The following is a 115343-nucleotide window of genomic DNA, read 5'->3' on the forward strand; positions in this document are numbered from 1 at the left end:
TGGCCGGACCATATCGCGCTGTTCGAGCGCCATTTCGCCAAGTGGGACGGCACGTCGGACGGCCGTATCCGCGTCATTCTCGGACCGCTGGGGCCGCAATGGTGCAGCGACGCGCTGATGCAGGCAACGACCGAGATCTCGCTCGCGCGCCGCATCCCGGTCCATACCCACACGCTGGAGAGCAAGGTTCACGCGGTCCAGGGCGAGATGCTCTACGGCAAGCCGATCGTCGAGCACCTTGCCGACATCGGCGTGCTGAACCCGAATTTCACGCTCAACCATGCCATCTGGCTGACCGACCGCGAACTCGACCTCATCGCCGAGCGCGGGTGCTCGGTCACCCATAATCCGGTGTCGAATCTCAAGCTTGGCGCGGGCATCGCCCGGGTGCCGGAGATGATCGCCCGCGGCATCAACATCGCGCTCGGCACCGACGGCACCTGCACCTCGGACCGCGCCGACATGCTGCGCTCGCTGGCGACGGCGGCCATCGTCCACCGGGTTGGCGAGATGGACTACGCGACATGGCCGACAGCCGAGGACGCGGTTCGCATGGCGACCGAGGGCGGCGCGCGCTCGGCCCTCCTCCACAATGAAACCGGCACGGTGACGGTCGGCATGAAGGCAGACCTCGTTCTCTACGACCGGTCCGACTACGGCTTCATCCCGCTCAAGGATGCCGTCGCCCAGCTGACCTACGCGGTCAATTCCGAGGCGGTGCGCACCGTGCTGGTCGACGGCCGTGTCATCATGCGCGAACGCATCCTCACCGGCATCGACGAGCCGGCGATCAAGGCGGAAATGAAGGAAGAGGCCGAGCGCTACTTGCGGGACCATGTTCCCGCCATGGAAGCGGCGGTCAAGCGCTTCGAGCCCTACTGGCGGCAGATGCAGCTTCGCGCCGGCGCCGAGACCGTTCCCGCCTCGACAGCCCCGGTCCGCCTCCCCTGCGGCTGTCACCCCGGTTTCGCCCATACCCGGACGCCCTTCACCGCCGAATGGACAGGCTGACGATCACTTCTCCAGCCGCTCCCGCAGCTCGACGAGGAAGGGAATATTCTCGTACTGGTCGGGCTGGACCCTGTCCCAGTCGACGCCTTTCGGTTGGCCGAAGGCGGTCTTCGTCTCGATCAGCTCAGTTTCGGTCGCGATCCAGTGCAGGGCGGAATCGTGCGGCATCATCGGCAGCCGTGCGTCGTCGACCACCTGGCTCGAATGGACCGTCGTCGCGATGGCCGTCACCGGGCCGACCTTGTCGAGTTCGCGAAAGATGCCGAGCTCGAGATCGGCGAAGCCACCGCCCTTCCCCGTTCGCCCGCCGGCGCGGGTGACGGCGACGCAACCGACGACGACGAAATCGAGAAACTCCATGTCCTCGAACTGCACCGGCTGGCCGACCTCGACAAAGCTCTGCGACGTCGCGGCGGTCTCGAACTCGATCCCCCTGGCCTTCAGGTCGGCCGGATCGAGGCGAACGAAGGGGAAGCCCTTCACCAGTTCCGGCACCGGAGCGTAAAGGATCTTCCCCTCGTGCAAGGCGCGGAGGCGCACCGGGATCTGCGGCGGGTCGGGGTTGCACTTGACCACCCGCGCCGCCTTCCAGGCCGGGACCTGGGCAAGACGCCAGGCCGCAAGGTCGGCACCGGCGAAATTCGGTATGCGGCTGGCGACCGGCCCGACATTGACGCCGGTCGTCTCAAGTTTGCCCCAGATGTCGTTACGCAGGACATCCTTGTCGCTGTTGCGGCCAGCCCAGCGTGCCTCGTTCGTCATTGTCGATTGTTCCTCAAGAATTGGCGACCGGCGCGCTGACCGCGCCGCTCGCCTCCAGATAGCGGGCGACCCGCAGCGCCCAGTCCTCGCGCCAGGCCGGCGCGACGACCTGGACGCCGATCGGCAAGGCGGCGCCGGGAAGCCAGACCGGCACGGCGACGACCGGCAGGCCGACGAAGCTGATCGGCTGGGTGAAGATGCCGATATTCGGTCGCGCCGGCATCTCGACGCCATCGAGCGTCACCGTCTTCGTCCCGGATTTCAGCGCGTGAAACGGCGTCGCCGGGGCGAGGATGATGTCGACATCCTCTAAGACCTTGCGCATCGCCTCGCGGAACCACGACCGGAAACGCTGCGCCTGAATCGCCCAGGCGGCCGGCACCATGGCGCCGGAGAGCAGCCGGCCGCGCGTATCGGGATCGAAATCGGCCGCCCGCTCGCGCAATCGCCCGAGATGCAGGTTCGACGACTCCGACGTGGTGATCAGGTAGGCCGCGCCCCTCGCCCGCGCCGCTTCCGGCACGACGACCTCGCGGTCGACGCCGAGCGCCTTCGCCACGTGATCGACGGCGGCGTAGGCCTCGGGCATGCCCCTTTCGCGAAAGTAGCCGCCGGCGACCGCGATCCGCAGGCCGTCGATCCCATCGTCGATTCCCGGCGTCGTGTCGAGCGCCGGCCGGCGGATCTGCGCCGGATCGGCCGGGTCGTCGACCTGGAGCGCGTCGAAGATCAGCGCCAGGTCGGCGGCGGAGCGGGCGATCGGGCCGAGGTGATCGAGGCTGGCGCAGAAAGGAAAGCTGCCGGCGCGTGACAGCCGGCCAAAGGTCGGCTTCAGGCCGAACAGGCCGCAGAAGGACGCCGGCACGCGGATCGATCCGTTGGTGTCGGAACCGAGCGAGGCGGCGACCATGCCGGCGGCAACGGCGGTGCCTGAACCGCCGGACGAGCCGCCCGACATGCGGGTCGGATCGTGCGGGTTGAGCGAAGCGCCGTGATGGGCGTTCTCGCCGGTGAAGTCATAGGCGTATTCGCCCATGTTCAACCCGCCGAGCATCACCGCGCCCGCCGCGGTCATCTGCCGGACCAGCGTCGCATCAGCCTTCGCCGGCGGATGGTCGTCATTGATCCGCGCGCCGGCGCGGGTGGTGACGCCCGCGATGTCGAAGAGATTCTTGACCGCATAGGGCACACCGGCGAGCGGCAGGGTGGCGCCGCCGGCAACTGCTGTATCGACCGCTTCCGCCTCGGCCAGCGCCCGACCGAAGGTCGGATCGGTGAAGGCGCCAAGCTTGCCGTCGGTGGCCTCGATCCGGGCGATCGCCGCCTCGGCGACCTCGCGGGCCGAAACCGCACCGGTGTTGACGGCGGAGGCGATCTCGCCGGCCGGTCGCAGGAGGAGTTCGCCGCTCACGCCTCGAAAACCGGGGCAGGTTCGACGTGATCGTCGAGTGGGAAGGCAAGCACCAGTTCGGCGACGGCCGCGGTTGCCGCCATGTTGTCGACGACGCTCTGGCGCCATTCCGGCGCGATGGTCAGGCCCATGACCTCGGCCATGTGGTCGACATGCTTCTCGGCGTCGAAGGGCTTGCTCACGACACGGTCTCCGTCGCGACGGCCAGTTCCAGCGCCGAAAGGGGCGCCGTCCAGCCGACGATGCCGCCCTGCGCCCGGATCATCGCTAGGGCCGCTTCCTTGAAGGCGGGAAAATAACTTTCCGTCGCGTCCTCGACCAGCAGGCATTCGAAACCGCGATCGTTGGCCTCGCGCATGGTGGTCTGGACGCAGACCTCGGTGGTCACGCCGGCAAGGACCAGATGGGTTGCGCCGAGGCGGGCGAGATCGTCACCGAGGCTCGTCGCGTAGAACGCGCCCTTGCCCGGTTTGTCGAGAACGATCTCGCCGTCGATCGGCGCAAGCTCGGAGACGATGCCGTGACCCGGCTCGCCGTGAATGAGAATCCGGCCCATCGGCCCGGCATCGCCGATCCGCAGGCTCGGCGCACCGCGCAGGCGTTTGGCCGGCGGACAATCGGAGAGATCCGGCTTGTGGCCCTCGCGGGTGTGGATGACCGGCCAGCCACTGGCGCGGAAAAGCGCGATCAGCCGCGCCACGGTCGGGACGATCGCCTGCAGCCGGGTGACGTCGTTGCCCAGCGTGTGGCCGAAGCCGCCGGGCTCGACGAAATCGCGCTGCATGTCGATGACGATCAGCGCCACCTTGTCCGGCGGAAAGGTATAGGCGAAGGGCTCGGCATCGATCGCGATCATGACGCACCCTTGTTCGATCGCCGGGCGTCTCGACCCTGAGCGGATTGGCGGGCGCGGATCCCTCCCCGCACCGGGGAGGGGGGACCGTCGCGAAGCGATGGTGGGTGGGGTCCCGGGACAACGGCACGGCGGCACAGGTGGGCACGAACCCCTCCCGTCTGCGACCGGCTTCGCCGCTCGCAGCCACCTTCCCCGGTTCGGGGAGGGATAGCGGCGGGAGTGCCGACGCTGGGAGCCATCGGCGTTCTGTCGGGCCCTCGATCGACGGTTGAAGGGAGCGTCATCATTCAGTGCCCCGCCATCGCCCGGCCGATCGAGGTGCGGTCGGCTTCGGCGGCGGGCACGACATAGTCGATCCGGCCGCCCGACATCACCGCGATGGTGTCTGCGAGTTCGAGGATCTCGTCGAGGTCCTCGGAGAAGAGCAGCACCGCCGCGCCACGATTGCGCTGCTCCATGATCTGCGCCCGGATTTCGGCGACCGAGGCGAAGTCGAGCCCGAAGCAGGGATTGGCGACGATCAGCACGTCGACCTGGCTCGACAACTCGCGGGCAAGCACCGCACGCTGAACGTTGCCGCCGGAGAGATTCTCCATCAACTCCTCGGTCGACGGCGTCTTGACCCGGTAGCTGGCGATCAACTCCCGCGCCCGCGCCCGCATCGGCCCCGGCGACAGCCACCAGCCGAGCGTGGTGATCGGCGGCTTGTCGAAGATGCGGAAGGAGATGTTCTCGCCGACCGTCATGCGCGGCACGGCGGCGTTGCGCAGCGGCTCTTCCTGGAGACCGAAGACCTTGTAGCGGTCCATGTGGTCGCGGTTCGGGACGAAGGGCTTGTTGTGGATGAACAGCCGGCCGTCGCTGGCGTCGCGCTGGCCGGACAACACCTCGACGAGTTCCGACTGGCCGTTGCCCGAGACCCCGGCGACGCCGACGATCTCGCCGGCATGGACCTTGAGGTTGACCGCCTCGACCGCCGGCAGGCCCTCGTCGCCATCGGCGAACAGCCCGGCGACCTCGAAAACCACCGGCTGGTCGTGCATCGGCGTCCGCGCCGCGCCTTCGCGGATCGTCGCGTCGCCGATCATCATCTTGCTCATCTCGTCGACCGAGACCGCACCGACCTTGCCGGCGCCGGCCATCTTGCCGCGGCGGAGGACGGTGAAGGCGTCGGTGTATTCGGTCACCTCGCGGAACTTGTGGGTGATCATCAGGATGGTCAGATCGCCGGTGCGGGTCATTCCCCGGAGAAGGCCGAGCACCTCGTCGGCCTCGCCCGGGGTCAGCACCGAGGTCGGCTCGTCGAGGATGAGGAAATGCTGGTCGAGATAGAGCTGCTTGAGGATTTCGAGCTTCTGCTTCTCGCCCGCCGACAGGCTCGATACCGGCACGTCGAGCGGCACCTTGAACGGCATCCGCGACAGGAACTCGTCGAGCCCGCGCATCTCCTTGCGCCAGTCGATCACCGCCGGCGGATGGGCGCGGCTGATCACCAGGTTCTCCGCCGCGGTCAGCGACGGGACCAGGGTGAAATGCTGGTAGACCATGCCGATGCCATGGGCATGGGCGTCGCGGGGGTTGCGGATCCCGACCTCGTGGTCGTCGACCAGCACCGTCCCGGATGTCGGCTGGTAGAAGCCCATGATGCACTTGACCAGGGTCGACTTGCCGGCGCCGTTCTCGCCGAGCAGGGCGTGGACCGTGCCCGCCTCGACCTTGATCGAAACATCCTCCAGCGCGGTGAGCGAGCCGAAGCGCTTGGTCATGCCGATGGTTTCGAGGCTGACGGCGCGATGGGCGCGGGCTTCCGTCGTGGTGTCGAGGGCGGCTGACATCACGGCAGCGCCCCGACAAAGGCGTCGGCCGTCGCGACCGCGCCGAAGACGCCGCCCTGCATCTTGATCATCCTGATCGCCGCGAGGTGGTTGTCGTGGTCGGTGGCGCCGCAACAGTCCTCGAGCAGCAGGCATTCGAAACCGCGGTCGTTGGCCTCGCGCATCGTGGTGTGGACGCAGACATCGGTGGTGATGCCGGTCAGCACCAGATTGTGGATGCCCCGGGTCCGCATCAGCAGTTCGAGATCGGTGGCGTAGAAGGAGCCCTTGCCGGGCTTGTCGATGACCGGCTCGCCGGGCGCCGGGGCCAGCTCCGGGATGATCTGCCAGCCGGGCTCGCCGCGCACCAGGATCTGGCCGCATGGCCCGGCGTCGCCGATGCCGGCCCCGATCTGGCGCGAGCGCCAGCGCTTGTTGTGAGGCAGGTCGGAGAGGTCGGGGCGATGGCCCTCGCGGGTGTGGATGACGTGATAGCCCTTGGCCCGCATCGCGCCGAGGACGCTGCGGATGGGTTCGATCGGCGCGCGGGTCAGCGACAGGTCGTAGCCCATCTTGTCGACATAGCCGCCGGGGCCGCAGAAATCGGTCTGCATGTCGATGACGATCAGCGCCGTGTTGTCGGGGCGCAGCGCACCGTCATAGGGCCAGGGATAGGGATCGGCCGGGACCGTGCGGCCGGTGGCGCGATGCTCGACGGGAAATTCGGTGACCGACATCGAACTCGTCTCCGCTACTTGGTGATCGACAATTCGCCCGGCGCGCCCTTCAGCGAGCGCTTGGGCGAGGTCGAGGCGATCATGATCAGGAGCGTCAGCACGTAGGGCGCGGCGTTGAAGAAGTAGTAGCCCTGGGTGACGCCGATCGACTGAAGCGCGGGGCCGAGCGCCCCGGCAGCGCCGAAGAGGAGTGCTGCGCCGAAGCAGGCGAGTGGATTCCACCGGGCGAAGATGACCAGCGCCACCGCCATCAGCCCCTGGCCGGAGGACAGGCCCTCGCTCCACGAGCCGGGATAGTAGAGCGACAGGAAGGCGCCGCCGACGCCGGCGCAAAAGCCGCCGACCGTGGTGGCGGTGAAGCGCACCCAGTTGACCGAGTAGCCCATGGCAAGCGCCGCCGGAGCCGAGTCGCCGGTCATCCGGACGATGAGACCCCAGCGGGTGTTCCTGAATGCCCACCACAGGAAGACCGCCAGGGCGATGCCGACAAGGAACAGCGGGTTGATCTGCAGCGCCGACTGGACCTGGGCGTTGTCCGACCAGCCGCCGAGCTGGATCGAGGGAAGCCGTGGCGCCTGTGGCTGGATGTAGGCCTTGCCGAGGAAGAAGGCGAGCCCGGTGCCGAACAGCATCAAGGCGATGCCGATGGCGATGTCGTTGACCCGCGGCAGCTTGCAGATATAGCCGTGCAGTGCGCCGAACAGGCTCCCGGCGAAACCGGCGACCAGCACGCCGAGCCATGGCGAACCGGAGTGATAGGAGATCGCATAGGCGGTCATCGCGCCAAAGACCAGCGTTCCCTCAAGGCCGAGATTGATGCGGCCGGACTTCTCGGTCAGGCATTCGCCGAGGCTGACGAAGAGGAACGGCGTCGACACCCGGATGGCGCCGGCCAGCATGGCGAGGAGGACGATGGTGAGATTTGAATCCGCTTCCATCGCTTCACCTCTTGCCGCGGAAGAAAGGCAGCCGCCCGTAGAGAGTCTCGCTGACCAGCAGGACGACGAACATCAGGCCCTGCAGCACCTGGACCGTGGCGTCCGGCATGCCCATGCGGCGCTGGACGAGGCCGCCGGCGGCGGCGATGCCACCGAGGAAGATCGCGACCGGAATGATCGCCAGCGGGTTCTGTCGCGCCAGGAAGGCGACGAGGATGCCGGTGAAGCCGTAGCCGGCGGCGAGCGAGGCGTTGGCCCGACCCTGGATCGCGGCGACCTCGAAGAAGCCGGCGAGCCCGGCACAGGCGCCGGCGATGGCGCAGGAGACGACCACCAGCCGGCCGACCGGCAGCCCCTGAGCGCGGGCCGCGCGGACATTGCCGCCGGTGATCCGCGCCGCGAAACCGAACCGCGTCCGGTTCATCAGCACCCAGACGGCGATCGCCAGGACGATGGCGAAGACCAGGCCCCAGTGGATGTCGGTGCCGGGAATGTCGCCGACCATGTTGGCGTCGCCGATCGCCGGGGTCGACGGCTTGTTGGGATTGCCGGGATCGCGCAACGCGCCCTCGACGAAGAAATTCATGATCGCGACGGCGATGTAGAAGAGGAGCAGGCTGGCGATGGTTTCGTTGACACCGCGGTAGTGGCGAAGCACGCCGACGAAGCCGATCCAGGCTGCGCCGACGGCCGCGGCGGTGACGAACATCACCGCCTGGATCAGCCATGGCGCGCCCCAGCCGAGGAAGGGGATGGCGATTGCCGCGGCGGTGAAACCGCCCAGCACCAGCGCCCCCTCGCCGCCAATGACGACTATGCCAAGGCGGGCCGGAATCGCGACGCAGAGCGCGGTGAAGATCAGCGGGCCGGCGCGGACCAGCGTGTTGGTCCAGGAAAAGGCGCTGCCATAGCCGCCGACCCAGAGCAGGTTGAAGAACTCGACCGGCGACTTGCCGAGGAAAAGCAGGAAGATCGAGAAAAGAACCGCCGCGCTGACCATGGCGATCAGCGGGATGACCACCGCTTCGGCGGAGCGGGCGATGCGCGTCAGCCACTCGCTGCCCTCGGTCGCGAGGTCCGGTGCGGGAACGTCGGTCGGGCTGGTCGCAGTCACGGGCGATTCCCTCGGCTGGGATGCGACGGGCGGCCGGCGATCGGCCGCCCCCGCAGTGGGCTCAGGTGATCGAGCCGACGACGCCCTCGACGAGGAAGCCGGTCTGTTCGAGCCAGACGTCGTAAGGCGCGTGCTCGGTGCCGGCGGGGATGACGACGTTGCCTTCGTTATCCTTCAGCGGACCGACGAAGATCGGCTTCAGCGCCTTCATGTCGGCCTTGGCGGCATCCGCCGCGGCGATCGCTTCCGGCGTCGCGCCGGCGCCGTAGGCCGTGTTCTGGACGAAGTCCTTGTCGTAGCCGCCGCGGACGAAGTTCGGCAGCTCCTCGCCCTTGGCCAGCATGTCGGCGAACTGCTGGTAGATGGTGATCCACTTGTATTCGGCGCCGGTGATGAAGCCGTTCGGCGCAAGCGGCGCCTGGCTGGCATTGTGGCCGCAGGTCTTCACGCCGCGCCCTTCGGCGGTCTCGATGACCACCTTCGGGCTGTCGACGTGGCAGGTGATGACGTCGGCGCCGGAATCGATCAGCGCGTTGGTCGCCTCCGCCTCGCGCACCGGCAGGGACCACTCGCCGGTGAAGATCACCTGGACGGTGGCGTCCGGGTTCACCTTGCGGGCGCCCATCAGGAACGAGTTGATGTTGAGGAGCACCGTGCCGATCGGCTTGGCGGCGACGAAGCCGAGCTTGTTCGACGTGGTCGACAGGCCGGCGGCGACGCCGTCGATGTAATGGCCCTGGTCGAGATAGCCGTAGTAGCTGCCGGCATTGGTGGGGTTGGCGTCGGACCACAGGCCCGCGGCATGGCGGAACTCGACGTCGGGATACTTCTTGGCCATGTCGAGCATGAAGGGGTCGAAATAGCCGAAGGACGTGGCGAAGATGAGCCCGGCGCCGTCGAGCTGGATCATGCTCTCCATCGACTTGGAGACCGAGTCCGTCTCCGGCACGTTCTCCTCCTCGACCACGGTGACATCCGGAATTGTCTTCAGTGCCTCGGCGGCGACGGCATGGGCCTGGTTCCAGCCGAAATCGTCACGCGGACCGACATAGACGATGCCGATGGTCAGTGGCGCCGCAAGGGCGGAACGGATGGGCAGGATGCCGGACGTCAGGCCGACTGCGCCAAGCGCGGCACTGCCCTTGAGAAGCGTCCGCCGGCTCAGGTCGAATTTGGACATTTGGTTCCCCTTTGATCGAGACAGTCACCCCGGGCAGGCGGTTTCCGCGCCCGTCCTCTGGACTGATGATCGCAACGGTCGTGCCAACTCCGCCTCAACGAGGATGAATTCGCAGATTGCATGCATTCCGGGGATGGTCGACTTTGGCGGAAGCGCTGGACCTTCAGGGCGCGACGCGGCCAGTTGCCCGCGAGGAACGCGGCAATTGCCTAAATTGTAATCGCCTATCCCGCTTGCCGGCAGACTAAGCGTCGGCCGCCTTGTCGAGGAAATCGTAGGTCCGCGCCAGCCTGTCCGCGAGGTACGCCGCGCCGGTCGTCGGCGCGTAGCGCGCCGGCCGCTCGTCGGTGACGCAGGTCGGCAGGCAGGCGATGCTGGCGTCGGGATTGGGGTCGAGGAAGAAGGCGACCGAGTAGCGGTCGCTACCCCGGTTGATCACGCGGTGCGGCGTGGAGACGTAGACGTCATTGGTCCAGCGCATCAGGCAGTCGCCGATATTGCAGACGAAGGTTCCCGGCATTGGCGGGACCGTGATCCAGTCGCCTGCCCGGGTCTGGACCTCGAGGCCGCCGACTTCGTCGGTGAGGAGCAGCGTGACGTCGCCATAGTCGGTATGGGCGCCGGCGCCGATCTGGCCGGCCGCCGCCGACGACGGCTGCGGCGGATAATGCAGCAGACGAAGGGTTGCCATCGGCTGGTCGAGCTTGTCTTCGAAATGGTCGGGCGCCAGGCCGAGATCGATCGCGACGCCGCGATGCAGCCGCCGCCCGACCGACCAGACCGCATCGAAATAGGTCAGCATGGTATCCCGCCAGCCGACAATTTCCGGCCACAGGTTGACGCCGCGGAAAGGCTCGCCGGCGACGACGCGCGGATCGTCGGCGGCAAGATCGAGGCCGATGTTGAAGGCCTCCTTGAGGTCGGCCGGCTGGCTCGGGTCGAGGCTTTCGCCCTGCATGGCGACATAGCCGCGATTGTGCGGTGAATGGCGAATCGACTGCTTCAGCTTGGCCGCCTCCGGCAGTGCAAAGAAGCGCGCCGACTCACTGAATACCTCCTCGATCAGGGTGGCCGGAATGCCGTGGCCGGTGACGAAGAAGAAGCCGACCTCGCGCGCTGCACGGCCGATCTCGGCGGCGATCCGCTGGTCGGCATCCGGGCCGGGCGTGAGGTCAACGATCGGCAGGGATTCAGGCTTGGCGGCTGTCATCGCGGGCGACTCCGGTGCTTCGAACTCGCCTCGACTATCCATGATCCATGCCAGCGACAAGCGGTGCGCCCGACGGGACGCCGTTTTCCCCCGCGACGACGGCGGGCGCTTGCGTTGTTTAGTTAGCTGTGTTTCACTAAACTAAATTACTAAACACAACGCCGGGCAAGGGAGGGCTGCGGCGCCAATCCACACACAGGGAATTTTGCGATTCAGCGCCGGTCGACGGCCTGGAGGCGCGCATGACCGGACCGCTTCGAGCGCGGTCAGGCGCGGATGGTTCCACACCTTGGGAGGTACATGGGATGAGAAAGCTGCTAACCCTCGCGACCGCGCTATCGGCTTCGGCCCTGGCGTCCGCGGCATTCGTCAACCAGTCGCAGGCGGAGGAACTGACCCTCTGCTGGGCGGCATGGGACCCGGCCAACGCACTGGTCGAGCTGTCAAAGGACTTCACCGCCGAGAGCGGCACCGACATGAAGTTCGAGTTCGTTCCGTGGACGAGCTACGCCGACCGCTTCCTCAACGAACTGAACTCGCAGGGCTCGCTCTGCGACCTGATCATCGGCGACAGCCAGTGGATCGGCGGATCCGCCGAGAACGGCCACTATGTCAAGCTGAACGACTTCTTCGAGGCCGAAGGCATCTCGATGGACGACTTCCTCGAGCCGACGGTCTACGGCTATTCGACCTGGCCGAAGGGTACGCCGAACTACTGGGCGCTGCCGGCCATGGGCGATGCGCTCGGCTGGGTCTACCGCAAGGACTGGTTCGAGAAGCCCGAGCTGCAGGCCGAGTTCAAGGAGAAGTACGGCCGCGATCTCGCCCCGCCGAAGACCTGGACCGAACTGAAGGATATCGCCGAGTTCTTCCAGGGCCGTGACGTCGACGGCAAGACCGTCTACGGCGCCGCCATCTTCACCGAGCGCGGCTCGGAAGGCATCACCATGGGCGTCACGGCAGCGCTCTACGCCTGGGGCTTCGAATACGAGACCGAGCCGGGCACCTATGCCATGGAAGGCGCGGTGAACTCGGCCGACGCCGTCGCGGCGCTCGAATTCTACAAGGAGCTCTACGACTGCTGCACGCCTCCGGGCTATTCGGACGCCTACATGCAGGAAGGCCTCGACGCCTTCAAGTCGGGCCAGGTCGCGATGATGATGAACTGGTTCGCCTTCTGGCCGGGCATGTACAAGGACGAGAATGTCGGCGGCGACAAGATCGGCTTCTTCGTCAATCCGCAGGAGAAGGTGCCAGCCTCGACACTGGGCGGCCAGGGCATCTCTGTCGTCGCCTATTCCGACAAGCAGGACACGGCGCTCGAATACATCAAGTGGTTCGCCAAGCCCGAGGTCCAGAAGAAGTGGGCCGCGCTCGGTGGCGTCTCGACCGCCAAGTCGGTGCTGCTTGATCCGGACTTCCCGAACTCGGCGCCGTATGCCGCCGACTTCCTGGTCGCGATGGGCCAGGTCAAGGATTTCTGGCAGGAGCCGGCCTTCGCGGAGCTGATGCAGGCGATGCAGAAGCGCGTCCACGACTATGTCGTCGCCGACCAGGGAACGGCCCAGGAAGCCCTCGACAAGCTGATCGAGGACTGGACCGAGACCTTCGAGGACGAAGGCAAGCTCTGACCTCCCGGACCGCCGCCTGCCCCTCCCGGCTCGCCGGGAGGGGCCCTTTCAAGCCCCCGAGACGACCGACAAGCCAGGTACTGGATCGCGACGGATGACGGATTCATCAGCAAAAGCGGGCGTTGCCGAACGAGTGGCAGGCGCCACCCCGGCGCCGCTGGCCCGCCGCATCCGCGGATTGTCGGACAAGGCGATCGCCTGGCTGTTCATCGCGCCGACGATCCTCCTGCTGCTGGCCATCAACATCTTTCCGCTGCTGTGGACGATCTATCTGTCCTTCACCAACTACAAGGCCAACCGCAAGGCCGAGATCCGCTGGGAAGGCACCGAGCACTACACCGACATTCTGAGCGATCCCGAAATCTGGCACTCGATGCAGGTGACGGCGCATTTCGTCTTCTGGACGGTGGCGATCGAAACGGTGATCGGCTTCGCCCTGGCCTACCTGATCGACCGGCGCTGGCGCGGCCACGGCTTCTGGACGACCGTCATCCTGATCCCGATGATGCTGTCGCCGGCGGTGGTCGGCAATTTCTGGAAATTCCTCTACCAGCCGCAGATCGGGCTGTTCAATTACGGCGTCTCATTCTTCACCGGCATCGACCCCTCCTCCTTCCAGATGATCGGCGACGTGTCGCTCGCGCCGTGGTCGATCGTCATCGTCGATGTCTGGATGTGGACGCCCTATGTCATGCTGATCTGCCTCGCCGGGCTCCGGTCGATCCCCGACTACATCTATGAAGCGGCCGAAGTCGACCGCGCCTCGACCTGGCGGCGCTTCTGGTCGATCACCCTGCCGATGGCCCTGCCCTTCATCATGCTGGCGGTGCTCTTCCGCGGCATCGAGAACTTCAAGATGTTCGACCTGATCAACCTCCTGACCTCGGGGGGCCCGGGCTCGACCACGGAGGTCGCGTCGATCACGCTGAAGCGCGAGGCCTTCGAGAGCTGGAAGACCGGCTATTCCTCGGCGCTGGCGATCATCCTCTTCGTCGCGGTGTTCGGGCTCGCCAACATCTACGTCAAGGCGCTCAACCGGGTGAAGCAGCGATGAGCAAGACCACCGCCCATTCCGTTGTGGCGCCGACGCCGACGGCGCGGCGTGTCTCCGGCGCCATCGTCATCCTCTATGCGCTGATTACGATGATCCCGCTGGCCTGGATCGTCATGACCAGCTTCAAGACGCCGCCGGATTCGATCGCCTATCCGCCCAAGGTTCTGTTCGAGCCGTCGCTGGAGGGCTACTGCAACCTGTTCACGACACGATCGCGGCAGACGCCGGAATACCTGGAGTCGCTGCCGGCGCCGGAGCCGGGCTGCGACGCGATCGTCCGCTCGCGCAACATGGTGATCGCCGGGCCGTCCAACGTCATCCCGCGCTTCACCAACTCGATCATCATCGCCTTCGGCTCGACCTTCCTGGCGGTCTTCCTCGGGACGATCACCGCCTATGCCTTCTCGCGGTTCAAGGTGCCCTTCGCCGACGACATCCTGTTCTTCATCCTGTCGACGCGCTTCATGCCGCCGATCGCGGTGGCGATCCCGATCTTCCTGATGTACCGGGCGATCGGGCTGTCCGACACGCATCTCGGCATGATCCTGCTCTACACGGCGGTCAACGTCTCGCTGGCAGTGTGGCTGCTCAAGGGCTTCATCGACGAGATACCGCGCGAATACGAGGAAGCCGCGATGATCGACGGCTATTCGCGGCTCCACGCCTTCGTCAAGGTGGTGCTGCCACAGGCGGCGACCGGCATCGCGGCCACCGCCATCTTCTGCCTGATCTTCGCCTGGAACGAATATGCCTTCGCGGTGCTGCTCACCTCCGGCACCGCGCAGACCATGCCGCCCTTCATCCCCTTCATCATCGGCGAGGGCGGCCAGGACTGGCCGGCGGTCGCGGCGGCGACCACCCTGTTCCTGATCCCGATCTTCGTCTTCACCATCCTGCTGCGGAAGCACCTCTTGCGCGGCATTACCTTCGGCGCGGTGAGAAAATGACCCGGCCTACAGACCCCTATTCCATCGACGCGACCATGGACCCGGCGCAGGAGGCGGCCGCCGACTCGCTGCCGCCTCCACCGCATTCCGCGATGAACGAGCGGCCGCTGGCGCAATACGAGGTGCATCCCGCCGCGCGCTATTTCCGGCGCGGCCCATGGGAGAATGCGGCGACCATTGTCATCGCGCTCGGCGTCATCATGCTGATGCAGCCCTTCTCGCTGTTTCTCTACGGCTGGTCCTTCGCCACCATCCTCTTCGGCACGGTGATGTTCATCATCGTCAGCCATTTCGTGGATTAGAGCGATGGCTGAAATCCGCGTCGAGAAACTCCACAAGGCCTTCGGCGAATTCGTTGCCGTGCGCGAGTCCGACTTCACCGTCGCCGATGGCGAGTTCTTCGTCATGCTGGGGCCGTCGGGCTGCGGCAAGACGACAACGCTCAGGATGATCGCCGGCCTTGAGCTGCCGACCTCCGGCCGCATCCTGCTTGGCGGCGAGGACGTCACCTTCAACCGGGCGGCAGCGCGCGACATCGCCTTCGTCTTCCAGCTCTTCGCGCTCTACCCGCACATGAACGTTCGCCAGAACATCGGCTTTCCGCTGAAGTGCGAGGGGATGCCGCGCGCCGAGATTCGGGCGCGGGTTGAGGAGACCGCGCGCTTCCTGCGGATCGACCACCTGCTCAGCCAGCCGACATCGCGGCTGGCCGGCGGCGACCGCCAGCGCGTCGCGCTCGGCCGCGCCATCGTCCGCCGCCCCAAGGCCTTCCTGATGGACGAGCCGCTCGGCACCCTCGATACCGAGTTCCGCGATCTGATGGTCCGCGAGTTGCGCGAGTTGCATATGCGCATCGCGGCAACCACGGTCTACGTCACCCACGACCAGCTCGAGGCGATGTCGATGGCCGACAAGATCGCTGTGATGAACCGCGGCGACATCGAGCAGTTCGGCACGCCGCAGGAGATCTACGATCGACCCGCGACCATGTTCGTCGCCGATTTCATCGGCTCGCCGCCGATGAATTTCCTCGCCTTTCGCGGCAGCGTCGAACCCGGCGCGGCCTCGGTCGGCATCAACGGCGCGATCGTCGACATTCCGGCGCCGCGCGAGGCGCGGCCGGAGGGCGACCTGGCGCTCGGGGTCCGGCCGGAGCATGTCCGCTTCGACGACGGCTCGAAGCTGCGCGGCACGGTGTTCGGCACCGAATATCTCGGCACCACGCAGATCGTCACGGTTACCACCGCCCATGGCACGGTCAAGGCCCGCCTGCCCGCCGACATTCGCGCCGAGGCCGGGGAAACGGTCGGGTTGTCGCTCCGCTCCGAACGGCTGACCTTGTTCGATGGCGGATCAGGACGCGCCATCCGCACCGCCCAGAACGAGGGGACCCACCATGGCTGAGGTCGTCCTTTCCGGCGTCACCAAGCGGTTCAAGACGGTCGCCGCCGTCGAGTCGCTCGACCTCACCGTCCATGACGGCGAGTTCATCGTCCTGCTCGGCCCGACCGGCGCCGGCAAGACGACGACGCTGCGCCTGGTCGGCGGTCTCGAACGTCCCGATGAGGGGTCGATCACCATCGGTGGCCACGACGTCACCCATGCCGCCCCGGCGGCGCGCGATGTCGCCTTCGTCTTCCAGCAATATTCGCTCTATCCGCACCTGTCCGCCTACGACAATCTCGCCTTCCCGCTGCGCTCGCCGGCGCGGCGCGTGCCCGAGGACGAGATCCGCAAGCGGGTCGGTGAGATCGCCGAAATGCTGCGTATCTCGGCCAAGCTGCAGAACCGCGCCACGCAACTGTCCGGCGGCGAGATGCAGCGGGTGGCGATCGGCCGGGCCCTCGTCCGCCGTCCATCGATCTACCTGATGGACGAGCCGCTCTCCTCGCTCGACGCCAAGCTGCGCTCCGACCTGCGGCTCGAACTGAAGCGCATCCAGCAGGATCTTGGCGCGACGATTCTCTATGTCACCCACGACCAGACCGAAGCGATGACCATGGCCGTGCGAATCGGCGTTATCGAATCCGGGCGGATGATCCAGCTCGGCACCCCGCGCGAGATCTACACCGCGCCGGCGAGCGTTTATGTCGCAACCCGCCTTGGCCAGCCGGCGATCAACCTCCTGCCGGTCGGACTTCTGCCCGACGGCGGCGCGCCGACCGGCGGCAAGACCGTCGGCGCCCGCACCGAGAATCTGCGGATCGCCAAGGCCGCCAACGGTTCGGCAAACGCAACGGTCGACTGGATCGAGCATCTCGGCGACCAGAACCACCTGCACGTCACCGTCGGCGACCACAAGCTTGTGACGCTCGCCGACCCCGAATCCGACCTGGCGAAAGGCGACCGGGTTTCGCTGTCGCTGGTCGATCCCCTATATTTCGACGCTTCCGGCAAGCGCATTGCCGCGAGCGGAAAAGCAAGGATTCCCCAAGGCAATGGCTGACCCGACGTCGGACTCGACCGCCATGGCAATTGACGAAGCAACCCGCCGGCGGGTGATCGCCGCGGTAGCGCAGGCGATGTTCGACCATGTCGAGGAACTGACCGCCCTCGACCAGGCGATCGGCGATGGCGACCACGGCCTCAACATGAAGCGCGGCTTCGAGGCGGTGATGGCCGACATCGACACCCATGCGGCCAAGCCGCTGCCGGAGGCGCTGTCCGGAATCGGCATGGCGCTGGTGATGAAGGTCGGCGGCGCCTCGGGCCCTCTCTATGGCACCCTGCTGATGACACTCGGCAAGCAGTTGCCGGCCGAACCGACCCGCGCGGAACTGGTCAGCGCCTTCGGTGCGGCAATCGAGGCGGTCAAGGCCCGCGGCAAGTCGGACTTCGGCCAGAAGACCATGCTCGACGTCCTCGGCCCGGTGCATGCCGCGCTACGCGACGGCGGCGACCTCGACACGACCGCCGACAAGGCGGCGGACGCCACGGTGCCGCTGAAGGCGATCCGCGGCCGCGCGTCGTTCCTCGGCGACCGGTCCATCGGCCACATGGACCCGGGCGCCCGGTCGAGCGCCCTGATGATCCACGCCATCACCAACGTTCTGGAAACGCCCGCATGAGCAACGTCGGCATCGTCATTGTCTCGCATTCGGCCAATGTCGCCAGCGGCACGGCGGAAATGGTTCGCCAGATGGTCGGCGACGAGGTGCCGCTGGCCTATTGCGGCGGCGACCCCGACGGCGGCCTCGGCACCAGCGTCGAGGCGATCATGCAGGCGATCGACGCGGCCTGGTCCGATTCCGGCATCGCCATCCTGGTCGACCTCGGCGGCGCCGAAACCAACAGCGAGATGGCCATCGAGATGCAGCCGTCCGAACGGCGCGGCAAGATCGTGATATGCAACGCACCGATCGTCGAGGGCGCCGTCATGGCGGCGACCGAAGCATCGGGCGGCGCGCCGCTCGAAGATGTCAAACGAACCGCCGAGGAGCTGTCGCCGGCCTGAACCGGCGAGAGTGAAGGAAAGAATACGGAATGTCAGATCGGCACACCTCCGCCACCGTCCTCCTGACCCACGCGGTCGGCCTTCACGCGCGACCGTCGGTGAAGCTCACCAAGCTCGCCAAGACCTTCCGCTCGACCATCGAACTCGGCCTTTCGCCGGATGGGCCGTGGATCGACGCCAAGAGCATCGTCAAGGTGATGGGCGCCAAGGTGCCGCAGGGGACCAACCTCCATATCCGGGCCGCCGGCGGCGATGCCGACACGGCGGTCGCGGCGCTGATCGATCTGGTCGAGCGGGATTTCGACGAGGCGGGAGCCGATGCGGCCGGCGGTTGAACGCCGCGGACATGTCGCGGCGCCCGGGATCGCTGCCGGCCCGGTCGTGCGCCTCGATCGCACCGGCGGATTACGGCGCGAACCGAGCGGCGATCCCGCCCGGGAACGCGCCGACCTCGAAGCCGCCATCGCCTCGTCCATCGTCGCGATCGCCGACCTTGCCGCGACGCTTGAAGGCGAAGCCGCGGACATACTCGATTTCCAGATAGCGATGCTTGAGGACGACGCCCTGTCGTCCTCGGCCTTCGCGGCGATCGCCAAGGGCGTCGACGCCGGCACCGCATGGTCGGATGCCATCCAGGTCCAGGTCGCCGACTATGAGGCAACCGCAGATGAGTATTTCCGGGCGCGCGCCGCCGACCTCGCCGACATTCGCGACCGGGTGCTGCGCGCCCTCGCCCACGATGGCGATACGGCGACGCCGCCGGGCGCCGTGCTGGCCGGCAATGACGTGACCCCGAGCCGCTTCCTCTCGGTCGACTGGGCAAGTGGCGGCGGGCTCGCCCTGTTCGCCGGCAGCGCCTCCAGCCATGTCGCGATGCTGGCGCGTTCACGCGGCGTGCCGATGGTCGTCGGAACCGGCCCGATCGATCTCGGCGACAACGACATCGCCATCGTCGATGGCGAGGCAGGACGAATCGTGCTCAATCCCGGCGCGGAGGACTGGGCCGCCTATGAGGCGACCCGCGCCGATACGGTGGCACGCTCGGGCCGCGAGGACGCCGTGCTGCGGCTGCCGGCGCGAACCCGCGACGGCAGGCGCCTCAGCGTGATGATCAACGTCGCCGAGCCGGAGGAACTGGACGCCCTCGACCCGACGACCTGCGACGGCATCGGCCTGGTGCGCACCGAGTTCCTGTTCCATCGCCCGCAGGGACTGCCCGACGAGGAAACCCAGTATCGCGCCTATCGGCGGATCGTCGAATGGGCGGCCGGCCGGCCCAACGTCCTGCGCACCCTCGACGCCGGGGGCGACAAGCCGGTTCCGGGCCTGACCATCGACGACGAGTCCAACCCCTTTCTCGGCACGCGAGGCATCCGCCTGTCGCTCGCCTGTCCCGACGTCTTCATGGTGCAGTTACGGGCGATGGCGCGGGCCGCGGCGCTCGGCGACGTCAAGGTGATGCTGCCGATGGTGACGGTGCCGCAAGAGATCGACCAGGCCGCCGCCCTGCTCAACCGGGCGGTGGCCGACCTCGAGGCCGAGGGCGTCGCCTGCCGCCGGCCGGCGCTCGGCATCATGGTCGAGGTACCGGCCGTGGCGATCGAGCCGGCGCTCTATGCCAACGCCGATTTCTTCTCGATCGGCAGCAACGACCTCACCCAGTATGTCACGGCAAGCGCTCGCGACATCGCGGCCGTGTCGACCCTGAACGACGCCGGCCACCCGGCGATCCTCAGCCTGATCCGTCGCGTCGTCGATGTCGGCCGGGAGATCGGGCGCGACGTCAGCCTTTGCGGCGACATGGGCAGCGACCCCGCGCATATCCCGGCGCTGGTCGGCGCGGGGCTGGCGACACTATCCGTCGCACCGCCGCTGGTCGGCCGCACCAAGCTGGCCATCGCCGAAACCGGCGCGGAAGCGTCGTGAGCACCCGCAAGAACCGCGCCGAGCCCGCTGCCGATGGCGAGGCCGTCATCCGCTACAAGGCGATCCTGCAGAAGGTCATGGAGACCCGGCCGTCCGGCACCCGGCAGCGGCTGGCCGGGGCGCTCGGCAAGAACCGCAGCTTCATCTCGCAGATCACCAACCCCGCCTATGCGACGCCGATCCCGGCCCGTCACATCGAGACGATCTTCGATATCTGCCACTTTTCCCCGGACGAGCGCCTGCGCTTCATCCAGGCCTATACCGCCGCGCATCCCCGCCGGACGCCGGTCGCCCAGGACGGGCGGCACCTGCGCCCGCACACGGTCTACCTGCCCGACCTCGGCGACGAGGCCCGCAACCAGGACCTCGACCGGATGGTCGGCGAGTTCATCCAGAAACTGACGCGCCTGATCGGCAAGGGCTGACGGCGCGCCGACTAGAGGGAGGAACATCCATGAAAAAATTCATGAACGGCCCCGACACCATTCTCGCTGAAAGCCTCGACGGATTCGTCGCCGCCCATGACGACATCGTCGCGATGGGCGAGGACCGCAAGTTCGTCCGCCGCGCGACACTGTCGCCGGGCAAGGTGGCGCTGATCTCGGGCGGCGGCTCGGGGCACGAGCCGCTGCACGCCGGCTTCGTCGGCCACGGCATGCTCGATGCCGCCTGCCCCGGCCAGGTCTTCACCTCGCCGACACCCGACCAGATGATCGCTGCAGCCGATGCGGTCGACGGTGGCGCCGGAGTGCTGTTCATCGTCAAGAATTACGAAGGCGACGTGATGAATTTCGAGATGGCGGCGGAGATGGCCGACCGCGAAATCCTGACGGTGATCATCGACGACGATGTGGCGGTCGAAACCTCGACCTTCTCGACCGGGCGGCGCGGCGTCGCCGGGACGATGGTGGTCGAGAAGATCGTCGGCGCCGCTGCGGAAGAGGGTCGCGGCCTCGCCGACCTCAAGGCGCTCGGCGACAAGGTCAACGCCGCGACCCGCTCGATGGGCGTCGCGCTGTCCAGTTGCATCGTGCCGGCCGCCGGCACGCCGACCTTCACGCTCGACGACGACGAAATGGAAATGGGCGTCGGCATCCATGGCGAGCCCGGTCGGCGCCGGGTCAAGCTCGAGCCGGCCGACGCGATCGCCGAGGAGATCGTCACCGCGATCGCCGCCGAGATGGGCGCGTCCGGCGACGCGCTGCTCCTGGTCAACGGCTTCGGCGGCACGCCGCTGATGGAGCTCTACCTGATGTATCACGCGGCCCGGGCCAGGCTCGAAAGCCGCGGCTTCCGCGTCACCCGATCGCTGGTCGGCAATTTCGTCACGTCGCTGGAGATGGCCGGCTGTTCGATCACCGTCACCGGGCTCGACGCCGAGACGACGGCGCTATGGGATGCGCCGGTCCAGTCGGCTGCATTTCGTCAAGGAATGTGACGTGTCACCGGCCCCCTCCGGCCAATACCTGTCCTTCATCTTCCGAACCGGCATCGTTGGGACAACCCGTGTCACCACTCTCAGAATGCGCATGACCCATTGGCCACGCTATTAACGGGGGTCGAACCGACGAATACGCTAGCCCCCCATGAGAAGCCGGTCCGATATCCGGATCCGGGCGCATTCAATGCGCTGAGCACGCAGCGGTCTCAGGATCGATGTGATCCGGGTCGTTCGGGGCGATCTCAGGCGGATTCATCCCGTTGCGTCGCGGCGCTCCTGGAATCAGACGGTCCATGTTGTATAGGATGTTGGCGAGCGTCAGTTGCGGCTCGGCGGGGCGAGACCGATAGTGCGATTGAGAGGCGAAAACGGGTCTTCTGCTCGGCGAAGACATGCTCGATAGGGGGCCGGATGCCTTGCTTTGGCCTGTACCGGCTTGCGGCATCGGCTTGTCCACCGGCTTTCGCCGGTGGATCCGCTCGGCCAGCCACCTCTCGTTCTCCGCGAACAATAGGCGCCGACCGCCTTTGGAACCGCGTTCTCCCGGCTGACAAGGCGCTTGAGTTGCCGTCCGGCGGACGCCGCCGCAGAGGTCACCGCGCTTTAGCCGATGTCCAGCTGGACACCTTGAAAAACCTTGCCATTGGGATCCCTTCAGTCGCTCCGGGCGAACGCCCATATCCGACCGGGTGTTTCACCCATCTGACCGCCGGCCGAGCGTGTCCTCAAACCTAGTTGCTGCACTTCGGCTGGGTCCGAACCCTCGTCAGACGCTCCGAAATCGCCCCGCCGAAGTCGCTGAAAACAGCGGTCGATGGACGGAATATAGACTAGCCTTTTGTACCCCGGGGTCGCTACATTAGAAAGCGCGCGTACGTAGCGGAAAGAGGTCATCGTGCCAACATATCATGGGCAGATCGGGCAAGACTATTTACTCGATGAAGCTGTATTCCGGGGAATGAGGGACGGGACATTCATTGATATTGGCGCAAATGACGGAGTCTTCTACAGTAATTCGGTCATGTTCGAACGAGACCGTGGTTGGTCTGGCGTTTGCGTGGAGCCCAACCCCGCGGTTTTTCCGAAGCTCATCGCGCAGCGCGGCTGCCCCTGTGTCAACGCTGCGGTCGGAGCCGAGCGAGGTGTATTGCCGTTCGAGCAGGTTGTCGGATACGGGCAGATGCTCAGCGGCCTGAAAGGAAAGGCTTCAAGGGCCCACGACGGACGGATACAGCACGCCGTTGAGGAGCGCGGCAGCGTGGTCAAGACAATCGATGTCGACGTTATCACGTTTCCGGACATCATCCGCCAGCACGATATCAAGAACGTGGACCTGTTGACCGTTGACACCGAAGGGAACGAGCCGGAGATCCTCGCCACGATCGCCGAGGCCGACGTAATGGTTCACGTCATTGACGTGGAGTGTAACGACGATAGTGACGTACCTATTCTTACGGATGTCCTCGGCGATCAATTCAAACTGATAGCCCGACACCGCTTCGATGCGTTCTTCATCAATCGGGAAAGCCCCTTCTTTGGCCGCCGCCGGCGTCTGAAGAAGTTAATCGCCAGCGAGGGGCGGTCACTCTAGTCAGCGGGATCGTTCATGTCTTCAAATATGACGGGCGTTGGATCGATGCTCCGCCGGAGTACGGACCGCGCAAGACTCTCTACAATCGCTACGTCCGCTGGGCCGCCAAGGGCGTTTGGGTCGGTCTCTTTGACGCATTGGCCGGCGCTGGCGGAAATGGCGGTCGCGCCGCCCGACGGAGATCGAGACGGGAAACCGACCGATCCGCACTGATGGGCGTGCGCCGTCGACTAGCAATTAGTAAGCCGGCAGGTCCTGGAACCGGAAATCGAAGACCGCGGTTCGTCATGTTCTGGTTGTATGAGCTGCCAATTGAAGCATTGATTAGGCTGGAAACGCCCTGCGGATTCGCCATAAAACCTGAACTGCGTTGCTGCATTTTCCCCTCCGAGCCCGACAAAGCAGTGCCCTTTCCTGCGCGCTCAGTACCGACGCAGCCTTGAAAGCTTCGTGCGTCGTCGGTTCTCGAAAAACTGGTATGATTTTGGCGCTGTCGACCCATATCGACCGAGGCTTCGCTGACGACGGTTCGACTACTTGCCGGGGACCAGAGCTGCCTCGCTCCCGGCAGGACCGAGTGAGAGATTAGTGGAATAGGGGTTAAGCGCTTGGCGCATGAAAACCGAGGCAGGGCAATCCCGCCGTTGCTCAGGGTCGCTGGGCTCGTCGTGGTATATGCGGTCGTGCCGCTTACGCTCGGAAGCAGCCAACCTGCGAATCTGCCGAGCGCTCTAGCACTTCTTTATGTCATCGCGGCGATCGGGTTCGGCGCTGTACTCCGCGGCGCCAAGGTTACGTCCTTCGTGGAAATGACGGGATACGTTTCTCTGGGTTGGTACCTGATCCTGCTCGCTATCGAGGTGTCTCACGGAAGATTCTTTCACGCGGCATTGGACTACCGGACGGACATCCTGAGACAAAATTTTGTTCTTCTTGCCCTTCCGTTCTTCGTGATCGGCTTGCGCGAACTCCGCCCGGACCCGCGCACGCTCGAGTGGGTAATTGCGCCAACTGTCGTCCTTCTCCTCGGTCTGGTTGTATATCAGTATTTCGTTCTCGGCATTTCGCGACCGACCGGCCTCGGTATTAATCCGGTTTTTCTGGCTTTGACCTGTCTGGTTTGGTGCCTGTTTTTGCTCGCACGCGCCATGAATTCGCCCGGCGTGGAGTGGAGCAGGCTTGTGGTGGCGCTTCTCGGATTGATCCCCATTGCCCTCTCGGGCAGCAAACTTGTGTGGCTCGCGACCCTGCTCACATATGGGGGCATCTTTATCGCATGGTGGTGGAATGGAGGACGGTGGCGCACGCTTGGGTTTGTAGCTGCAATTATCATCCCTGCAAGTTGGCTGCTTTATCAACTGGACGTCGTCCAGACGCGTATCGGCCTGTTTATCGGCGAGCTCAGCGCCTTCCAAGCTAGCGGCGACACATCGGGCGGCTCTTTCGGACTGCGCTACGTCGCAGCCGCCGCCGGACTTCGCGCCTTCCTCGACCAACCGTTCACTGGTTACGGATTGCTTCACTCAAAACTCGCCGCGGTCGATCATCAGACGCTGGGTGAGTCTCCGTTTGCGTTCCTTGGAACTCTTCACAATGATTATGTGAGCCAGATGGTTGCCTTCGGGGTCTTTGGCCTCGTCTATCTGCTATTCCTGATCGGAGCGTTCATGTTCGCGGCGGTCCGCGCTGGTGACTCGGCGACCCGGCGCCTGGGCTTCGCTCTGGGCGGAGCGCTCGCCGTATATATGCTCGGTGCAATGATCTCAGCTCAACCGCTGGTCGGGGGGCTCGTCTTCTTCGTTCTCGGCCTTCTCTTGGCCCACGCCGATCTTCAAAGCCCGCAAGGCGCCGCGGCGACCGCTACGCCGCCAGCCAAGCTTGGCGACGGGTCTTCTATTGACCAGGACGAGGCAGCGGACTCGTCATGGAAAACGCCGCGCAGATCCGTCCTAGTCTTGATGCTCGCCACATTGATCGGGCTAGGTGGACTAGCCTGGTCTGCGCGACCTTATCCCCTTCGCACAATACCTTACGCTTTCTTGTCTGACGATCCGGCATCCGGCGTACACGAGTGGGCGCTTTGGCCGGTGGTGCTTGGCTCCGTCTCCTGGGCGCTGTCGGATGGCCCGAACGGCGCAGAGATTCACGCCGCGATCGACGTTCCGGTGCGGGCTCTTTCGATGGATCTGAGTATCCGGCGAAATCGGGACAACGCGCTCCCGTTCGGCTATCTCGTCGAACTCGTTAACTATCCTAATCCGGCGTTCGCCTCGCAAGCGATTGCAGAAGTCGGTTGGATTCGTTTCAAAAAAAGCCGGTGGCTCTCGAATAGCGAGCCGCTGGTTGGGTCAGTCCTTAGAATCGAAGGACAAACATTTCGAATGGGTCTGCCTGCTGATCCGAAGATGGTCGTCGCAAATCTGGAACGAATGCGAAAAAATTGGATCATGGAGCTGACCATCGTGTACCAGACTGGCCGAACAGCGACGCTCATGCTGCAAAAGGGATCAAGGGGCGACGCTGTATTCTCGGCCGCCGTGGCCAGTTGGCGGAACGATAGCGGGGATCCGTAGGCCGAGCCGCTGCAGAAACACCGGAGCGCTCTATCGAGTGCCTCGGTCGCGCAATGTCGGATTCTCGAAATGAGCACGCGCTTGACCGGGATGGGCGACAGATTGTCTGAACAGGTCGGTAGTTGAACCACGCATTGGGCGGTCTGGAGTTGAGCAAGTTGTCGGATCTTGGCCGCATTCCCACCGGTTTGTCGGCCGTCCTTCGTTCCGCTAGGTCAGCCAAACATGAGGCCTTGCTAGCGTCCCTGACGCCGACCGAATGGACAGAGGTGGTCGAACTGGCCATCCGCCAAGGGGTCGGCCCGCAATTGCCGCCGGAAATTTCAGAGAAGTTGCCGGCGCCGGCGCGGGGACAGCTCGCCGAAAGAGTGGCCTTCGCCGTTGAACGCGTTCGTCGTTTCCGCGAAGAGTTCTTGAATCTGGCGGCCGCCGTCGAACCCGAGGGCATTGAGATCGTCGGGCTTAAGGGGATACACCTCGCCTTGGCGGTCTATCCGCCGTCGGTCCTGAGGGAGATGGCGGACATCGATGTCCTTGTCCGACGGCAGAATATTGAGGCCGTCAAGGAGGCCGCCCACCGCCTCGGGTTCCAGTCGCGGCCGGACTCGATGGAGCGTCGCGGACACCATCTCGACCCGCTGTCCAAGCCAGGCGCGAGTCTCGAGATTCACTGGCAGTTGGCGGAGCCCGGCGAACCGCCGACGGCACCACCGGATGCTTTGTGGCAGCATGTTCGTCCATTGGGTGAGGCGGGCAACATCTTTGGCCTGGCGCCGGAAGACGCGCTGATCCACGTCTGCGCCCACGCAGCATATTCCCACCATCTCGAACAAGGCATGAGGCCGATCTGCGACATCAGAGCCCTGATTGCCGGGCCATCCGCCGATAGGCTGGACTGGGACCGGTTGGTCTCCCGAGCGCGCGAATGGGATTCCAGCCGTTGCGTCATCCTGGGATTGATCCTTGCCCGGGACTTGCTCGGGGCGGAAGTACCGGCAGATGTGATCGCGCGACTCGGTGGACCTCCGCCGACGCCGGTCGTGTCCGCGGCCGTCGGGCAGGTCTTCGGCCAGAAAACCGGGACGCACCGGATCAGTGGCGCCGCCGGTCAACTTTTTGCGGGATCATCTCCACTGGCGCGGCTGCGAAGCGCGTTCCAACGGGTGAAACTCCCGCCTGAGCAAATCGCAGCCATGTATCCGGGCTGGTCGCGCGGCACCTGGCTGCTGCAGGCGTGGGTCATGGCGCGCCGCGGGCGGGTTCTCGTCAAGCGCTACGGATGGATCCTGATGCGGACTGCGCTCCGGCCGCGGTCGCCGGAAGCCCGCCATGTCGCGCGGCGGAACACGCTCGGGAGCTGGGTCCGCGGCGGCGATCCGGCATGACGCTCACCGCTCGTCGAACAAATGTCCGCGCAAGCGGGCTGCGTATTCGTAGATGGCGCGTTCGGACTGCACGATCGACTGGGTGCTCGGCAGGAAGGCGCGAGGCCTGATCTTCAACCTGCTTCGCGCGAGAAAATCGGTTGGCGCCGGCAGTGGTTGCAGACCGATCGATTCGCAGAGTTCCATCGATCGCGGCATGTGGGCGGCCGAAGTAACGAGGATGAAGGGCTCGGTCGAGACGATCGCCTTAAGGGCTTTGAGCTCGGTGCGCGTCGAGGGTCTCTCCGTGCTATAGGTCAGCATCACGCGCTCCACCCCCAATTCGCGCGCCGCGTCGGCGATGGCGGAGCGCGGGACTTGCGAACCGACGGAAAAGGAGCACGCGACGAGACTTGCGTCCGGGAGCGATCGCACAATCCTCACGCCCTCGGCCAGTCGGGCCAGTCCCGTCAATTGAAGCTGGGCAATGGCCGGAAGATCGGGCCGGCGATGCCGGTCGCCGGCGCCGAGGACGGCAACGAAAGCGGCGCAAGGCAGCCTCACCGCCGCCGACTTCTTCTCAAGCGCCTCGATATCCAGCGGCGGATACCGGCGTTCCAGGGGCAGGAGGAAGACGTTGGCCACGGGACGCAGGCTAAGCGCGAAGGCGATCAGGAATCCCACGATGGCGATGGCCTCGCCGACATGGCCTGTGAATCCCGGAGCGCAGGATAGCGCCAGCCCCAGCGCGATGGCCCAGAACAAGGCGGGCAGAAGCAGCATTTCCCGAGTGACTTCAATCCGATTCGATCAACGACAGACCTAGCAGAGGATTCTCTACCCTGCCGGACTTTCCTCCAACCTGCCGCGTTCCGTCCAGGGGATCGCCTGGAACAATACACGGTTCGCCGCGACGACGTCCTCTTCATGATAGACCCGCGAAACGAACTGAAGGGCGTTTCGACGGAACCCCCGATAGTCTTCGGGTCCCATCGCGACGCACTGCGCTAGCGCGACCCGCCAGGCACCGATATTCTTAAGGGGCAGGTCCCACCCTGCCCCGGCATCTGCAAGGCCCAGCCAGGGTGTCCGATCACTGATGAGAACGGGACATCCCGCACTCAGTGCCTCGGCAATCACATGTCCGAAATTCTCGCCTTCGGTCGGCAGCAGGAGCAGGTCATGGTCGATGAAAAGTTGCCCGACCCGGTCATGGGCAACGGCTCCATGGTGCTTGACCCTGATGTTGCGCGGCAAGTCGGAGATGAGCCGGCTGCATTTATGCCAGTAGGTGGCATCCTTGACGGGGCCGTAGATGTCGAACTGGATATCCCCATCCATCTCGCTCAAGATCTTCAGCGCCCCATGCAGGTTCTTCGTCGGCGATATCTTCGCCAGGAACATCACGCTCAATGTCCCCGCCTGCTTCTCTGGATGCGGCATGCGCTTCCTGTCGCGGATCACCGGTCCCGTCAGGTCAGGCGCAACGACCACCTTGGCCCCGACTCCGAAAACGCGGCGAATATCCTGTTCCTCGAGAGGGCTGCTGGCCTGCCAGACAACATCGCGATATATCCCGAGCAAGCGCGCTACGGCGATATATAGAGTCTTCCTGACAGGTTTTTGCGCGAGGGCGCCCGGCGAGAATTCGCCGCGGCAGGCGACGACAAGCGGAATGCGGCGAGTTGCGCCGATCCACCGCAAAAGCAGGAACTTGCCAGTAAACTGCCTTGAAAAGAAGCTGTTCAGGTAAAGGATATCTGGATCGCTCTTCCGCAGTATCTCACACAGTCTGCGGAGCGAGCGTTCAGCCGGAGCAAGATAGAATACCCGCGCCTTGCCGTTCATATGGCCAATCTTGTCGTGACTTTCGGGATAAGGTACCGGATCGCCGAAATCGCGATCGCGCGTCACTATATCGAACGAGAACTCGTCACCCAGCCGATCGACCAGGTTGGCCAGGGATAGGGTCGGCCCACCGCCCTTGAAGCCCGGGAGATAGAAGTCGGAGGCGATGAGGATCTTCTTCGGCAGGGTGGACAGGTTCGCTTTCATTGCATATCGGCCTTCTCACCGAGCATGCGGCGGAAGCATGTCCGCAGACGCTCCAAATAGGCTCTGTCCGGTAGGGGCATGTTGGCGATCTCGACCGACTGCCTCCAGAGAAAATAGGCGGTCAGGCTATTGACGGTAACGTCGTGAAGCAGTTGGGGGAAAGGGTAATCTGTCTGGACTGCGATGCGGGTCGAGAAGAAGCTGAGCCAATGGCGCCCCTCCTTCCGTTCCCGCGCCACGACGGCGCAATGAATGCGATCGAACACCTGAGGGCCATTCTGCTGGGCCCTGTCGAGGTCGACCATGACGAGGCGTCCATGGCGGTTGCGGAGCAAATTCTCACAATGGAGGTCGCCGTGGAAAAAGCCGACGCGGCCTGCTTCCGGAACCACCATCAGGGCCTCGGCCTGACGCCGCGGGATAGCAGCGACATCGCAAAGCGCCCTTCGGAATGCTTCGAAGGATTGGCCGGAGAAGTGGTCGGGTGACATCTCCCCGCGCAACCCAACCAGCAGACGGTCGATCACCACGCCGTCGCATTGCACCCGGTCCAGCCTCTCGATGGAAAAGACAGGCGTCTCCCCTTCCATGCGACGCTTGAGCGCGTAGTCGACCAGGTCGGCATTGGGACCTTGTCGCAATGTCTCCCACGCTGCGAAGTTCCTCCGCAAGGAACGCTCCGAAAGCTCCCCACAAGCAACCGCATCCACCCAGTCACGGCTGATATACTGGAGAACCCCGGTCGAGGTCAGGTTACTTTGTCCCTTGCCGCGCATGCGTCGCAACGCATCCACAACCGCGGGCGCCTCTGCAATTCGATCATCGACATAGGGGTGCCACGTCCCCGCGTGCCGAATGAGCCACTCTCCAGGGGATCGGAAATCGTGTTTGAGACATAGGGCGGTCAACCGCTTGCCAAGGCGGCTGCGGAACCGACTACCCAGTCCAGCCATTCGGGGACGGTCTCGTCCTTCGCTCGCGCCGTCCAGCAAGGTCTGGATGTGCCCTGAAATCGCCCGCCGAACATCGGCCGGCGACCGATCGGCGTCGACCACCACGACTTCGGGATACATTGGCATGACCTTCCGGTACATGACATTTGAACGCAGCATCACATCGAGCGGATAGTCCTGTTTGCGCCCGTAAGCGACGTCCGGGCCGACCTCGAGATAGAGGGTCAGATCGGGGCGCCAAATCATCCGGGGCCGGATGAGAGCCTTGATCCGGCCCAGCAGCGCGCGACCGCCGGCTCTCTCCCGCGCCAATCGATGACCGATAATGTCGTCATAGAAATAGCGGTCGCACAGGACGAGGCAGCCTCTCCACCTGAAATACATCGCTCGAAAGAGTCGCAACTGCCGATCGAGGATCAGCAAGGAAATCGAAATATACTTCAGCACCGGGATCGAGATCAGAACGGCATTGAGCCGCAATGCCCCTGGTATCCAATATTCGTTGGATCCGAGATAAACCCGCTTCACACCGATGTTGCGATAGGCCGGGTCGGCCATCACGTCCAAGACGGCTGTTGACTTACCGGCGCCGTCGACCCCCACAAAGGCCACCATGAAGCCGCGCTTGCCGGTTCGTGTTAAATGCTCGGTCATCTGAGCGGGCGAGCCGCGCCATCCGTTCTCGAAAAGTGGTCCATGAGTACCTAAACAGACATACCATGTGCATCCGGCCAAGCGCTCTCCCCTCAAGCTCCGGAATCGCCCCACATTCATCGACACCGATTCGAGGGTTGCCCTATAATATCATTCCCCAGCCCATGTCCTGAGGTAACGGATTTACGACCTTGAAGGCAGTCGTCCAGTCATTCGGTGCCGGCAAGACCGAGCTCGTCGATCTGCCGGCACCGCAGGTGCTGCCCGGCACGGCAATTATTGTCTCGCGCCGATCGCTCATTTCGTCGGGCACCGAAAGAATGCTCGTCAATTTCGGCCGCGGATCCATGCTGGACAAGGCGCGGCAAAGGCCAGACAAGGTGCGTCAGGTGCTCGACAAGGTCCGTACCGATGGCGTGGTGGCAACCGTCGAGGCGGTCCGACGGCAGCTCGACCAGCCCATCACACTCGGATACAGCAACGCTGGCGTCGTCGTCGAAGTCGGCAACGATGTCACCTCGTTCAAGCCGGGCGATCGCGTGGTCTCCAACGGACCGCACGCCGGGATGGTGCGGGTACCGGTCAATCTCTGTGCGCCAATTCCGGAAAACGTCGATGATGACGCCGCCTGCTTCGCGGTCGTCGGCGCCGTCGCGCTGCAAGGTGTGCGCTTGGTTGCGCCGACACTTGGCGAAACCGTCGTCGTTATCGGCCTCGGCCTCATCGGGCTCATCACCATCCAGATCCTCAGGGCCAACGGCTGCCGCGTCCTGGGTGTCGACCTCGATGCGCACCGACTCGACTTGGCCAAGACCCTCGGCGCCGATGTTTTCAACGCGAGCCATGGGGGTGACGCCGTCGCGAAGGCGCTTTGGCTCACAGGCGGTCAGGGTGCCGACGCCGTCATCATCGCGACAGCCGCCAGTTCGAATGCGCCATTCGCCGATGCGGCAAAGATGTGCCGCCCACGCGGCAAGATCGTCCTTGTTGGCACTTCGGGCCTGGCGATCAAGAGGGACGAGTTCTGGAAGAAGGAACTGACCTTCGCGGTCTCGCGCGCCTACGGCCCCACCGACCTTGGACACAGCGAGGACTATCCACCTGGACTCGTCCGCTGGTCGTCAAAGCGCAATTTCGAAGCCGTGCTCGGATTGATCGAAACGGGAGGGCTCGACACCCGGTCGCTGATCTCGCACGCGTTCGATTTCGACGACGCGGTCACCGCCTACGACACGCTTGTCGGGCCCGCATCCACCCTGGGCATCGTCCTCCGCTATCCGGCGTTGCCGGCAGAGGAAGCAGCGAAGCGTCGGATTGCCTTCAGCGACAGCACCCCGGTGCATGACCCTCGGGCGCCGAGCCTTGGCTGGATCGGCGCGGGCAACTACGCGTCACGCAAACTGCTTCAGGCCTTCAAGGCGGCGGGCGCTCAGCTTCACACCCTTGTAACGACCGGCGGCACCACGGGAATCCTCCATGGTAGGTCCGCCGGGTTCTCGGTCGCCTCCAGCGACGTGGCAAGTGTCTTAACGAATGACGATATCGGCGCGATCGTCATTGCGACACGCCACGACACCCACGCGACATTCGTGATCGACGCTCTTGGCTCGGGTCGCCACGTTTTTGTCGAGAAGCCGCTCGCACTCGACCTCGACGATGTGGACAGGATCGAAACCGCGTGGCGGACCGCGGCGAAAGCCGGAGCGCCGTGCCTGCTCACGGTCGGTTTCAACCGTCGCTTCGCTCCGCTTGTCAAGCGCGTCAAGCAGCTCCTCGAACGCGCCAGCGAGCCGACGGCGTTCATTTATACATGCAACGCCGGGGCGCTGCCGGCGGGACACTGGACGTTGAGCAGCGACATTGGTGGCGGACGGATCATCGGCGAGGCTTGCCACTTCATCGATCTGCTTCGTCACCTTGCCGGCGCGCCGATCCTGGAGACACAGGTCATGCCGCTGGCGCTTCAACGCGGCGGGAATCCGGATGACGGCGCGGTCATATCCCTGCGGTTCGAGAACCGATCGGTCGGCACGATACAGTATCTGCCGAACGGCAGTTCGCGCTTCCCGAAAGAGCGACTCGAAGTCTTCAATGGCGGTGGCGTTTTGGTCCTCGATAATTACAAGACGCTGCGTGGATATGGCTGGCCGGGTTTTGCGCGTGCCCGGTCATGGCGGCAGGACAAGGGACAGAACGCCTGTGCGGCTGCTTTCGTGGCGGCTGTTCGCGACGGCACCGCGCCGCCGATCCCCGTCGACGAAATATTCGAAGTCGCACGCGTCGTGATCCATGCAGGCGCCGCGATCCGTTCCCGCCAGGGTCCGCTGATGTGAGAGCGAACATCGATCGGTTACGGGTCGCATACCGGCTCGGTCCCACCAACGTCCTGCGTGTCCTGGCCTACCGGGCGGCGGTCTACGGCGCCGTCTATCGGGTCTTGTCACCCCCCGGCGAGCCGATTCGCGGCCCCTTCGTCGCCTTTGACGAAAGCGGGAGTGAACCGACCGGTGGTCCGTCAGGCGACTATTGGACGGCCGAGGCTCAGGCGGTTCTTTCGGGTCGTCACCGGCTTTACGGAAACCACGTTCGCGACCTTGGTTTTCCGCCGGACTGGACATCGAATCCGTTCACCGGCAACGCCGTCATTCCCCAAGGATTGCACTGGACACTGACCGATCCGAAAAGGTCCGGCGAAGACATCAAAGACTATTGGGAACTGTCGCGGTTCGACGGACTCTTGGCATTGACGCTTGGATGGCTGGTCGGTCGGGATCCGTCTATGGCCGCTGGCTGGAACCGATGGCTGACCGACTGGTCGCGCCGCAACCCGGCGAACCTCGGTGTCAACTGGCGGTGCGCCCAGGAGACGAGTCTCCGCTTCTTGCAGTCGGTGCTCTGCGTCGAGCTTCTGGTCATGCACTCGAAGTCGCTCGCGTTGCCGGCATTCGCCCGGTTCGTGGCCGAGCATTGCAGGCGCGTGGCGCTGACCGCGATCTATGCCAAGGCGCAGGATAACAACCACGCCCTATCGGAGGCTGTGGCGCTCTATGTCGGTGGCGGCTGGCTTCTTCGTCAGTGCCATGCTGCATCGGCGCGACGATGGATGGATGCCGGACGCCGGCGGCTTGAGCGAATCGTCCCCCGGCTCGTGTTGCCGGACGGCTCGTTCGCGCAGAATTCAGTGAACTACCACCGGCTTGCGATCGACGTCCTGAGCCTTGCCGAATTCTGGCGCAGACGGTTCGGCGACCGCCCCTTCCGTGAGCCCCATGACGAGCGCTTTCGGGCGGCGGCGGACTGGCTCGATGCCCTTGTCGATCCCCGAAGCGGCGATGCGCCCAACATCGGCGCGAATGACGGAGCTCGCCTTGCGGTTCTCTCTCCGTCGTGCTTCCGGGATTTCCGACCCTCCCTCCAGCTTGCGCAAGCCCTGTCATCGCGGGCTTCGACCCTGCCCGACGGCCCCTGGAGTGAACCGCTGACGTGGCTCGGAATCGCGACGCCGCCGCGACGCTCAACCAACAGAACAAGCCGGCTGTTTGCCGACGGCGCCTACGCGAGACTAGTTGTCAATGACGCCTGGTGCGTCTTGAGACTGCCGCGCTACCGGTTTCGCCCGAGCCATTGCGACGGGCTTCATCTCGATCTTTGGGTCGGCGGCACCAATCTGCTGCGCGATGCCGGCAGTTACCGTTACAGCGCAGAGCCGGAGGCGGCGTCCTATTTCGCCGGCACGTCGTCCCATAACACCGTGCAATTCGACGATCGCGATCAAATGCCGAGGATAAGTCCATTCCTTTTTGGAAACTGGCTCGTACCGGAGGAGGTATCGTTTGACGGCAAGGTTCCGACGGTGCGCGCCAGCTATCGCGATAGTCAGGGCGCCAGCCACCGCCGATCGGTCGCATTGAGCGATGGGTCATGCGTTGTTCGCGACGAGATCGCCGGATTCCGCAAGAAGGCCGTGCTACGCTGGCGGCTGGCGCCGGCGGACTGGAAGCTGACGGGAACAACAATCACCTCCCCGCTGGGATCGCTGACCCTCACATCCTCGCAGCATGCTGTCAGCATCGCGCTTGCGAGCGGCGAGGAATCGCATCACTACCGCGAACGGCATCCGATCCCGGTCGTCGAAGCCGTCTTCGACCGGTCGGCCGAGATCACGACCACCATTCGCTTTGGTGCCTCTGCATGAGGGTCCTCTATTTCCACCAGCATTTTTCGACCCCTGAGGGTGCGGCGGGGCTGCGTGCCTACATCATGGGGCGACGTCTGCTCGAACGCGGCCACCGTGTCACGGTCGTGTGCGGCTCGTATCGGGGCGGCGACACGGGCCTTCGCGGACCGTTCACCCGGGGTGTTCGTCGGGGCAGCGTGGACGGCATCGATGTCGTAGAGTTCGACCTGCGTTACGCCAACATGGACTCCTACCCCCGACGGGTACGGACATTCCTCACCTTCGCGCTTCGCGCCATTCGCCTCGCCCTGACCGAGCGGTATGATCTGGTGTTCGCGACCTCCGCTCCCCTGACCGCCGGGCTGCCCGGAATCTTCGGTCGCTGGTTTCGCGGCAAGCCGTTCGTGTTCGAGGTCAGGGACCTCTGGCCGGCGCTTCCCCGTGCGATGGGAGTCATCACCAATCCGCTCGTCCTCGGTTCGCTCAATTCCCTCGAATGGCTGACCTATCGGTCGGCGCATCGCCTGATCGGACTGGCACCCGGCATTGTCGACGGTATCGCGATTCGCGGCGTCGGCCGCGATCGCATCGCGCTCATTCCCAACATGAGCGACCTCGATCTCTTCAGGAACCGGAGCCCCAGCTGGCGGCCTGACGGGATCGCGGCGAGCGATCTCATGGCGGTCTTCGCCGGCACGCACGGAAAAGCAAACGGCCTGGATGCCGTGCTGGACGCCGCGGCGGTGCTCAGGGAACGCGGCAACACGGATATCAAGATCGTCCTGGTCGGCGATGGGGCCAGCAAGCCTGCGCTTGTCGCCAAGGCGCGTGCCGAGCGGCTCGACAGCATCGTCTTCTGCGATCCGGCCACCAGGGCTCGTATCGCCGGCCTCTTCGCGGCATCGGACATCGGGTTGCAGGTCCTTGCGAACGTGTCCGCCTTCTACGACGGCACCTCCCCCAACAAGTTCTTCGACTATCTGGCGGCCGGCCTACCGGTGTTGACCAACTATCCCGGCTGGGTCGCCGACATGATTTCCACGAATGCCATTGGCCACGTCGTCCCGCCGGCCGATCCGACCGCCTTCGCGAATGCGCTCGAGCGCGCTGAGGCCGATCGCGCCGCGCTTGCCGCCATGGGCCGGCGCGCTCTCGTCCTAGCCGAGGCCCGATTCGACAGCCGGCACTTGTCCGATCGGTTTGTCGACTGGCTGGAAGAGACCGACATCGTCGCCGGCGGCGCGTGACAAGGGCGTTTGCGCATTTCGGAGCAAAGTGAGATATGTGATCCTCCGCTGATCGACCTGCTGGCCAATGGTGTGCCCGGCGGTCGATCTTCGTATTGCGGGACGGATCTTACCGCCGCGACACCAGGCCAGCAGCGCAAGTGTACAGCATCCGAAAACCGACCTTGCGTACCGGCCTCATCATGCTGCACGATCTGGCCGTGACGGTCCTGGCGCTGCTGGGAAGCTTCTATCTCCACTTCGAGCCGTCCGCTCTCGATGAACGTTGGCCCCTCCTGAGGTTCGTCCTCCCTGCTTTCGTCCTCCTTGCCGCCATCGTCTACGCGATGTTCAATCTGGACAGACCGGGATGGCGGTTCGCATCCATGTCCGATCTGACGAACATCATCGCGGCCGCCGCGGTTCTGGCCAGCGCGCTCCTCCTGCTCGACTATGTCCTGGTGGCGCCGAACGTTTACGGCGGCTACTTCTTCGGCAAAAAGACGATCGTCATCTACTTTCTCCTGCAGACAGCCCTGCTTGGCGGTCCGCGTCTCGCCTATCGGGTCTTCCATGAGCACGGCATCCGCAAGCCGGCCGGTGGAAACGTCGCAGCGGCGACGCTCCTGCTGGGCAATATTCGTGACGCCGAAACGCTTCTGCGCGCCTACGAGTTCGAGGCGGCCAGCGGATTGCGGGTCGTCGGCATCCTTTCACCATCGCGTGCCGACCAAAGGCGGTCGGTTCGCGGCGTTAAAGTGCTCGGGGCGCTCGACGACCTGGAAAGCGTGGCGGCCGCCCTGAAAGCCAGGGGCACGACGGTGAAACATGTCGTCTTCACGCCATCGGCATTCCTCGACGACAGTCCATCGGAGGCGATATTCGCCGCCTCGCGCCGCCTCGACATCGCGACGAGCCGCGCGCTGCCGCCGGACAGCAGCTTGTCCTTCAGGCTTGCGCCGATTTCGCCGGAGGAACTGATCCTCCGACCGGTTATCGGCATCGACGCGACCCTTGCCAAACGAGCGGTGAGGGGTCGGGCGGTCGTCGTCACCGGCGGCGGCGGATCGATCGGCGCCGAGATTTGCCGGCGCGTCGTCGAACTTGGTGGCGAGCGACTTCTGGTCGTCGAAAACTCAGAACCGGCGCTGCACGCCATCGTCGAGGAACTCTCACGCCTCACCACCGGTTGCCGGATTGAAGGCCATCTCGCCGATATTCGGGACCGGGACCGGATGTTCGTGCTGTTCGCCGCGTTCCGCCCCGGCTTGGTGTTCCACGCGGCGGCCCTCAAGCACGTGCCGATCCTTGAGCGGGATTGGAGCGAAGCGGTCAAGACGAATGTCCTCGGATCGATCAACGTCACCGATGCGGCGGTCGCGGCCGAAGCCGAGGCCCTAGTGATGATCTCGACCGACAAGGCGGTGAAGCCGGTGTCGGTCCTCGGCGCCACCAAGCGCTTTGCCGAAATGTACTGCCAGGCTCTCGACGCCGAGATCTCCGCGCGCAACGGGAAGCGTCGTTACCCGTCCCGGCTGATCGCCGTCCGGTTCGGCAACGTCGTCGGTTCGAACGGGTCGGTGGTTCCGAAATTCAGGGCACAGATCGAGGCAGGCGGACCGGTGACCGTCACGCACCCCGACATGGTTCGCTATTTCATGACCATTCGGGAAGCCTGCGATCTGGTGCTGAGCGCCGCTTGCCACGCGACGACGGAGCCCCTCGGCGGTGTTTCGGTCTATGTCCTCAACATGGGTCAGCCGATATCGATCGTCGCCCTCGCCAATCGTCTGATCCGGCTGTCGGGGCTCGAACCCGGCCGCGACATCGAGGTGGTTTTCACCGGGATTCGCCCCGGGGAGCGCTTGAAGGAAACCCTGTTCGAGCCCGACAATCCCCAGTTCGAGATCGGGGTGGCCGGGGTCGTTGCTGCACGCCCCGTTTTTCCCCCCGCCGCGACCATTCGGGACGCGCTCGACAGCGTGAGGCAGGCCTTGATCTCCGACCCAGCCAACGTGATGGACCGTATCCGGCGTGTCGTCGGGACGACGAATGATGAAGCCGCTTCCGCTGCGTCGCTCTTGCCCACCGGCGATACGGCGCCGGATGCAGGGGACCATGACGAACCCGGCGTCGGCGGCATGGCGGCCCGGTGAGTATTGATCCTGCATCTGGTACGATCATAACGCGGCCGCCGAGGCCGCGGAGAGGTCGCCGCCCGATGAAGCGTGTCTTTGATCTTGTCGTCGCGCTCCTGCTGCTGATCCTGCTTGCGCCCGTGCTGGTGGCCGTCGGCTTCTTGGTATGGGCTTTCCTTGGCAGGCCGGTATTCTTCGTTCAGCAACGGCCTGGGCTGGGCGGACGCCCGTTTCGGATGATAAAGTTTCGTACGATGGCGGACATTCGGGATTCCGACGGGGAGATCGCTCCGGACGCGCAGCGATTGACGCGACTGGGCGGCTTTCTGCGGCGATACAGCCTCGACGAGCTGCCCGAGTTGTGGAACGTGCTGCGTGGCGAAATGAGTCTTGTCGGCCCGCGCCCGCTACTGATGGACTATCTGCCGTATTACACGGACCGGCAGGCGCGTCGGCATGAAGTCCGACCGGGGATTGCCGGCTGGGCGCAGGTGAACGGCCGCAACGCCCTGACCTGGGACGAGCGGTTCGCCCTCGACGTCTGGTACGTGGACAACAGGAATTTCCGGCTCGACCTCAGGATTCTATGGATGGCGCTCGGTGGGGCTTTCCATCATGAGGGGATCTCCGCGCCGGGACATGCCACCATGCCCCGCTTCGAGAACAGACGGGATCCTGCCCCGTGACAACGCTCCTCCTTGTCGGGGCCAGCGGCCACGGAAGGGTGCTGGCTGATCTTGGAGAGACCCTTGGATTTGTCGGAATTGCCTTCGTCGATGATCGGTGGCCCGAGGTGACAGACAATAACGGCTGGCCCGTCATCGGCGCCACCCGTGATGTCGTACGATTGAGCGGGCAATACGATGCCGTGGTCGTCAGCATCGGCGCGAATGAACCACGCCTCGCCCTGCACCGGAGGCTGATGGAACAGGGCGTCGCGGCATCGACGCTGGTGCATCCATCTGCGGTGATCAGCAGCCGGGCCGAGATCGGTGTCGGATCGGTCGTGCTCGCAAATGTGGTGGTCGGGGCCTTCGCGACCGTCGGCGAGGCGGCAATCCTCAATACGGCCTGCACCGTCGATCACGACTGCCGGTTGGCAGACGGCGTACATATTTCTCCCGGTGTCCATCTCGCCGGCCAGGTTCATGTCGGCGAACGGACATGGATCGGTATCGGAACCTCGGTGCGAGAAGGCGCGGTCATCGGCAAGGGCGTCGTCATTGGCGCGGGCGCCGCAGTGGTCTCCGACATCGCCGACAGCGTCATCGCAACCGGTGTCCCGGCGCGGCCCCGGCAGATCGGCGGAGCCGCCACCTGATGTCCGGGTCCCCATTCTCCCCGTGGCCTGCCTTCACGGAGGAAGAGGCCGACGCAACCCGCGCGGTGATGCTTTCCAACCAGGTGAACTACTGGACAGGGCCGCAGGGCCGTTCCTTCGAGCAAGAGTTCGCGGCGTTTACCGGGACCGCCTGCGCTATCGCCGTTGCCAACGGAACGGTGGCGCTCGATCTGGCATGGATGGCCCTCGGCGTCGGTCCGGGGGACGAGGTGATCGTCACGCCCCGCACATTCATTGCCTCCGTCTCCAGTATCGTTAACACCGGCGCCGTGCCGGTCTTTGCCGATGTCGACCGCGACAGCCAGAACATCACTCCGGAGACGGTCACGCCGCTGATCTCTCCGAAGACGCGAGCCATCCTCACCGTTCACCTCAACGGCTGGCCGTGCGAGATGGACGGCTTTCGCGACATCGCCAATGCCACCGGCGTCAGCCTTGTCGAGGATTGCGCCCAGGCGCACGGGGCTCGATTTCGCGGAAGTCCGGTGGGCGCACTTGGCGACATCGCCGCTTGGTCGTTTTGTCAGGACAAGATCATGTCAACCGGCGGCGAAGGCGGCATGCTGACGACCAACCGTCGCGATCTCTGGTCGAGCGCGTGGTCATACAAGGATCACGGCAAATCGCCGGAGGCGGCTTTCGAGCGCCAGCGTCCGGCGGGATACCGCTGGCTCCACGATAGCTTCGGTAGCAACGCTCGACTGACCGAGATGCAATCCGCCATTGGACGGATCCAGCTGAAGCGGATGCCCGCATGGCACGGGGCCCGCACCCGGAACGCCGCAGCCATTCTCGAGGCCGCCCACAACCATCCTGTCTGGCGCGTCCCCGACATGCCGCCGCACATCGACCACGCTTGGTACCGATGCCACCTTGCGGTCCGGCCGGACAGTCTGAAGAATGGCTGGGACCGGGACCGGATCATTGCCCGGATCAACGCTCTTGGCGTGCCATGCAATGTCGGTTCGTGTCCGGAAGTCTATCGCGAGCGCGCCTTCGACGACACCGGATATCGGCCGGCGCAGCGCCTTGCGGTCGCAAGGGAGCTCGGCGAGACGAGCGTGGTGTTCCTCGTTCACCCGACCCTGACGGTCGAGGAGATCGATCGGACCTGCCTGGCGATTTCGGATGTCGCGCGCGAGGCGATCCGGTAGAGCGCTGTCGGGAGCCCTAAGCGCTGAGCGGCCTGCCCTGCCCCCCAACCAGCGGAAGTCGCCCGCCCTCGAGCGCATGAACGGTCGACATCCTGGTGGCCAATTCCCGATCATGGGTGATCACGATGACCGTCGGTTGAGACGAGAGCGCCTCGATATTGGCGAGCAAGGTCCGCACCGTCCTCTCATCCAGATGATTGGTTGGCTCGTCCAGTATCAGGATCTTGGGGTTGCCAAGCAACGCCCGTGCTATAGCCAGCATTTGATGCTGTCCGCCCGAAAGGGAAACGCCTGCCTTGCCGATGTCGGTATCGTAACCGTCGGGCAGCGTGCGAATGAAGGCGTCGGCGCCCGAGAGCGCCGCCGCAGCCGCCACCTCGGCCGCAGTCGCGGACGGAAATCCGTAGGCGATGTTGGCAGATATCGTGCCGCTGAAGATAAGCGGGTCCTGCAACACGACGCCGACCTGGCGGCGATAGTGGTCGAGCGCCATGTCGGCGAGCGGCTTGCCATCGATGAGGAGCGATCCGCTGTCCGGCTCGTAGAGGCCGAGTAGAAGGCAGATCAGCGTGGTCTTGCCGGATCCGTTGGGACCGATAATGGCAACCGTGGCGCCGGGCGGGACGCTGAGGTCAAGGCCAGCGAGGAGCGGGTCCGGGCCATGCGAGAAATGGATGTCCCGACAGGTGATCCCACCCTCGACGACGTGTTCCAGTGTGCCTCCGGCCGGCGTCTGCCGCTCCGCGGCCAGCGTCCGGGCAATGGCATCCAGTGCGTTGATCCCGGCGAGAACTGATGGCAAGGCGATCCACATCGCCTTGATGCTCGAACCGAGTTGCGCCAGCACGAAGAAATAGGCCGCAAGGGCGCCGACGGTCATCCACCCCATCGCAACCGCGTTTCCGCCAACGATCAGTGTGATGACACTGACGATCGTGATGACGAAGGCCTGGAGCGCGGTATACGCCGTGGCCGTCCAGGCCACCCGGCTGCCCGCCGAGCTTAGCGCGTCGACGTGAACCGCCTGACTCTGCAGTTCGAATGCCTCGGCCCCACGCAGCCGCGTCAATTCGGTCCGACGCAGGGCAGCGATGACGTTCCCGTCGAAGTTTCTGAAAGCGGTTCGGAATCGGTCGACCCGGTGGCGCAGCGCCCGGCCGAGAAAGCGGTTGGCAAGAAAGGTGAATGGTACCATGAGCAGCGTTGACACTAGGAGAGTCGGCGCCACGATCATCAGCACGATCCCGAAGATCAGACTGGTGATCAGCCCGGGAAGAACCACCCCGGCGATCGCGTTGCTGCCGATGTCGAGGCGCTCGGTGTCGTGAACAATCGTATTGTGAAGCGCGGAACGGTCCGCCGCGCTCGAAAACAGACCGGCAAGCTGATAGGCCTTCGCCATCATCTCCTGTCGCAGGTCGCCGATCACCAGCTTGGTGACCCGCAACGAATGGTGACGGGAAAGGAGCAGCATCCCCGAAGAGGCCGCAGCCAGAAACAGGATCACCCCGCAGGGGATCAGCAACTCGATTAGTCCGGCATGCGCCAATATCCGATCGAAGATGACCTTGATCAACCAAGCGATCGGGATCAATAGCAGCGACTGAAGGACGGAAAGCACCACCGAAAAGGCCAATTCCATTCGGAACAGCCAGTAGCGGCGCAGATAGTCCGTCCAGATTGCGGGTATGCGAATCGCGATGTCCTTTGCCGTCCACTCAGTCAGTCAGATCGAGTCGCAAATTCTACTCGCTTTCATATATTCTTCGAGTCGCCGTGCCGTAGCGGCTTCTGAAGATCCGATGTGCAGAGCGCTGGCACCTCGGGTCGCATCGTAAAGAAAGGTCGAGTTGTCGCGCATCCTCGTCGTCTTCGGTACGCGTCCGGAAGCCATCAAGCTCTGTCCCGTTGTGTCCGAGCTGCGGAAATCGGTAGGGGTTGATGTGCGCGTTTGCGTGACTGGACAACATCGGGAATTGCTTGACCAGGTTCTGCGGATCTCTGGCATCACCCCAGACATCGATCTAGATCTCATGCGGCACGATCAATCTCTCGACCGATTGACCGCCGCTGTCCTCGAAGAACTTGGCCCCGTGCTTGAGCGGGAATGTCCGGACTGCGTCGTCGTGCAGGGCGACACGGCAAGCGCTATGGCGGCGAGTCTGGCCGCCTACTACCACAAGATTCCGGTCGCGCATGTTGAGGCTGGCTTGCGCAGCGGCGACATCCATGAACCGTGGCCGGAAGAGGTCGCCCGCCGGGTGATCAGTGCGATCGCAAGTTATCATTTCGCGCCAACCCGACGCGCCGCCGCAGCCCTGTTGCGGGAAGGCGTGTCTGAAAACACGATCTTTGTCACGGGCAACACAGTAGTCGACGCGCTGCTTGCCGCCAGAGCAACGCTCGCCCGCGACCCCGGACTCGTTGCCAGCCTCGCGCCATTGGTCGATAAGTTTGCTGACAAGCGAATCCTGCTCGTCACCTGCCATCGCCGTCAAACGTTTGGCATAGGTGTGGAGAAAATCGCGCACGCCCTGCTCGAACTTGCGAGCCGCGGTGATATCGGGATCGTGTTCCCTGTCCATCCGAACCCGAACATTCGTGATGGTATGGATAGGAAACTCTCGGGACATTCCTCGATCGCGCTGATCGAGCCGCAGGACTATTTGCATTTCGTGCGTTTATTGGAGTTGGCGTACCTCATCCTCACTGACTCTGGCGGCGTCCAGGAGGAGGCGCCGGTCTTCGGCAAGCCGGTCTTGGTCATGCGAGACGCGACGGAGCGCATGGAGAGTATAGACGCAGGGAGTGCAAGACTCGTCGGGACCAGTACCGACGCGATCGTTTCGACTGCAAGTCTTCTCTTGGACGATGCGGACGCCTACAGCGCTATGGCGAACACGTACAGTCCATTTGGTGACGGACTGGCTGCGCAGCGCATTGCAGCGGTGCTGTCATAAGAACCGATCTTCCAGCGGTTTTGGTCGTCGGTCTCGATATGTCGGCCTGCCGACTGCCGTCCTGATCGCCAGCTTCGGACAAAAGGTCGTGGGAATGGATGTTAGTCCCATTATGGTCTCGACAATCAACTCTGGCCGCACCCATTTCGAGGAGGCCGACCTCGACGGGCTAGTTCACAAGGTGGTCAGCAACGGAATGTTTCGGGCCAGCCCGGAGCCGGTCGGCGGCGACGTATTCCTGATCGCGGTACCTACCCCGAGCCGTGCGGACTCAAGACCCCAGAACTAACGTTTGTCCATGACGCGACGCGTTCTTTCGGGCCCTTCTCAAGACTGGCGATATCGCGATTCCTTGAATCGACATCGCCAGTCGGCACGACCGAGAACATCTCCGAACGGCTCGCCGACCTGAGGCCTGATCTAGCCATGCCGACGCGGGCCAGCGAGGACGGCTCGCCCCTCGAGTCACGACGCTAGGCGCTCGAACAGATTGAGGTACACGTCGATCTTCGCGAGATCGACTATCTCGCAGCGTGGCGTCCTCGGCGGAGGCGTGTGGAGCGTCGCGGTCGCGGCCGCGATGAGCGCCTCGAGATCGCGGGTCTTGACGCAGATCGTGCCGGTAGGGCGGGCTACCGCGTCGCTGGCGATCGCGGGGACGCCGATGAAGAGCGCCTCGCGGACGGAGTTCGCGTCCCCGTCGGTGACCGTCGGGCGCAGGAACAGGTGTGCGTGTGCCAGCACCGGGACGAACGGCCACGACTCGGTGTGCCAAAGGATGCTATCGGAGACGCCGAGTTCGGCGGCGCGCGCGTGTAACGCGGCGAGCCGCGGCTCATCCTTAGGCAGGTGATCCCAGAACGCGACGACCAGCCCGATCGCCGGGTAGCTGGGGCGCAATCGACCGACAAGCTCGACAAGGTGGTCGAAGCCGTAGAGATCGACGCCCGCGTACACGTCGACCTTGCCGTTCGCGGCCAGCACCGGATGCCGCCCCGATAGGAAATCGCGCTGCGACGGCGACAGGCCGTCTTCCCCCGGCGCGTGGCACGCCGGGGGCAAGAACCCGGGCTGATGGATAATGCGCTCTTCGGGCACACCGGCGGCGCGCGCCGCCGCGGCGAGCTCGGGGCTAACCGCGACGACGTAGGTAGCGCGGCGCATCGCCCATGACGCAAGCGCGCGCGTGCGGGGGTTCGCGAGGTAGTCTGGCAGCGCGACGTTGCGGAGCCGGATAATCACCTGCTTGCCGCGCATCGCCATCGTTGCCGCGAGCAACCACACCTCCAGACGGGCCGAGCACACGTAGATCACGCGCTCCGGCGCGGCGACCGCGTAGCGCAGCATCCACGCCATGCGGCGCCGCGCGACCGAGACTACATTTCGGCCGTTGGTGCCGCTCGAAACTGCATTGTAGATAACGTGATCGAGCCCGCGTTCGTCGAGCATCGCCGAGAGCCGCATCACATGCGTGGACGTCCCCCCGTAGGGTGGCGGATAACTCCCTAGGATTGCGATACGGGCGGGCTTCGTCACAGGTACTCCTCGGCCCACAAGGCGAGCTGGAGCATCTTGTACAGCAGGAAACCGTGGTCGACGCGCCCCGTGGCGTGCTCGTCGATCGCTCGCCGACACGCCTCCGGATCGAACATCCCGGAGCGTCCGTGCAGGAGGGTCGCCTCAAGCACCGGCAGCAGCGGCCCACGCAGCCAGGCGCGATACGGCACGCCAAATCCCCGCTTCGGGCCGTTGAGGATCGTGTCGGGCACGGTCCCGCGCAGCGCGCGACGTAGGAGCCACTTCTTGCCGAGCCATCGGACCTTGGAGGACGACGGCAGTCCGATGACGTAATCGGTGAGCTCGGTGTCGAGGAACGGCAATCGGACCTCGAGGCCGTGGGCCATCGTAGCGCGATCGACCTTCTCGCAGAACAGGTCGGGCAGGAGGATCGAGGCGTCGGTGTAGAGCATGCGCTGCACGGGATCGAGCGGGCCGACGCGCCGATGCAGCTCGCCATAGCGAACGAACGGGTCGGTTTGCTCCGCCGACACCCGAGCGTCGGCCCCGAGCAGCCGCGTGGGGGCGCTCTGGGCGCTCTCCTCTGTCAGCAGGAGCGCCATCCTGCGCCCGGGATCGGGCGCGCCGACCGCGTGCAGCAAGCGCTCAAGGCGCGCGTGTCGCGGGAGCAGCTGGAGCGCTGGCGCTCCCCGGGCCAGCGCTCGCCACAATCTCTCGAACGCGAGTACGTTGTAGCGCCGGTACCCGGCGAAGATCTCGTCGCCGCCATCGCCTTGAAGAACAACCTTCGGCTTCCCGCCGAGCTGCTGAGCCACTAGGTAGAGCGGGATGTTCGCCGCGTCGCCGAACGGCTGATCGTGCTGGCGAACCAGCGCGCGGATGACGCCGGCGATGTCTGCGCCGCGGACGACGAATTCGTGGTGCGAGGTGCCCACGTGCTCGGCCACAAGGCGGGCCTTCGCCATCTCGCCCGGGTCGAAGTCGAACGAAACCGTATAGGAGTCGACCCGACTCGCGTGGCGCGCCGCCAGCGTCGTGATCGCCGACGAGTCGATCCCTCCGCTGAGCAGCACGCCGACGGGCACGTCGCTGATCAGGTGGCGACGGACCGCGGCCTCGAGCAGCGACGTGACGCGTGCCGTAGCGTCTTCGAGAGTGTCGGCGCAGGGACGGACGTGGTCGATTCGCCAAAACGAGGCCTGCCTCGCCCCATCTCGATCGATCGTGAGGTGGTGGCCCGGCTCAAGCCGTTCAATCCCCGCGAAAAGCGTTCGTGCGCCGAGGGTCGTCCCGTACCAGCAGAACTCGTGGAGCCCCGGCGCGTCGATCCGCGCAGTCACCCGTCGCGACGCGAGCAGGCACTTGATCTCCGAGCCGAACACCAGCCCGCTAGGGGAACGCGCGAGGTAGAGCGGCTTCTGCCCGAATCGGTCGCGCGCGAGGACGAGGCGTTGCTCCGTGCGATCCCAGATCGCGAGGGCGAACATGCCGTTGAGCCGCGCGAAGCTCGCCACCCCGTCGCGGCGGTAGCCAGCGAGTATGACCTCGGTGTCCCCGGTGGTGGCAAACCTGTCCCCGAGGGCTAGGAGTTCGTTGCGCAGCGCGGGGAAGTTGTAGATCTCACCATTGAACACAACGTGGTACCGACCGTCGATGCTGGCCATCGGCTGGTTCGCACGCGCGGCGAGGTCGAGGATTGACAGCCGACGGTGCCCGAGACCGATTGGTCCGTCGATCCATGCGCCCTGGTGATCCGGCCCGCGGTGCCCGATCGACATGGCCATCGCCGCGATCACGTCGCGCGCGGGCGGGTCGTGGAAGTCGAGGATGCCAGCGATCCCGCACATGCCGCGTTCCTAGGACATCTCCCCTGGGGACTGGTCGTCGACATAGGCCATGCCGGTGCGGATCAGTTCGATCGCCCAAGGGGAAGAGTTGCTGGAAATAGTCCGAGGCGTAACGGGCCTGTTCGCCCCGCCGAAGCGGAGCCGGCGGACGCCCTGAATGCCGTAGATACTTCCCTGTTCTTCCTTGGCCCGGTTGTCGTTGACGTGGAGATGGCACTGCCCAGCGAACTCCGAAGTCCCGCCGAAATTGAGGCAGACCGAACTGGTGTCGCGGGCGTGCAGGCAGCCGTTCGGCTTGCGCGGGAACCGTGAAATCACCGTCCCGTTCCGCCCGGCCCCGATATCGGCACGAATGATGTAGCGAATGAAGTCTTGGCCCGTTTCGCGCGCACCTGTTCCGTCCTCAACCATAGGCTGGTCCTTCTGGTTCCGGTGCTCGTCGGTCGCCGAATGCTGTCTGCCAAGTTTCCGACCTCCGACCAAGAACGTTGGCCAACGCCAGCGCCGACTTCGAGGTCAGCATGTTGCGCGAGCAACGCTTCCCGGGTAATTCCCGAGACTTGAGTATCAGACTCCACCGCGTCGCCGGAACACCCGTTCTCCGGAGGATCATGAAAATTCTGATTACCGGCGACAAGGGCTTCGTCGCGTCCAAACTCAAGCAGCGCCTCGCCCGAGATGGATACGCCATCGAAGGTTTCGATCGCGTCGACGGCAAGGATTTGGCGGACCTCGCAATTCTTGAAAAGAGCATCCGGGCAGCGGACGTTGTCTTTCATATCGCGGCGCAAGCGGATTTAACCGTTATGGCCGAATCGGTAGATGCTGGTAGGGTTGGCGTAAGGGATATCGTGAACGCGACTGATAATGTCGCGTATCTGTGCGCCACGAACAAAAAGTGGCTGATCTTCGCTTCGACCGCTTGCGTCTATGGCAACGCCAAGTCTCCGCCGCACAGCGAAGATCAATCCCTTCCAATGCCGCCGGAACTCTATGCCTGCGCCAAATATGCGGCCGAGATGATCATCCGGGGATATGGACTGAACTACAGAATGCCGTGGACCGCGCTTCGTCTTGGGACGACATATGGGCCCGGAATGCGACCGGCTCTCGGCGTCCATGTTTTCCTGGAGCAGGCGATGAACGGGCATCCGATCACTGTCCACGGCGACGGGACCCACGACCGCGCGTTGATCTACGTTGAAGATATCGTCGATGGCATGGTGGCATGCTTGGAAGATCCGGTCAGCGCGCAGTGCGAGGTGTTCAATCTGACGGCGAGGCAGTCGATTTCGGCTCTGAGGATGGCGGAGGACATTAAGCGTATTGCCGGATCCTCATCTCCGATCATCTTTGTCGAACAACGTAAGAATCAGATCCTTCAGGAAGCATTCTCCACCTCGAAAGCCGAACGCATGCTCGGGTGGCGGGCTGTGACCACCTGGCACGAAGGACTTACAAGGACCTACGAGTGGATGAAGAAAGACATTCAGGCCCGTCTTCAAGGCTCGTCCGCCCTTGGGCACTGTAAGAAAATGCCTTTAGGTTAGCGACCGGGCGTATTTTAGCGTCCGCATTACTCTTATCATTGGCAGGCGCAAAATTTCATTTCAGAAACAGGAGTTGCGCTGGAAGTGATCTCTAGAAAATGGAAGTTCGTGTTCATCCACGTCCCAAAGACGGGCGGCAATTCGATTTCCCGCGCACTCTTGCCATTCTCAGAAAGCAAGCTGGTCGAAGCTGCGTCTCCGGTCGGGCACGGCAGTGGTGAAAACTTCTGGACGGTCGATCCAGTTCTTGGGTCCGACAAGCACTTCAGGGCCAACCAGTACGGTGAGCTTCTCGGAGAAAGAATCCGGGATCACTTCGTTTTCGCGACGGTTCGCAATCCGTGGGATCGGGCCGTCTCCCTCTACTTTTTTCGGAAGCAAGTCGCAAAAGAGCAGCAAGTGTCTTGGATACGATGCGACGATCAGGGGCCAGAGACCTTCGACCGGGCTCAGTTTTTACGCTTTATCGAAAGTGGCGAACCGACGCAATGCTCCTTCCTTGGTACCGGACAGACGGCGGTGCATCTCATGCGCTTCGAGAACCTCGAAGCCGACTTCCGGGAAGTCTGCCGGAGGCTTGGCTTGGGCTCTCTGAGACTAGAACGAATAAATGCTTCCCGACGCCCCCGGTATCAGGATGTGTTGGACCTGGAGCTCGCGGAGCGGATCGCGCACCAATTCGCAGAGGACGTGGAACGGTTCGGCTACAGTTTCTGACCAAAAGCCAGCATCGCGGCCGCGGCCGGCAAGCCGCTATTCGCAGGCAGTCTCAACCAGTCTCGGGTTGACGGGATGCTCGCCATACTTCGAGCGATGGCCGACACCGTATCTGGGATGACCTACGACTCGCCAACCGCACCGTAGACCCAAGAGCATCGCAATACGTTTGGAACAATCGCCGAGGAGTTTTTAGCGAAGTATGCGAGCCAACGATAGAGGGCTTCGACCCAGCGAGAGTACCGCCGGGTAGTGTCCAGCTTCTTTCGCACATTTGATCACGCGACGACGGCTCCGTGTTGATGGCTATGGTCCGCGCAGAGCGGGTCCATGTTCATGTATTTCCGGGTCGACCACTGGGTTCCGGCAATGTGTCGGAGCGGGCGGCGGCGAGGTTCAAGCAGGATTGACCGTCCGGTCATGCGCCCACGACCCGGGTTCGTCGCCTGGCATAGTAGGTCAGGGTTTCGCCGACTTGCTGTTCGACCAGATCGGCGGCTTTCACCATCCGCTGCCGGCGCAACTCGGCAACGACCGCCTCGGCCTTGCCGGCGGCCGTGTCCCGGTTTCCTGGGCGTGGATCGCCTTGAACATATGGCCGACCTCGCGAACCCTCGTGCTGGGCACATGGCTGAAGACGTTGCGGTAAAAATGCACGACGCACCTTTGCCACCGCGCGTCCGGCAGATAATCGGACACGCTCTCGACCAGACCGCGGCAGGCGTCGGAAACGACCAGTTCGACGCCCTTGAGACCGCGGTCGACCAGGTGACGCAGGAAACGACTTGTCCTCCTTGGCGCCCTCGCAGATGCCGAGGATCTCACGATAGCCCTCAGCGGTGACGCCGATCGCGACGAGCAGCGAGACGTTGCGCACCTCGCCCGCCCAACTCCGCTTCATCACGATCCCGTCGAGAAAAACGTACGGATATTCGCCCTCGATCGGTTTGTGCCGCCATTCCTCGATCAAGGCTTAGATCTTCTTGTTGAGATTGGAGACCGTGCTCGGGCTGACGCGCGTGCCCCAGTGCGCTTCGGTGATGTCCTCGACGCGGCGCACCGAGACGCCGGCGAGATACATCTCGACCAGGGCTTCCTCGACAGAACTCTCCCGCCGCTGGTAGCGCTCGATGATGGCCGTCTCGAAGGTCTGCCGACGTAGCTTCGGAACCTTGAGGCTGACCTTGCCCGCCTTCGTCTCAAGATTGCGCTCGTAGTGGCCGGCGCGGGTGTCCCGACGCCCCTCGGTCCGTTCATATCGACCGGCGCCACAGACCCGGTCCGCTTCCGCGTCGAGCATCGCGTTCAGCGCTTCCTCGACCGTGCCTCCAACCATCTCGCCCAGATGGTCCCTGATCCGCGCCTCATCGATCTGGATCAACTGGCCCATCGGCTTGGCCTCCGGCTTCTCGTCCATCTCAGCTCCTCTCAGATATCCTGAAGGAAGCCACCTCGCTCACCAAATGTGCGAAAGACTCTGTACGTAATCTACCGCCGCATCTTGACCGGGTTCGACACTCGCCAATGCCGCGATAAACCGATCAGCAAGATATCGAAGCGGGACGTGCTTGATGTCACTGAGGCAATCGACGAGCGCGGCTCACCAGGCGCGTCAAAGCGCTCGCTGGTTTACCGGCGACGTTTCTTCAATTGGTGTGCGGAACGTGATCTGATTGAGAGCGTGCCGACGGCACCGAATCCGCCCTCCACGTCCAGAGGTAAAGCGCAATCGGGTATGCCGGCGCAGATTTGGCTGGCCAGAGGCGGTCATCTGCGTTTCGCGCTGCCGCACTCCCCGGTCGCTTTTAACGCCAGAGAATCGAACTCGAGCATCCAAGCGAACTCGGTCCCGAGAAGCGCTTTTTTGACCTCATCGTAATTAGCAAGGATATCGGAAATAGGCTCTGGGTTTTGCCGCGACATCGTCAATCCAGCTTGAATGTCGGCCGCGGAGGTCTGATTCTGGCACAGCGCGGACACCACTTCTGAGGCGTAAGGGGCCACATTTCCATTAGGATCGAACAAGTGCTCGTAGATGACTGTAAGGCCCCACGGAATCCGAAGCCTGATCTCTTCCACGGCCTTCATATCTGCCACCAGTTGACCAATCAACAACTCCACGGGAACGTTAATCGTTTCGGGAGCGAGGCCCTGCGACCTGCCCTGCGACCAGACGCCCGTCTTCTTTGCGATCAAGTGTGACAGCACCACGCGCAGCCTGTTCATTCGATGCACGCGGATGATCTTGGCGTTTATTTCCCTAAGTACCCTATAGCTGACGTAGGTACCTCCCGGATAGCCAAAGTCTAACGCTGCAGCGTGATCGATCTTGATGTCAATAACAACCTGCCCTTCTGGGCATCGATTCTTCAGAGCATCTAGATAACTTCGGAAAACCGTTGGCTGCATCTGGGGATGTATTGCGTCAGGGGCTTGCTCCATTGCATTTTTCAAGTATGCGTAGAAGCCATTCTCGCCTGCCTGCAGATGAAATATTTCGCCAAGATCGACCGCGCCTGCAACCGACAGCATTTGGCGGAAGACGGTCGTGCCGGACCGTTGAGTGCTGCAGATGCCGATCATTTTCCCCCTATGCTCATGCTAGTCTGGCACCCTTATCGAGACGTCTCGCGGGCCCGCGTATCAACCCTGCCCGCTGAAAGCCCTTGCCAGAGCGATTGAAGCGACTCGTGCGTCTGGTCGGCGAACGCGGCGAAGCTGAATTGCTCGACGTAGTCGGCGACGGCTTTGTCGTGTGTCCTCAGCGGTCGGGTTCCCGCGTCGGTACGAGCCTCGTCCTGCCGCAGGCCGTCAAGGACGTCAAGCAGCGCCTTGGCCAAAGCGAGTGGCTGTCCGGTCGGCACGGTCCTCCCGTGACCGCCCGCGATGTGTCGGAGATTGTGCGCGTCATAAGTCACTGGTAAGCAGCCCCCCCTAAGCGCCTCAATGGCGGGCACGCAGAAGCCTTCATGGTACGATGGCAGAACGAAGACATGCGCGCGCGCGTAGTGCTCCGCGAGGCTGGTCGCGTCGGCATCCCCCACAAGTTCAACAATCGGATCAAGACCGCGCGTTATGATCGTCTCCCGAACGGTCCGCAAATACTCGGGCGATGACCATCGAGTCGTGCCGACGATGCGCGCTTTCAGCGGGCCGACGTTCGGTTCTGCCGCCAGGCGCTCGATGCTCTCCAGAAGATCGATAACACCCTTCGATGGCACGATGCGACCGACAAAGATGAGTTCAAACACGTCGCGAGGCTTTGTTGCCAGCAAGCCTTTCTTGGGAAACTCGATGGCAAGGGGGATCACCTCGATTCGTTGCGGATCCACGTCGTGATCGGTCGCAATCCCTGCATTTACCAGGCTGTCCGCCCAGACCAGATCCGCATCGCGAAGCAGATGGACTTGCTGCCAGGATTGGTCGATCACGAACCAATCGCTCTCCGGCACGAGTTCGCGCGATGTGACATTGTGGAAACGCATGACCTGCAACGCTCCGGGCGCACCTATCATCACGGCGTCAATCACATCGGCGTAAACGCCGAAATGGTAGATCACGATATCAGAATCTTGGAATGCGGGGTTTGCGAGCAGGTCGTCAACCGAGCGCACCAAGGTGAACTCAACACCGGGGAGTTCGCAGCAATAGGTAAAGAAACGCGGCTTAACGCCGAACGACAGGGCGACTGCCCGCCCAGTGTCGATCGCGGCCCGCGAGATGGCATCCCGCTCCACCAGCATCGGCGCCACGATCGAGATATTGGTCGGCCGAGCCGGCGGCACCTTTTTAGCCGCGGGTTTCATGAAGTGACTTCAAATATCGGCTGCGGCACCGGCGCAGCAGCGCCATCGAGGAGACGGAGCACGCCTTCGACCATCGATGCCGGCGTGAACTGCCTCTCATAGTGTCGCCGCGAAGCCTCGCCCAGGCTTGTGCGAAGGACGGAATCTTCGAGGAGCGTATCCAAGGCCGCCTCTAGCGAGCCTTCATCGCCGGGTTCCGCGAACAAGGTGGTCTCTCCGGCGAGGCCGACCTCGACCATGCCGCCGGTGGCGCAGGCCACCGAGGGTTTGCCATGCATCATCGCCTCGACGACTACCAAGCCAAAGCTTTCGAAGAGCGATGGGGCGACAAAGATATCGCAGGCCTCGTAGAAGCCGCGAAGCGCCTCGGCCGGGACTTCGCCGTGGAAATGAACTCTTTCTTGGACGGCCGCCGAGGCGGTGTTCTCGAAGGCCGTGCGGTAGGTCTGCCCCTCGGGTCCTGGAATCTGGTCGTTGCCAACGATATCGACGTGGAGCAAGGGACGCTTCGCAACCAGCCGTTCGAGCACCGGCAAGAGGACATGAATGCCCTTGCGCGATTCCAGCCGGCCGACGAAGAGTAGTCGCACTCCTCCCTCCGGCAAACGTGCTGGTGCGATGGCGACGGCCGCCACTTCATCGGCAATGCCAAGGGGCACAACGCTGATCCGGTCAGCCGGAAAGTCAACTGCGTAGCGTTCCGAAATCTCGATAGAGATGGCGCGGCTGATCGCATGGATGTGCGCCGCGCCGGCGAGAATTCGTCCCTCCGTTTCGATCATCGGCTTACCGAACATCTTCATGAAGGTCGCATCTGCCCGCTCGGCCGGCCGGCTATCGAGCCAGTGGCGGAGGCTTGTTTGCAGCCCAAGCACCACGGGCCACCGCTCCGCAGCAACCAGAGCCGCGGCCTCGCAGTCCCAGAGCGGCACGTAAATCGCACCGAGTGGGTTCTTCTCCGCTATCCGGTCAACCTCTTGCGCAACCCGGGTCGCTCGCCCCCATATATGAGCGGGCATGTGCCATCCATCCGGCATGGGCTGCACTGGGTCGTGGCCGCTCCCGAGCCGGTGGACCCAGACCCCATCCTCGAAGTCGAGACGATCGTGAGAGTCGCTTTTCGCAATGACATGGACGTGATGACCGCGCGCCGCGATGCCACTTGCGATCTGGTGGACATAGCGCCCGATGCCGCCGGTCCTTTCGGGCGGGTATTCCTGACTCACAAGGCAATAGGTACGTGCGCCGCCGCTCGGAATTCTTGTCACAAATGGTAGAAAGGCTGGCGGGTCGGGCCAGTCGGCCGGCTCCCGCGTCCTGCGCACCCCAGACAGGCCGCGCTCGAGCCCGATCCGCCATGCAAGCTCGACATCCTCCCAGTATGACTTGAGCTCCGCCTCGGTCATTCTGCCGCCATCAAGATGGTGACGAATGTCCTTGTCATGCTCATCAATGAAACGGGCAGCATCGCGAATCAGCGTGTCAAGCGGATAGTGGTCACCGCCATTGATGAGCGAAAAGTAAAGCTTGTTCTTTATCACAGCGAAACGCTTGCGCGTGATCCGATCGGCAGAACGGATTTCACTCGGCAGGAATTTGTGATGGACGGCAGCACCTGCAAGCTGGCGGACGCGCCAGCCCGCGTCAACGAGGCGGCAGCAGAGGTCGGTTTCGTCTAGGTAGAACTCGTACTCTTCGTCGAAGCCGCCAACCGCGCGCAAGGCGTCGGCCCGAAATGAGCTATTAGCACCCTGCACGTATGGTATCGCAGCCGACAGTGGAAAATCGAAATCGTAAGCTGGCTCCGTGCGCCGCCAATCGGCGCGGCCGAGACGATCTGCAGTTGAATAAGAGTATTGCAGCTTTGTACCGGTATGGTCGTAGACCGAGCCACCTACCGCCCCGACCTCCGGCTCCACATATGCAGCCACGATCCCGGCCAGCCAGTCGGGCTCTGGGATGGCATCATCGTCAAGAAAAGCCACGATGTCGCCAGCCGAAACCGAGATGCCCTCATTTCGCGCAAGCGAAATGTTGCGCAGCGGGCAATGTACGACCTTGATCCGCCTTCCCCATTTGGCAATGCGCTCGCGTGTACCGTCTGGTGTGGGGCCGCAAACAACGATGACCTCGAACTCCCGCCATTCCAGCCAGTCTAGGCTCTCCAGAGTCCGCACGACGGCTTCAGCGCGGCCGTCGGTGACGATGATGACCGAGGCACGCATGGAATCTAGCACCGCCGCACCAAGCAGTTATCGCAGAACATCGACGCCTGCAGGGCCAGGTAGTGCACGCGCCAGTCGCTGGAGACGCAAAGTTCATTCACTACCTGTACGACGCCGTAAGGCGAGTTTCCGGTCAAGTCGGCCATGATGTAATCATTGAAGATCAGATAACCATGCCGCTTGATTTTGGCCAGCGCGGCCTCGGTATCGCGGCGGACACCGTCATACGAATGGGCACCGTCAATGTAGATCACGTCGTAAAATTGATCAGGGCAGGAACGCGCCATGAGCGCCGAACTGTCACCCTCGAATAGGCGCATCCGGCCCGCCGCGATCCGGTCGGCGCAACGTTCTTCGTAAAATGCGCGGTGGCTCCGGCCTTGGAATGTCTCAATTAACGGACGCCCCCAGATGACCTCGACCTTGTGCAGTTGAAAGAGATCAAAGGCGTCGAACAATTTTGGAGCCAGCACGCCGCAAAGCCGTTCCGAAAAGTCGCCGTACGCGACGCCGATCTCGGCCACATGCCCACCGGCGGGCAGAGACTCAAGCGCGTCGTCGCGGGTCGCGTAAAGCCGTGCACCCTGAACATGCTCGCGGCGGAGCGCCAATGGGTAAGGAAGGTCAGATGCCATGGTCCGTCGCGTGCTTCTCCGCCACCGGCTTCACTGCGGAAATCTCGAATTCGAAACACTTGCCATTGCGCCGGCCGCGGATCGGTATCTCGACATTTTCGAAGCCGGCTTCTGTGAACAGATCTGTCGCACTCTCGGGCGTTAGCAGGTTGTAGTGAAAGTCACCTTCGTATTCCTGGGCGCCGAAGAGCACTTCTCGGAACTCTTCGAAACCGTAGGTGCCCGCTCCGGCCGCTCGGATCATCTGGTCACCGTCGGGCACTATGGCACGCAGCAGCCCTCCCGGTTCCAGGAGCGAGAACCAATACGGCAGCAGGTTCCGTCGCAGCATTTCCTCCGGGAAGTGTTCAATAAGGTGAGCCGAGTGTATTTCCGCGACGGTCCCCGGACCAACCGGCAGGGCGTCCGCTGGAGCAACCACGTCGACGCCCGGCAAGTCCCGCATGTCCACGTTGATGTATCCTTGGATCGGGATATGGCCACAGCCTACGTTGAGGCGGATTTTCTCACCAGAAGTCGTCAGCAGAGGCTCCGCTGTCGATCTCGGCCGGCTCGATTCCGCCTGAGACAAATCGCCTCGGTACTTCAGCTCGTACATCATCTCGCGCCGGACAAATTCGATCCGTTCCCAAAGTTTCGGGATAAGGACCGCGTCCGCCTTCTTGCTAAGTTCGGTCGGGATTTGATCCAGCCGATCGATGATCGTTTCTTCGGGGCCTCGGTCGGCCAAGAGCCGATCCAGCCTTTGGTTGGCCTCGGAGAGGGCTCGGATTTCTTCGCGCGCACGAGCAAGTTCAAAGCCGAACGCGCGCACCGAACGGACCGCGTTCAAGAAGGCGGGAATGTGAGCATCGAGCGACCCTTCGTCCCGCTGAACGTGGTCCTTGGTGGCGCCGGGTTCCGCCACAAGCTTATTCGTCGCAGCAAGGGCTTTTTGCGCGGTGCGTCTCACCTCCCTCTCTCGGCGGATGGCTTCCCGAAGCTTGGCTGTTTTCCTCCTTATCTTCCGGATTTCTCCCTTCATTCTCAATGCCCGGCCGGCAGCCATTCGCTCCATTCGGAAGAGCCGCTTTCGAACGCCCTTTCGGAAGCGGTCATGTACGATGGAACCAATTACCCCCAGAAGCAACAGCGGCGCCAGTCCCACGAAAAGCTGCGCCGCCCCGACTCGATCCGGGATCGCGACAACCACGGCGAGGAAGACCATCATCATCACGATCGCTGCAGTCGCGATTGGCGTGGTCCGAATGAATTCCATCAACACGCCGCGTTTCTCGCGTGCCTCGCCTTTCGTCGAGCGCTCCTTGATTGTGGCTTGACCAACTGCTCCTGCTTTTCGATTTTTTTCGAGGGTATCGCCACGATTTCTCTTTTGGTCAGGAGGCCCCTTTGTCCGCGCGGACTCCGGTCGGTTTGGTCCCGTCCCTGCAGGCACATGGTCGGTTATTACCGATCGACTCGCAGTGTCGACCAATTGTTTAGATTCTTCTTGGAATCTAAATTCTTCGATCTCCTCCTCTGCGATATGCAGTTTAACGAGCAGGAGTTCGTTCTCTCTGCGCACTGCCTCGAGGTCCGCTTTGAGATCTGCCGATTGTCCGGCCGCCACATCTTCGTTCATGTACTTGTCGTCCAATTCTGATTGCGCTGAGCCCGAAGTTTGGACCGCCGGTATCTGGAGTTTTCCGGCTCCGATCACGATGGCGGGCTGGTCGCGCCATCGGGTTTTTGCACCTTGATCGGCACCTTGTATCCGATTGCGCTGTGAGGACGACCTCGTTGTAGTCTCGACGCCAATCCTCCAACTTTTCTCGGGCATCGGCAAGGGTCAGGAACCAGTGGGCGTTCAGGCACTCCGCCCTGAACCTGCTGTTGAACGCCTCGATGAAGCCGTTATCCGTCGGCTTTCCGGGCCGTGAGAAGGCGAGCGTGACGTTGTTGGCATAAGCCCACAGATCGAGGTCCCGGAAGATGAACTCGCTGCCGTTGTCGACCCGGATGGTTTTCGGATACCCAATCCGGCCGCAGACCCGTTCGAGCGTCTGGACCACATCCTCGCCGCGTCGCGTGAGAACGCTGGGGGATGAGAACGGCCGGCTGAAGAAGATCGTCGCCGATCTGACGCTCGGCCGGGAGATGCTTCAGTGTCATCCGCCGAAAGCTCTGAGGCCTGCCCGCAAGTGTAAGCTGGTCGACGGGATGCTGGCGGATTGGGGCGTATCGATCAGACGGGCATTCACGTGCTGCCGCGACGTGAGGGCTTTGCCCGGCATTTCCGCATTGCTAGCCTCCCGAAGGAATGTCGATCCTTCTTGTCTCATGGAAGTGTCTGGTGTCAGCGCCTATGGCTTCGCTCGTCATAGGCGATCCCGGTATAGGCCCGCAGCGCCTGCAGCTGTACTCGGCTACGCGGACCATGCGCGCCTTGTTGATCGCGTAACGCGCCGACGTGCAGTTGCGCAGCATGCCGGCGATCCAAACCCACATGCGCGGATCGAGCCTGGCCCGCAGGAGGAGCGGCCCGTGGTGCATCGGCAGCCACTTGATCGCCTTCAACGGCACGCCGGGCCCGGCCCATGGCGAGGCGTAGCCGGGGGAGATCTCCCTGGCATTGGCAAAGCTGGTTCAGGCCGGGGCCCGCCTAGCGGTCGACAACCACCACCTCGTGTCCCGCCTCGGCAAGATAGTGGGCGGTGGTCACGCCAATCACGCCGGCCCCGAGTACGATGACTCTCATGTGAGACAATTCCTGTTGAGCGCGGGCATCAGGAGCTCCATCGTTCGGGCTGAAATAATCAGTGTGCTGCTAGCGCCTCGCTGTGGACCGCCGGTGGCGTCGAATGGCTTCCTGATAAGCAGCACGATGGTCCGCGACCATGTTCTCCACCGTGTATCTGCTCAGTATCGTCTCCGCCGCGCGAATAAACCAACCCGGCGACGCAGTGCTTAGCTCCGAAATGCGCTGCGCGACCGCGACCGAAGTGGCATGATTAGGCACAAGGAAGGGCCACCCGCGATAGATCTCGGCCATCGAGGAGTTCTTCGCTATAATTGGCGGACACCCCCAACTCATTGCTTCGAGGGGCGGGAGGCCAAATCCCTCTTCTTCCGAGAGGTACAACATGCACAACGCCCGCTTAAACACCTCCCCCATCTCCTCGTCCGAAGGGGTACCTACAAAAGTGACTTTGTCTTCCAGTTCTGGTCGCTGAAAAATACGATCACGGTCGGCAGCCGTCGTCTTGGCGCCGATCACACAAACGCGGGCCTGAGGGTCGATGCTCTCGCAGTAGTGGCCAGCGACATCGAGCATATGTTCAAATCGTTTACGCGGGTCCCTTTGATGCAAGACAACAATCGTCTTGTTGCGAAAAAATCTACTATTTTCAATTTTCGAAATATTGGCGCCATACCCAGCCAAGTACGCCACCGTTATGCTTAGTTTAGCACGAGCTCCCAAATATTGACGCAATTCATCTGCAGTAAATCTCGAGTCACATATTATTTCATCATTTTCTCTAATGCTATTGACGATGTCGCTCGTAATTCCTTCTTGACCTTCTGGGTATATATCCGGTCGCCTTAAGTGAATAATATCATGAATGGTTAAACAATAGGCGAAATCGGCATGTCTTTCGGCAGGAAGCGGATGAAATGGTGAATGAAAAACAACGCTCCCTGAAACTGTCCGCGCAAGGAATTCCGCTTGTTCTTTCGGATACACGCCAATATCATGTCCATAAACAGATATTGTTTGTACGCTGTCTTTTATTTTTGACCCATAGCGCCTAGCGCCGGGATCATAGAACGGTATGAGAGCGACCTCCTTGCTAGACAGAAGACCTTTCGCGAGTGTTCTGATGTGGCGACTTATTCCGGTGTGGATACTTCCGTCGAAAAGTCGGCTACAATCTAAAAGGACGCCGTATGAGGGCGCGACCGCGCTAACAGCGCCGTTTTCTTCAAGAATATGGCGATTGGCAAGCCGCATTTTCGTCGCACCATCCCGACGGCTTTTAATTTTATCAATTTGGTTGTTGTGCGCTAGTGAAATGTACAGCGACACAAGCTTCGTCGCAGCGTTATCAGCGCTATAGCGTTTTATTATTTGGCGCTGCTCTTGCGTTACTCTATCTCTGATATCTCTATTTGACAAAATAGTATTAATCTTGGAGGCTATGTCGTTTGGATCTTTAGGATTAAAATAAATCGCACCGCCCCTGGCAATCTCTGGAATGCAACTGGCATTCGAGCAAGCAATCGGCAGACCGACAGACATAGCCTCAACCAAAGGATACCCGAATCCCTCTCCCAACGAAGGAAACACTAGCGCGTCTGCACCGAAATACAGCGACACAAGTTCTTCTTTGGACAAATATCCGAGAATCTTAGTTTTGTCGGAAACGTTTAATTCATCTGCCAGCCGTTGTAATTCTTTGAACCGTTCGGCATCATGCTTTTCACCAGTCGTTAGAACTAATTCGCAGTCTACCTGCGTCATTGCAGAAAACAGATTTCGATGGTTCTTATGCGGTCGACCTGCCGCCGGATAGAGGATGTAAGGCCGGCTTTTTCGAAACTCGACAGATTTCCTTGCGGTGAACCGATTGTCGAGCGGCGGGTAAATTACAGTAATAGATTGCGCAGAAACATTGGTTCGTTCGATAATATCTGATTTTACATATTCCGACGGAACCAGAATATGGTCAGCGGCTTTACAGCTTTCCAAAGCCTGATTCGATGCCTGAGAGGAGAAAAATTCGGGAAAATGACAAGGTATTAAATCATACCGACTCAATAAATTACGCACGCCATTGATCGGATTCAAGATCGCGTTAAATGGAGAATGCAAAACATCCAGCGGATTGGTCGAATGTAGCGCTCTTGGATTAGACAAAACACAAACCGCATTCGATGATGCGTATTTACTGTATCTTTCGTACGATTTTTCATTTGTTATTAAATATATATTTAATTTACGCGTTTCTTCTAAAGTATTTTCGAGTAAAAACGAAAACGCATTAACCATTCCACAGTCAATGCTAGCAATAGGTGAGGTTAAATCGATTCCAATGTTGTACATATTCGACCTAGGTGCCAATTTTTTGATTCGAATATTTGTACAAAATAGCAGACTACAAGGAAAAACGGGGTTTTTCTCTGCTATGAATACCCAGTTCGGCTTCGATAAGCAATTCGATCAGAGTAGGTCCTTTCGCTTTAGCTCTCCATCCAAGTTCAAGGTCTATTTTTTTAGGATCTCCCACGCTGACATTAATGTCAGCGGATCGCATAAGGTCCGGGGAGATGTGCACGAATTTCGTCCAATCCAGCCCAAAATATTCAAAGGCTAACTCGACGAAGCGCGTTAACTTCATGTGCACGCCCGTGGCGACCACGAAAGTTTGCGGCTGATCCTGCTCGCCCATAAGTGCCATAGCCTCCATGTATTCGGGCGCCCATCCCCAATCCCTAACGACGTCAAGGTTTCCTAGTTCCAGGTAGTCAATCTTCCCGTCGCTGGCGTCTATCGCGCCCCTGATAATTTTTTTTGTGACAAAGGTGGGGTCTCGGAATGGCGACTCGTGGTTAAACAGAATCGCCGAGGAGAACCACCTACCGCTAGCACGCTGCCGTTCTACCAGCCGATGCGCGGCCCCTTTGGCAATGCCATATGGGCTCACCGGGCAAAATTTGGTGGTTTCGTTCGCCTTCTCGGATACATCGCCGAAGCATTCGGACGAGCAAGCGTTTACGAACCGCGTTTTATAACGACTTCTTTCAATTGCCCGTACTAGGTTTTGGGTGCACACGACAATGCTGTCGATCGTCCCGATTGGATCAAGGAAGGAACTGGCCACCGACGAGGGCGCGGCCAGATGAAAAACGTGAGAAAAGTTATGCTCACCGACGAATATTTCCAATTGTGTGGCGTCGCGATAGTCGACTTCGTGCAGCTTGACGTCATCCCGCACTCTGACCCTTGATAGATTAGTCAAGTTCGCCTTGCTCAATGAACGAGACGTACCATGAACGGCGTACCCCCGATCGACAAGAATACGCGCCAGATAAGCACCGTCTTGGCCGGAAATTCCGGTAATCAGAGCAGTTCGTGCTTTGATCGTCACGCCAATTTTTCCCTGGATATCAGCGATTGTGGATTCGCAGCGATTAGAAACAGCGGAGCGACGTGGGCCGATTGCGCCCTGGGTAATGCCCTGATGTCACGAAATCGCTAGGATACGCAACCCTGAAGCGTCATCGCGCTCCACGGGCCTCCGCGAGCGCGATTTCCAGAAATCATCTTCCGTAATCGTCCTCGATACGGATGATGTCGTCTTCGCCGAGATAGTCGCCATACTGGACCTCGATGAGCATCGCTGGCTGCTTACCGGGGTTGGCGGCGCGGTGGACGGCGCCGCGCGGGATGAAGGTCGACTGATTTTCGCCGAGAAGCGTGACGTTTTCATCAACGGTAACCTCGATCGTCCCGACGACCGTCGTCCAGTGCTCGGCCCGGTGGCGATGCTTCTGCAGCGACAGCCGCGCGCCGGGATTGACCACGATGCGCTTGACCTGGTGAGTCGGGCCGACATCGAGCGACTGATAATAGCCCCAGGGACGATAATGCCTGGCATGGCCGCCGATCAGCGCGCCTTCCAGCTTGCCGAGCTTCGAGGCCAGCGCCTTGACGTCGCCTGCCCGGTCGCGCGGCGCGACCAGCACGGCGTTGTTGGCCGCCACCACCACCGCGTCCTTCATGCCGACGACGCCGACCACCGGGCCGTCGGTGCTGACCAGGCTGCCGTCGGTATCGACCAGCGCCACGTCGCCCTCGATCGCATTGCCGGCGGCGTCGCGGCCCGATGCCGTCCACACCGCTGCCCAGGTGCCGATATCGGCCCAGTCGAAGGTCGCCGTGGCGACCGCGATACGGTCCGACTTCTCCAGCACCGCATGGTCGAAGGAGATCGGCTCGGCCGCGATGAAGTGCTCGCGCGACAGTTCGATCGTGTCGCCGGATGTCTTGCCTTCGCGGAGCGCCGCCGCGCAGGCGGCGCCGGTCTTCGGCGCATGGCGGCGGATCTCTTCAAGGGCGGTCGCGGCCCGCATCAGGAAGTTGCCGCTGTTCCACAGGCAGCCCTCCTTGATCAGTTGCACGGCCCGGTCGGCGTCCGGCTTCTCGACGAAGGCGGCGACCCGGGAGACGCCTTCCGACCCGGTGAGCAGTTCGCCGGGGCGGATATAGCCATAGCCGGTCTCCGGCTCGGTCGGCACGATGCCGAAGACGACGATCCGGCCGTCCCGCGCCGCCGGGGCCGCCCGGGCGACGGTGCGGCGGAAGCCGGCATCGTCGCGGATCGCATGATCGGCGGCCAGCACCAGGATCAGCGCGTCGGGGGCGCGGGCGGCCGCCCATTCGGCGGCGGCGGCGATCGCCGCGGTGGTGCTCATCGGCTCCGGCTCGAGCAGCAGCGAGGCCGGCAGGCCAGCATCCGCCAGCGAGGCCTCGATCAGGTAGCGATGCTCGCTGCGGGCGACGACCAGCGGCGGCGCGAAGAGCTTCGGATCGGCGATCCGCGACAGCGTCGCCGAGAAGGTCGGCCGTTCCCCGGCCAGCGCCAGGAAAGGCTTCGGCACCCCGACATTCGACGTCGGCCAGAGCCGCGTCCCCGCGCCTCCCGACAGCAGAACGGGCAAGATCAGGTCACTCACGGCAAGCCTCGGTCAAGGATGGAAAAACAAGCCGCAACACGCGGAAAGCCGACCTCTACCAAAAACAGCATACCAAGGCCATTCCGGGCGAAACTATTGCGTTCGAACAATTGCCCTCCCGGTTTCTCAATCCCGTCGAGCGCCGCCGGGCGGATCGCAACCCACCTCGCCCGAAGTGTCGCATGACGGCGGCGAGGACGAACCGTACGCCTGCCTAACCGCTCGCGGCAAACCCGCGAAGCGAAGACCCGCCCCGGGCGGGCTGGTCCGTCATCCGGACAAAATACTCGTAAGTCGACGCGATACCGTCCCGCAGGCCGATCTTCGGCTTCCAACCGAGGGCCTGCAGTCTGGCGCTGCTCATCAGCTTCCGGGGCGTCCCGTCCGGCTTGGAGAGATCGTGCTCGATCGTTCCGGAGAAACCGACGATCCCGGCGATCAGGCGGGCCAGATCGAGGATGCTGATGTCCTCGCCAAAGCCAATATTAACGTGGGTGGGCGCCGAATAATTTTGCAGGAGGTACACCAGCGCCGCCGCGCAGTCGTCGACATGGAGGAACTCGCGGCGCGGCGATCCGCTCCCCCAGATCACCAGGCTGGGATCGCCACGCTGCTTCGCTTCATGCGTCCGGCGAAGCAACGCCGGCAGGACATGGCTCGACTGAAGATCGAAATTGTCGCCCGGGCCGTAGAGATTGGTCGGCATGGCCGAAATAAAATCGGCGCCATGCTGCTGCCGGTAGGCTTCGCAGAGCTTGATGCCGGCAATCTTGGCGATCGCATAAGCCTCGTTGGTCGACTCGAGGGGGCCGGTCAGCAGGCTTTCCTCAGTGATCGGCTGCTCGGCGAATTTCGGATAGATGCAGCTCGAACCGAGGAAGAGGAGCTTCCCGACACCGACCTCGAAAGACGAATGAATGATATTCGCCTCGACCATCAGGTTGTCGTAGAGAAAATCCGCCGGGTAGGTGGAATTGGCGAGAATCCCGCCAACCCGCGCGGCTGCGAGGATGACGACATCGGGCCGCGCATCCGCCAGCCAGGCCTTGACCTCGGCCTGGTTCCGTAGGTCGACCGTCTTGCGGTCGGCGGTAAGGATCTCGCAGGGCTCGTCTTCGAGGCGGCGGACGACGGCCTGCCCGACCATGCCGCGGTGGCCGGCGACCCAGACGCGCTTGCCGTCGAGCGAAAAGGGCGTCGCGTTGTCAGGCATCGCGGATTACCGGGGCATCGGCCATGACCTTGAGGTCCTCCCGAACCATCTCCTTGACGAGGTCTCGCACCGAGGTGTCATGGGTCCAGCCAAGCCTGGCGCGGGCCTTCGAGGGATCGCCGATCAGCAATTCGACCTCGGTCGGACGGAAGTAACGCGGATCGACCTCGACCAGCACCTTGCCGGTCGCCGCGTCGTGGCCTTTCTCGTCGACGCCCGTGCCCCGCCACTCCAGCGTGATGCCGACATCGGCGAAGGCCCATTCGACGAAAGAACGGACGGTGGTCGTGACACCGGTGGCCAGCACATAGTCATCCGGCTCGTCCTGCTGCAGCATCATCCACATCGCCCGGACATATTCGCGGGCGTGGCCCCAGTCGCGCTGGGCGTCGAGGTTGCCGAGATACAGCTTGTCCTGCCGTTGGAGCGAGATGGCGGCCGCCGCGCGGGTAATCTTGCGGGTGACGAAAGTTTCGCCGCGGATCGGGCTCTCGTGGTTGAAGAGGATGCCGTTCGACGCATGGATGCCGTAGGCTTCGCGATAATTCACCACGATCCAGTAGGCGTAAAGCTTGGCGGCGGCATAGGGCGAACGAGGGTAAAAGGGCGTCGTCTCGGTCTGCGGGATTTCCTGGACCTTGCCATAAAGCTCCGACGTCGACGCCTGGTAGAATTTTGTCTTCTTCTCAAGCCCAAGCAGGCGGATGGCCTCGAGCAGGCGCAGCGTTCCCAGCGCGTCGGCGTTGGCGGTGTATTCGGCGGTCTCGAAGCTGACCATCACATGCGACTGGGCGGCGAGGTTGTAGATCTCGTCCGGCTGGGTCTCCTGAACGATGCGGATCAGGTTGGTCGCATCGGTCATGTCGCCATAGTGAAGGACGAACGTCTGGTTCGCCTGGTGCGGCTCCTGGTAAAGGTCCTCGATCCGGCCGGTGTTGAACGACGAGGAGCGGCGCTTGATCCCGTGGACGACGTAGCCCTTCGCCAGCAGAAACTCCGACAAATATGCGCCGTCCTGCCCGGTGACGCCGGTGATCAGGGCGACCTTGCCCTGGCCCTCGTTGGTCGAGTGGTTGGTCAAAAGAAATTGTCTCCTGGCAATTTGTCGATGCACCTTCGGAGGAAGTGGCTACTCGGAGATCGAGTCAGAGTCAAAGCAGGCCCCATGGGATGCATTCAGCGTCAACGATGCCGGGCTACCAGTCCATGTCCCGCTCGTAGCCAAGGTCGATCAGCGCCTGGCCATAGCGTTCCTTGAAGACAGCCTTCAGCTTCGGCGTGAAATGGTCGCCCCAGTAGCCGCTGTTCCCGTTAGCGAACGTATTGCCAAGATCAATGCCGGCAATGTCGGCGATTTCGAGAAATTCCGAAATTCGCACCAGGTGAAGGCGCGGCGCGGCGGCGAACTCCTCGAGCTTCAGGGTCAGGATCCTCTCGTCGTCGAATGGCCCAAGAATCTCATCCTCAATGACCTCTTTCGTGATGTGGTCGAGTTCGTAGAGAAGCCCCTCTTCCTTCGGCAATTTCAGGAGAATCGGCTTGTCGCGCTTCAGCGTATCCCAGACCCACCCGAGGGATGACTCGGTCGAGTGATCGCTCTTGTGATGGAAGTAGTCCGAGACGAGAACCTGTCTAGGATCTCGCACGACTCGGATGGCTTTCCAGTCAAGTGCGACCTCCCGAAGCTTCTCCAGCGACCGGGCGGACGCATTCGCGAACAACACGACATCGCGACCGACGGCACCAATATTGTCGAAGTCCATGTTGCAGAGGTCGAGATCGTCCATCCGGGAATAGTGGAAAGGCGGGTTGGCGATCTTGTATTCTCGAATTTTGGCGCCCGTCATTTCGGACACTCGTCCAAAGACTTCTTTCCGAAAGAAACGCGAACCACACTTGTGGTGGCCGAGGAAGACGATGCAGGCTGGTGCGTCGGGATAGCGGATGGCCTCGATCTGTCTTTCGCCTGCAACGACCCGCTCGTGGAGGAAGGCAGCCGCCTTGCTTGACGCCGGCAGTTCTTGCTTCTCGATCTTGTCGAGCCCTCTTGTCAGGGCCTCGACCTGCCGCTCCAGGCGACCCCGCGCGGTCGTGCCTTCCGCGATGGCCTTCCTCAAAGCGCCGCTCTCGGTTTTCATCGAAGCGATCTTCTCGCGTGACGCCTGCCAACGCTTCCGGTCGCTCTTCCTGACCGCCCGAAGCGAATTCCTAACCTTGCGAATCTCCTGCTTCTGGCGGGCGGCACGACGGATGGACTGCCGTCTCATACTGAACGCCTGCTTCCGCATCCGGCGGCGGAGGTGCTCATAGGCAACGAGACCGATGACAGCGGCCACGACCCACGGTCCGAGCTCGACGAATGCCGCAGCGCCGGCGCGACTGGGCAAGAGGATGGTGACGAGAAGAAAGGCCAGCGAAGCGACGATGGCTGCCGTGGAGATCGGCATGGACCGAACGAAATTTGCGAGAGGCCCCCGCCGCGACCGCTTGGCCACTGTCTTGTCGGATGCAAAGCGTTTCGTCGGAACCTTATTGCGGCCCTTTGCAGATCTCTTCTTCCGCCGGGTGACGAGCGGTCTTCCGACACCGTGTTGGTACGCACGCGTCAGGGTCTCCGGGGACGGATCGGTGCGAAATGCCAGCAGGTTGCCCCACGCGTCGGCCGGAATGTCGCAAGGGTATCGGCGAAGCCGTCGGAAGCTGTGGGTCACTCCATATTGCTGGATCGGATACCACTCGCTGATATAGACGACATAGCCACGCTCGCCGAAAAAGGCGCAGAGGTCGACAACGGTGTAGCCATGGTCCTTTGTCTTTCCGTCCTCGAATTCCGCGAGCACGATGTCCGGCGCCAGCTTGCCAAAATCGAGACCGCGTAGAACGGCCATCTCGAAGCCTTCGACATCGATCTTGAGGAAGTCGACATGGCTGAGTTGATGACGGGCGGCGACATCGTCCAGCGTGACGGTCTTGACGCGCGCCACTTCGTGATGGGTGTCGCGGAAGGCGGACAAGCCACTGATGCCCGTGCTTTCTTCCGACGCAAAGAATGGAACTTCTTCGCCGGTACTGTCGGAAACCGCTTCCTCGGACAGGATGATATTGGAACTCGAGCCATAAGCTTCCAAAAGCTTCGATCGGTTCGCCGGATCCGGCTCGAAACCGTAAATGGTCCAACCGATGCGGGCAAAGCGCCCTAGAGAACCGCCGAAATGGGCACCGACATCGATCATTACGCCATCTGGGCGGGTCGGTCCGATCAGGTCGAATATCAGCCTGACCTCGTCAAGTTGCACGTCATCCTTTTTTTGGAATTCAATGCTCTCCAATGACGCGGTCTTCTTTTCAATCCGGGCCCCCGTGCGCCAATCCTCACCGTGGACAGCTTCCCAGAGCGACCGTACAAATGCTGGCGCAAGCCGATCGAGTTCGATCGATTTAATCAGTTTGGCCATCTCGTCACGGTTGGGCCGCGTCTTTTGGGGTGCGTCCGATATCGACACGCCCAGGAGTCGTCTAATCGACAGGTCGAAATATCGGTCGTTAGGTTTGAAGCTTGCCGCCTCTAAGAGTCCCTCATTCTTCAATTCACCGAGAAGGGTCCTTGCTTCCGAGACGCGAACGAGGATCACGGCATCGCCAAGCGCCTTGAGCTTTCGCTGACCAAGAACGCGGTCGCGATCCGAGCCGCGAAGTCCGGACCGGAAGTCAGGATGCACACTCTCATCTTGGCACGGATCGAAGATCCAGTTGACGACCGACACCAGGGCGCGTTCATGGGTGAGGATGTCGTTCGTCGTCGCCGACCCCTTTCGGACCCGGTAGGTGGCTAGAGTGCGATCTTGGTATTTCGAGGTTGCGCCGGTTCTCAGCAAGCGTGCGACGAACAACCAGTCCTCACCGTATTGCCTGTCCTCATCAAAACGTAAGCCGCCGATAAGGGCGCCGGGTATAAGACAGGCGTTCAGATGTGTGGGGTTGTGATCTGCGTCGTCGAAGGTCACCGTCCGCCGTGTAGCGAGTTCCTGGATGACCGTAGACAGGGTCTCGTCCATAATCCTTGTCTTGCCGTGAACGAACGTCGCAGCGTTTTCTGCGGCCAGTGCCTGAACTTGCGACTCGAGCGCATGGGGTAACCAAGTGTCGTCGCCATCGAGGAAGGCTATATACTCGCCGCGGGCAGCATCGAGTCCGGTGTTGCGGGCGCCGGATACGCCGGGAGAGCGCTGGTTCGAAAGAACTCTTACGCGATAATCAACCATCGCCCAGGCTTCGAGCTTTGCCAATGTGCCATCAGTCGAAGCGTCGTCGATCGCCAAGACCTCGAAGTCACCGAAGCCTTGCTTCAAGATCGATTCGACGGCCTCGTCTATGTATTGCTCTACATTTTTCGCCGGCATGATGATAGACACGCGTGGAACGTCGCTGTCTGCGTATTTGTCAATACTTCTTTTAACGAGAGCGGGAATATAGCTCTGAGTCATATTGCACACTTGAATGCCCCGCGCCTCGACCTCTTTGAGCCACCTCTCGAGCACTTGGCAGTGTGTCTTGTAATAGTCGTCATAGCTGACCGTAAAGAAGGATGGATGCGCGTTCTGGATACGATCCATTTCCTCATTGATTTGCGACGCCTTGTCATGCCCCCAGAAATACTTGTTCTCTGCGAACCTCTTCCCGTCGCAGCCGGAAATCCGTATTTCCTTAAAGAAAGTGGCAGCCAAGGGGATTAGGAACAGGGTAAGGACATTTGCAGTGCTGGTCACACAATACTCTTGACGCAGATCCAAGTTCGGTAGGTCCTGCGTCTTGAACGGCAGCGCGGCGATCCGGCCGCTGAAACGCGCCGGAAGATAGGTCTTGTAGATGTGATAGTCGCGCAACGGGACAATGAGGAATGAACCGTACCGGTCCATCGCCTCAACTAACTCTGCTCGAAATTTAGCAGCATACGACGAGCACCCGGCATGGAAAATCGGATCGCCGACTACGAAGAGGGGCGGGCGCAGTCGCTCCAAGAGAGGCCGATTGCGGACCATGCTATTACACGCGATAGATACGCCATCAGCGAAATCGTGTCCTTCTGTTTGGGCCAAATTTGGTCCAGTGCCGAAAATGTACCCGACATCGGAAGAGCATAATCTGGTAATTTCCTCGAATATCGTCTTTGATACTTCGACATCGTTGGCCTGATTTTCTACGAACAAAGTCGCGATCCGTAAGTAATGCGATGCCGCAAAAAGATCGTTGTCGTGATCGATGCGAAATATTTTCTTTTCGCGACCCAATTTTTTGTGTTTGCCTAGCGCGTCGCTCGACCAAACCAAAATGATGTCGGCCGTCGAAAGTGCCGCCTCGAGGTTCTCTTTCGCTCCTTCCATTGGCACCAGCGACACAGGCAACTTTCCGACGAGCGACGCAACCTCGCTGTCGAAAAAGTCAGGCATTACGCCGACTGCACCGGCATCTTTCTCGTGAAGCAAGGTGATCTGTGTGACGTGGCTGGCGAAAGGATAAAGATACCAGTGCAACCGGTAAAAATGATTGGTCAGAGTTGCCGCGTCACGGAACGGAGGAAAAAAAGCAATCTTCATAAATATCGTTACTCTCCGAGTTCGGAAGCGCTCCCCAACAAAGTCGTCCCGCCTCTTCGATCCAGCGATGAAGCAGCGACGACTCGCGCCCCCTCAGCGCACCCCGGCTTCCCCTTGCTAGCCGAGTCGTAGAGACTTTATGGTGGTCCGCTACGGCAAGGCCTTTGATGCGATGAAGCTGCCTTGTCACGCGCCTCATCAACCACAGTTACGAGCGACACTCAAAACATTTTCTGCCAGTTTAGGGTGCCTATCACATGGGTCTTTTTTTCAGAAGAAGCGATCGACTCCGCAAACGGGTCAAGGCCCTGCGGGGACGGATAAAAAGGAACGAGAAGTCGGTTTCGGCCCTGAAATCGCGATTCCGACAGTATAAAAAGGGTGGGAGGCCGTCTCGCAGCCGAACTGAGTCCGCGCCGCGTGGCGTGGCTTCGAAGCCATGCTCTCCCGCACAGGACTTCTCCCCGGAACTCGGCGCGCCTTTCCGCGATTTTCTCCGCCTACTGAAACCGAAATCGGTAGCGGGCTACGATAAGAAGCGTGTCGGTTCACTCGGCGATGGCGGCTATGTCATGCTGGACGACTTCAGTGGGATCACCACTGCAATATCGGCTGGCATCGGGAGAGATGTCTCTTGGGATCTTGAGATTGCGCGCAAGGGAATTCAGGTCCTTCAATTCGATCACACGTTGGCAGGCCCTCCCGCATCTCATGGAAATTTTGAATTCCGGCGCCAGAAATTCGTGGCGGGGAATGAAGCCGACGAGGGCGTGACCCTGGGACAAGCGTTACAAACTGAGAAAGGTGCCGCGGCGCATACCGTCTGCAAGATGGATATTGGAGGAAGTGAATGGCAGATTCTGCGGTCCGCCTTGACGGAGGACTTGTTAGCCGTGAAGCAGTTTGCCATCGAGTTTCACCACGTTAGCCACTTTGTTGATATGGCTTGGCGGCAGGTTGCCGAAGAGGCGCTGGGCACGCTGATAAAAACACACCAGTGCGTTCACGTTCACGGCAATTCCGCTGGAGGCTTTGCTGTTGTCGGTGGCGTACCATTTCCCCAGTTTTTTGAAGCGACATTCGTATTGCGGGAAGCCTACCAATTCGAGGATTGCCGCGCCGTCTTCCCAACACCGATCGACCGCCCCAATCTAGCGCATCGTTCCGACGTCTATATAGGAACGATGGACTACTAATATCCTCACGGTTCTGCCCTTGGCATAACGAATCACTCGCCGGAAGCGATCCGGGTTGTTTGCGTTTTCGGGCAGCGAAGCACTACGGATCGATCAATGGTCACAACCCACTCCGTCCGAACGATTAGGGTCGCCCTGCCGTCGGCGGCAAGTGTTCCCGTACTCCGCGCGGAAACCATCAATTCAATTAATGCGTGTCTGAGTGACTACAGCCTCGAATTGGCCTTCGCAACGAAGGTCACCGATGCAGACCTAGCAGTTTCTACTACAATAAACGGCCTGTTTGATTGCGCAAAAGCCGGCTTCAAGGGACATTTTCTAGTATGGACCCACGAACCGCGTTACAACACCTCCAGAAATAGTATTATTAGCGTCCCGCACTTAAGTGATAAAGTCCATATTATGAATGTTTACACAGGGGATGTTTTTACGACTCCTCTTTTTTATTTCCCTTTTACAAAATTGGACATAGAAAACTCTTATGGGCGGGCTCCCGGCGTCTTTATGGGAACCTATCGAAGCTATTTTGAGGAGTACACTCCTTCGGGAGAATTTGTTGATCTTAATATTATTAGGCAAAATCTCGCTTTGTATTTGCGAGATAACCTCGGATTTGAATTATACGGCCCCGGGTATCCGAAGCATCTCGGTGTCACCGAAGCGGGCAGAACCGGAGACTGGCAATCTATCAAGCGAAAAATTCTTTCTCGATATTCGTTTAACTTGGCATTGGAGAACACAAATACGAAATACTACGTTACTGAAAAAATCTGGAACGCGATTGAATGCGGTTGCGTACCCATATATTTCGGCGGCAATAGCGGCATTGAAGAAATTATCAGCAATAGATCTTTTATCGACGCTTCGCAATTTGAGTCATTTGAACAAATCGGCGACTATATTAAATCGCTCGGGAAGGCTGACGTAAAAGAATATGTGAGATCTGGGAGAAAAGATTGGAGTATGATACTTAAAAATTTTTCACCGAATAACATCCGCCATGAACGGATCCGGTTCTTTGCTGCCAAGATTCAGATGATTTTCGGGTGAGCAGCATTCTTAAGTTCATGTACTCCGGCCCGGCGGCTCAAGTCCGACAACCGAGGGGCATGCGCATGCCCACGTGTCCAGCTGACCTGCCCCTGAGGTTTTCCTCCACGGAGATTTGGAGTCCGGCCCTTTGTGCGCTGAGCCCGAAGTTTGGACCGCCGGTGTCTGGAGTTTTCCGGCTCCTGCAATGTGGCCGAACTTTGGATCGCCGGCAGGTAGAGTTCTCCGCTCTTGTCATGATGGCGGGCTGGCGGCGCCATCGTGATTCAGCAACATAATCGGCGTCTTGTTGCCGATTGCGCCGTGCGGGCGCTCCTCATTGTAGTACTTGCGCCAATCCTCCAATTTTTTCTGCGCATCTGCAAGGCTCAGGAACCAATGAACGTTCAGGCATTCCGCTCGGAAACGACCGTTGAACGCTTCGATGAAGGCGTTATCGGTGGGCTTGCCTGGTCGTGAGGAGTCGAGCGTGACACCTCGCTGGTAGGCCCACAGATCGAGGTCCCGGGAGATGAACTCGCCGCCGTTGTCGACCCGGATGCTGTTCGGATACCCAATTCGGCCGCAGACCCGTTCGAGCGTCTGGACGCTCATCGAGGTCAAGTATGGCGACTATCTCGGCGAAGACGACATCATCCGCATCTAGGACGATTACTGCCGCGAGCTCTCGCTGGCGATAGCGCGGACCTGACCGCTTGGCCCTTCGCTCCTTGATCTGCTCCTGTGGACCGAGATCGCTGCCGTTCAGTCTCCTCCCACAGGTCTCCGGCAATCCCGAGCGGGTCAATGCCCATATCGTGCCAGAAGGCTGCTTCGTTGCCAAAGTGGTGAAGGTCGCGGTGATGCTTGCGACAGAGCGGAACGGTGAAGTCGTCACCGACCTTGCGGGACATTGCCCTCGGCTGGGCAAAGCGAACATGGTGGGCATCCGAGGGCGTCGTGCTGCAGAGTAAGCAAGGCTGCGATGCGACGAAACGCAGATGATCCTTGTCGCGGATCCGATGCGGTTCCGGGAAGGTGAGGGCGGCCTTTTCGATGCGGCCGCGGCCCGACGCTCCGTATGTCGGTACCGGTGGATTGGGACCGACGCGGTTTTCGACTGAGGAGGTGGCGACTGCGCACGCGAGTTCGCCCGATGCTGCTTTGGCCACCGCATCTGGCGCGACTGGAGATGTTCGTTCCTCCGGCGGAACTGACTGCTCAAGTCCACCGTCCTGCAGTTTGGCGCCATTGTAGCGTTCTGAGGGTAATGGGACGCCCCCAGTCGCGTTAGCCAGCTTCGTTGTCGCTAATTCGGGTTCGTCTCGCACGACCGGGCGGGTGGCTCGTCGCCCACCGGCGTAGAGTTCCAGTCCAAACGCTTTGCCAAACGTGGCGAGTGCTCGCTTGGTGGCATCGGTCTCCGCCGCCTTGAGAGCGCGATCATGTACTTCGCCGGCGGACTCGCCGTGCGCTTCTCCGGTGCCGTGACCATCGCGGACGATGACGGACTCCTCTGTCCGCACCGTGATTCTCACCCGAGCGGCGTAGATCGTTGTCACCGTTCCTCGGGCCTCACGGACCATGACGCACTTGGTCTCGACCGTCTCGCGATCCCATCCATCGAAGCCGAAGATCCGGTTGGCCTGCGAGATGACATACCAGCCCTCGATGTATGAGAGCTCCCGCCCTGCACGCAGTCGAGAACGGACGGCACGGGCCGGAACGCCTCGGGCAAGAGCCCGCACCTGTTTGTCGGTGAACCCCATCACCTGACCCTCACGCTGATTACTGGCTCGGGATTCGAGAGCGTGGCTCCAATGACAGTTTTCCCGTTCTTGAGGTCGCCGAGAAGTCCAGAGCGATCGAGACGGGGATCGCGCGGTATCCAGTAAGCCGCGGGTATGGTGCCTTCATCGATCACCACTAGGGCCGGCGATCCCGATCGCATCGACACCGTGAAGTCAGGCGCTGCGATCTTCTTGATGTCGACTTCGACCATGACGTCGCGGGCGATCTCACGCCGCTTCTTCGCGCGATCGTTGAGCCGGTCCAGTCGTTCCTTCAGGACACCGATATGTCCTTTCAGCCCCTCGGCCAAGGCCTCATCGACCAGCGCCGACCGGACTAAGGCCGCCACGACCTCGTGGAGGTCGGTCAACCCCTCAAGCGTGTCCGCCAAAGTCTCTTCGTCGATATCCGCCTCCAGCGCTATGATCCGGTCTCGAATCGAGCAGTACGTGGCGAGCGAGTTAGGAAGGTAGGCCATGACGAATACTCCCGTTGATCAACATTTTTTATTGATATTGGAGTCCGGCAATGCTTGTCAATATTTTATGTTGAAATGATGTTACCTATCCAGTGCAAGGCGGCTCGAGCGCTCATCGGTATGACCCAACCTCAACTGGCGAAGGCAGCAAACGTCGGCCTATCAACGGTTGTCGATTTCGAAAGGTCGAGGCGACTTGTATCAACAGAGATTGTTGCTCTGCTCCAATCCGTCTTGGAGTCGGCGGGTGTGACGTTCATCGACGAAAACGGTGGCGGCTTTGGCGTGCGTTTATGCAAGCCATCTAGCTAAAAGGAGCTAGAGAAGCATCGTCGGGCGCCGACCGAACCAAACTGTGGCACACGCGGCTATTCTTAGGCCAAGGCAGCGTTTTGGCAGAACGAAGCCAACATCCCTTAAAGCCATGCAAAGAAACATTTTTTTGACTTCGCCTATGGGCCACCTCCCGTGTATTGGGGCCGTTTCTTTCTTCCGGAATGCAGCTCTCCCGCTCCCAAATTTCCGCTCGATCGCCGCGCCTCGGGTGACGCTCCTTGACAAGCTGCTCCGGGCACCCGACATATCACTGATGATGACGAAGGCTCACGCGCAGAAGACGCTCCTCCGCCGGAAATTTCCGATCGCGGGAACCTAGCCCGACGCGGCTGCCATCTGGCCCCGCCGTGTCGGGGCCTTGCATCTAAGAATTCATCACAACCGATCCTGCCCGACCACACTCCATGGCCGCGCCTTCAGCGCGCCGGTCGAGCCTCAGGTCGCACAGCACCCCACTTCACAGGCTACAAAATGCACATTCAGACATCCCCTATCCGGGAGCCCGAGATCTTCGTCAGCGACATCGAGAGCGACAAGCTGCTCAGTCTCGCCAATGGCGCGCTGCAGCGCGCACCGGAGCTCGCCGAAGACCTCATCGAAGAGATCGAGCGCGCCACCGTCGTCGCCGATTCCGAGCTTCCGACGTCCGTCGTGCGGATGGGATCGGAGGTTGCCTTCGAGACCGATGACGGACGCCGTCGCCGCCGGGTGACACTCGTCTACCCGGGCGAAGCCGACATCGCGCAGGACAGGATCTCGGTGCTGACGCCGATCGGCACGGCACTGATCGGCCTGTCGGCCGGCCAATCGATCACCTGGGTCACCCGCGACGGGCGCGAGCAGCTTCTGACCGTTCTCGCCGTCGAACAGCCCGCCGTCCCGGCCTGATCGGTGACGACTTGTTGACGCCCTTCCGCACCACGACGGCGAACGACGATCCGGACCATGTCCGGACGATCGGGGCGGCTTTCGCCTGCCGTCGTCGGCAATATCGCGCGGGCCTTTCCGTCGCAGGCACCTGACCCTGGCTCCGGCGCTTTCCGCGCCAGGGCCGGGGTCTCTCGACATTCCCGAATCCTTTCGAGAGCCCTGACGGATTTCCTCCGTCCGGGCAGGAGACACGCCATGCGCCCGCCAGACCGCTGCCTGCTGACGACAAGAGACTTCTCCATCCTGCAATCCCAGCTCGAACGGACCGACCTTTTCGGCAATCCGATCCTGCCGTTGATCCGCGACAAGCTTTCCGCCGCCGAAGTGGTCTTTCCCGAAGACATCGATCCCCGCGTCGTCACCCTGAACAGCCGCGTCGTGTTTCGCGTCAATGACGGGCCGGCCGAGACGCGCGTCGTGGTTCATGCCCGCGAGAACGACCTCATCGGCGTGACGATCCCGATCCTGATCCCGCGCGGCCTTGCCCTGCTCGGCATGGCCGAGGGGCAGCAGGCAACGCCGGACGGACCTCGCCAGCCGGAGCGGATCGATGTCGTCGAGGTCGCCTTCCAACCCGAGGCGGCGCGCCGCGCCCTGGGGGACGACGTGCCTGCCAATCAGCAATCCGACCCTGCCGACGCCCGGCCCAGGCCGGGCGACCCGGCGCTCACGTCGGGCGCGATCGATCTTGCGGCGCAGCGTGTGATCAGGAACCGTGCGAAGCTGAGAAAAGGTCCTGCCGGCAACGGCGGTCCGGGCCCGTCGGCCGCCTGATGTCCGTGCTCAACAGGAATTGTCTCACATGAGAGTCATCGTACTCGGGGCCGGCGTCATCGGCGTGACCACCGCCCACTATCTTGCCGAGGCGGGACACGAGGTGGTGGTTGTCGATCGCCAGGCTGGCCCCGGTCTTGAAACCAGCTTTGCCAATGCCGGGGAAATCTCCCCCGGCTACGCTTCGCCATGGGCCGGGCCCGGCGTGCCGCTGAAGGCGATCAAGTGGCTGCTGATGCACCACGGGCCGCTTCTCCTGCGGCCCAAGCTCGATCCGCGCATGTGGGTGTGGATCGCCGGCATGCTGCGCAACTGCACGTCGGCGCGTTACGCGATCAACAAGGCGCGCATGGTCCGCGTCGCCGAGTATAGCCGCGACTGCCTGCAGGCGCTGCGCGCCGACACCGGGATCGCCTATGACGAGCGAAGCCAGGGAACGCTGCAACTGTTCCGCACCGGGAAGCAGGTGGCTGGCGCCGCGAGCGATATTGCGGTGCTTAAGCAGTTCGGCGTGCCCTTCGAGTTGCTTGACCCGGACGGCTGCATCGCGGCCGAGCCCGCCCTCCTCCCGGTCCGCGACAGGATCGCCGGCGGCCTTCGCCTTCCCGGCGACGAGACCGGGGATTGCGCAATGTTCACCGATCGTCTTGCCTCCCGCTGCCGCGCGGCGGGCGTTCGCTTCCTTTTCGAGACGACGATCGAGCGGATTGTCGACGATTCCGGCGCGATCGCCGGTGTCGAGACCGGCGCCGGCCGGCTGACCGCCGACGCCTATGTCGTGGCGCTCGGCAGCTACTCCCCGCTCCTCCTCCGCGACATCGGCATCTCGATTCCGGTCTATCCGATCAAGGGCTATTCGCTGACACTCCCGATCGTCGATGCGGCGGCGGCGCCGGTGTCGACGGTCATGGACGAGACCTACAAGATCGCCATCACCCGTCTTGGCGACCGCATCCGCGTCGGCGGCACCGCCGAGGTGTCCGGCTATAACCTCGACCTCAACGACCGTCGCCGCGCGACGCTCGCCCATTCGGTCGGCGATCTCTTTCCCTCCGGCGGCGACCTGGACAGGTCGACCTTCTGGTGCGGCTTACGGCCGATGACGCCGGACGGGCCGCCGCTGCTCGGGCCGACCCGCTACGGTAATCTCTACCTGAATACCGGACATGGCACGCTCGGCTGGACCATGGCCTGCGGCTCCGGGCGGATCGTCGCCGATCTCGTCACCGGCAGACCGACCGAGATCGATGTGGGAGACCTGGGCGTCGACCGCCGGCCGCTCCGGTAGGCAGCGCGCGATCGGCGGCACTCACCGCCCGCGGGCGCAATCCACCCATTTGACGCGAAGAACCTCGACGAGTCGCGCCAGTTCCGGCTCGTCGATCGCCTGCACCGCGGCTTCGGCCGCATGCCACTGGCGTTGGCGTTGGCCCTTTTCCGGCCAGTCGGCCAGCATCCCCTCGACGCGGAGGCTGAACAGCACGACGCGGCAGGGCTCCTCGCTGCCATCGTCGAGAAGCTTGACGTGACAGTAGCAGCCGATCGGTTCGGAATCGGACACGCCGATGACACCCGCCTCCTCGAACGCTTCCTGCGCGGCGGACTGGACCGGCGAGCATCCCTTCACCAATCCGCCCTTTGGTACTATCCACCGTTGCCGGGTCCGCGACGTGATCAGAAGGATCTCGGGGGTGCCGCCCGCGCCAATGCGCCAGGGCAGCACGCCGAATTGCTCCGGTGCATCGTCAACCGCGCGGGTCATTGCCACGGACAAGGTGTCGGTTCCCCCGGTCGAACCCCGCGCAGCGGCAAGCGCCGAGCGCCAGCGGCGTTCGATGGCCGAAATCCGCGTGTCGGCGGCTGTGCCAACGGCGGGGTGTCGACTGTCTATGGAACTCGTCCGAGGCATGCGAGGGTGTTCCTGGTTTCCACCTGAACGGCGACCGGCACCTGTTCAAGCGGTCTTTCGTGGCTATTGCGAAGCAAGAAAAAGACAAGCAGGTGAAAGGCAGAAAGGTTCCGGGCGAGGCGCGTAGAAAAACAAGGGTGTCGCCCGTGCGGTTTCGGCCCAACGCCCGGATTCTAGTTTGAATCGACATTAAAACAAGCGATTAGGCATCGAACGGAGACCGTATCGCGGACGCCGTCTGCGGCGCCGCCCGACAGTCAGGCGCGATCCTGGATGATACGCCATGCGCGAGTAGGACGAGCCAGACCATGCGCTGTACCTGACTTTCCGAATAACCATCATGGCTCTCGTCGTCGTTCAAAGGCCTGTCACAGGTAACGATTGACTATCGCCGGCGCGCATCGCTCGCTTCGAATGTCACCGTGCCCCTAGCGCGTAACTGTCCTCGCCGGTAGGGTAGCAGCATCGGACCTGCTCCAGAGGAGCTAACCTTAACTTGCTCGCGAACAAAGATCACTCGGCCGTAAAAACCTGGGTCATGGCGTTTGCGACCTTTTTTGGGGCGACCATACTCGCCACCATAAATTCACTTGATTATTCGATCTCCGATTTTTTGCTTTGGGATGACAATTTATGGATTTACCAATCCCTGATTAATGAGCCGGGACCTTACCCCACTCAACCAGTCTTACATTACGTGATAAACATCATTGGATCCTCGGGGTCACTGCTACTGGTCAAATTGTTGCCTCTGGTCGTTATTGGATTACTCGCAACCATCATTGCCCTTTCGCTGGCTTCCGCGACCCGATGCTTTTTCTATTCAATCATCTGCTCCTTTCTGATCGCTCTCTATCCTGCTTTCACGGACCAGACCTTCTACGTCATCGGCACGCACCCGACGTTCGGCGTCATGCTTGGCCTGACATCGCTCTATGTCTACTGGCTCGGCTGGCACCGGAACGGGATCTGGCACTATCTCCTGCTGGCCTCGGCGAGTCTCTTGTCAGTGTTGGCTGCGCTGTCGTCGGCGATGTTGACGCTGGCGACGGTTGCCCCCTTGGCCTGGCTGATCATTCTCACGCTGACGAGTCGCAATGGACGGACGAACGTCATTCCGTTCCTCGCGAGGCTTGTTTTGGCCGCGATTCCCTTGGCCTACCATCTCCATCGCGGGATGTTCCGTAGCGTCTACGGGGCCGTCGGCGCTTCTGACCGGCTCAATGTATCGGTCGACAATATTCTTCCTTCGTTGACGAACGCGATCGAGACCCTGCTACGGCCATGGCACAGCGGCTTGTCGATCTTGATCGTGGGTGCCATCGTCGTCGCGCTGGTTGCCATCGCCTTCTTCATCTTGCTCAGAAGCGGTCGGCGTCCCCTCCCGGATGACGATGCCGGACATCCCGTCAAACGCTTGCCTGCGGTCCAGATGGCCCTCATGTCGCTTGCCTTGTCGGCGCTGGCCTTCGGTCCGAACGTTGCGGTTGCGCCAGATAACTTCAGAACCCGCTACATCGTCGCTCCCTTCGTCGCGGCCGCGATGGCTGTCGTCCTTCTTCTCTGGGTCGCCTTTGTCGAAGCGTGGCAGAAAGCCAGGGTGCCGGTCGCGGTCGTCGATACCCTCAAGCTGATTTCGGCCGGAGCGGTCATTCTGTTTGCCTTCGAAGCTCACGTCCTGCGACACGACTTGTTCGGTGGCGAACTCTTGACCTTTCAGAAGGTCCAGGAAACGGCGCTCTCTGAATCGGCCAATTGGCCTGAAGACGCCCAGGTATTGTTCGCGGTTCCTCTCGACGCCGCCCTCTATTCCTGGCGCAGTCCGAGCTTCGGTCTCCCCAACAATCTGTATACAAATGCGAGCCTGCGCCAGCTTACCGGAAGCCCTTCGTTGCAAGCCACAATCGCCAGTACGGAGTGGTTGCGAAACATCGCCGGCTCATCGATGGCGGAACATGACGAAGGGCGCCGCAGTGCCTTCCTCAGACTGTTGAAGCCGCTTGGCCTGAGCGCACGCAAACCCCTGTTCGCCTACACATGGGAGGGAAGCAAAGAATCAGGCTTCGAGCTACATCCTCTTGTGATCTGGACCGGACCGGACGAGTCCTATCGGGTACCGGCCGGGACGACACCCAGGCTGGCCGAACCGACCGCCTCGAAAATGTTCGACGCCCAATGTTCCGCTCTGGAGGAGCCCTACCTGCTTGCGGGGACGCTTTCCGAGGCAGCCGATCGGGTCGAGGGAGTGGACGGAGCGTCCTGGACCTTCGACGGGCAATCCTCGATCCCCATGGAGGTGGAAATCGGCGCCGGCGAAGACGCATTCCTTTCGTTTTCCGTTGTCGCGACCGAATTCGTCACGACCCAGCGTGGGATTTCCGCCACCTATCCGCCGATGCCATTGACCGGGCCGAACCTCTCCGTCTTCCAGGTAGGGGATAAACTGACACTTCACGCTGGTTCGAGGCGAGAAGAATTGCAACGGATCACCGTTGACGACGGCACAGCGAAGGTGGGGTTCCTTGGGCGGGAAGGATGCCGCTATCTGCTGCTCGTCGATGACATCATGGTCGGCGTGCTCGAAGGCCAGGCTCTCAGCGGATCCTGGACCCTGGGCAAAGGCGTTGCCCAGCGATACTGGACAGGTCGGATCGAGGATTGGCGGCTTGGCGTGAAGCCATAGCCTGGAGAAACAGCGGGTCTGCACCACACCAGGCACGGGCGCGCGACCCATCCGGCGGCGGCCACTAGAACAGCATAGCGTCCTGCCAGCACCGGAGTTTCGGGAAAATGGTGCCCAGGGGCGGATTCGAACCACCGACACGCGGATTTTCAGTCCGCTGCTCTACCAACTGAGCTACCTGGGCTGAGCCGGAAAACCGGCGGCTGATGCGCCACCATTTGCCGGCAAGGCGTCGCCTTATAGGAAACTCGGCGGGAGGTGTCCAGATCGTTCGACGCGGCTTCGTGCGAGTTGACGATCTGCCGCGCCTTGCGGACACGATCCTTGCCTGCCGCGCCGCCCTTTCCGCCTCGAGAAACGCAAGGATCCGGCCTCTGCCCGGCTCAGGCCGGCATGTCGCCGTCGTCGTCCTCGTCGCCCTCCGCCGCGGGGATGGTGTAGGCGCCGGAGAGCCAGCGGTTGAGGTCGACGTCGGCGCAGCGCCGCGAGCAGAAGGGGAAGGTGGCGCGCACGGACGGCTCGCCGCAGATCGGGCAGGGTCGCCGCGGTCGCAGCGGCACGACCTCGGCGCCGCTCTTGGGGGAATCGTCGCTCGCCGAACCGCTCATGGCGCCCTCAGTTCCCCTTCAGCCAGTTGAAATGGATCGGATAGCCCTCGCCGAGGAGCAGCGTCATCGCCTCGTAGAGAGGCAGCCCGACGACGTTGGTGTAGGAGCCGACCATCTTGATGACGAAGCCGCCGGCGAGGCCCTGGACGGCGTAGCCGCCGGCCTTGCCGCGCCATTCGCCGGAAGCGAGGTAGCTCTCCTGGTCCTCGCGCGACAGCCGCTTGAAGCGGACGCGGGTCTCGACCAGGCGCTGGCGCATCTGGCCATCGGGGCTGGTGAGGACCAGCCCGGTATAGACCCGGTGCGAGCGCCCGGAGAGCAGCCGCAGGCAGGTCGCCGCTTCCTCGATCCGTTCGGCCTTGGGCAGGCAGCGCCGCCCGACGCCGACCACCGTGTCGGCGGTCAGGACAAGCGCGTTGGCCAGTTCGGCCTCGTCCTTGAGCATGGCCAGCGCCGCCTCGGCCTTCTCGCGCGCCAGGCGCTTGGCGAGATTGCGCGGCAACTCGTGGCGCTTCGGCGCTTCGTCGATGGAGGTCGGCATAAGCCGGTCCGGCTCGACGCCGATCTGGTTCAGGAGTTGGAGACGGCGCGGCGAACCCGACGCGAGAACCAGTTTCAGACGTCCGGGCATGTCATGTCCTGCGGCGGCGGCGATCGGCGGCCAGGCCTATTTGAAACGATAGGTGATGCGACCCTTGGTCAGGTCGTAAGGCGTCATCTCGACCAGCACCTTGTCGCCGGCCAGGACCCGAATGCGATTCTTGCGCATTCGACCCGCCGTATGTGCGACGATCTCGTGGTCGTTTTCAAGTTTCACGCGGAATGTCGCGTTTGGAAGCAGTTCAGAGACGACCCCGGGAAATTCGATAATCTCTTCCTTGGCCATGCGGTCCCTTGTTCGGCGGTAGTGGCTGAAGGCGGGGGACAGTAGCCGATCGTCCGGATTTTGTGAACCGGATCATGCCTCGTGGCGGTCACGCCAGTTGAGGGCGCAAACCAGCGTGAAGAGCCGGCGCGCGGTGGCAAAATCCATGTCGATCTTGCCCGCCAGCCGATCCATCAGGAGGGTCGCGCCCTCGTCGTGGACGCCGCGCCGCCCCATGTCGATCGCCTCGAAGCGGGCCGGCGAAACCGTGCCGACCGTCGACTCGTAGGTCTGGCAGATGAGGAAATAGTCGCGCACCACCCGCGACAGCGGCTTGAGCGACAGTATGTGGCGGACCACCGGCGCGCCCGCCTCGTCGGAGACGTCGAGCACCAGCTTGCCATTGGCCAGCGAAATCAGCAGCCGGTAGGCGCCGGCGCCGCCGACCGGCAGGAACCGGTTGTCGGTGGCGATCAGGTCCTCCATCGCCACCAGCCGCTCGGCCTCGAGAAACGGCCGGGAGCCTGCCAGCGACGCGGGATCAATGTCGACTGAGACCAGCCGTCCCTTCGCGCCGTCGCCCCCCTCGCCCATCCGGTCCGGCCTCTAGCGGTTCATCCGGATCGACACCGATCGGGCATGGGCGCCCAGACCCTCGGTCTCGGCCAGCGTGATCGCCGCAGGCCCGAGGGCGCGAAGCTGCTCCGGGCCGAGCTTCAGCAACGTCGTCCGCTTGATGAAGTCGTGCACCGACAGGCCGGAGGAGAAGCGCGCCGAGCGGGCGGTCGGCAGGACGTGATTGGGGCCGCCGACATAGTCGCCGATCGCCTCGGGCGTGTGGCGACCGAGGAAGACCGAGCCGGCATTGCGGACGCGCACCAGCAGCGCCTCGGGCTCGGCGACCGCGAGTTCCAGATGCTCCGGCGCGAGGCGGTTCGAAAGCTCCATCGCTGCGGCCAAAGAGCCGACGAGGATGATCGCGCCGTTGTCGCGCCAGCTCGCCGCGGCGATCTCGCCGCGCGGCAGCGTCGTCAACTGGCGCTCGACCGCCGCGATGACGCGATCGGCAAGGTCGGGCGAGTCGGTGACGAGGATCGACTGGGCGGCCGTGTCGTGCTCCGCCTGGGCGAGCAGGTCGGCGGCGATCCAGTCGGGATCGTTATCGCCATCGGCGACCACCAGCACCTCCGACGGGCCGGCGATCATGTCGATCCCGACCTGGCCGAAGACCAGCCGCTTGGCGGCGGCGACATAGGCGTTGCCGGGCCCGACGATCTTGGCGACCGGGCGGATGGTTTCCGTGCCATAGGCGAGGGCCGCCACCGCCTGCGCGCCGCCGATGCGATAGACCTCGTCGACACCGGCAAGCCTTGCGGCAACCAGCACCAGCGGGTTGATCACGCCGTCGGGGGTCGGCACGGTCAGCACGACGCGCTCGACGCCGGCGACCTTGGCCGGCACGGCGTTCATCAGGACGGAACTCGGATAGGCGGCGGTGCCGCCGGGCACGTAGAGGCCAACCGCCTCGATTGCCGTCCAGCGGAGACCGAGTTCCACGCCGAGGTCGTCGGTATAGCGGTCGTCGGCGGGCATCTGCCGGCTGTGGAACGCCTCGATCCGGGCCTTGGCGAATTTCAGCGCGTCGAGCGCATCGCCCGGCACGTCGCGTTCGGCGGCGGCGAAGTCGTCATCGGATATCCGCAATGTCGCGGACGCCAGATCGAGCCGGTCGAACTTGCTGGTATACGCGATCAGCGCCGCGTCGCCGCGCTGGCGCACGTCGTCGATGATGCCGCGCGCCACCGCCTCGACATCCTCGGAGACCTCGCGCTTGGCGCCGAGCAGCGCCCGGAAGTCCTCCTCGAATCCGGGATCCGACTGACTGAGCCTGGTGACCACCCCCCGTCTCCCCCGTCAGGCGGGGGCCGGGTCGGACAGATCGTGCTCGGGCTTCTTCGACGTCGCCCAGGCCGCGCCGAGATCGGCGAGCCGGGTCTCGATGCACTCGACCTCGAGCCGCACGGCCGCGCCGCCGGCGAAGACCAGCGTCAGGGTGCCGCCCGGCGCATCGGTCGCCTCGAAGCTGATCGCCAGCAGTTCGAGCACCGCGTCGGGGCGGTCGCGCCGCAGCCGGCTGGTGCTCACCGCCTTCACCCGGTCGAAGACCAAGGCGGTGCGGCGGCGCTCGAAGTCGGCGCGCTTGCCGTCGCATTTTTCCCAGATGAAGCGGTTCACCACGAGGGCGAAGCGGCTCTCCCTCGGCAGGTAGGTGAGGTCGCCGACCTTCAACACCGCGTCCTGGACGTGGGCAGAGAGGATCGCCAGATCCTCATCGTCGAGCGCGAGCAGTTTCAGGCAATCGGGTTCACTCATGATGCGGTCTTCCGCTGGTTTCAAATGACCAGCCACAGGTAGTGCGCCGATCCATGCGACGCAATAGCGCGGGCCCCCAGGGCGCGGCTCCGCAGCGGTCGATCAGCCGGCCAGACGCTCGACGGTCGCGCCGCAATCGCCAAGTTTCTGTTCGATCCGCTCGAAGCCGCGATCGAGGTGATAGACGCGGTTGACGATCGTCTCGCCCTCGGCGGCGAGCCCGGCAATGACCAGCGACATCGAGGCCCGCAGGTCGGTCGCCATGACCTCGGCGCCCTTCAGCCGCGCGACGCCGTTGACCGTCGCCATCTGCCCGTCGAGATGGATGTCGGCGCCAAGCCGGGCCAGCTCCTGAACGTGCATGAAGCGGTTCTCGAAGATCGTCTCGCGGATATGCGACGAACCCTTGGCGTGGCAGACCAGGGCCATCAATTGCGCCTGGAGGTCGGTCGGGAAGCCGGGGAAGGGTTCGGTGCTGACATCGACCGCGTGCAGGCCGCTGCCGTTGCGGCGGATGCGGATCCCCTCGTTGGTGGTGGTCACCTCGGCGCCGACCTCGGCCAGCAGTTCGAGCGGCCTCTCGAGGGTGGCGGAGGATGCGCCTTCCAGCAGCACATCGCCGCCGGCCATGGCCACCGCGAAGGCGTAGGTGCCCGTCTCGATACGGTCGGGCATCACCGCATGGCGGGCGCCAGTCAGCCGGTCGACGCCGGTGACCCGGATCGTGGTGGTGCCGGCGCCGGAAACCCGGGCACCCATCTTGATGAGGCAGTCGGCAAGGTCGACGACCTCCGGCTCGCGCGCGGCGTTCTCGATCACCGTCTCGCCGCGGGCCAGCACCGCCGCCATCATCGCGACATGGGTGGCGCCGACGGTCACCTTCGGAAAGACGATGCGGCCGCCGCGCAGGCCCTTGGGGGCGCGGGCGACGACATAGCCACCGTCGATGTCGATCTCGGCGCCGAGTTCACGCAGCGCCATGATGAAGAGATCGACCGGCCGCGTACCAATGGCGCAGCCGCCGGGCAGCGACACCCGCGCCTCGCCCATCCGGGCAAGCAACGGACCGATGACCCAGAAGCTGGCGCGCATCTTGGAGACGAGTTCATATGGCGCGACGGTGTCGACGATCTCGCCCGCCGACAGTTCGATCGTCTCGGCCGTGGCGCCGTTCTGGCCGGCGCGCTTGCCCTGAATCATGCAATCGACGCCGTGGTTGCCGAGGATTCGCTTGAGCAGCGCGACGTCGGCCAGGTGCGGGACGTTTTCGAGGACCAGCGTCTCGTCGGTCAGCAGGCTGGCGATCATCAGCGGCAGGGTTGCGTTCTTGGCGCCCGAGATCGGGATGGTCCCGTTCAACGGCGCGCCGCCGACAATGCGAATCCGCTCCATGAGAAAATCGCCCCTTCAAGGTCACTGCACTGGAGGAAGCCGGCTTGTCCGAAAAACCCCGAAACCGGCGGATTCGCACCGTCTAGACCAGCTTTGCGGCCTAGACAAGGCTCCCGGCCGAGCCCGCGTCAGTCGCCGCTCTCGTCCGTTTCGCCGGGGCGAGCGGCCGCCTCGGCGCCCGTCTCCGTCGGCGTCGCGGTGCCGGCGGCCTTGCGCCGCCTGAGGTTGTCGCGGAGTGCTGACGCCAACCGCGCCTCGCGCTCCTGTTTGGCGGACTGCTTCGCCGCCGGTTTCCCGTCGCTGGTCATGCGACGAAAATAGCCGGGCAATCCCGCGCCCGCCAGTGCCGTTGTTGCTTGAAGCCCGCGCGACCTTGTGGCAGTAAGGCCGCCGTCGGGCCTAACCGCCGCGGCTGCCGTAGCTCAGTGGTAGAGCACTCCCTTGGTAAGGGAGAGGTCGACAGTTCAATCCTGTCCGGCAGCACCACAAAGTTCTCTTGCTGCACCAAGAGCTTCAGGGATATCAGAGCGTTCCGCCTTGCCCGACTGGGTAACAAAGGTGAGGCACAATGCTCTATCGCTTGGTGCGGCCGATGATCCGTGACGGCTCCTCAATCCCCTACTTCGTCCAACGCATTCCGGCTGACGTACGAGCAAGGGCGGTTGGCCTGAAGCTCAGCGTGCCCTGCGGCGGCGAGACCATCTCTAAATCCATCGGCCCAAAGACCGTGACGATCCGCTTCTCCCTGCGCACCCGCGAGCCAAGTGAGGCGAAGCTGCGGCAGGCGCAAGCAGCTGCGTATCTGGAAAGCGTGTGGCGGGCGTTGCGGGAGGATGCGCCCGTGCCGCTGACGCATAAACAGGCGGTGGCGCTGTCAGAGACGCTCTACCGCGCGTGGAAGGACGGCGACGGACGCGAACGCGTGACGGCGATGGTGCACGACCCTGAGACTTCGGAATGGGACCGCGACTACGACGGGCCGAGCGAAGCCGAACGCGTGGCGGAGTGGGAAGCGGCGGCGCAGACTATCGCCCGGTTGGAAGGCGATGAACACGCGCAGGAGCAGGCGCTCGGGCCAATCGTCAATAGGCTCCTGCTCGCGAAGCGCATCAGGCGTGTAGATCACGGCACGCGGATGACCATCCTCTCCGAGTTCCGCCGAGCGCTGCACGATGCGTTCACTGCAAGGACGCGCAATGCCGAGGGCGATTACTCTCCCGATCCCATGGCTGAGAGGTTCCCTGAGTGGCGGGCACCCGGTGTGTCCGCGAGCGTGTCGCTGGCGACGCTCTATGCGGATTGGAGGCGTGAGGCGGAAGCGCGCGACGTCACGGATAGCACCTTCAAGAGCTATGGCGGCGTGGTGAAGCGCTTCAGTGCCTTTGTCGGGCACGACGATGCGAGCCGTGTGACACCAGATGACGTGCTCCGCTTCAAGGACCACCGGCTGGCTGAAGGCATCAAGCCGAAGACGATCAAGGACAGCGACCTCGCGGCATTGAAGGCCATCTTCAGTTGGGGCGTGGCGAACCGGAGATTGACGAGCAATCCGGCGGATGGGATCAGCCTCAAGGTCGGCCGGGCGGCGAAGACGCGGGAGAAGGAATTCACGCCAGACGAGGCCAAGGCGATCCTGACGCACGCGCTGCGCCATGAGTGCAGCAAGCGAGAGGCCACAAAGACGTGCGCGGCGAAGCGGTGGGTGCCGTGGCTGTGCGCCTACACCGGGGCGAGGGTTGGCGAAGTCTGCCAGCTGCGCAAGCAGGATGTGCGGCGCGAGGGCGATCACTGGATCATCACCATCACCCCCGAGGCCGGGACGGTGAAGACGAAGGAAGCGCGGGAGGTGCCGCTGCACGAACATCTCATTGAGCTTGGCTTCGGGGATTTTGTTGAGCGGAGTGCGGACGGACACCTATTCATCACGAAGCGCGGAAGGCACGGCGCGACCTATCGCAATGTCAGCAAGAAGGTCGGCGAGTTCGTGCGGCAGGTGCTGGCGGATCGTGGCGTGGCACCCAGTCACGGTTGGCGGCACCTGTTCAAGACGCGCGGCATTGAGGCCGGCATTGTGGGGCGCGTGCTTGATGCTATCTGTGGGCACGTGCCCAGCACTGCGGGTGACGCCTACGGGAGCGTGACCTTGCGCGCCAAGATCGATGCCGTAGAGAAGTTGTCGCGCTTTGCAGTGTAGCTGCTCGTGCCGGTGCTCCCCTCACCATCTCACCCTTACCATGCGCACCGTCAGCACGTTGCACCACGTCGCGTACCGTCACGAGGCACACACCATGGGCTGGCGTTGCGGACCACGTGGTGGCTGACGTTGCGCCTACTCTACGAGGTTGACTGCGCGCGGCCAGGTGCATCGGTTCATCCTCACCATCGCACCACCACCATGCCCACCGTCACCCCGTTGCACACCGCGTCGCGCATCGTCGCGGGGCATGCTTCATGGGCTGACTTGGCGGCTGACCGCATCGCCTTGTCCTGCACCTTCCTCACCCACCTTGCGTGTGCATCGCGATAGCATTGCGCATGCTTCGCTCGGCTGTGCCATCGCTCGGTCTCTGCGCCGCGTTGATGCTTTGGCCCGGTGAACCCTGCCCGGTCACTTTCCGCAATAGAGCTTGGCGTCGCCTTGACGCCTCGCATGAAGCCCTGATCTCCGCCCCCCATTGCAGGCATGAGGTGGTTGGCTTGAAGCTCAGGGAGCGTGAAGCACGGTCGAGAGTGACCGCTTAGCGGACAACTGATGAGGAGAGTGAAGAGCGAAGGTAGGAGCTTAGAGCCCGGGGGCTCACAGTATGGCGTCCTAATGCTGGCGTCGCAGACCACGTTGGTGGCAGGCGTTGCGCTTGACGTTAGAGGCACACGTCGCGGCAAGGTGCGTCGGTCCATCATCACCATCGCACCACCACCATGCGCAACGTGCCACACGTCATGAACCATGCGCTACCGCAGGCCGGGGGCACGGAGGCTGGAGCTTGGAGCTTGGGCTTAAGGTATATGGTGGTGTGCGCTATTGTCGCACAAAGAAGGTTTAGGGACCAATGGCTTACGCCTTCTGGGGCTGGCCTCTAGGAAGGTCGTAGGCGGGCTCGGTGAGTTGATGGTGGGATGGGGACCTGCAATGAGGTGCGACGGTCGCTAGCGGGCTCCTCAGTGCCGTGTAGAGGCTGTTTGAAAGAGCGGTTCAGACACGCCAGAAGTCCTTGAAACGCGTCGGTGCAAGCTCGGTGTAGCGAACTGTGTGCTGGATGTTCTTGTGGCCGAGATAGGCTTGCAGCGCGCGCGTGTCGTGGCCCTTGTTCGCCAGCGCAAAGCCGCAGGCGTGGCGGAGCATGTGCGGGTGCGCCTTGATCCCCAGCCGCGCGGCCTCGGCTGCACGCTCGACCATCCGAGCGAAGCCGGCGGTGGTGAACGGCGCGTCTCGCTCTGAGGTGAACACGAAGGCTGACTGCGGCTCCTGCTCCCGCCGCAGCCGTCGCAATGCGCGAAGCTCATCGCCCTTGATTGGATGCGTGGCCGGTGTCCCCTGCTTGACGCGACGCACGTGAAGCGTGGCGGCATTGAAGTCGACTTGTTCCCAGCGCAGGTCCGTCAGTTCGCTTGCTCGCAGGCCATGGCGATAGGCGACAAGGATCATGGTCGCGTCGCGGTGGCCGTGGCGATTGTGCTTGGCGGCAGCGATCAGCTTGTTCACCTCCCCTTCCGTCAGGTGCTCGCGGGTCCGCAGCTCGCGGTTCGGGAGGCGGCGAGGCGTAACTGTTCGCTTTACGGTGGCCGGTGAGACGAGCTTGAGGTGACGCTTTGCCATGGGATCAGCCCTCTACGCGATTGAGACTGACGGTACTATGGTCATTCTTCGAACAGTTGTCGAGCGCGGATCGGCGGCATCGTGAACGCAGGCGCGCGGCGACATGCAAGTCCCAAGGCGCGAGTTGGAGCCTAGAGGGCGAAGATCGCGTCGCTGCTACTGCCAGCCCAACGCGCGAAGAACAAGGGTGCCGATGATGTTGGCGAGAGTACCTGCCACCACTGCGACCGTCGAGCTGATCACAATGATCCCCAGCGGGCGTTGATGCCAAGGCCCCTCCTTTATGGCTGCCAGCAGTGCCAGCTTCTCCCGCTCATATTGCTCGTTGTAGCCAGCTTTGCTGACGCTAACCATTGCGACACCCCTCTCATCACACTGTCGAACCGCAAGCGGCCATCGGCAGGACGTTTGTCAAGTCCCGATCCAACTCTTACCCCGTAGCGCGGATCGTGGTGCACCATCAATGGTTGCGCAGCATGTTAGCCTCCGTGGCTGACTGCTCGCTTGGATCGCGCGATCTGGTGCATCGGCTCCCCGTCATCCTCGCATTATCACTGTGAGCGCCGCCAATTGCGCTGACCAGTCCGAACCAATGAAGACCACACGGGCAAGGGGGGAATGCTTCGCCGCCGACACCACAGCACCGCCTCTGGAATGCACGACCCTTTGCGCATTGGGGGCCGGCCGCGCCGTCTATCTCTGGTTCAGGCGCTGAAGTGCCAAGTCGAGAGCATTGTCGCTCATTGGATTGGGCGCGGCGTCCTCCACTTGAAGAATGGCTTGCCACGTCTTGGGCTGAATGCCAGTCGGCGCGGTCACAATGTGACGAAGATACCCGTTCCAGAAATCTGTCCCGGCCTGAGACGACCCAATCCGCATTCCACCAAACGGGACCGCCAGGGTCTTCAGTGTTGAACGCGACACAACTCGCTTGTCATCGGCGCCAAGCCTGCCTGCGCGCAGAACAAAACTCCCCGAGTGACCCGCTCCCGGAACATTGAACGCGACGGAAACAACCGTGGTCTGGTCTCCTGCGGGCGGATAGGGCAACCGCATTGTGAAGCCAAGGGAGCATGTGAAGACCCACATGGCGGTGCTGCTGTCGAAGGCGAGGCGTCCTAAGTTCTCCACATCAACGACAGTGAATGTGCCGACGTTAGACATTCCCGCCCAACCACCGGGCGTCGTGCGAGCGAAGATGATCCCTCTCCTCTGGCTCAGAGGGGCCAGCCTCAAGACTTCCGCCTCCCTTACCTGCGCGTTATCTCCCAATTCGACGACGACCGCCCATGGAAAGGTCACTGCGAGACCGAGCTCCTGACAACCGACAGCAAGTTCGGCGTCCATGGTCAGCACGCAGGCAGAAAGCTCGACCGCTGCGCGTACCACATGCCTATCGTGTGGCTTGACAGCATCAACCGCGAGCATGGGCGATGCGGGAGGCACCCTTAGAGCCGCAAGGAACGCCGCTAACTCAAGGAATATCGGCGCCGGGTCGAACCGGAGCATCAAGGCCCTCCGCTTCTTCGCCAAGACCATGATCACCTCTCGCTCGATCATATCTTCGAGTAGCAAAGTTGCGCCGGCGCGGTGGAGAGCTACGAGTGCAGCGCGTGCCACACCATCATCAAAAGCGGCATCAAGCCACACGTTGGTGTCTGGCAGAAAGCGTCGTCGGGATTGGGGCTCGGGCAACGGGACAATGCTCTCAAGGGCCGCGCTGGGGGGGGGTGGGCTGCCGCACCAAGTGGCCTCAGGCTAAGCCTGACGCGACCGGGTAGCAAAAGGTAGGGCTCTGTGTTGCCGGCGGTAGTGGGCAGCTTCACGGCATCAACACGCGCGTCGGGCTTCAAGATCAGACCGGCCGAGGCACTGGTCCATAATCATCAGCAGGTGCATTCCTCGCGACCGGTACGGGGGGAGATCGTTGCGGCCGCCATTAGAGGACACCCTCTCGAATGTCCCACCTCCCAAGCGCATACCGCCGGAGCTCGCTACTTGATCCCTGTGCAACACCGGTGGTAAACATCTCCACCAACGCTTGGCGACAACGCATTTGATATCAATGACTTGTGGATGGGCATTGCCAGTTCAATCCTGTCCGGCAGCACCAGTTTCAGCGAGAACCGCTTCCGGGCGATATTGCCGCGATGCCCTGACACCGTGCCCCCCGCCGCACCATGCCAGCATATGCGCCATGGATCTGGCACAACAATACCCCGGCGCTTTCCTGTCATTCTTCGATCGCGACGCCAACGACCTGCTCGTGGCCGCGCTAGTCGGAACGCTGGCTGAAGAGCCTTTGCCCGTCAGATGAATGCACGACCTTTCTGACACAGGCTGATGAAAATTCTCTCATAGATTGCACTCTCGGCAATCCTGGGTAGTATCTTCCTTGTGTGACAGCCGCAGCGGAGAAGGGATGAGAGATGACAACCTTTGTTGGAAGTGACACGAGCGACGACAAGTATCTTGGCAACGAGACCGTCATGTACGGTCTTGGCGGCAACGACATTCTGGACGCCGATGAAGGGTCACTCGCGTTCTCTCTCTACGGTGGTGAGGGTAATGACATCGTTCGCGGCTACAACGAAGACGACTACATCTTCGGCGGCGCCGGCGACGATATTCTTTGCGGCTTCTATGGCAAGGACTGGCTTGTCGGCGGTCCGGGCGATGACCAGTTCTGGTTCGAATCCGTCCAGGGCGGCCCAAGCAAGATTGCCGATTTCGACATGGGCGAGGATATCATCGGTTTCGACAAATTTGCGTTCAAGAAGCTCGGGGGAGATGGAACGCTGAAAAAAGCGAAATTCTATCTTGGCGACAAGGCGCATGACCGCAGTGATCGGGTTGTTTACGACCCAGATTCAGGCAAGCTTATGTACGTAAGAATGGTAGTAAGTCAGGCGGCAAGAAGTTGATCGCCAAGATCGGCAAGGAACTCGACCTCTCCCATAAAGATTTTATTGTCGGTGATCCGCAAGAATTTTTCGACGAACTCTATATTTAGACTCGAAGGGTTCGCCACGCGAGGATATACCCCGGACAAAAAGACATATTGACATTCGTCGGCTGCGGGATCGTTCGGGCAGAGCATTGCGGCCGGGAGGACCAGGGGACTCGTTCAGCGGTCGTTCTTCCGCCCGGACACCACGGGCGATCTCCTACCTGTCTTCCCTGTCGGTCTGTCGCTCCATATCGGGAATGGGCATCAACCGGCGCGTCCCCTGGGGAGGCTGGGATGACGAGACAAACGCCCCGCGGACTTGCAGCCGTTCTTGCGGCAGCGGCCTTAACCGCCGGGCCGGCGGTCGCCGACGACTTCAGGCTCACCTACACCTTCACCTTCGGCAGCGTGCTTGAAGCCGACGTCACGGGCGCGTTGCAGGACGATGGCGACACGGTGATTGTCAGCGCCGTCGAGAACGCGCGTCTTGATGGCGCAAGCGGCCCCGCCCTGCCCTTCGTGACGAGCCTCGCGGACCTGGTCGACCAGACCGACCTGAACCCACCGGTCCTGAGCCTCAGCGGCCTCGGCAACGACATCTCGGCCTGCTCCGACGACACCTGCGTCCTGGATTTCATCACCTTCGACGGGGTGAAACGGTTCCTCGGTTCACCGGGGATCTATACGTCCGCTTCGTTCGGAAACACGCTTTCGGGCGGCGCCCACGCGGCAGAGAAATACGATCCCACGGACTACAGCCTCAAGCAGAGGTGAACGTTGCCGACCTCGGGCGTGCGCTCGCCCACCATCGGTCAGGGCGAACTTCCGTCCGGAAAAAAGCTCGGGACGCGGCTACGGAATCGCAGGGAATCCTGTGCATCGCCGCGCGCGACTTCGGAGAGCAATCCGGATCAGCCGCGACTGCCTGTATCTTGGAGCAATCATTCCACTAGCTGTATCTGGCAATAACGGCGTCCACCAATCCGCATAGTTCAGCATCGACCTTCATAAACTCTGGCGCCAGATCAAATTGCGTCGCCAAGGCTACCTTGTATCCATCATTCATGCTGGACAGGGTGTGCCGTGCTGCCTCGATTTTTGCCTTGTCGCTGAAATCCTCAAAAATGAACCCGCTGACCTTGTCTTCCAGCGGCACAGGGGAGGCTACATAGTCGACGAGTCCTGCTTCCTGAAATTCCGTCGATGTCCTCCGCGCCAGCCGCCCCCCTCGGCACATGTAGACGATTTTTCCCGCGTCTTCGAAGAACCGGATCAGGTCTTGCGGCGAGTGATCATTCGCGAAGCAATGGGCCGCGTTCGCTTCGAAAATGAACGTCACATCGGGATTTCTCTCCATGAATGAAGTCGCGCCGTTCAACGCCTTCATCTCGCACCCTTCGATATCCATCTTCACAAGCGACACCGGCCGCCAGCCCACTTCCTCCATCAACCCATCGAGCGAGAAGCCCAGAACGCGCCGCCCGGTCGTGCCAACGGTGCCGTAGGCGCTTTCCCCGCGAATGCGCACCTCTCCGCTCCTGTCGACGATTGCTGCCAGCGCCCATTCGATCCGGTCGGAAAGGTCGTTTGCCTCTATGGCGGACTGAAGGACCGCGATGTTCGATTGCAGCGCTTCGATCGCGAGGCATCGGGCACCCGTCACCAAGGCGACGGGAATACAGAAGGTACCGACGTTGGCGCCAAGATCTATGAAGTAGTCTTCATCGGAGAGCAGTTGGCTTGCCAGCCTCGCATGGTGGTCCGCTGTCCATTTCCCACTCCTCAGTTTCTCGGAATAGGCGTCGGTCTCCTCCATCCTGCTCGCCAGGACCACATTCAATCCCTCAAACTCGTGAGTTGTATGGACAATCGACATGCTGTCCCTCCCTGATTGTAAGTACCTGAGCGTACAGCCCATTCATTGTCAACCATCACGATAGAACGGGCCGCAAATCTCGGTTTGCGTGCGCAATCCAGAGAGGTGGTCTTCCCTCCCCGCAATTGATGCAGGCGGAGCCAGTCGGGCTGGTTCCAGCATTTCCGCCGGGAAGTGCCATGGAAGCCGAACGACGGGCACATCAGACATGTCGCCTGGCCCGACCGAGCATTGCCTCTCGCGATCGACCTGTGGTATACTAAGTATAATAGGTACATAATGCGACGGCGGCTGAAGCCGACCGGAATGAGGGGGAAAGAATGTCCGCAGCACTTGCAGCCCGTGCGACCTGGGATAGCCACGCGATCCTCGCCATCCGCGGTCGCGGCTGACAGTCGCCGACGAAACCGGCCATCGAGATCGGGACGAGCAAGCGGATGAGCTATCGCGGTGCGCTGATTGGCTGTGGCTTCTTCGCCCAGAACCACATGCATGCCTGGGCGGACCTGCCCGGCGCCCGGATCGTCGCGGTCTGCGACCTCGATCCGGCGAAGGCGGCGCGCTTCGGCGAAACCTTCGGCGCGCAACCCTTCACCGACCCGGCCGCCATGCTGGCGGAGATCCAGCCGGATTTCACCGACATCGCCACCACTGTCGCGTCGCACCGCGCGTTGGTCGAACTGGCCGCCTCGCATTCGCGCGCCGTCATCTGCCAGAAGCCGTATGCCGAGACCTATGCCGACGGCGCGGCGATGGTGGCGGCCTGCCAGCGCGCCAGTGTCCCACTCCTCGTCCACGAGAATTTCCGCTGGCAGTTGCCGTTCCGGCGGCTGAAGGCCGAGTTGGATTCGGGGATCGTCGGCCGGCCGACATTTCTTCGCCTGGCCTTCCGCCATGCCTTCGATATCTACGCCGGCCAGCCCTATCTCGCCGAGGTTCAGGACCTCGCCCTGTCCGATGTCGGGCTGCACCTGTTCGACGTCGCCCGCTTCCTGTGCGGCGATGTTGTCCGGATCACCTGCGAGACCCGGCGCCTGAACCCGCGGGTCAAGGGCGAGGATTCCTTCGTCGCCCTGCTCCGCCATGCCGACGGCGCGACGTCCTCGGTCGAGTGCAGCTTCTTCAGCCCGGTCGCGCCGGACCCCTTCCCCCAGACGCTCGCCTGGCTCGAATGCACCGACGGCATCATGGAGGTCGATACCGGATACCGGCTGCGTATTCACCGCGATGGACAGGTCACCGAGTCGAGCGTCGAGCCGGATGTCCCCGCCTGGGGCGAGAAGCCGTGGCATGGGGTGCAGGATTCGGTGCGGGCCTTCCAGGCACATGTCGTCGCGGTGCTCGATGGCGAGGCGGAGCCGCAACCGTCCGGCGCCCACAATCTCGAGACCCTCGCGCTGGCGCTCGCCGCCGCGAAGTCCGCGCGCTCCGGCGAGACCCAGGCAATCGCGCGCCCTCCTTCGACGAGCGAAGGGGTGAGCCGATGACGGACACGACTTTCACGAATCCAGGACCTGGCGCGACCAGGCCTCGATGGGACCGGCCATTGCAGGTGGCCGGCCTCTTTTACTGCCAATCATCCAAGGGAGGATCTCCATGAATCTGCTGAAAACGACGTCCGCCGCCGCGATCGTCGCCGCCGCGGCCGCCTTCACCGGCACCGGCGCCAATGCCGCGAATATCTGCTTCGCGTTCCAGGATCTCGAGACCGAGTTCTGGGTCGCCGGCCACATGGCCATCACCACCACGCTGACCGAGGCCGGCCACACCGTTCTCGAGCGCAACGCCAACGAAGACGCCAACAAGCAGTTCGAGCAGATCAAGGACTGCATCGCCCAGGGCGTCGACGCGATCATCGTCATCCCGCAGGACGGCGAAAGCGCCGTGACGATCGTCAAGGAAGCCCAGGCCGCCGACGTGCCGATCGCCGTCTTCAACCGCCCCCCGACCGACACGTCCAAGGGCATCGTCGTCGTCGCCGACAACAAGACCATCGCCGAGACGGCGGTCGATTCGATCGTCGAGGAAGCGCTGGCATCGGCGCCCGCCGACAAGACGCTGAACGCGATCATCATCGTCGGCGACCTTGGCGATCCGAATGCCGTCGGCCGCAAGGACGGCTTCTACGCCGCCATCAACAAGCACCAGGATCGCTTCAATGTCGTCGAGGTCGCGTCGAAATGGGACGCGGCGACCGCACTCGCCAACCTCGAGGCGGCCGTGACCGCGAACCCGGAAGTCGACCTGCTCTTCACGTCGTCCGACTTCCTCTTCCCGACCATCCGCTCGGTCTTCGAGCCGCGCGGCCTGTGGAAGAAGCGCGGCGAGGACGGCCACGTCCTGATGGCTGGCCTCGACGGCGACAAGACCGCCTGCCAGTTGATCAAGGAAGGCTATGTCGACGCGACCGGCGTGCAGGACCTCTATTTCGAGGCCGATGCCGCGCTGAAGGGCGTTCTCGAAGCCATCGAGAATGACGAAGCCCAGCCCAATGTCCTGATCGAGGATCCCGGCTTCGCGCTCACCCAGGCGAACCTCGCCACGGATGAGATGAAGATGTGGGGCTGCATCCTTCTGGCCGGCGAGTAACGCCAGTCGTCAAGCTGGCGCCGGCCGATCCCCGGCCGGCGCCGACCGCGCGTCAGGGAAACACGATGACGACCGAGACTGCCCGCCCCTCGCCCCTGCAACGGGTGTCGAGAATTCTCCTGTCGGACTATTTCGTCCTCTACCTGTCGCTGGCCTATGTCGCGGCGCTGGCTCCCTTCTATCCGGTGCTGCTGACGCCGGCGAACATTTCCAATGTCCTGTCCAACATGTGGCCGCTGCTCATCGTGGCGACCGGTCAGACCTTCGTCCTTGCCATCGCCGGGATCGACCTCAGCCAGGGCGCCGTCATCGCCGTCACCTCGGTCATCTGCGCCATGCTCATCGCCGTCACCGGCAATGAGGCGGTGCTCGGCAACGCGCCGATCTGGGGCGCGGTCATCGACGGCGACGGCGGGCTGCTTTCCGGAGTCACCGGAGGCCTGGCGATCGCCATCCTGGCGATGGTCGTCGCGGCCGCGCTGATCGGCCTGCTCAACGGCGTCGCCGTTGCCGTCTTCGGCATGCCGGCCTTCATGGTGACGCTGGTCACCATGCTCGTGGTCAGCGCCTTCGCCATCTACCTGTCGATGTCAGAGAATATCAGCGGCCTGCCGGAAGCCTTCATCGACCTCGGCAAGGGCGATCTCGTCTCGGTCTATTTCGGCGCGCAGGAAGAAAGCAAGATCCCGCGCAAGGTCATCTATTCCTTCGTCACCTACCCGATGGTCATCGCCATCGCCGTGGCGGTGTTCGCCCACTACCTTCTCAATCGCACGGTGTTCGGCCGCTATGTCTTCGCCATCGGCTCGAACATCAGGAATGCCCAGATTTCCGGCGTCCCCGTCCGGCGGATCGTCGTGGCGATCTTCGTGATCTCGGCGGTCTGCGCGGCCATCGCCTCGATCCTCTATTCGGCCCGGCTCGAAGCCGGCCGTCCGACGCTTGGCGCCGGCACCTTCCTGCTCGACGTGATCGGCGCCACCGTCATCGGCGGCACCAGCCTGTTCGGCGGCAAGGCGAAGATCATCTGGACCTTCTTCGGCGTCCTGTTCTTCGTGCTGCTGTCCAACACGCTCAACCTGATGAACCTCTCCGCCTTCCAGGTCGACATGGTCAAGGGCGCGGTCATCCTGGCGGCGGCGCTTCTCGATGTCCTGCGCACCCGGATCACGCGGGAGACGGCGCGATGAGCGACCTCCTCACCTTCGAGGGTCTGTCGAAGGCCTGGTTCGGCGTCCCGGCCGTCTCCGACCTCGACTATGCCCTGCGCGAGAACTCCCTGCTCGGCGTGATCGGTCAGAACGGCGCCGGCAAGTCGACCCTGATGAACATGATCGGCGGCATCGTCCAGCCAAGCGGCGGCCGGATGCTGTGGCGCGGCGCGCCGTATGCGCCGCAATCCGCCGCCGACGCCAGCAAGGTCGGCATCGCCTTCATCCATCAGGAACTGAATCTCTTCACCAACCTCTCGGTCGCCGAGAATCTTTATGTCGACGGCTTCCCCCGTAAGTTCGGCATCATCGACTGGGCGGCGATCAACGAGCGGACCCGCAGCATCCTGCAAAGGCTCTCGCTCGACGACGTCGAACCGTCGGTCAAGGTCGGGCAGCTGTCGCCCGGCGAACGCCAGTTGGTCGAAATCGCCAGGGCGCTCCACAACGAGGCGCAACTGATCATTTTCGACGAGCCGACCACCTCGCTCACCCATCGCGAGACCGAGCGGCTGTTCGAGACGATCGCGACGCTGCGCGAGGAAGGGCGGACCATCGTCTATATCTCGCACATCCTCGGCGACGTGCAGTCGATCTCTGACGGCATCGCGGTGCTGCGCGACGGACGGCTGGTCGACCACGGCGCGGCAGCCGACTTTCCGGTCTCGCGGATGATCAAGTCGATGATCGGACGCGATCTCGGCGGCCTTTTTCCGCCGCGCAGCAACCAGCCGGACAGCGACCTGATCCTCAGCGCCCGGTCGATCGGCCAGCCGGGTGTCCTGGAAAAGGCGTCAATCGATGTCCGCAAGGGCGAAGTCCTGGGCCTCTTCGGCCTGATGGGCGCCGGGCGAAGCGAGCTCGCCCGCGTCCTCTTCGGACTCGATCCGCACGCCACCGGCGACATCCTGCTCAACGGCCAGCCCCTGACCGGCGGACCGCGCAACCGCATCGCCGCCGGCATGGCCTTCGTCACGGAGAACCGCCGCGAGGAAGGGCTGATGCTCGATGCCTCGATCGCCGACAACCTGGCGCTGGTCTCGATCGACCGGTTCGGGCGCAAGCCCTTCGCGCTGGTCGATATGGAGGCGCTCTCGACCCGGACCGAGGCGATGAAGGCGGAGCTGTCGATCAAGGCCGGCAACATCGCCCGGCAGGCAGCGAAGACGCTGTCGGGCGGCAACCAGCAGAAGGTCGTCATCGGCAAATGGCAGATGCAATCGCCGAAGCTGTTCATCCTCGACGAGCCGACCCGCGGCGTCGATGTCGGGGCGAAATACGAGATCTACACGCTGGTCGACCGCATCGCCGCGGATGGTGGCGGCGTCCTGATGATCTCCTCGGAGCTCGACGAGTTGCTCGGCATGGCGGACCGGATCGTGGTGATGAACCGCGGCGAGGTGATCGGCTCGGTCGACCGGGCGGACTTCGACCGCGAGAAGCTCCTGGCCATGGCATTCCGTGAGGTGACGGCATGATCAAGTCGCTCGAAAAGGCATCGGACTTCCTGTTCCGCAACGCCACCTACGTCATCTTCGCCTGCGTTCTCCTCTATTACGGCCTCCAGGCGCCGTCCTTCCTGTCGGTGGAGAGCCTGTCGAACATCGTCAAGCAGGCTTCCTTCATCGGCATCGCCGCCATCGGCATGACCTTCGTCCTGTTGACGGCCGGCATCGACCTGTCGGTCGGCGCAGTCATGTTCCTGGCGCCGCTGATCGCCGGCTATGCGATGCGCGACCTCGGCGTTCCGGTACCGGTCGGACTGCTGGTCGCCGTGTTGACCGGCGTCCTGCTCGGCGCGATCAACGCCATCCTGATCGTCCGGCTCAAGGTCGTTCCCTTCATCACCACGCTCGCCACGCTCTTCCTCTTCCGGGGATTCGGCACGTGGCTGACCAGTTCGCAGCAGTTCGATTTCCCCGAGGAGATTCGCCGCTTCGGGCTGTCGACGGTGCTGGGCGTGCCGACACCGCTGATCGTCTTCGCGATCGTCGCGCTCGCCGCCCATGTGGTCCTGGCCCACACGGCCTTCGGGCGGCAGGTCTACGCCTTCGGCAACTCGCCGGAGGGTGCGCGCAAGGCTGGGCTGAGCGCGGAGTGGATCCAGGCCCGGGTCTTCATCATCTGTTCGGCCTGCGCCGCCTTGTCCGGGTTCATGCTGATCGCCCAGATCGGACGACTCGACGTGGCGTTCGGCGAGGGCAGCGAATTCGACGTGATCGCCGCCGCGGTGCTGGGCGGCGCCAGCCTGTTCGGCGGCATCGGCTCGGCCTTCGGCGCGGTCGTCGGCGCGACGCTGATCCAGACGGTCAAGCTCGGGTTGGTCTTCACCGGAGTGAACCTGTATCTTCAGCCGATCATGCTGGGCCTCATCATCTTCGTCGCCGTTCTCGTTGACGGCGTCCGGGAAAAGCGATTGCTTGCGCTCCTCAAACGCACGATCCGGCCGGTGTGATCAATCAGACCAGCCGACCAGAGAGACGAATGAACGCGAATGCCTCGACACGCCCGAGCAAGACCATGGTGACCAAGCGCGCCCCCGAACAGATCCAGCGGCGCCGCCTGTCGCAGGAAGTGATGGACAGGCTGATCAGCCTGATCGAGGACGACGGCCTGACCGCCGGCGACCAGTTACCGTCGGAACGCGACCTCATGGACCGCTATGGCGTCGGCCGCCCGGCGGTCCGCGAAGCCCTGCAGAACATGGCGAATGTCGGCCTTGTCACCCTCACCCAGGGCGAACGGGCGCGGGTTGCCGCGCCGAGCTTTTCCAACCTGATGCAGGCGGTGTCGCTAACGACCAGCGGCATCCTGCGGACCTCGAAGGAAGGGCTCACCGACCTCAAGGAGGCGCGGCTCCTGTTCGAGTCGCAGATGGTGCGGCTCGCCGCCGAGCGCGCGACGAATGCCGATCTTGAGCGCCTCGAGCAGCGCTTCCGCGACCACAGCGGCGCGCAGGCGGACCTCGCCGACTTCCTCCGCCATGACATGCTGTTCCATCGCGAGATCGCCGCGATCACCAACAATTCGATCTTCCCGAATCTCAGCGAGGCGCTGATGGGATGGCTGAGCGAGTTTCACCGACACCTCGTGAGCGTGCCGGGCGCCGAGCAATTGACGCTGTCCGAGCACGAATCAATTCTCGTGGCGGTGAAGGCCCGCGACCCGGACGCGGCCGAGACCGCGATGCGCAACCACCTCACCCGCGCCAACAAGCTCTATCAGCACATTGAAGCGGTCTCCAGGAAAGCCACCTGAGAGAAGAGCCCGACAGCGCAGGCCCGCCATTTGACCCCGGCGGTCAGCGCACCGGCGCGCAACTGTCGCCGACCACCAGCGCCGGCTGGAAGACCACCGTCCGGCCTGGCGTCTCGACGGTGCCGCGCATCCGGTCGACCAGCATGCGCATCGCCTCGCCGGTCATCTCGAGCACCGGATGCTCGGTGCGGGTCAGCCGCGGCTTGATGCCGCCGATGCCGGCGATGTTGTCGGTCGAGGCGACCGAGATATCCTCCGGGCAGCGCAGGCCGAGATCGGAAATGGCGCGCATCGTGCCGAGCGCCATCACGCCGTTGGCGACGTAGAGCGCGCTCGGCCGGTCGGGCCGTTGCAGCAGGTCGCGCGCCACCGAATAGGCGACGTCCTCGCGAAACGCGCCGGAGCGGACATGGTCCGGCGACGGCGCCAGGCCACGCGCCTGCATCGCCATCAGCATCCCGTCATAACGGCCGCGCCCGGTCGACAGGTGCAGCGGCCCGGTGATCGAGCCGATCCGGGTATGGCCGAGGTCGAGCAGGTAGCTGGTCGCCCGTTCGCCTGCCGAGCGGTTGTCGATCGACACCGTGTCGAGGCCGGGATCGTCGACCGAGCGCCCGAGCAGCACGACCGGCGCGCCCTCGCGCAGCCGGCCGGCGCTGTAATCCTCCGCGCCGCCGACCGGAACGATCACCGAGCCATCGCAGCCGAGCGCGCGAATGCGGTCGATGACGCCCTTCTCGGTATCGGGATTCTCGTCGCTGTTGAAGACGACGACGGAGTAGCCCCACTTGGCGGCGGCGGCCTCGGCGGCCCAGACGATGCGGGCATAGAAGGGGTTGGCGAGATCGGCGACCGCCAGGGCGATCAGCTGCGTCCTGCCATGCTTCAGGTTGCGCGCCACCTGCGACGGCGCATAGCGCAGGTCGCTGACCGCCTTGAGCACGCGCTGGCGCAGATCCGGGCTGACATAGGCGGATTCATTGATGACGGCCGACACGGTAGCGGTGGAGACGCCGGCGGCCTTGGCTACGTCGCGAATGGTCGTCATCGGCACCCTTAGCTAAACGGTTCGCCAATGTGTCCAATCGTACGATGGCTGTCTAGAGCCATTCTGATTGGATTTCTGCTTGCGCTTGGCTGCCTAATCCGCAAATGTAGCGAAACGGTTAGCTGAGCGCCCCCATCCGGGCGCCGACCGAGTTAGGGAGCGAGACACTCATGAAAAAGATTTCAGGCGGCATCCTTGCCGCGGCCCTCGCCGTCGCCGCCAGCACGGCGATGGCACAGGACAAGCCGGTGATCGGCGTCGTGTCGATCAGTGCCACCGAGGCCAACAATGCCCGCTACATCGAAGGTGCAAAAAAGGCCGCCGATGAACTGGGCTTCGAGGTCAGCGTCATCGACGCGGCCGGCAGCGCGGACCAGGCCAACGCCGCCATCGAGAACTTCGCCCAGATCGGCGCCTATGGCATCGTCGACATGGTGTTCCCGTGGTCGTCGATCGCCGGCGGCCTCGACGCGGCGAAGAAGGCCGACATCCCGGTCGTCACCTGGGGCGGCGGGCTCGGCGGCTCTGTCGCCGCAACCAACGGTTCGGGCGGCCCGATGGTGGTGCCGGTCAACGAACTGATGCTGAAGAACATGGACGGCAAGGGCGCCATCCTCGAACTCACCTACCGGACCGGCGAAGTCTGCCGCAACCGCGAGGTCGAGCTCGACAAGGCGCTCGAGGCCTATCCCGACATCGAGGTCACCAAGAACGAAGTCCGCATCCCGGGCTACTTCGAGGACGGCGCGCAATATGCCAATGCCTGGCTCGCCAGCCGCCCGGCCGGCGAGCAGAATCTCGCCATCTGGGGCTGCTGGGACGACCCGGCGATCGGCGCCATCGGTTCGCTGCGCTCGCAGGGCCGTGACGATGTCGGCGTCTATGGCGTCAATGGCAACGCCCAGGCGCTCGAGAATATCAAGAATGGCCACATGACCGCGACCGCCTGGCAGGATAGCTTCACCGAGGGATACAACATGGTGAAGATGCTGAAGGAGATCAAAGAGGCGGGCGACGCTTGGGAAGCCAAGGCCGTCGAAGTCCCGGCCGTGCTGGTCACCCAGGATACGGTCGATGCGTTCCTCAGCGAGCATCCGGAAGCCATCAACTAGGCCGGCAGCAGCTTGAACGACCTGAATGCGTCCGACACGCAAACGCGAATGGGGACGGCAACGTCCCCATTCGTTGTCGCGCGGGACATCACCAAGAGTTTCGGCGGCGCAAAGGCGCTGAAGGGCGTCTCGATCGACATCGTGCCGGGCGAGGTGCATGGCCTGGTCGGCGCCAACGGCGCCGGGAAATCCACTCTCATCAAGATCCTCGCCGGCCTCGTCCACCCCGACGGCGGCACGCTTGCCATTGATGGCAAGCCGACCGCGATCGAAACGCCGCACCAGGCGACCGACCTGGGGATGACCTTCATCCACCAGGAACTAGCCTTCATTCCCGGCATGACCGTGCTTCAGAACATCATGCTCGGCATCCCCAAGCCGACGCGGTTCGGGATGGTCGACTGGCGGGCGATCGAACGCGAGGTCGCGCCGATCGCCGCCCGGGTCGGCATCACCGCGCCGCTCGGCGCCAGCGTCAAGGGCCTGTCGACGGCCGAAAACTGGCTGATCAACATCTGCCGGGCGCTGGTCCGCAAGGCGCGGCTGATCGTCATGGACGAACCGACCGCCTCGCTGTCGGCCAGCGAGGCCGAGAAGCTGTTCACCATCGTCCGCGACCTATCGGCCTCCGGCGTCGCAGTGCTTTACGTCTCCCACCGGCTCGACGAGATCCTCGACCTCTGCGGCCGCGTCACCGTCTTCCGCGACGGCCAGTCGGTCGGGGAACTGTCCGGCAACGCCCTCACCCGCCAGGGCCTCGTCGAGGCGATCGTCGGCGGCGTCCCCCTCCACCACCCGCCGACGCGCCACGCCATCGCCGGCAGCAAGGTCGTCCTCAGCGTCCAGAATCTCGCCCGGGCGCCGCGTGTCCGCGGCATCAGCTTCGATCTCCACGAGGGCGAGGTGCTCGGCCTCGGCGGGCTGGTCGGCGCCGGCCGCACCGAGCTTGTCCGCCTGATCTACGGCGCCGACGCGTCCGACCACGGAATCATGACGCTTGACGGCAAGCCCTTCGCGCCGCGTACGCCGCATGCCGCGGTCAAGGCCGGGCTCGGCCTCGTCCCCGAAGAGCGGCGCGCCGAAGGCCTGATCCTCACCAAGAGTCTCGCCTTCAATGTCAGCCTCGCCAACCTTCGCCGCATCATCGTCAGCCCGGCGCTGCCGATCATCAACGGGCGGGCCCGCACCAACCTGGCGCTCGACACCATCCGCGCGCTGTCGATCAAGACCGAGGGGCCGGAAACCCATGTCGGCCGGCTCAGCGGCGGCAACCAGCAGAAGGTGGTGATCGGCCGCTGGCTGCAGCGCGCGCCGCGCGTCCTGATCCTCGACGAGCCGACGCGCGGCGTCGATGTCGGCGCACGCGGCGAGATCCACCGGCTGATCCGCAGCCTCGCCGAGAAGGGCCAGGCGATCCTCGTCGTCTCCTCCGAGCCTGACGAACTGCCCGACGTCTGCGACCGGGTGCTGGTCATGGCCGAAGGACGCATCGTGCGCGAACTGGCGGGCGATGCGGTGTCGCGCACGGCAATCGTCGAAGCCAGCTACGCCGAAGACAAACATAACCAACGGAAATCCGCATGAGCGACCTCACCCTCGGCAGCCGCCATCTCAGCCCGGGCGCCAAGGCCGCGCTCGGCGCCTTCGCCCGATACGGCACGATCATCGGCCTCCTGGCGATGATCGCCGCCTTCTCGATCCTGTCGCCGCGCGCCTTCCCGACCCTCAACAATTTCACCAACGTCCTCAACCAGGCCTCGCTGGCGATGATCATCGCCGGCGGCCTGACGCTGGCGGTGATCGTCGGCGAGCTCGACCTGTCGATCGGCTTCGCCGCGAGTTTCCACGGCATCCTCGTCACCGGGCTGATCGTCCAGAACGACCTGCCGATTCCGATCGCCATCCTCCTCGTCGTGGCGCTCGGCGCCTTTATCGGCCTGGTCAACGGCTTCATCGTCACCAAGATGCGCGTCAACTCGGTGATCGCCACACTCGGGGTCGGCACCATCATCACCGGCGCCGCCTTCGCCTATTCGGCCGGCGTGCCGATCGTCTCCGGCGTGCCGGAGGCCTTCCTGCAATTGTCGCTCGGCCGCTGGCTGTTCGATATCCCGAACAACATCGTCATCATGGTGCTGGTGCTCGGCTTCCTGTGGCTTCTGGTCGAGCGCACCGACATCGGCCAGCAGATCCAGGCGGTCGGCGGCAACGCCGCGGCAGCCCGGCTGGCCGGCATCAATGTCGACCGCGTCAAGACGCTGGGCTTCGTCATCTCCGGCATGTGCGCGGCGCTGACCGGCATCCTCCTCGCCTCGCGCCTCGGCAGCGGCACGACCAGCGCCGCCGATTCCTACCTGCTCACCGCCTTCGCCGCCGTGTTCCTCGGTTCGGCGACGTTGCGCGATGGCGAATTCCATATTCTCGGCACCCTGGTCGGGGCGTTGATCATCGCCATCGGCTTCAACGGCCTCAACATCTTCGGGGCGCCGACCTACAGCCAGTATGTCTTCCAGGGCGCGATCCTCATCGTCGCGGTGGGGATGTCGAGCCTCGGTCGCGTGCTGGCCGAGAGCTAAAGGGAGAAAAAGACCGTGGCCGATACCTGGGACCTCTTCGTTCTCGAATATGCCCGTTCGCACCAGCAGCCGTGGGTCGACCTGATCAGCGGCATGTATGAAGACGGCAAGGTCGACCTGCCCTTCTCCTTCATGCTGGCGCAGCAGGGCGACCGCAACGTCCTCATCGACACCGGCTTCATGCAGGGCGAGGGAAGCTCCGGCTTCTCGGAGAAGTTCGGCGTGCCCAACTGGGTTTCGCCGGTGCGGATGCTTGAGGAAGTCGGCGTATCGGCCGACGCCGTCACCGACATCGTCATCACCCACGCCCATTTCGACCACATGGGATCGGTCGGCGAATTCCCCAATGCCAACCTGATCATCCAGAAGAGCGAGCTGCTGACCTGGTACGAAGCGATCGCCCTGCCGAAGCGCTTCGGATACCTCACGGCGATCATCGATCCCGACAACCTGAAGACGGCGCTCGAGGCGTCGATCGAGCATCGCGTCACCCTGGTCGACGGCGACAAGGACAACGTCCTGCCCGGCCTCCACGTCCGGCTCGGCTCCGGCCATACCGTCGGCCAGCAGTTCGTCATCGTCGAGACCGGCCGGGGCCGGCTGGTGGTCTCCGGCGACTGCGTCTATTCGCGAATGCAGATCACCGGGCGGGACAATGACGGTGTCTACATACCGCTCAACAATGCGACCGGCTGCGTCTGGGACCAGCTCAAGACCATCGACAAGATCAACACCGAGATCGGCGGCGACCAGGAACGCCTGATCGTCCTCCATGACATCGATCGCTGGCCCGGCCTGCCGCTGGTGAAGGAAGTCGAGGGCTTCAAGATCGTCAAGGCGGGCTAGGCCGCGCCTGCAATCCGCCGATCCGGGCCGAAGGCCCGGCCGGCGATATCCCCTTGCCGAATCGTTAACGGAAGCCGCCTAGGCTCCCGTGCAATCAGGCGACGGCACGCCCGGCGGCATGCCCTCGTGCGCCACCATACGACGGGCTTCGAAGGACGGAATGGCGGGAGAGACCACCGGCACCTGGCTCACAAGCCCGGTGGACGGCGACTACAACGACGGCGGCAACTGGGATTCGCCGGCGGTGCCCGACATCGCCGTGTTCGACGTTTCGTCGATCCTCGACCTGTTCTTCTCCACCGACACGACAATCGCCGGCTGGACCTTCGGTACTGGCGCCAACCCCTTCGCCTTCGTCAATAATGGCCACGCCCTGACCTTTACGGGCGCCATCGAGGTCCTCGGTGGCAGTGCGACGCTGACCAACAATGCGACTGTCTCCTTCGAACTCACCAGCACGGTCGGCGACGCCGCCATCGTCAACAACGGTGCCGGCGCCTTGTCCTTTCACGACGACAGTTCGGCCGGCAGCAACACCGTCACCAACAACAACCAGCTGACTTTCAACGACCGCGCCACCGCCGGCACCGCCGAAATCACCAACAATGCCACCGGCATGCTGACCTTCTCCGGTACCAGCACGGGCGGCAGCGCCATTATCGGCACCAGCGGCACCGTGACCTTCGAGGCGGACAGCACCGCCGGCGACGCCGACATCACCAACAACGGTGCGCTCCGCTTCACCGCCGCAAGCCTCGGCGGCACCGCCCATATCACCGTCAACGACACGGCATCCTTCGAGGACGACAGCAGCGCCGCCGACGCCGAGATCGTCATCAACGAGACCGGCACCCTCACCTTCCTCGACGAGGCGACGGCCGCCAGGGCGATGCTCACCGTCAACGGCATGGTCGATTTCGAAGACGACAGCACCGCCGGCAACGCCGAGGTCATCGTCAATGCCGGCGGCACGTTGACCTTTGGCGACAACGGCTCGGCCGGCGCAGCCGACATCACCAACAACGACACCGTCCGCTTCGCGGGCACCAGCACCGCCGCCAGCGCAACGATCGTCAACAACGCGGGCGGCGCCCTGCATTTCGTCGATGGCAGTTCGGCAGGCGCTGCGGCGATCGCCAACAATGAAACCGTCTCCTTCGCCGGCAACAGCACGGCCGGAAGCGCCACCATCACCACCAAGCCGGGCGGCACCCTCTCCTTCGTCGCCAACAGCACCGGCGGCAATGCAGCGCTGATCGTCGAGACCGGCGGCGCGGTCGATTTTTCCGCCAGCACCGGCCCGGCAGGCAATGGCCGGCTTTCGGCCGGCTCGCTCCAGGGAGCCGGAAGCTTCCAGCTCGGCGCCAACCTGCTCACGGTCGGCGGCAACAACCGCTCGACGACCGTCGAGGGCGTCATCGCCGGCAGCGGCGGCGGTCTGGTCAAGGCTGGATCCGGCACACTGACCCTCGACGGCGACAATACCTACAGCGGCGGAACGACGGTGCAGGCCGGCACGCTGCGCGTCGACGGCAGCATTCTGGGCCAGACGACCGTCGCCGGAGGCCGGCTCGGCGGCAACGGCGAGACCGGCGCGGTGACGGTGAAAGCCGGCGGCACGCTGGCGCCCGGCGCCAGCGCCGGCATCCTCGCCACCGGCTCCGTTTCCATGACGACCGGGGCCGTCTACGCCGTGGAGATCGGCGGGACCGCGCCCGGCACCCACGACCAGGTCGCCGTCTCCGGCTCGGTCAAGCTCGGTGGCGCGACGCTCTCGGCATCGTTGATCTACGGCTTCCAGCCCGGCACTGCGACGGCAACCGACTTCGTCATCATCGCCAACGATTCGACAGACGCCGTCAGCGGCACCTTCGCTGGCCTTTCCGAGGGCGCAACGGTCGCCATCGGCAGCCGGCTCTTCTCGATCAGCTACCACGGCGGCGACGGCAACGACGTCGCGCTGACCAGCGCCGGCTACCGTATCCTCGGCACGTCCGGCGCGGACAAGGTCAATGGCAGCAAGGCCCCGGCCGGCCAGCATGTCGCGACGCAGCTCGGCGACGTCATCGCCGGCTATGGTGGCAAGGACAAGCTCTTCGGCCTTGGCGGCGACGACATCCTGTCGGGCGGCCTCCGCGACGACAAGCTCAAGGGCGGCGACGGCCGCGACACCTTCGTCTTCGACGCCAAACTGTCTTCGAAGAAGAACGTCGACTCGGTCAAGGATTTCAAGGTCAATGTCGACCTGATCGGCCTCGACAGCGACATCTTCAAGACGGTCGGCGACACGCTGACCAGGAAGGCCTTCCACGTCGGCGCGAAGGCGACCGACAAGGAGAACCGCATCGTCTACGACAAGAAGACCGGCGACCTGTTCTACGACAAGAATGGCAGCAAGAAGGGCGGCGCGGTGCTCTTTGCCGAACTCGACAAGCACCTCAAGCTCGACCACAAGGATTTCGTCGTCGACGCCGACTTCATGATCTGAACGCCCGTCCGTCGCCCGTCTTCAACCGGCGGCGGACATCTTCGGCGGGATGAGGAAGAAGGCCGGCGTCGCGCCCTTGCCCTTCAGCATCACGGCGCCGCGCGGCTCGAAGGCGAAGCGGCCGACGAGCGCGTCGCGGACTTCGGCGGAGACGTGGATGTGGTCCGGCAGGCCGTGCGATTCCAGCCGGCTGGCGACGTTCACCGTGTCACCCCAGACGTCGTAGATGAACTTGTGCCGGCCGATGACGCCGGCCACCACCGGGCCGGTATGAACGCCGATGCGGACCCGCAGCGGCGGTTCGCCGTCGTTGTCGAAGGACCGCAGCGCGTCGAGAATGCCGATCGCGAAGTCGGCGATCGCCTCGACATGGTCGTGCCGCGGCTCGGGCAGGCCGGTCGCCGCCATGTAGGCGTCACCGATGGTCTTGATCTTCTCGACGCCGAGATCGAGCGCCAGCGCGTCGAAGGCGGAGAAGATGCGGTCGAGCTTGCCGACCAGTCGCGACGGCGTCATCGACGCCGCCGCCGGGGTGAAGCCGACGATATCGGCGAACAGGATCGAGGCGGCGCCGAAACCGTCGGCGATGGCCGTCTCACCCTCGTTGAGGCGCAAGACCACCGGGTGCGGCAGGATGTTGCGCAACAGCCGGTCGGACTTCGCCTTCTCCACCTCGAGCTGGGCGAGATAGACCCGCTCGCGCTCACGCCAGCGGGCGCGTTCGAGACAGGCGTTGATCCGGGCGCGCAGGAGCACGACGTTGCACGGCTTCGGCAGGTAATCCTCGGCGCCGGCCTCGATGCATTTCAGCACCGCGTCATTCTCCTGCAGCCCGGAGACCATGATCACCGGCATGTCGCGCCAGCGCTCCTCGGCCTTGAGCCGCGCCAGCACTTCGAGGCCGTTCATCACCGGCATCAACAGGTCGAGCAGCACCAGGTCGAAGCGCTGCTCCTCGAGAATGGCGAAGGTTTCCGCCCCGGATTCGGCGCTCACGACTGCGTGGCCGTCGAGATGCAGGCGGCGGGCCAGCAGGTTGCGGTTCGACTCGTTGTCGTCGACGACGAGGATGCGTCCGACTTCACGCGGTCGCGCATCCTCGCTCGGGCGCAGCGTCCTCAGCAGGCTGGCGGCAACTTCGAGCGCCGAGCCCGGATCGGTCGCGGCGCGATCCGTCGACGTCCCGTCGGCGCGGGTCAGGTCGACGATCGCCTCGATATCGCCAAGCAGCCGACGCGCCTCGTCGAGCAGGCGGTCGAGATCCGGCCGCAGCGCGTCCGCCCCGGGGGCGGTCTCGAGGTCCTCGACCACCATCTCGCTGTAGCCGATGATCGCGTTGAGCGGCGTGCGCAGGTCGTGCCGCAGGCGCCCCTCGAGGTCGACCAGCCCGCCGCCGGCATCCATGGCGGGGACGAAGGCCGGGTCGCGCAGGCCGTTGACCAGGTCGTTCAGCGCCACGGCGGCGACCAGGACCTTGTCGAGATAGGGCAGCAGGTCGTCGGCGCCGAGCCGGCGCGCCTCGTCGAGGATGATCTCCTGATAGCCGACGATCGAGCGGACCGGGTTGATCAGGTCTTCCCAGATGACGGCGAGCTGCGCCCGCCGCTCGAAATCCGGATCAGTCTCGCCCGCGGCCACGGCCGGCCCTCCGCTCAGCCCGTCGCGGGCGAGGATTGCCCGAGCAGGCGCTCGATCTTCTCGACCAGCCGCGGCAGGTCGATCGGCTTCGTGTCGTAGTCGTCGCAGCCGGCGGCCAGCGCCTGTTCGCGGTCGGAGGCGAGCGCATGGGCGGTCAGGGCGATAACCGGGATCGACGCGGTCGCCGCGTCGGCCTTCAGTCGCCGGGTCGCTTCCCAGCCGTCCAGCACCGGCAGGCTCATGTCCATCAGCACGATCTCGGGACGCTCGGCCGCTACCTTGGCCACCCCCTCGGCGCCATCGACGGCGATCAGCACTTCATGCCCCTGCCGCGCCAGCCGGCGCGAGAGCATGTCGCGGTTCATCTCGTTATCCTCGACCAGAAGTATCTTCGCCACGCTTCACCCTCGTCCTTCGTTCATGGCCCCTCGCCCGGCGAAATCGACCGCCGCGTCGCATCGACCATCTCCCGCAGCGTCTCGACCAGCCTAGCCCGTTGATAGGCGCCCTTCTGGAACACGGCGAGCGCCTTGCCGCCAAACCACTCGCGCTCCTCGCGCGTCAGATCCTTCGACGTGACGATGACGACCGGCAGGTCGCGCGTCGCGTCATTCTCCCGCAGGACGGCCAGCATCTCGAAACCGTCCATGCGCGGCATCATCAGGTCGAGCAGGACGACGGCGGGCCGCGACCGCTCGATCGCGTCGATGCCGGCGGCGCCATCCTCGGCCTCGCGCACCGACCAGCCCTCGCGGGTCAGCAGGCGCCGCAACATCTCCCGCGTCCCGGCGTCGTCGTCAACCACCAGAACGTCGGTGGCGCCGCTCGGATGGGCAACACGGTCGAGAACCCGCTTCAGGTCCTCCGAGTCGACCGGCTTGGTCAGGTGGTCGGCGGCGCCGAGCGCCAGTCCCATGTCGCGGTCGCCCAGCACCGTGGCGAGGACGACCGGGATGGTGCAGAGATCGGGATCCTGCTTGAGCGACCGCAGCACTGTCCAGCCGTCGAGGTCGGGCATGATGACGTCGAGCACCACGGCGTCGGGCCGTTCCTCCCGGGCGAGGCGCAATCCTTCCCGCCCGCCATTCGCCTTGATGACGCGATAGCCCTCGGCTGCCAGCGCCTCGGCCAGCGCGTCGCGCATCGACGACTCGTCATCGACGATCAGGATGGTCTCGCCGACATGGCTGCCGGGCTCGACGTCATCCTCTTCGGCGCCATCGCGGGGGCAGACGCGCGGCAGCGTGACGGTGAAGGCCGAGCCCTTGCCGTATTCGCTTTCGACGGTGACCTCGCCGCCCAGCATCCGGCAGAATTCGCGGGTGATCGCCAGTCCGAGCCCGGTACCGCCATAGTTGCGCAAGGTCGTGGCGTCGGCCTGGGTGAAGGCCTGGAACAGCCGGTCCTTCTGCTCGGCGGTCATGCCGATGCCGGTGTCGCTGACCTGGAAGGCGATGCAATCGCCGCCATCCGGCCCCGCCACGCCGCGGACCGACAGGGTGACGGTCCCCTTCTTGGTGAATTTCGAGGCGTTGCTCAAGAGGTTGAGCAGGCACTGGCGGATCTTCGTCTCGTCGGACTCCATGGCGCCAAGACCCGGTTCGACATCGAGCTCGAGAGCGTTTTCGTTCCTGGCGATCAGCGGCGCGATCGTGCTTTCGACCTGGGAGACGATCGAGTCGATCTCGAAGGATTCGACCAGCACATCCATCTTGCCGGCCTCGATCTTGGCGAAGTCGAGGATGTCGTTGATCAATCCGAGAAGGTGCTTGCCGGCGACGCGGATCCGGTCGAGATCGGGGCCGAAGCCATCGAGCTTGAGGTCCTCCGCCTCCTCGATCAGCATCTCGCTGTAGCCGATGATGGCGTTCAGCGGCGTCCGCAATTCGTGGCTCATGTTGGCGAGGAACTGGCTCTTCGCCGTGTTGGCCGAGTCGGCCAGCTCCTTGGCCTCCTCGAGTTCGGTCTGCCGTTGCTTGAACTCGGTGATGTCGGCGAAGACGCCGACGGTGGCGTCGTCCGGCGTCCGGCGCTCGCTGATCCGGACCCAGCGGCCGTCGGCGAAATTCTGCTCGAAGAAGCCTTCGGCACGGCGATGCCGTTCCAGCCGCGCCGCGATCCACTCCTCCGGCGGCAGGTCACCGATGTCGGTGATGCCGCGGTCGACCAGGAATCGCAGGATATCCTCGAAGCTCCGGCCAATGACCGCCGCGCCGGGATACATGCCCGTGAAGCGGCTGTTGGCCAGCACCAGCTTGTCCTGCTCATCGAAGACGGCGAAGCCTTCGGAAATCGTCTCGATCGCGGTTTCCATCATCTCGCGCTGGTGGCGCGATTCCGCCTCCAGCCGGGCGCGTTCGGCGATGCTGTCGCGGAACAGGGTCAGCGTCCGGGCCATCCTGCCGATCTCGTCGCCACGATCGGGCGGGATGTCGACATCGGTCCGGCCCTCGATCATCCCCGCCATCGCCTTGTCGAGCCGTCGCAGCGGCGTGACGATCGAGCGGAAGACGACAAGAGTCAGCAGGATGCCGATCAGGGCGACGACCAGCACGATGACGATGGTGGTGACGATGGCCGAGCGGGCGCTCGCCAGCGCCTCGGCCCGCGCTTCCCAGGCATCGTCATGCAGATGCGCGATCAGTTCGTCGAGCCGTTCCTCGACGATGGTGCTGTGCTGGCGCGCCTCGGCCAGCAGCGTGTTGCCGATCACCCGCTGGTTGTCGGCATAGGCGTCGGCTGCTTCCAGCGCCTTGGCGATATAGGCGTCGGTTTCCGACGCGATCTCCCCGGCCATCTCGCCGACATGCGGGCCGATCAGGTCGAGGTCGGTTGCCAGCGCCTCGCGCGCCTCCTCCGCCCGCCGCTCGGAGATGACCAGCTGGCTGACCGCCAGGTCGGTCATCCAGTAGCGGACGTCGCCGAAGGACTGGTTGGCGCGGCTCGCGGCCTCGAGCTGCTCGAACAGCTCCGTCGCGGCGACGATCCGGGTCGAGTTCCGGTAGAGTTCGCTGATGACGATGGCATTGGTAAGGACCAGCGCGGCGAGGAGTAGCGCCGATATGGCGGCAACCCG

General features: G+C 63.2%; 95 protein-coding genes, 2 tRNA genes and 6 pseudogenes (2 of these 103 only partly in view). 51 read left to right on the plus strand and 52 right to left on the minus strand.

The genetic code is table 11. The features are described 5' to 3' along the window. A protein-coding gene (locus BLT60_RS13715; RefSeq protein WP_090877023.1) for an amidohydrolase crosses the window boundary here: on the plus strand, positions 1–1011 show its 3' portion. The gene continues 549 nt to the left of window position 1, outside the view; 1011 of the gene's 1560 nt are visible here — the last part of the coding sequence; its start codon lies beyond the left edge, outside the window; its stop codon occupies positions 1009–1011. A 3-nt stretch (positions 1012–1014) separates the two neighbouring features. On the opposite strand, the gene BLT60_RS13720 is transcribed toward BLT60_RS13715, so the two are convergent. The 10 genes from BLT60_RS13720 to BLT60_RS13760 all read right to left on the minus strand — a co-directional run bounded on the left by BLT60_RS13720 (position 1015) and on the right by BLT60_RS13760 (position 11033). Continuing rightward, a complete protein-coding gene (locus tag BLT60_RS13720) occupies positions 1015–1773 on the minus strand; it encodes a 5-formyltetrahydrofolate cyclo-ligase (protein ID WP_090877024.1) in 759 nt (252 codons plus the stop codon). Positions 1774–1786: 13 nt separating this feature from the next. After that, positions 1787–3184: an AtzE family amidohydrolase gene (locus tag BLT60_RS13725; RefSeq protein WP_175478412.1), complete on the minus strand. Its 1398-nt coding sequence runs from the start codon at positions 3182–3184 to the stop codon at positions 1787–1789. Beyond that, entirely contained in the window at positions 3181–3366 is a 186-nt protein-coding gene (locus BLT60_RS24375; RefSeq protein ID WP_244521261.1) for a DUF4089 domain-containing protein, read from the minus strand. Before BLT60_RS24375 ends, BLT60_RS13725 begins: the two co-directional genes overlap by 4 nt. Then, the gene (locus BLT60_RS13730) at positions 3363–4040 is read right to left on the minus strand and encodes a cysteine hydrolase family protein (RefSeq protein WP_090877026.1); all 678 of its coding nucleotides are present in this window, start codon (positions 4038–4040) and stop codon (positions 3363–3365) included. The genes BLT60_RS24375 and BLT60_RS13730 overlap by 4 nt, the downstream gene beginning before the upstream one ends. Before the next feature lie 287 nt (positions 4041–4327). Next, positions 4328–5875: an ABC transporter ATP-binding protein gene (locus tag BLT60_RS13735; RefSeq protein ID WP_210185614.1), complete on the minus strand. Its 1548-nt coding sequence runs from the start codon at positions 5873–5875 to the stop codon at positions 4328–4330. Next, a complete protein-coding gene (biuH, locus tag BLT60_RS13740) occupies positions 5875–6591 on the minus strand; it encodes a biuret amidohydrolase (protein ID WP_090877027.1) in 717 nt (238 codons plus the stop codon). Before biuH ends, BLT60_RS13735 begins: the two co-directional genes overlap by 1 nt. Before the next feature lie 14 nt (positions 6592–6605). Next, the gene (locus BLT60_RS13745; protein ID WP_090877028.1) at positions 6606–7529 is read right to left on the minus strand and encodes an ABC transporter permease; all 924 of its coding nucleotides are present in this window, start codon (positions 7527–7529) and stop codon (positions 6606–6608) included. Positions 7530–7533: 4 nt separating this feature from the next. Then, positions 7534–8643 (minus strand): ABC transporter permease, encoded by a 1110-nt coding sequence (locus tag BLT60_RS13750; RefSeq protein WP_244521262.1) that lies wholly within the window; start codon positions 8641–8643, stop codon positions 7534–7536. A 61-nt stretch (positions 8644–8704) separates the two neighbouring features. Continuing rightward, positions 8705–9823, minus strand: coding sequence for a BMP family ABC transporter substrate-binding protein (locus BLT60_RS13755; RefSeq protein ID WP_090877029.1), 1119 nt, complete (start codon positions 9821–9823; stop codon positions 8705–8707). Positions 9824–10067: 244 nt separating this feature from the next. Then, entirely contained in the window at positions 10068–11033 is a 966-nt protein-coding gene (locus tag BLT60_RS13760; protein WP_090877030.1) for an isopenicillin N synthase family dioxygenase, read from the minus strand. A gap of 305 nt (positions 11034–11338) precedes the next feature. On the opposite strand from BLT60_RS13760, the gene BLT60_RS13765 reads away from it, so the two are divergent. The 16 genes and pseudogenes from BLT60_RS13765 to BLT60_RS13840 all read left to right on the plus strand — a co-directional run bounded on the left by BLT60_RS13765 (position 11339) and on the right by BLT60_RS13840 (position 27035). Beyond that, complete coding sequence (locus BLT60_RS13765; protein WP_175478429.1) at positions 11339–12664, plus strand: ABC transporter substrate-binding protein; 1326 nt, start codon at positions 11339–11341, stop codon at positions 12662–12664. 94 nt (positions 12665–12758) lie between these two features. Beyond that, positions 12759–13718 carry a carbohydrate ABC transporter permease gene (locus BLT60_RS13770; protein WP_090877032.1) on the plus strand — a complete coding sequence of 320 codons (960 nt, stop codon included), beginning with the start codon at positions 12759–12761 and terminating at the stop codon, positions 13716–13718. After that, positions 13715–14665: a carbohydrate ABC transporter permease gene (locus tag BLT60_RS13775; protein ID WP_090877033.1), complete on the plus strand. Its 951-nt coding sequence runs from the start codon at positions 13715–13717 to the stop codon at positions 14663–14665. Before BLT60_RS13770 ends, BLT60_RS13775 begins: the two co-directional genes overlap by 4 nt. Positions 14666–14757: 92 nt before the next feature. Further along, positions 14758–14967, plus strand: a complete 210-nt coding sequence (locus BLT60_RS13780; protein ID WP_090877188.1) for a hypothetical protein — start codon at positions 14758–14760, stop codon at positions 14965–14967. Between the two features lie 4 nt (positions 14968–14971). Further along, positions 14972–16069 (plus strand): ABC transporter ATP-binding protein, encoded by a 1098-nt coding sequence (locus BLT60_RS13785; RefSeq protein ID WP_090877034.1) that lies wholly within the window; start codon positions 14972–14974, stop codon positions 16067–16069. Next, positions 16062–17111 carry an ABC transporter ATP-binding protein gene (locus tag BLT60_RS13790; RefSeq protein ID WP_090877035.1) on the plus strand — a complete coding sequence of 350 codons (1050 nt, stop codon included), beginning with the start codon at positions 16062–16064 and terminating at the stop codon, positions 17109–17111. The genes BLT60_RS13785 and BLT60_RS13790 overlap by 8 nt, the downstream gene beginning before the upstream one ends. A 28-nt stretch (positions 17112–17139) precedes the next feature. Continuing rightward, entirely contained in the window at positions 17140–17733 is a 594-nt protein-coding gene (dhaL, locus tag BLT60_RS13795; RefSeq protein WP_425285011.1) for a dihydroxyacetone kinase subunit DhaL, read from the plus strand. Continuing rightward, a complete protein-coding gene (gene dhaM, locus BLT60_RS13800; RefSeq protein ID WP_090877036.1) occupies positions 17730–18119 on the plus strand; it encodes a dihydroxyacetone kinase phosphoryl donor subunit DhaM in 390 nt (129 codons plus the stop codon). Before dhaL ends, dhaM begins: the two co-directional genes overlap by 4 nt. A gap of 29 nt (positions 18120–18148) precedes the next feature. Further along, positions 18149–18454 (plus strand): HPr family phosphocarrier protein, encoded by a 306-nt coding sequence (locus BLT60_RS13805; RefSeq protein ID WP_090877037.1) that lies wholly within the window; start codon positions 18149–18151, stop codon positions 18452–18454. Continuing rightward, on the plus strand, positions 18438–20045 hold the full coding sequence (gene ptsP, locus BLT60_RS13810) for a phosphoenolpyruvate--protein phosphotransferase (protein WP_090877038.1): 1608 nt from the start codon (positions 18438–18440) through the stop codon (positions 20043–20045). The genes BLT60_RS13805 and ptsP overlap by 17 nt, the downstream gene beginning before the upstream one ends. Then, on the plus strand, positions 20042–20470 hold the full coding sequence (locus BLT60_RS13815) for a hypothetical protein (protein ID WP_090877039.1): 429 nt from the start codon (positions 20042–20044) through the stop codon (positions 20468–20470). Before ptsP ends, BLT60_RS13815 begins: the two co-directional genes overlap by 4 nt. Positions 20471–20499: 29 nt before the next feature. Continuing rightward, the gene (gene dhaK / locus BLT60_RS13820) at positions 20500–21483 is read left to right on the plus strand and encodes a dihydroxyacetone kinase subunit DhaK (protein ID WP_090877040.1); all 984 of its coding nucleotides are present in this window, start codon (positions 20500–20502) and stop codon (positions 21481–21483) included. Between the two features lie 898 nt (positions 21484–22381). Beyond that, positions 22382–23077, plus strand: coding sequence for an FkbM family methyltransferase (locus BLT60_RS13825; RefSeq protein WP_139167835.1), 696 nt, complete (start codon positions 22382–22384; stop codon positions 23075–23077). Next, positions 22960–23232: pseudogene (locus BLT60_RS13830) on the plus strand (transposase); the annotation flags it as partial. The gene BLT60_RS13825 and the pseudogene BLT60_RS13830, both read left to right, overlap by 118 nt. A gap of 453 nt (positions 23233–23685) precedes the next feature. Further along, positions 23686–25650 (plus strand): O-antigen ligase family protein, encoded by a 1965-nt coding sequence (locus tag BLT60_RS13835; RefSeq protein WP_175478430.1) that lies wholly within the window; start codon positions 23686–23688, stop codon positions 25648–25650. Between the two features lie 122 nt (positions 25651–25772). Then, on the plus strand, positions 25773–27035 hold the full coding sequence (locus BLT60_RS13840; protein WP_090877043.1) for a nucleotidyltransferase domain-containing protein: 1263 nt from the start codon (positions 25773–25775) through the stop codon (positions 27033–27035). A gap of 3 nt (positions 27036–27038) precedes the next feature. Here BLT60_RS13840 and BLT60_RS13845 read toward each other — a convergent pair whose 3' ends face one another. From BLT60_RS13845 to BLT60_RS13855, 3 genes are read right to left on the minus strand one after another with little or no spacing between them, the layout of a single operon-like run. Further along, on the minus strand, positions 27039–27797 hold the full coding sequence (locus BLT60_RS13845) for an ElyC/SanA/YdcF family protein (protein ID WP_090877044.1): 759 nt from the start codon (positions 27795–27797) through the stop codon (positions 27039–27041). A gap of 54 nt (positions 27798–27851) precedes the next feature. Continuing rightward, positions 27852–29069 carry a glycosyltransferase family 4 protein gene (locus BLT60_RS13850; protein ID WP_090877045.1) on the minus strand — a complete coding sequence of 406 codons (1218 nt, stop codon included), beginning with the start codon at positions 29067–29069 and terminating at the stop codon, positions 27852–27854. Beyond that, on the minus strand, positions 29066–30676 hold the full coding sequence (locus BLT60_RS13855; protein ID WP_090877046.1) for a nucleoside/nucleotide kinase family protein: 1611 nt from the start codon (positions 30674–30676) through the stop codon (positions 29066–29068). Before BLT60_RS13855 ends, BLT60_RS13850 begins: the two co-directional genes overlap by 4 nt. 191 nt (positions 30677–30867) lie before the next feature. Here BLT60_RS13855 and BLT60_RS13860 point away from each other — a divergent pair, with 191 nt between their 5' ends. The 7 genes from BLT60_RS13860 (at position 30868) to BLT60_RS13890 (ending at position 40713) form a co-directional block, all read left to right on the plus strand. After that, the gene (locus BLT60_RS13860) at positions 30868–33009 is read left to right on the plus strand and encodes a bi-domain-containing oxidoreductase (RefSeq protein ID WP_090877047.1); all 2142 of its coding nucleotides are present in this window, start codon (positions 30868–30870) and stop codon (positions 33007–33009) included. Between the two features lie 323 nt (positions 33010–33332). Further along, positions 33333–34871: an alginate lyase family protein gene (locus BLT60_RS13865; protein ID WP_175478431.1), complete on the plus strand. Its 1539-nt coding sequence runs from the start codon at positions 33333–33335 to the stop codon at positions 34869–34871. Next, complete coding sequence (locus BLT60_RS13870) at positions 34868–36100, plus strand: glycosyltransferase family 4 protein (protein ID WP_090877049.1); 1233 nt, start codon at positions 34868–34870, stop codon at positions 36098–36100. The genes BLT60_RS13865 and BLT60_RS13870 overlap by 4 nt, the downstream gene beginning before the upstream one ends. 182 nt (positions 36101–36282) lie before the next feature. Further along, a complete protein-coding gene (locus tag BLT60_RS13875) occupies positions 36283–38235 on the plus strand; it encodes an SDR family NAD(P)-dependent oxidoreductase (RefSeq protein WP_090877191.1) in 1953 nt (650 codons plus the stop codon). A gap of 65 nt (positions 38236–38300) precedes the next feature. Continuing rightward, entirely contained in the window at positions 38301–38903 is a 603-nt protein-coding gene (locus BLT60_RS13880; protein WP_090877050.1) for a sugar transferase, read from the plus strand. Then, positions 38900–39538 (plus strand): acetyltransferase, encoded by a 639-nt coding sequence (locus tag BLT60_RS13885; protein ID WP_090877051.1) that lies wholly within the window; start codon positions 38900–38902, stop codon positions 39536–39538. The genes BLT60_RS13880 and BLT60_RS13885 overlap by 4 nt, the downstream gene beginning before the upstream one ends. Then, a complete protein-coding gene (locus BLT60_RS13890) occupies positions 39538–40713 on the plus strand; it encodes a DegT/DnrJ/EryC1/StrS family aminotransferase (RefSeq protein ID WP_090877052.1) in 1176 nt (391 codons plus the stop codon). The genes BLT60_RS13885 and BLT60_RS13890 overlap by 1 nt, the downstream gene beginning before the upstream one ends. A gap of 16 nt (positions 40714–40729) precedes the next feature. Here BLT60_RS13890 and BLT60_RS13895 read toward each other — a convergent pair whose 3' ends face one another. Continuing rightward, complete coding sequence (locus tag BLT60_RS13895; RefSeq protein WP_090877053.1) at positions 40730–42355, minus strand: ABC transporter ATP-binding protein; 1626 nt, start codon at positions 42353–42355, stop codon at positions 40730–40732. A gap of 208 nt (positions 42356–42563) precedes the next feature. On the opposite strand from BLT60_RS13895, the gene wecB reads away from it, so the two are divergent. Continuing rightward, entirely contained in the window at positions 42564–43673 is a 1110-nt protein-coding gene (gene wecB / locus BLT60_RS13900) for a non-hydrolyzing UDP-N-acetylglucosamine 2-epimerase (RefSeq protein ID WP_090877054.1), read from the plus strand. After that, positions 43585–43962: a hypothetical protein gene (locus tag BLT60_RS25045; protein WP_090877055.1), complete on the plus strand. Its 378-nt coding sequence runs from the start codon at positions 43585–43587 to the stop codon at positions 43960–43962. Before wecB ends, BLT60_RS25045 begins: the two co-directional genes overlap by 89 nt. 176 nt (positions 43963–44138) lie before the next feature. Here the strand turns inward: BLT60_RS25045 and BLT60_RS13910 are convergent, their stop codons facing one another. The 3 genes from BLT60_RS13910 to BLT60_RS13920 all read right to left on the minus strand — a co-directional run bounded on the left by BLT60_RS13910 (position 44139) and on the right by BLT60_RS13920 (position 47449). Beyond that, on the minus strand, positions 44139–45122 hold the full coding sequence (locus BLT60_RS13910; RefSeq protein ID WP_139167838.1) for a glycosyltransferase family protein: 984 nt from the start codon (positions 45120–45122) through the stop codon (positions 44139–44141). Positions 45123–45205: 83 nt separating this feature from the next. Next, positions 45206–47038 carry an asparagine synthase (glutamine-hydrolyzing) gene (gene asnB / locus BLT60_RS13915; RefSeq protein WP_090877057.1) on the minus strand — a complete coding sequence of 611 codons (1833 nt, stop codon included), beginning with the start codon at positions 47036–47038 and terminating at the stop codon, positions 45206–45208. A 9-nt stretch (positions 47039–47047) separates the two neighbouring features. Beyond that, positions 47048–47449, minus strand: coding sequence for a glutamate--tRNA ligase family protein (locus tag BLT60_RS13920; protein ID WP_090877058.1), 402 nt, complete (start codon positions 47447–47449; stop codon positions 47048–47050). Between the two features lie 200 nt (positions 47450–47649). On the opposite strand from BLT60_RS13920, the gene BLT60_RS13925 reads away from it, so the two are divergent. Continuing rightward, positions 47650–48588, plus strand: a complete 939-nt coding sequence (locus BLT60_RS13925) for an NAD-dependent epimerase/dehydratase family protein (protein WP_175478433.1) — start codon at positions 47650–47652, stop codon at positions 48586–48588. Positions 48589–48672: 84 nt separating this feature from the next. Continuing rightward, the gene (locus tag BLT60_RS13930; RefSeq protein ID WP_175478434.1) at positions 48673–49305 is read left to right on the plus strand and encodes a sulfotransferase family 2 domain-containing protein; all 633 of its coding nucleotides are present in this window, start codon (positions 48673–48675) and stop codon (positions 49303–49305) included. Between the two features lie 278 nt (positions 49306–49583). Here the strand turns inward: BLT60_RS13930 and BLT60_RS13935 are convergent. From BLT60_RS13935 to BLT60_RS13970, 7 genes and pseudogenes are all read right to left on the minus strand, one after another. Further along, a pseudogene (locus BLT60_RS13935) lies at positions 49584–50695 on the minus strand (IS256 family transposase). A gap of 377 nt (positions 50696–51072) precedes the next feature. Then, entirely contained in the window at positions 51073–51888 is an 816-nt protein-coding gene (locus BLT60_RS13940; protein WP_090877061.1) for a hypothetical protein, read from the minus strand. Positions 51889–51920: 32 nt separating this feature from the next. Next, positions 51921–53111, minus strand: coding sequence for a glycosyltransferase (locus tag BLT60_RS13945; protein ID WP_090877062.1), 1191 nt, complete (start codon positions 53109–53111; stop codon positions 51921–51923). After that, the gene (locus tag BLT60_RS13950; RefSeq protein ID WP_090877063.1) at positions 53108–55336 is read right to left on the minus strand and encodes a glycosyltransferase; all 2229 of its coding nucleotides are present in this window, start codon (positions 55334–55336) and stop codon (positions 53108–53110) included. The genes BLT60_RS13945 and BLT60_RS13950 overlap by 4 nt, the downstream gene beginning before the upstream one ends. A 5-nt stretch (positions 55337–55341) precedes the next feature. Beyond that, positions 55342–55971, minus strand: coding sequence for a class I SAM-dependent methyltransferase (locus BLT60_RS13955; RefSeq protein WP_090877064.1), 630 nt, complete (start codon positions 55969–55971; stop codon positions 55342–55344). Beyond that, positions 55961–57592, minus strand: a complete 1632-nt coding sequence (locus tag BLT60_RS13960) for a class I SAM-dependent methyltransferase (RefSeq protein ID WP_139167839.1) — start codon at positions 57590–57592, stop codon at positions 55961–55963. Before BLT60_RS13960 ends, BLT60_RS13955 begins: the two co-directional genes overlap by 11 nt. Positions 57593–57666: 74 nt before the next feature. Beyond that, positions 57667–58034, minus strand: a pseudogene (locus tag BLT60_RS13970) (integrase core domain-containing protein); the annotation flags it as partial. 7 nt (positions 58035–58041) lie between these two features. On the opposite strand from BLT60_RS13970, the pseudogene BLT60_RS24060 reads away from it, so the two are divergent. Next, positions 58042–58206: pseudogene (locus BLT60_RS24060) on the plus strand (IS3 family transposase); the annotation flags it as partial. 112 nt (positions 58207–58318) lie between these two features. On the opposite strand, the pseudogene BLT60_RS13975 reads toward BLT60_RS24060, so the two are convergent. The 7 genes and pseudogenes from BLT60_RS13975 to BLT60_RS14005 form a co-directional block, all read right to left on the minus strand. Further along, positions 58319–58720, minus strand: a pseudogene (locus BLT60_RS13975) (FAD-dependent oxidoreductase); the annotation flags it as partial. A 57-nt stretch (positions 58721–58777) separates the two neighbouring features. Next, on the minus strand, positions 58778–61000 hold the full coding sequence (locus BLT60_RS13980) for a glycosyltransferase (RefSeq protein WP_175478435.1): 2223 nt from the start codon (positions 60998–61000) through the stop codon (positions 58778–58780). Between the two features lie 106 nt (positions 61001–61106). Next, the gene (locus BLT60_RS13985; protein ID WP_175478436.1) at positions 61107–62099 is read right to left on the minus strand and encodes a GDP-mannose 4,6-dehydratase; all 993 of its coding nucleotides are present in this window, start codon (positions 62097–62099) and stop codon (positions 61107–61109) included. Between the two features lie 172 nt (positions 62100–62271). Beyond that, positions 62272–63687 carry a mannose-1-phosphate guanylyltransferase/mannose-6-phosphate isomerase gene (locus tag BLT60_RS13990; protein WP_090877069.1) on the minus strand — a complete coding sequence of 472 codons (1416 nt, stop codon included), beginning with the start codon at positions 63685–63687 and terminating at the stop codon, positions 62272–62274. Between the two features lie 214 nt (positions 63688–63901). Further along, positions 63902–64900: a GDP-L-fucose synthase gene (fcl, locus tag BLT60_RS13995; RefSeq protein WP_090877070.1), complete on the minus strand. Its 999-nt coding sequence runs from the start codon at positions 64898–64900 to the stop codon at positions 63902–63904. Continuing rightward, positions 64893–65981, minus strand: coding sequence for a GDP-mannose 4,6-dehydratase (gene gmd / locus BLT60_RS14000; RefSeq protein ID WP_090877071.1), 1089 nt, complete (start codon positions 65979–65981; stop codon positions 64893–64895). Before gmd ends, fcl begins: the two co-directional genes overlap by 8 nt. Before the next feature lie 115 nt (positions 65982–66096). Then, positions 66097–70494 (minus strand): FkbM family methyltransferase, encoded by a 4398-nt coding sequence (locus BLT60_RS14005; protein ID WP_090877072.1) that lies wholly within the window; start codon positions 70492–70494, stop codon positions 66097–66099. Between the two features lie 425 nt (positions 70495–70919). On the opposite strand from BLT60_RS14005, the gene BLT60_RS14010 reads away from it, so the two are divergent. After that, positions 70920–71690: a hypothetical protein gene (locus tag BLT60_RS14010; RefSeq protein WP_139167840.1), complete on the plus strand. Its 771-nt coding sequence runs from the start codon at positions 70920–70922 to the stop codon at positions 71688–71690. 96 nt (positions 71691–71786) lie between these two features. After that, positions 71787–72740, plus strand: a complete 954-nt coding sequence (locus BLT60_RS14015) for a glycosyltransferase family 10 domain-containing protein (RefSeq protein WP_090877074.1) — start codon at positions 71787–71789, stop codon at positions 72738–72740. A gap of 234 nt (positions 72741–72974) precedes the next feature. Here the strand turns inward: BLT60_RS14015 and BLT60_RS14020 are convergent. The 3 genes and pseudogenes from BLT60_RS14020 to BLT60_RS14030 form a co-directional block, all read right to left on the minus strand. Then, a pseudogene (locus BLT60_RS14020) lies at positions 72975–73328 on the minus strand (integrase core domain-containing protein); the annotation flags it as partial. 44 nt (positions 73329–73372) lie between these two features. Beyond that, the gene (locus tag BLT60_RS24380; protein ID WP_175478437.1) at positions 73373–74488 is read right to left on the minus strand and encodes a Rad52/Rad22 family DNA repair protein; all 1116 of its coding nucleotides are present in this window, start codon (positions 74486–74488) and stop codon (positions 73373–73375) included. Continuing rightward, positions 74488–74988, minus strand: a complete 501-nt coding sequence (locus BLT60_RS14030) for a siphovirus Gp157 family protein (RefSeq protein ID WP_090877075.1) — start codon at positions 74986–74988, stop codon at positions 74488–74490. The genes BLT60_RS24380 and BLT60_RS14030 overlap by 1 nt, the downstream gene beginning before the upstream one ends. Positions 74989–75066: 78 nt before the next feature. Between BLT60_RS14030 and BLT60_RS14035 the strand changes: the two genes are divergently transcribed. The 4 genes from BLT60_RS14035 (at position 75067) to BLT60_RS14055 (ending at position 78316) form a co-directional block, all read left to right on the plus strand. Continuing rightward, the gene (locus tag BLT60_RS14035; RefSeq protein WP_139167844.1) at positions 75067–75300 is read left to right on the plus strand and encodes a helix-turn-helix domain-containing protein; all 234 of its coding nucleotides are present in this window, start codon (positions 75067–75069) and stop codon (positions 75298–75300) included. A gap of 495 nt (positions 75301–75795) precedes the next feature. Then, complete coding sequence (rnk, locus tag BLT60_RS14045; protein WP_090877078.1) at positions 75796–76212, plus strand: nucleoside diphosphate kinase regulator; 417 nt, start codon at positions 75796–75798, stop codon at positions 76210–76212. Between the two features lie 237 nt (positions 76213–76449). Beyond that, the gene (locus BLT60_RS14050) at positions 76450–77028 is read left to right on the plus strand and encodes a GreA/GreB family elongation factor (protein ID WP_090877079.1); all 579 of its coding nucleotides are present in this window, start codon (positions 76450–76452) and stop codon (positions 77026–77028) included. A 28-nt stretch (positions 77029–77056) separates the two neighbouring features. Beyond that, a complete protein-coding gene (locus tag BLT60_RS14055; RefSeq protein ID WP_090877080.1) occupies positions 77057–78316 on the plus strand; it encodes a D-amino acid dehydrogenase in 1260 nt (419 codons plus the stop codon). 21 nt (positions 78317–78337) lie between these two features. On the opposite strand, the gene BLT60_RS14060 is transcribed toward BLT60_RS14055, so the two are convergent. Further along, complete coding sequence (locus BLT60_RS14060) at positions 78338–78790, minus strand: NUDIX hydrolase (protein WP_090877081.1); 453 nt, start codon at positions 78788–78790, stop codon at positions 78338–78340. Positions 78791–79433: 643 nt separating this feature from the next. Here BLT60_RS14060 and BLT60_RS14065 point away from each other — a divergent pair. Further along, complete coding sequence (locus BLT60_RS14065; RefSeq protein ID WP_139167841.1) at positions 79434–81620, plus strand: hypothetical protein; 2187 nt, start codon at positions 79434–79436, stop codon at positions 81618–81620. Positions 81621–81728: 108 nt separating this feature from the next. Here BLT60_RS14065 and BLT60_RS14070 read toward each other — a convergent pair. The 9 genes from BLT60_RS14070 to BLT60_RS14110 all read right to left on the minus strand — a co-directional run bounded on the left by BLT60_RS14070 (position 81729) and on the right by BLT60_RS14110 (position 87166). Continuing rightward, positions 81729–81804 (minus strand) — tRNA-Phe (locus BLT60_RS14070). Between the two features lie 199 nt (positions 81805–82003). Further along, entirely contained in the window at positions 82004–82228 is a 225-nt protein-coding gene (yacG, locus tag BLT60_RS14075) for a DNA gyrase inhibitor YacG (RefSeq protein WP_090877083.1), read from the minus strand. 7 nt (positions 82229–82235) lie between these two features. After that, positions 82236–82859 (minus strand): Maf-like protein, encoded by a 624-nt coding sequence (locus BLT60_RS14080; RefSeq protein ID WP_090877084.1) that lies wholly within the window; start codon positions 82857–82859, stop codon positions 82236–82238. A 36-nt stretch (positions 82860–82895) separates the two neighbouring features. Beyond that, on the minus strand, positions 82896–83114 hold the full coding sequence (gene infA, locus BLT60_RS14085; protein WP_090877085.1) for a translation initiation factor IF-1: 219 nt from the start codon (positions 83112–83114) through the stop codon (positions 82896–82898). Between the two features lie 72 nt (positions 83115–83186). Further along, the gene (locus BLT60_RS14090; RefSeq protein WP_090877086.1) at positions 83187–83687 is read right to left on the minus strand and encodes a UPF0262 family protein; all 501 of its coding nucleotides are present in this window, start codon (positions 83685–83687) and stop codon (positions 83187–83189) included. Positions 83688–83699: 12 nt separating this feature from the next. Then, entirely contained in the window at positions 83700–84992 is a 1293-nt protein-coding gene (gene hisD / locus BLT60_RS14095; protein WP_090877087.1) for a histidinol dehydrogenase, read from the minus strand. 15 nt (positions 84993–85007) lie between these two features. Next, positions 85008–85466, minus strand: a complete 459-nt coding sequence (locus BLT60_RS14100) for a DUF2948 family protein (RefSeq protein WP_090877088.1) — start codon at positions 85464–85466, stop codon at positions 85008–85010. Between the two features lie 102 nt (positions 85467–85568). Then, complete coding sequence (murA, locus tag BLT60_RS14105; RefSeq protein WP_090877089.1) at positions 85569–86858, minus strand: UDP-N-acetylglucosamine 1-carboxyvinyltransferase; 1290 nt, start codon at positions 86856–86858, stop codon at positions 85569–85571. Positions 86859–86986: 128 nt separating this feature from the next. After that, on the minus strand, positions 86987–87166 hold the full coding sequence (locus BLT60_RS14110; protein ID WP_090877090.1) for a hypothetical protein: 180 nt from the start codon (positions 87164–87166) through the stop codon (positions 86987–86989). Positions 87167–87269: 103 nt separating this feature from the next. Here BLT60_RS14110 and BLT60_RS14115 point away from each other — a divergent pair. After that, positions 87270–87344 (plus strand) — tRNA-Thr (locus BLT60_RS14115). Between the two features lie 82 nt (positions 87345–87426). Next, complete coding sequence (locus BLT60_RS14120; RefSeq protein WP_244521264.1) at positions 87427–89052, plus strand: site-specific integrase; 1626 nt, start codon at positions 87427–87429, stop codon at positions 89050–89052. Positions 89053–90051: 999 nt separating this feature from the next. Here BLT60_RS14120 and BLT60_RS14125 read toward each other — a convergent pair. From BLT60_RS14125 to BLT60_RS14135, 3 genes are all read right to left on the minus strand, one after another. Continuing rightward, positions 90052–90675, minus strand: a complete 624-nt coding sequence (locus tag BLT60_RS14125) for a tyrosine-type recombinase/integrase (protein WP_090877092.1) — start codon at positions 90673–90675, stop codon at positions 90052–90054. 156 nt (positions 90676–90831) lie between these two features. After that, complete coding sequence (locus tag BLT60_RS14130) at positions 90832–91029, minus strand: hypothetical protein (protein WP_090877093.1); 198 nt, start codon at positions 91027–91029, stop codon at positions 90832–90834. A 339-nt stretch (positions 91030–91368) separates the two neighbouring features. Next, positions 91369–92184 carry a hypothetical protein gene (locus BLT60_RS14135; protein WP_139167842.1) on the minus strand — a complete coding sequence of 272 codons (816 nt, stop codon included), beginning with the start codon at positions 92182–92184 and terminating at the stop codon, positions 91369–91371. 920 nt (positions 92185–93104) lie between these two features. Between BLT60_RS14135 and BLT60_RS14140 the strand changes: the two genes are divergently transcribed. Together BLT60_RS14140 and BLT60_RS14145 are read left to right on the plus strand one after the other, a co-directional pair. Beyond that, positions 93105–93599, plus strand: a complete 495-nt coding sequence (locus BLT60_RS14140; RefSeq protein ID WP_090877095.1) for a calcium-binding protein — start codon at positions 93105–93107, stop codon at positions 93597–93599. A gap of 320 nt (positions 93600–93919) precedes the next feature. Continuing rightward, positions 93920–94399: a hypothetical protein gene (locus BLT60_RS14145; protein ID WP_090877096.1), complete on the plus strand. Its 480-nt coding sequence runs from the start codon at positions 93920–93922 to the stop codon at positions 94397–94399. Positions 94400–94574: 175 nt separating this feature from the next. Here BLT60_RS14145 and BLT60_RS14150 read toward each other — a convergent pair whose 3' ends face one another. Beyond that, on the minus strand, positions 94575–95501 hold the full coding sequence (locus BLT60_RS14150) for an FkbM family methyltransferase (protein ID WP_175478438.1): 927 nt from the start codon (positions 95499–95501) through the stop codon (positions 94575–94577). A gap of 437 nt (positions 95502–95938) precedes the next feature. Between BLT60_RS14150 and BLT60_RS14155 the strand changes: the two genes are divergently transcribed. The 6 genes from BLT60_RS14155 to nanR all read left to right on the plus strand — a co-directional run bounded on the left by BLT60_RS14155 (position 95939) and on the right by nanR (position 102559). Further along, positions 95939–96988, plus strand: coding sequence for a Gfo/Idh/MocA family protein (locus tag BLT60_RS14155; RefSeq protein ID WP_090877098.1), 1050 nt, complete (start codon positions 95939–95941; stop codon positions 96986–96988). Positions 96989–97097: 109 nt separating this feature from the next. Next, positions 97098–98090, plus strand: a complete 993-nt coding sequence (locus tag BLT60_RS14160) for a sugar ABC transporter substrate-binding protein (protein ID WP_090877099.1) — start codon at positions 97098–97100, stop codon at positions 98088–98090. Between the two features lie 65 nt (positions 98091–98155). Then, entirely contained in the window at positions 98156–99280 is a 1125-nt protein-coding gene (locus BLT60_RS14165) for an ABC transporter permease (RefSeq protein ID WP_090877100.1), read from the plus strand. Next, positions 99277–100779, plus strand: coding sequence for a sugar ABC transporter ATP-binding protein (locus tag BLT60_RS14170; RefSeq protein ID WP_090877101.1), 1503 nt, complete (start codon positions 99277–99279; stop codon positions 100777–100779). Before BLT60_RS14165 ends, BLT60_RS14170 begins: the two co-directional genes overlap by 4 nt. After that, positions 100776–101756: an ABC transporter permease gene (locus BLT60_RS14175; protein ID WP_090877102.1), complete on the plus strand. Its 981-nt coding sequence runs from the start codon at positions 100776–100778 to the stop codon at positions 101754–101756. The genes BLT60_RS14170 and BLT60_RS14175 overlap by 4 nt, the downstream gene beginning before the upstream one ends. 29 nt (positions 101757–101785) lie before the next feature. Beyond that, a complete protein-coding gene (gene nanR, locus BLT60_RS14180) occupies positions 101786–102559 on the plus strand; it encodes a transcriptional regulator NanR (protein ID WP_090877103.1) in 774 nt (257 codons plus the stop codon). Between the two features lie 43 nt (positions 102560–102602). Here the strand turns inward: nanR and BLT60_RS14185 are convergent, their stop codons facing one another. Further along, positions 102603–103607, minus strand: a complete 1005-nt coding sequence (locus BLT60_RS14185) for a LacI family DNA-binding transcriptional regulator (RefSeq protein WP_090877104.1) — start codon at positions 103605–103607, stop codon at positions 102603–102605. Between the two features lie 170 nt (positions 103608–103777). Between BLT60_RS14185 and BLT60_RS14190 the strand changes: the two genes are divergently transcribed. The 5 genes from BLT60_RS14190 to BLT60_RS14210 all read left to right on the plus strand — a co-directional run bounded on the left by BLT60_RS14190 (position 103778) and on the right by BLT60_RS14210 (position 110629). Continuing rightward, the gene (locus BLT60_RS14190) at positions 103778–104719 is read left to right on the plus strand and encodes a sugar ABC transporter substrate-binding protein (RefSeq protein WP_090877105.1); all 942 of its coding nucleotides are present in this window, start codon (positions 103778–103780) and stop codon (positions 104717–104719) included. 48 nt (positions 104720–104767) lie between these two features. Then, positions 104768–106303 carry a sugar ABC transporter ATP-binding protein gene (locus BLT60_RS14195; protein WP_090877106.1) on the plus strand — a complete coding sequence of 512 codons (1536 nt, stop codon included), beginning with the start codon at positions 104768–104770 and terminating at the stop codon, positions 106301–106303. Further along, on the plus strand, positions 106300–107295 hold the full coding sequence (locus BLT60_RS14200) for an ABC transporter permease (protein ID WP_090877107.1): 996 nt from the start codon (positions 106300–106302) through the stop codon (positions 107293–107295). The genes BLT60_RS14195 and BLT60_RS14200 overlap by 4 nt, the downstream gene beginning before the upstream one ends. Positions 107296–107310: 15 nt before the next feature. Then, positions 107311–108141, plus strand: coding sequence for an N-acyl homoserine lactonase family protein (locus BLT60_RS14205; protein WP_244521265.1), 831 nt, complete (start codon positions 107311–107313; stop codon positions 108139–108141). Positions 108142–108301: 160 nt separating this feature from the next. Beyond that, complete coding sequence (locus tag BLT60_RS14210) at positions 108302–110629, plus strand: beta strand repeat-containing protein (RefSeq protein ID WP_139167843.1); 2328 nt, start codon at positions 108302–108304, stop codon at positions 110627–110629. Positions 110630–110650: 21 nt separating this feature from the next. Here the strand turns inward: BLT60_RS14210 and BLT60_RS14215 are convergent, their stop codons facing one another. The 3 genes in view from BLT60_RS14215 to BLT60_RS14225 are tightly spaced (at most 20 nt apart) and all read right to left on the minus strand, a layout consistent with a single transcriptional unit that may run on beyond the window. Next, positions 110651–112267 carry an adenylate/guanylate cyclase domain-containing protein gene (locus BLT60_RS14215; RefSeq protein WP_090877109.1) on the minus strand — a complete coding sequence of 539 codons (1617 nt, stop codon included), beginning with the start codon at positions 112265–112267 and terminating at the stop codon, positions 110651–110653. A 14-nt stretch (positions 112268–112281) separates the two neighbouring features. Next, complete coding sequence (locus BLT60_RS14220) at positions 112282–112665, minus strand: response regulator (protein ID WP_090877110.1); 384 nt, start codon at positions 112663–112665, stop codon at positions 112282–112284. Between the two features lie 20 nt (positions 112666–112685). Next, positions 112686–115343, minus strand: the 3' portion of a protein-coding gene (locus BLT60_RS14225) for a hybrid sensor histidine kinase/response regulator (protein WP_090877111.1). Its footprint extends 93 nt past the window's final position; only the last 2658 of its 2751 coding nucleotides appear in the window; its start codon lies off the right edge, out of view — the gene reads right to left on this strand; its stop codon occupies positions 112686–112688.

Source organism: Bauldia litoralis (assembly GCF_900104485.1).
Lineage (GTDB): Bacteria > Pseudomonadota > Alphaproteobacteria > Rhizobiales > Kaistiaceae > Bauldia > Bauldia litoralis.

Bases quoted from the DNA above. Each gene is read 5' to 3' on its own strand.
- BLT60_RS13720 (WP_090877024.1), bottom strand. From the start codon at position 1,773: ATGACGAACGAGGCACGCTGGGCTGGCCGCAACAGCGACAAGGATGTC.
- BLT60_RS13730 (WP_090877026.1), bottom strand. From the start codon at position 4,040: ATGATCGCGATCGATGCCGAGCCCTTCGCCTATACCTTTCCGCCGGAC.
- BLT60_RS13735 (WP_210185614.1), bottom strand. From the start codon at position 5,875: ATGTCAGCCGCCCTCGACACCACGACGGAAGCCCGCGCCCATCGCGCC.
- biuH (WP_090877027.1), bottom strand. From the start codon at position 6,591: ATGTCGGTCACCGAATTTCCCGTCGAGCATCGCGCCACCGGCCGCACG.
- BLT60_RS13745 (WP_090877028.1), bottom strand. From the start codon at position 7,529: ATGGAAGCGGATTCAAATCTCACCATCGTCCTCCTCGCCATGCTGGCC.
- BLT60_RS13755 (WP_090877029.1), bottom strand. From the start codon at position 9,823: ATGTCCAAATTCGACCTGAGCCGGCGGACGCTTCTCAAGGGCAGTGCC.
- BLT60_RS13760 (WP_090877030.1), bottom strand. From the start codon at position 11,033: ATGACAGCCGCCAAGCCTGAATCCCTGCCGATCGTTGACCTCACGCCC.
- BLT60_RS13765 (WP_175478429.1), top strand. From the start codon at position 11,339: ATGAGAAAGCTGCTAACCCTCGCGACCGCGCTATCGGCTTCGGCCCTG.
- BLT60_RS13770 (WP_090877032.1), top strand. From the start codon at position 12,759: ATGACGGATTCATCAGCAAAAGCGGGCGTTGCCGAACGAGTGGCAGGC.
- BLT60_RS13775 (WP_090877033.1), top strand. From the start codon at position 13,715: ATGAGCAAGACCACCGCCCATTCCGTTGTGGCGCCGACGCCGACGGCG.
- BLT60_RS13780 (WP_090877188.1), top strand. From the start codon at position 14,758: ATGAACGAGCGGCCGCTGGCGCAATACGAGGTGCATCCCGCCGCGCGC.
- BLT60_RS13785 (WP_090877034.1), top strand. From the start codon at position 14,972: ATGGCTGAAATCCGCGTCGAGAAACTCCACAAGGCCTTCGGCGAATTC.
- BLT60_RS13790 (WP_090877035.1), top strand. From the start codon at position 16,062: ATGGCTGAGGTCGTCCTTTCCGGCGTCACCAAGCGGTTCAAGACGGTC.
- dhaM (WP_090877036.1), top strand. From the start codon at position 17,730: ATGAGCAACGTCGGCATCGTCATTGTCTCGCATTCGGCCAATGTCGCC.
- BLT60_RS13805 (WP_090877037.1), top strand. From the start codon at position 18,149: ATGTCAGATCGGCACACCTCCGCCACCGTCCTCCTGACCCACGCGGTC.
- ptsP (WP_090877038.1), top strand. From the start codon at position 18,438: ATGCGGCCGGCGGTTGAACGCCGCGGACATGTCGCGGCGCCCGGGATC.
- dhaK (WP_090877040.1), top strand. From the start codon at position 20,500: ATGAAAAAATTCATGAACGGCCCCGACACCATTCTCGCTGAAAGCCTC.
- BLT60_RS13845 (WP_090877044.1), bottom strand. From the start codon at position 27,797: ATGCTGCTTCTGCCCGCCTTGTTCTGGGCCATCGCGCTGGGGCTGGCG.
- BLT60_RS13850 (WP_090877045.1), bottom strand. From the start codon at position 29,069: ATGAAAGCGAACCTGTCCACCCTGCCGAAGAAGATCCTCATCGCCTCC.
- BLT60_RS13855 (WP_090877046.1), bottom strand. From the start codon at position 30,676: ATGACCGAGCATTTAACACGAACCGGCAAGCGCGGCTTCATGGTGGCC.
- BLT60_RS13870 (WP_090877049.1), top strand. From the start codon at position 34,868: ATGAGGGTCCTCTATTTCCACCAGCATTTTTCGACCCCTGAGGGTGCG.
- BLT60_RS13875 (WP_090877191.1), top strand. From the start codon at position 36,283: ATGCTGCACGATCTGGCCGTGACGGTCCTGGCGCTGCTGGGAAGCTTC.
- BLT60_RS13880 (WP_090877050.1), top strand. From the start codon at position 38,301: ATGAAGCGTGTCTTTGATCTTGTCGTCGCGCTCCTGCTGCTGATCCTG.
- BLT60_RS13890 (WP_090877052.1), top strand. From the start codon at position 39,538: ATGTCCGGGTCCCCATTCTCCCCGTGGCCTGCCTTCACGGAGGAAGAG.
- BLT60_RS13895 (WP_090877053.1), bottom strand. From the start codon at position 42,355: ATGGAATTGGCCTTTTCGGTGGTGCTTTCCGTCCTTCAGTCGCTGCTA.
- BLT60_RS25045 (WP_090877055.1), top strand. From the start codon at position 43,585: ATGCGGACGCCTACAGCGCTATGGCGAACACGTACAGTCCATTTGGTG.
- BLT60_RS13910 (WP_139167838.1), bottom strand. From the start codon at position 45,122: ATGCTCGACGAACGCGGGCTCGATCACGTTATCTACAATGCAGTTTCG.
- asnB (WP_090877057.1), bottom strand. From the start codon at position 47,038: ATGTGCGGGATCGCTGGCATCCTCGACTTCCACGACCCGCCCGCGCGC.
- BLT60_RS13920 (WP_090877058.1), bottom strand. From the start codon at position 47,449: ATGGTTGAGGACGGAACAGGTGCGCGCGAAACGGGCCAAGACTTCATT.
- BLT60_RS13925 (WP_175478433.1), top strand. From the start codon at position 47,650: ATGAAAATTCTGATTACCGGCGACAAGGGCTTCGTCGCGTCCAAACTC.
- BLT60_RS13940 (WP_090877061.1), bottom strand. From the start codon at position 51,888: ATGATCGGCATCTGCAGCACTCAACGGTCCGGCACGACCGTCTTCCGC.
- BLT60_RS13945 (WP_090877062.1), bottom strand. From the start codon at position 53,111: ATGAAACCCGCGGCTAAAAAGGTGCCGCCGGCTCGGCCGACCAATATC.
- BLT60_RS13950 (WP_090877063.1), bottom strand. From the start codon at position 55,336: ATGCGTGCCTCGGTCATCATCGTCACCGACGGCCGCGCTGAAGCCGTC.
- BLT60_RS13955 (WP_090877064.1), bottom strand. From the start codon at position 55,971: ATGGCATCTGACCTTCCTTACCCATTGGCGCTCCGCCGCGAGCATGTT.
- BLT60_RS13960 (WP_139167839.1), bottom strand. From the start codon at position 57,592: ATGAACGAAGATGTGGCGGCCGGACAATCGGCAGATCTCAAAGCGGAC.
- BLT60_RS13980 (WP_175478435.1), bottom strand. From the start codon at position 61,000: ATGGTTAATGCGTTTTCGTTTTTACTCGAAAATACTTTAGAAGAAACG.
- fcl (WP_090877070.1), bottom strand. From the start codon at position 64,900: ATGCCTGACAACGCGACGCCCTTTTCGCTCGACGGCAAGCGCGTCTGG.
- BLT60_RS14005 (WP_090877072.1), bottom strand. From the start codon at position 70,494: ATGAAGATTGCTTTTTTTCCTCCGTTCCGTGACGCGGCAACTCTGACC.
- BLT60_RS14015 (WP_090877074.1), top strand. From the start codon at position 71,787: ATGGTCACAACCCACTCCGTCCGAACGATTAGGGTCGCCCTGCCGTCG.
- BLT60_RS24380 (WP_175478437.1), bottom strand. From the start codon at position 74,488: ATGGGGTTCACCGACAAACAGGTGCGGGCTCTTGCCCGAGGCGTTCCG.
- BLT60_RS14030 (WP_090877075.1), bottom strand. From the start codon at position 74,988: ATGGCCTACCTTCCTAACTCGCTCGCCACGTACTGCTCGATTCGAGAC.
- BLT60_RS14035 (WP_139167844.1), top strand. From the start codon at position 75,067: ATGTTACCTATCCAGTGCAAGGCGGCTCGAGCGCTCATCGGTATGACC.
- rnk (WP_090877078.1), top strand. From the start codon at position 75,796: ATGCACATTCAGACATCCCCTATCCGGGAGCCCGAGATCTTCGTCAGC.
- BLT60_RS14050 (WP_090877079.1), top strand. From the start codon at position 76,450: ATGCGCCCGCCAGACCGCTGCCTGCTGACGACAAGAGACTTCTCCATC.
- BLT60_RS14055 (WP_090877080.1), top strand. From the start codon at position 77,057: ATGAGAGTCATCGTACTCGGGGCCGGCGTCATCGGCGTGACCACCGCC.
- BLT60_RS14060 (WP_090877081.1), bottom strand. From the start codon at position 78,790: ATGACCCGCGCGGTTGACGATGCACCGGAGCAATTCGGCGTGCTGCCC.
- yacG (WP_090877083.1), bottom strand. From the start codon at position 82,228: ATGAGCGGTTCGGCGAGCGACGATTCCCCCAAGAGCGGCGCCGAGGTC.
- BLT60_RS14080 (WP_090877084.1), bottom strand. From the start codon at position 82,859: ATGCCCGGACGTCTGAAACTGGTTCTCGCGTCGGGTTCGCCGCGCCGT.
- infA (WP_090877085.1), bottom strand. From the start codon at position 83,114: ATGGCCAAGGAAGAGATTATCGAATTTCCCGGGGTCGTCTCTGAACTG.
- BLT60_RS14090 (WP_090877086.1), bottom strand. From the start codon at position 83,687: ATGGGCGAGGGGGGCGACGGCGCGAAGGGACGGCTGGTCTCAGTCGAC.
- BLT60_RS14100 (WP_090877088.1), bottom strand. From the start codon at position 85,466: ATGAGTGAACCCGATTGCCTGAAACTGCTCGCGCTCGACGATGAGGAT.
- murA (WP_090877089.1), bottom strand. From the start codon at position 86,858: ATGGAGCGGATTCGCATTGTCGGCGGCGCGCCGTTGAACGGGACCATC.
- BLT60_RS14110 (WP_090877090.1), bottom strand. From the start codon at position 87,166: ATGACCAGCGACGGGAAACCGGCGGCGAAGCAGTCCGCCAAACAGGAG.
- BLT60_RS14120 (WP_244521264.1), top strand. From the start codon at position 87,427: ATGCTCTATCGCTTGGTGCGGCCGATGATCCGTGACGGCTCCTCAATC.
- BLT60_RS14125 (WP_090877092.1), bottom strand. From the start codon at position 90,675: ATGGCAAAGCGTCACCTCAAGCTCGTCTCACCGGCCACCGTAAAGCGA.
- BLT60_RS14130 (WP_090877093.1), bottom strand. From the start codon at position 91,029: ATGGTTAGCGTCAGCAAAGCTGGCTACAACGAGCAATATGAGCGGGAG.
- BLT60_RS14135 (WP_139167842.1), bottom strand. From the start codon at position 92,184: ATGCTCCGGTTCGACCCGGCGCCGATATTCCTTGAGTTAGCGGCGTTC.
- BLT60_RS14140 (WP_090877095.1), top strand. From the start codon at position 93,105: ATGACAACCTTTGTTGGAAGTGACACGAGCGACGACAAGTATCTTGGC.
- BLT60_RS14145 (WP_090877096.1), top strand. From the start codon at position 93,920: ATGACGAGACAAACGCCCCGCGGACTTGCAGCCGTTCTTGCGGCAGCG.
- BLT60_RS14150 (WP_175478438.1), bottom strand. From the start codon at position 95,501: ATGTCGATTGTCCATACAACTCACGAGTTTGAGGGATTGAATGTGGTC.
- BLT60_RS14155 (WP_090877098.1), top strand. From the start codon at position 95,939: ATGAGCTATCGCGGTGCGCTGATTGGCTGTGGCTTCTTCGCCCAGAAC.
- BLT60_RS14160 (WP_090877099.1), top strand. From the start codon at position 97,098: ATGAATCTGCTGAAAACGACGTCCGCCGCCGCGATCGTCGCCGCCGCG.
- BLT60_RS14165 (WP_090877100.1), top strand. From the start codon at position 98,156: ATGACGACCGAGACTGCCCGCCCCTCGCCCCTGCAACGGGTGTCGAGA.
- BLT60_RS14170 (WP_090877101.1), top strand. From the start codon at position 99,277: ATGAGCGACCTCCTCACCTTCGAGGGTCTGTCGAAGGCCTGGTTCGGC.
- BLT60_RS14175 (WP_090877102.1), top strand. From the start codon at position 100,776: ATGATCAAGTCGCTCGAAAAGGCATCGGACTTCCTGTTCCGCAACGCC.
- nanR (WP_090877103.1), top strand. From the start codon at position 101,786: ATGAACGCGAATGCCTCGACACGCCCGAGCAAGACCATGGTGACCAAG.
- BLT60_RS14185 (WP_090877104.1), bottom strand. From the start codon at position 103,607: ATGACGACCATTCGCGACGTAGCCAAGGCCGCCGGCGTCTCCACCGCT.
- BLT60_RS14190 (WP_090877105.1), top strand. From the start codon at position 103,778: ATGAAAAAGATTTCAGGCGGCATCCTTGCCGCGGCCCTCGCCGTCGCC.
- BLT60_RS14195 (WP_090877106.1), top strand. From the start codon at position 104,768: ATGGGGACGGCAACGTCCCCATTCGTTGTCGCGCGGGACATCACCAAG.
- BLT60_RS14200 (WP_090877107.1), top strand. From the start codon at position 106,300: ATGAGCGACCTCACCCTCGGCAGCCGCCATCTCAGCCCGGGCGCCAAG.
- BLT60_RS14210 (WP_139167843.1), top strand. From the start codon at position 108,302: ATGGCGGGAGAGACCACCGGCACCTGGCTCACAAGCCCGGTGGACGGC.